Source organism: Colwellia sp. 12G3 (assembly GCF_002836775.1).
In the GTDB taxonomy this organism is placed as follows: Bacteria; Pseudomonadota; Gammaproteobacteria; order Enterobacterales; family Alteromonadaceae; genus Colwellia.
In genome coordinates, this window is record NZ_PJAQ01000068.1 from 519,043 (window position 1) to 634,385 (window position 115,343).

The 115,343-nt window shown below is 37.6% G+C and carries 101 protein-coding genes, 1 other RNA gene and 1 riboswitch (2 of these 103 only partly in view); of the genes, 53 read left to right on the forward strand and 49 right to left on the reverse strand.

Annotated elements, in window-relative coordinates; all coding sequences use genetic code 11:
* On the reverse strand, positions 1–299 hold the 5' end (the start) of the coding sequence (gene zapE, locus CXF71_RS19880; protein ID WP_101234656.1) for a cell division protein ZapE. It extends 817 nt beyond the left edge of the window; only the first 299 of its 1,116 coding nucleotides appear in the window; it begins with the start codon at positions 297–299; its stop codon lies off the left edge, out of view.
* A 147-nt stretch (positions 300–446) separates the two neighbouring features.
* On the opposite strand from zapE, the gene CXF71_RS19885 reads away from it, so the two are divergent.
* From CXF71_RS19885 to CXF71_RS19895, 3 genes are all read left to right on the forward strand, one after another.
* Positions 447–902, forward strand: coding sequence for a YhcB family protein (locus tag CXF71_RS19885; protein ID WP_101234657.1), 456 nt, complete (start codon positions 447–449; stop codon positions 900–902).
* Positions 903–1,021: 119 nt separating this feature from the next.
* Positions 1,022–2,401 carry a Do family serine endopeptidase gene (locus tag CXF71_RS19890; RefSeq protein ID WP_101234658.1) on the forward strand — a complete coding sequence of 460 codons (1,380 nt, stop codon included), beginning with the start codon at positions 1,022–1,024 and terminating at the stop codon, positions 2,399–2,401.
* Positions 2,402–2,527: 126 nt separating this feature from the next.
* A complete protein-coding gene (locus CXF71_RS19895) occupies positions 2,528–3,598 on the forward strand; it encodes a trypsin-like peptidase domain-containing protein (protein ID WP_101234659.1) in 1,071 nt (356 codons plus the stop codon).
* 172 nt (positions 3,599–3,770) lie between these two features.
* Here CXF71_RS19895 and CXF71_RS19900 read toward each other — a convergent pair whose 3' ends face one another.
* The 3 genes from CXF71_RS19900 to ccoG all read right to left on the reverse strand — a co-directional run bounded on the left by CXF71_RS19900 (position 3,771) and on the right by ccoG (position 6,948).
* Positions 3,771–4,415: a DsbA family protein gene (locus tag CXF71_RS19900; RefSeq protein ID WP_101234660.1), complete on the reverse strand. Its 645-nt coding sequence runs from the start codon at positions 4,413–4,415 to the stop codon at positions 3,771–3,773.
* 83 nt (positions 4,416–4,498) lie between these two features.
* The gene (locus CXF71_RS19905; RefSeq protein WP_101234661.1) at positions 4,499–5,485 is read right to left on the reverse strand and encodes a serine/threonine protein kinase; all 987 of its coding nucleotides are present in this window, start codon (positions 5,483–5,485) and stop codon (positions 4,499–4,501) included.
* A complete protein-coding gene (gene ccoG, locus CXF71_RS19910) occupies positions 5,485–6,948 on the reverse strand; it encodes a cytochrome c oxidase accessory protein CcoG (protein WP_101234662.1) in 1,464 nt (487 codons plus the stop codon). Before ccoG ends, CXF71_RS19905 begins: the two co-directional genes overlap by 1 nt.
* Before the next feature lie 161 nt (positions 6,949–7,109).
* Here ccoG and CXF71_RS19915 point away from each other — a divergent pair, with 161 nt between their 5' ends.
* Positions 7,110–7,466 carry a hypothetical protein gene (locus CXF71_RS19915; RefSeq protein WP_101234663.1) on the forward strand — a complete coding sequence of 119 codons (357 nt, stop codon included), beginning with the start codon at positions 7,110–7,112 and terminating at the stop codon, positions 7,464–7,466.
* A gap of 59 nt (positions 7,467–7,525) precedes the next feature.
* Here CXF71_RS19915 and CXF71_RS19920 read toward each other — a convergent pair whose 3' ends face one another.
* Positions 7,526–8,920: a formimidoylglutamate deiminase gene (locus CXF71_RS19920; protein WP_101234664.1), complete on the reverse strand. Its 1,395-nt coding sequence runs from the start codon at positions 8,918–8,920 to the stop codon at positions 7,526–7,528.
* A 62-nt stretch (positions 8,921–8,982) separates the two neighbouring features.
* Entirely contained in the window at positions 8,983–9,771 is a 789-nt protein-coding gene (gene hutG / locus CXF71_RS19925) for an N-formylglutamate deformylase (RefSeq protein WP_101234665.1), read from the reverse strand.
* Between the two features lie 501 nt (positions 9,772–10,272).
* Between hutG and CXF71_RS19930 the strand changes: the two genes are divergently transcribed.
* From CXF71_RS19930 to CXF71_RS19955, 6 genes are all read left to right on the forward strand, one after another.
* Positions 10,273–11,001: a glutathione peroxidase gene (locus tag CXF71_RS19930; protein WP_101234666.1), complete on the forward strand. Its 729-nt coding sequence runs from the start codon at positions 10,273–10,275 to the stop codon at positions 10,999–11,001.
* Between the two features lie 146 nt (positions 11,002–11,147).
* A complete protein-coding gene (locus tag CXF71_RS19935) occupies positions 11,148–11,399 on the forward strand; it encodes a VF530 family DNA-binding protein (protein ID WP_101234667.1) in 252 nt (83 codons plus the stop codon).
* Between the two features lie 146 nt (positions 11,400–11,545).
* Positions 11,546–12,406, forward strand: a complete 861-nt coding sequence (gene purU / locus CXF71_RS19940) for a formyltetrahydrofolate deformylase (RefSeq protein WP_101234668.1) — start codon at positions 11,546–11,548, stop codon at positions 12,404–12,406.
* A gap of 188 nt (positions 12,407–12,594) precedes the next feature.
* Positions 12,595–13,125 (forward strand): VOC family protein, encoded by a 531-nt coding sequence (locus tag CXF71_RS19945; protein WP_101234669.1) that lies wholly within the window; start codon positions 12,595–12,597, stop codon positions 13,123–13,125.
* A 369-nt stretch (positions 13,126–13,494) separates the two neighbouring features.
* Positions 13,495–14,466 carry a LysR family transcriptional regulator gene (locus CXF71_RS19950; protein ID WP_101234670.1) on the forward strand — a complete coding sequence of 324 codons (972 nt, stop codon included), beginning with the start codon at positions 13,495–13,497 and terminating at the stop codon, positions 14,464–14,466.
* Between the two features lie 16 nt (positions 14,467–14,482).
* Positions 14,483–14,902 (forward strand): secondary thiamine-phosphate synthase enzyme YjbQ, encoded by a 420-nt coding sequence (locus CXF71_RS19955; RefSeq protein ID WP_101234671.1) that lies wholly within the window; start codon positions 14,483–14,485, stop codon positions 14,900–14,902.
* Between the two features lie 393 nt (positions 14,903–15,295).
* Here the strand turns inward: CXF71_RS19955 and dnaB are convergent, their stop codons facing one another.
* The 4 genes from dnaB to CXF71_RS19975 form a co-directional block, all read right to left on the reverse strand.
* Positions 15,296–16,714 carry a replicative DNA helicase gene (gene dnaB, locus CXF71_RS19960; protein WP_101234672.1) on the reverse strand — a complete coding sequence of 473 codons (1,419 nt, stop codon included), beginning with the start codon at positions 16,712–16,714 and terminating at the stop codon, positions 15,296–15,298.
* Between the two features lie 522 nt (positions 16,715–17,236).
* Entirely contained in the window at positions 17,237–18,202 is a 966-nt protein-coding gene (locus tag CXF71_RS19965; protein ID WP_101234673.1) for a DUF4097 family beta strand repeat-containing protein, read from the reverse strand.
* A 66-nt stretch (positions 18,203–18,268) separates the two neighbouring features.
* On the reverse strand, positions 18,269–18,829 hold the full coding sequence (locus CXF71_RS19970; RefSeq protein WP_101234674.1) for a hypothetical protein: 561 nt from the start codon (positions 18,827–18,829) through the stop codon (positions 18,269–18,271).
* Positions 18,822–19,442 (reverse strand): RNA polymerase sigma factor, encoded by a 621-nt coding sequence (locus CXF71_RS19975; RefSeq protein WP_232771578.1) that lies wholly within the window; start codon positions 19,440–19,442, stop codon positions 18,822–18,824. Before CXF71_RS19975 ends, CXF71_RS19970 begins: the two co-directional genes overlap by 8 nt.
* Before the next feature lie 313 nt (positions 19,443–19,755).
* Between CXF71_RS19975 and CXF71_RS19980 the strand changes: the two genes are divergently transcribed.
* Positions 19,756–22,317: a zinc-dependent metalloprotease gene (locus tag CXF71_RS19980; protein WP_101234676.1), complete on the forward strand. Its 2,562-nt coding sequence runs from the start codon at positions 19,756–19,758 to the stop codon at positions 22,315–22,317.
* A 455-nt stretch (positions 22,318–22,772) separates the two neighbouring features.
* Here the strand turns inward: CXF71_RS19980 and rpmE are convergent, their stop codons facing one another.
* Positions 22,773–22,985, reverse strand: a complete 213-nt coding sequence (gene rpmE, locus CXF71_RS19985; protein WP_101234677.1) for a 50S ribosomal protein L31 — start codon at positions 22,983–22,985, stop codon at positions 22,773–22,775.
* Positions 22,986–23,301: 316 nt separating this feature from the next.
* Between rpmE and priA the strand changes: the two genes are divergently transcribed.
* The 5 genes from priA (at position 23,302) to CXF71_RS20015 (ending at position 28,931) form a co-directional block, all read left to right on the forward strand.
* Positions 23,302–25,512, forward strand: a complete 2,211-nt coding sequence (gene priA / locus CXF71_RS19990) for a primosomal protein N' (RefSeq protein ID WP_101234678.1) — start codon at positions 23,302–23,304, stop codon at positions 25,510–25,512.
* 85 nt (positions 25,513–25,597) lie between these two features.
* Positions 25,598–26,173, forward strand: coding sequence for an SPOR domain-containing protein (locus CXF71_RS19995; protein ID WP_101234679.1), 576 nt, complete (start codon positions 25,598–25,600; stop codon positions 26,171–26,173).
* Between the two features lie 83 nt (positions 26,174–26,256).
* Complete coding sequence (gene hslV / locus CXF71_RS20000; protein ID WP_101234680.1) at positions 26,257–26,775, forward strand: ATP-dependent protease subunit HslV; 519 nt, start codon at positions 26,257–26,259, stop codon at positions 26,773–26,775.
* A gap of 90 nt (positions 26,776–26,865) precedes the next feature.
* The gene (gene hslU / locus CXF71_RS20005) at positions 26,866–28,197 is read left to right on the forward strand and encodes an HslU--HslV peptidase ATPase subunit (RefSeq protein WP_101234681.1); all 1,332 of its coding nucleotides are present in this window, start codon (positions 26,866–26,868) and stop codon (positions 28,195–28,197) included.
* A 362-nt stretch (positions 28,198–28,559) separates the two neighbouring features.
* Positions 28,560–28,931, forward strand: coding sequence for a gamma-butyrobetaine hydroxylase-like domain-containing protein (locus CXF71_RS20015; RefSeq protein WP_101234682.1), 372 nt, complete (start codon positions 28,560–28,562; stop codon positions 28,929–28,931).
* A 102-nt stretch (positions 28,932–29,033) separates the two neighbouring features.
* Here CXF71_RS20015 and CXF71_RS20020 read toward each other — a convergent pair whose 3' ends face one another.
* Entirely contained in the window at positions 29,034–30,893 is a 1,860-nt protein-coding gene (locus CXF71_RS20020) for a methyl-accepting chemotaxis protein (protein ID WP_101234683.1), read from the reverse strand.
* A 380-nt stretch (positions 30,894–31,273) separates the two neighbouring features.
* Positions 31,274–33,292 (reverse strand): putative bifunctional diguanylate cyclase/phosphodiesterase, encoded by a 2,019-nt coding sequence (locus tag CXF71_RS20025; protein ID WP_101234684.1) that lies wholly within the window; start codon positions 33,290–33,292, stop codon positions 31,274–31,276.
* A 209-nt stretch (positions 33,293–33,501) separates the two neighbouring features.
* Here CXF71_RS20025 and rraA point away from each other — a divergent pair, with 209 nt between their 5' ends.
* Positions 33,502–33,987, forward strand: coding sequence for a ribonuclease E activity regulator RraA (gene rraA / locus CXF71_RS20030; protein WP_101234685.1), 486 nt, complete (start codon positions 33,502–33,504; stop codon positions 33,985–33,987).
* Positions 33,988–34,051: 64 nt separating this feature from the next.
* On the opposite strand, the gene CXF71_RS20035 is transcribed toward rraA, so the two are convergent.
* The 5 genes from CXF71_RS20035 to orn form a co-directional block, all read right to left on the reverse strand.
* Positions 34,052–35,665, reverse strand: coding sequence for an EAL domain-containing protein (locus tag CXF71_RS20035; RefSeq protein WP_101234686.1), 1,614 nt, complete (start codon positions 35,663–35,665; stop codon positions 34,052–34,054).
* A gap of 99 nt (positions 35,666–35,764) precedes the next feature.
* Complete coding sequence (locus CXF71_RS20040) at positions 35,765–36,301, reverse strand: hypothetical protein (protein ID WP_101234687.1); 537 nt, start codon at positions 36,299–36,301, stop codon at positions 35,765–35,767.
* A complete protein-coding gene (locus CXF71_RS20045) occupies positions 36,301–38,211 on the reverse strand; it encodes a tetratricopeptide repeat protein (protein WP_232771554.1) in 1,911 nt (636 codons plus the stop codon). Before CXF71_RS20045 ends, CXF71_RS20040 begins: the two co-directional genes overlap by 1 nt.
* A 159-nt stretch (positions 38,212–38,370) precedes the next feature.
* A riboswitch (cyclic di-GMP riboswitch) is annotated at positions 38,371–38,453 on the forward strand.
* 364 nt (positions 38,454–38,817) lie between these two features.
* A complete protein-coding gene (locus tag CXF71_RS20050) occupies positions 38,818–40,608 on the reverse strand; it encodes a DUF885 domain-containing protein (RefSeq protein WP_101234689.1) in 1,791 nt (596 codons plus the stop codon).
* Positions 40,609–40,728: 120 nt separating this feature from the next.
* Positions 40,729–41,274, reverse strand: a complete 546-nt coding sequence (gene orn, locus CXF71_RS20055) for an oligoribonuclease (protein WP_101234690.1) — start codon at positions 41,272–41,274, stop codon at positions 40,729–40,731.
* A gap of 116 nt (positions 41,275–41,390) precedes the next feature.
* Here orn and rsgA point away from each other — a divergent pair, with 116 nt between their 5' ends.
* The 5 genes from rsgA (at position 41,391) to CXF71_RS20080 (ending at position 47,045) form a co-directional block, all read left to right on the forward strand.
* Positions 41,391–42,449: a small ribosomal subunit biogenesis GTPase RsgA gene (gene rsgA / locus CXF71_RS20060; RefSeq protein WP_101234691.1), complete on the forward strand. Its 1,059-nt coding sequence runs from the start codon at positions 41,391–41,393 to the stop codon at positions 42,447–42,449.
* A gap of 10 nt (positions 42,450–42,459) precedes the next feature.
* Entirely contained in the window at positions 42,460–43,353 is an 894-nt protein-coding gene (gene asd, locus CXF71_RS20065; protein ID WP_232771555.1) for an archaetidylserine decarboxylase, read from the forward strand.
* Between the two features lie 128 nt (positions 43,354–43,481).
* A complete protein-coding gene (locus CXF71_RS20070) occupies positions 43,482–43,862 on the forward strand; it encodes a BlaI/MecI/CopY family transcriptional regulator (protein ID WP_101234692.1) in 381 nt (126 codons plus the stop codon).
* Positions 43,863–43,880: 18 nt separating this feature from the next.
* Positions 43,881–45,968, forward strand: coding sequence for a M56 family metallopeptidase (locus CXF71_RS20075; RefSeq protein ID WP_101234693.1), 2,088 nt, complete (start codon positions 43,881–43,883; stop codon positions 45,966–45,968).
* Positions 45,969–46,040: 72 nt separating this feature from the next.
* Entirely contained in the window at positions 46,041–47,045 is a 1,005-nt protein-coding gene (locus tag CXF71_RS20080) for an alpha/beta fold hydrolase (RefSeq protein ID WP_101234694.1), read from the forward strand.
* A gap of 53 nt (positions 47,046–47,098) precedes the next feature.
* On the opposite strand, the gene CXF71_RS20085 is transcribed toward CXF71_RS20080, so the two are convergent.
* Positions 47,099–48,004 carry a cation diffusion facilitator family transporter gene (locus CXF71_RS20085; RefSeq protein WP_101234695.1) on the reverse strand — a complete coding sequence of 302 codons (906 nt, stop codon included), beginning with the start codon at positions 48,002–48,004 and terminating at the stop codon, positions 47,099–47,101.
* Positions 48,005–48,132: 128 nt separating this feature from the next.
* Between CXF71_RS20085 and trmL the strand changes: the two genes are divergently transcribed.
* Positions 48,133–48,597 carry a tRNA (uridine(34)/cytosine(34)/5-carboxymethylaminomethyluridine(34)-2'-O)-methyltransferase TrmL gene (trmL, locus tag CXF71_RS20090; protein WP_101234956.1) on the forward strand — a complete coding sequence of 155 codons (465 nt, stop codon included), beginning with the start codon at positions 48,133–48,135 and terminating at the stop codon, positions 48,595–48,597.
* Between the two features lie 104 nt (positions 48,598–48,701).
* On the opposite strand, the gene gpsA is transcribed toward trmL, so the two are convergent.
* The 4 genes from gpsA to CXF71_RS20110 are packed head-to-tail and all read right to left on the reverse strand — an operon-like array spanning position 48,702 to position 51,035.
* The gene (gene gpsA, locus CXF71_RS20095; RefSeq protein WP_101234696.1) at positions 48,702–49,706 is read right to left on the reverse strand and encodes an NAD(P)H-dependent glycerol-3-phosphate dehydrogenase; all 1,005 of its coding nucleotides are present in this window, start codon (positions 49,704–49,706) and stop codon (positions 48,702–48,704) included.
* Between the two features lie 49 nt (positions 49,707–49,755).
* Positions 49,756–50,253, reverse strand: coding sequence for a protein-export chaperone SecB (gene secB, locus CXF71_RS20100; RefSeq protein ID WP_101234697.1), 498 nt, complete (start codon positions 50,251–50,253; stop codon positions 49,756–49,758).
* 40 nt (positions 50,254–50,293) lie between these two features.
* Positions 50,294–50,554, reverse strand: a complete 261-nt coding sequence (gene grxC, locus CXF71_RS20105; protein ID WP_101234698.1) for a glutaredoxin 3 — start codon at positions 50,552–50,554, stop codon at positions 50,294–50,296.
* 55 nt (positions 50,555–50,609) lie between these two features.
* Complete coding sequence (locus tag CXF71_RS20110) at positions 50,610–51,035, reverse strand: rhodanese-like domain-containing protein (protein ID WP_101234699.1); 426 nt, start codon at positions 51,033–51,035, stop codon at positions 50,610–50,612.
* A gap of 299 nt (positions 51,036–51,334) precedes the next feature.
* Between CXF71_RS20110 and gpmI the strand changes: the two genes are divergently transcribed.
* From gpmI to CXF71_RS20125, 3 genes are all read left to right on the forward strand, one after another.
* Positions 51,335–52,900: a 2,3-bisphosphoglycerate-independent phosphoglycerate mutase gene (gpmI, locus tag CXF71_RS20115; RefSeq protein ID WP_101234700.1), complete on the forward strand. Its 1,566-nt coding sequence runs from the start codon at positions 51,335–51,337 to the stop codon at positions 52,898–52,900.
* 57 nt (positions 52,901–52,957) lie between these two features.
* On the forward strand, positions 52,958–54,193 hold the full coding sequence (locus CXF71_RS20120; RefSeq protein ID WP_101234701.1) for a murein hydrolase activator EnvC family protein: 1,236 nt from the start codon (positions 52,958–52,960) through the stop codon (positions 54,191–54,193).
* 175 nt (positions 54,194–54,368) lie between these two features.
* Positions 54,369–55,115, forward strand: a complete 747-nt coding sequence (locus tag CXF71_RS20125) for a divergent polysaccharide deacetylase family protein (protein ID WP_232771556.1) — start codon at positions 54,369–54,371, stop codon at positions 55,113–55,115.
* A gap of 51 nt (positions 55,116–55,166) precedes the next feature.
* On the opposite strand, the gene CXF71_RS20130 is transcribed toward CXF71_RS20125, so the two are convergent.
* The gene (locus CXF71_RS20130) at positions 55,167–55,931 is read right to left on the reverse strand and encodes a S1 family peptidase (protein WP_101234703.1); all 765 of its coding nucleotides are present in this window, start codon (positions 55,929–55,931) and stop codon (positions 55,167–55,169) included.
* Positions 55,932–56,130: 199 nt separating this feature from the next.
* Here CXF71_RS20130 and CXF71_RS20135 point away from each other — a divergent pair, with 199 nt between their 5' ends.
* From CXF71_RS20135 to CXF71_RS20155, 5 genes are all read left to right on the forward strand, one after another.
* Positions 56,131–56,970, forward strand: coding sequence for a patatin-like phospholipase family protein (locus CXF71_RS20135; RefSeq protein ID WP_101234704.1), 840 nt, complete (start codon positions 56,131–56,133; stop codon positions 56,968–56,970).
* An 86-nt stretch (positions 56,971–57,056) separates the two neighbouring features.
* Entirely contained in the window at positions 57,057–58,661 is a 1,605-nt protein-coding gene (locus CXF71_RS20140) for an acyl-CoA ligase (AMP-forming), exosortase A system-associated (protein WP_101234705.1), read from the forward strand.
* 21 nt (positions 58,662–58,682) lie between these two features.
* Entirely contained in the window at positions 58,683–59,939 is a 1,257-nt protein-coding gene (locus CXF71_RS20145; protein ID WP_101234706.1) for a pyridoxal-dependent decarboxylase, exosortase A system-associated, read from the forward strand.
* Between the two features lie 124 nt (positions 59,940–60,063).
* Positions 60,064–60,888 (forward strand): PEP-CTERM/exosortase system-associated acyltransferase, encoded by an 825-nt coding sequence (locus CXF71_RS20150; RefSeq protein ID WP_101234707.1) that lies wholly within the window; start codon positions 60,064–60,066, stop codon positions 60,886–60,888.
* A 46-nt stretch (positions 60,889–60,934) separates the two neighbouring features.
* Complete coding sequence (locus CXF71_RS20155; RefSeq protein WP_101234708.1) at positions 60,935–62,608, forward strand: FAD-binding protein; 1,674 nt, start codon at positions 60,935–60,937, stop codon at positions 62,606–62,608.
* 209 nt (positions 62,609–62,817) lie between these two features.
* On the opposite strand, the gene CXF71_RS20160 is transcribed toward CXF71_RS20155, so the two are convergent.
* From CXF71_RS20160 to arfB, 3 genes are all read right to left on the reverse strand, one after another.
* Positions 62,818–63,669 carry an HDOD domain-containing protein gene (locus CXF71_RS20160; RefSeq protein ID WP_101234709.1) on the reverse strand — a complete coding sequence of 284 codons (852 nt, stop codon included), beginning with the start codon at positions 63,667–63,669 and terminating at the stop codon, positions 62,818–62,820.
* A gap of 134 nt (positions 63,670–63,803) precedes the next feature.
* Positions 63,804–64,655, reverse strand: a complete 852-nt coding sequence (locus tag CXF71_RS20165) for a DUF2797 domain-containing protein (protein ID WP_101234710.1) — start codon at positions 64,653–64,655, stop codon at positions 63,804–63,806.
* A gap of 118 nt (positions 64,656–64,773) precedes the next feature.
* Complete coding sequence (gene arfB / locus CXF71_RS20170) at positions 64,774–65,187, reverse strand: alternative ribosome rescue aminoacyl-tRNA hydrolase ArfB (protein ID WP_101234711.1); 414 nt, start codon at positions 65,185–65,187, stop codon at positions 64,774–64,776.
* 47 nt (positions 65,188–65,234) lie between these two features.
* Here arfB and CXF71_RS20175 point away from each other — a divergent pair, with 47 nt between their 5' ends.
* Positions 65,235–65,513, forward strand: coding sequence for a GIY-YIG nuclease family protein (locus tag CXF71_RS20175; RefSeq protein ID WP_101234712.1), 279 nt, complete (start codon positions 65,235–65,237; stop codon positions 65,511–65,513).
* Between the two features lie 101 nt (positions 65,514–65,614).
* Complete coding sequence (locus CXF71_RS20180; RefSeq protein WP_442871943.1) at positions 65,615–66,340, forward strand: DUF3581 family protein; 726 nt, start codon at positions 65,615–65,617, stop codon at positions 66,338–66,340.
* A 57-nt stretch (positions 66,341–66,397) separates the two neighbouring features.
* Here CXF71_RS20180 and CXF71_RS20185 read toward each other — a convergent pair whose 3' ends face one another.
* A complete protein-coding gene (locus tag CXF71_RS20185; protein ID WP_101234713.1) occupies positions 66,398–66,952 on the reverse strand; it encodes a hypothetical protein in 555 nt (184 codons plus the stop codon).
* A 187-nt stretch (positions 66,953–67,139) separates the two neighbouring features.
* Between CXF71_RS20185 and CXF71_RS20190 the strand changes: the two genes are divergently transcribed.
* Entirely contained in the window at positions 67,140–68,012 is an 873-nt protein-coding gene (locus CXF71_RS20190) for a DNA ligase (RefSeq protein WP_232771557.1), read from the forward strand.
* 57 nt (positions 68,013–68,069) lie between these two features.
* Here CXF71_RS20190 and CXF71_RS20195 read toward each other — a convergent pair whose 3' ends face one another.
* Positions 68,070–68,969 carry a class I SAM-dependent methyltransferase gene (locus CXF71_RS20195; RefSeq protein WP_101234715.1) on the reverse strand — a complete coding sequence of 300 codons (900 nt, stop codon included), beginning with the start codon at positions 68,967–68,969 and terminating at the stop codon, positions 68,070–68,072.
* A gap of 84 nt (positions 68,970–69,053) precedes the next feature.
* Positions 69,054–70,478, reverse strand: a complete 1,425-nt coding sequence (locus CXF71_RS20200) for a sodium-dependent transporter (protein ID WP_101234716.1) — start codon at positions 70,476–70,478, stop codon at positions 69,054–69,056.
* 262 nt (positions 70,479–70,740) lie between these two features.
* Between CXF71_RS20200 and CXF71_RS20205 the strand changes: the two genes are divergently transcribed.
* Positions 70,741–71,637 carry a hypothetical protein gene (locus CXF71_RS20205; protein WP_101234717.1) on the forward strand — a complete coding sequence of 299 codons (897 nt, stop codon included), beginning with the start codon at positions 70,741–70,743 and terminating at the stop codon, positions 71,635–71,637.
* A gap of 74 nt (positions 71,638–71,711) precedes the next feature.
* On the opposite strand, the gene CXF71_RS20210 is transcribed toward CXF71_RS20205, so the two are convergent.
* The 7 genes from CXF71_RS20210 to CXF71_RS20240 all read right to left on the reverse strand — a co-directional run bounded on the left by CXF71_RS20210 (position 71,712) and on the right by CXF71_RS20240 (position 81,694).
* Complete coding sequence (locus tag CXF71_RS20210; protein ID WP_101234718.1) at positions 71,712–72,554, reverse strand: HDOD domain-containing protein; 843 nt, start codon at positions 72,552–72,554, stop codon at positions 71,712–71,714.
* Between the two features lie 186 nt (positions 72,555–72,740).
* Positions 72,741–73,214 (reverse strand): Lrp/AsnC family transcriptional regulator, encoded by a 474-nt coding sequence (locus CXF71_RS20215; RefSeq protein ID WP_101234719.1) that lies wholly within the window; start codon positions 73,212–73,214, stop codon positions 72,741–72,743.
* A gap of 151 nt (positions 73,215–73,365) precedes the next feature.
* Positions 73,366–77,193 (reverse strand): bifunctional proline dehydrogenase/L-glutamate gamma-semialdehyde dehydrogenase PutA, encoded by a 3,828-nt coding sequence (putA, locus tag CXF71_RS20220; RefSeq protein WP_101234720.1) that lies wholly within the window; start codon positions 77,191–77,193, stop codon positions 73,366–73,368.
* Between the two features lie 244 nt (positions 77,194–77,437).
* Positions 77,438–80,044: a sensor domain-containing phosphodiesterase gene (locus CXF71_RS20225; RefSeq protein ID WP_232771558.1), complete on the reverse strand. Its 2,607-nt coding sequence runs from the start codon at positions 80,042–80,044 to the stop codon at positions 77,438–77,440.
* A gap of 21 nt (positions 80,045–80,065) precedes the next feature.
* Positions 80,066–80,365 carry a hypothetical protein gene (locus tag CXF71_RS20230; RefSeq protein WP_101234721.1) on the reverse strand — a complete coding sequence of 100 codons (300 nt, stop codon included), beginning with the start codon at positions 80,363–80,365 and terminating at the stop codon, positions 80,066–80,068.
* Positions 80,366–80,520: 155 nt separating this feature from the next.
* Positions 80,521–81,243, reverse strand: a complete 723-nt coding sequence (locus CXF71_RS20235; protein ID WP_101234722.1) for a 16S rRNA pseudouridine(516) synthase — start codon at positions 81,241–81,243, stop codon at positions 80,521–80,523.
* A 22-nt stretch (positions 81,244–81,265) separates the two neighbouring features.
* Positions 81,266–81,694: a hypothetical protein gene (locus CXF71_RS20240; protein WP_101234723.1), complete on the reverse strand. Its 429-nt coding sequence runs from the start codon at positions 81,692–81,694 to the stop codon at positions 81,266–81,268.
* Positions 81,695–82,106: 412 nt separating this feature from the next.
* On the opposite strand from CXF71_RS20240, the gene CXF71_RS20245 reads away from it, so the two are divergent.
* From CXF71_RS20245 to CXF71_RS20265, 5 genes are all read left to right on the forward strand, one after another.
* The gene (locus CXF71_RS20245) at positions 82,107–83,345 is read left to right on the forward strand and encodes an efflux RND transporter periplasmic adaptor subunit (protein ID WP_101234724.1); all 1,239 of its coding nucleotides are present in this window, start codon (positions 82,107–82,109) and stop codon (positions 83,343–83,345) included.
* Between the two features lie 116 nt (positions 83,346–83,461).
* Positions 83,462–84,193 (forward strand): ABC transporter ATP-binding protein, encoded by a 732-nt coding sequence (locus CXF71_RS20250; protein WP_101234959.1) that lies wholly within the window; start codon positions 83,462–83,464, stop codon positions 84,191–84,193.
* The gene (locus tag CXF71_RS20255) at positions 84,190–86,682 is read left to right on the forward strand and encodes an ABC transporter permease (protein WP_101234725.1); all 2,493 of its coding nucleotides are present in this window, start codon (positions 84,190–84,192) and stop codon (positions 86,680–86,682) included. Before CXF71_RS20250 ends, CXF71_RS20255 begins: the two co-directional genes overlap by 4 nt.
* 220 nt (positions 86,683–86,902) lie before the next feature.
* Positions 86,903–88,255, forward strand: a complete 1,353-nt coding sequence (locus CXF71_RS20260) for a sigma-54-dependent transcriptional regulator (RefSeq protein ID WP_101234726.1) — start codon at positions 86,903–86,905, stop codon at positions 88,253–88,255.
* Positions 88,256–88,268: 13 nt separating this feature from the next.
* Positions 88,269–89,591 (forward strand): sensor histidine kinase, encoded by a 1,323-nt coding sequence (locus CXF71_RS20265; protein ID WP_101234727.1) that lies wholly within the window; start codon positions 88,269–88,271, stop codon positions 89,589–89,591.
* Positions 89,592–89,597: 6 nt separating this feature from the next.
* Here the strand turns inward: CXF71_RS20265 and CXF71_RS20270 are convergent, their stop codons facing one another.
* The 3 genes from CXF71_RS20270 to CXF71_RS20280 all read right to left on the reverse strand — a co-directional run bounded on the left by CXF71_RS20270 (position 89,598) and on the right by CXF71_RS20280 (position 95,740).
* The gene (locus tag CXF71_RS20270; RefSeq protein WP_101234728.1) at positions 89,598–90,353 is read right to left on the reverse strand and encodes a hypothetical protein; all 756 of its coding nucleotides are present in this window, start codon (positions 90,351–90,353) and stop codon (positions 89,598–89,600) included.
* Positions 90,354–90,554: 201 nt separating this feature from the next.
* A complete protein-coding gene (locus tag CXF71_RS20275; RefSeq protein ID WP_101234729.1) occupies positions 90,555–94,910 on the reverse strand; it encodes a collagenase in 4,356 nt (1,451 codons plus the stop codon).
* Positions 94,911–95,293: 383 nt separating this feature from the next.
* A complete protein-coding gene (locus CXF71_RS20280; protein WP_101234730.1) occupies positions 95,294–95,740 on the reverse strand; it encodes a hypothetical protein in 447 nt (148 codons plus the stop codon).
* Between the two features lie 246 nt (positions 95,741–95,986).
* Here CXF71_RS20280 and CXF71_RS20285 point away from each other — a divergent pair, with 246 nt between their 5' ends.
* Complete coding sequence (locus tag CXF71_RS20285; protein ID WP_101234731.1) at positions 95,987–96,748, forward strand: substrate-binding periplasmic protein; 762 nt, start codon at positions 95,987–95,989, stop codon at positions 96,746–96,748.
* A 101-nt stretch (positions 96,749–96,849) separates the two neighbouring features.
* Here the strand turns inward: CXF71_RS20285 and rnpB are convergent.
* Together rnpB and rsmI are read right to left on the reverse strand one after the other, a co-directional pair.
* Positions 96,850–97,276: RNase P RNA component class A (gene rnpB / locus CXF71_RS20290), an RNA gene on the reverse strand.
* A 58-nt stretch (positions 97,277–97,334) separates the two neighbouring features.
* Positions 97,335–98,192 carry a 16S rRNA (cytidine(1402)-2'-O)-methyltransferase gene (gene rsmI / locus CXF71_RS20295; RefSeq protein ID WP_101234732.1) on the reverse strand — a complete coding sequence of 286 codons (858 nt, stop codon included), beginning with the start codon at positions 98,190–98,192 and terminating at the stop codon, positions 97,335–97,337.
* A 90-nt stretch (positions 98,193–98,282) separates the two neighbouring features.
* On the opposite strand from rsmI, the gene CXF71_RS20300 reads away from it, so the two are divergent.
* The 4 genes from CXF71_RS20300 to CXF71_RS20315 are packed head-to-tail and all read left to right on the forward strand — an operon-like array spanning position 98,283 to position 102,069.
* Positions 98,283–100,448, forward strand: coding sequence for a penicillin-binding protein activator (locus tag CXF71_RS20300; protein ID WP_232771559.1), 2,166 nt, complete (start codon positions 98,283–98,285; stop codon positions 100,446–100,448).
* Positions 100,435–100,824: a YraN family protein gene (locus tag CXF71_RS20305; protein ID WP_101234733.1), complete on the forward strand. Its 390-nt coding sequence runs from the start codon at positions 100,435–100,437 to the stop codon at positions 100,822–100,824. The genes CXF71_RS20300 and CXF71_RS20305 overlap by 14 nt, the downstream gene beginning before the upstream one ends.
* Positions 100,825–100,869: 45 nt before the next feature.
* Positions 100,870–101,460, forward strand: a complete 591-nt coding sequence (locus CXF71_RS20310) for a phosphoheptose isomerase (RefSeq protein ID WP_101234734.1) — start codon at positions 100,870–100,872, stop codon at positions 101,458–101,460.
* Positions 101,461–102,069 (forward strand): BON domain-containing protein, encoded by a 609-nt coding sequence (locus CXF71_RS20315; RefSeq protein WP_101234735.1) that lies wholly within the window; start codon positions 101,461–101,463, stop codon positions 102,067–102,069.
* 246 nt (positions 102,070–102,315) lie between these two features.
* Here the strand turns inward: CXF71_RS20315 and CXF71_RS20320 are convergent, their stop codons facing one another.
* From CXF71_RS20320 to rplM, 7 genes are all read right to left on the reverse strand, one after another.
* Positions 102,316–102,795, reverse strand: a complete 480-nt coding sequence (locus CXF71_RS20320; RefSeq protein WP_101234736.1) for a ClpXP protease specificity-enhancing factor — start codon at positions 102,793–102,795, stop codon at positions 102,316–102,318.
* The gene (gene sspA, locus CXF71_RS20325) at positions 102,795–103,436 is read right to left on the reverse strand and encodes a stringent starvation protein SspA (RefSeq protein WP_101234737.1); all 642 of its coding nucleotides are present in this window, start codon (positions 103,434–103,436) and stop codon (positions 102,795–102,797) included. The genes CXF71_RS20320 and sspA overlap by 1 nt, the downstream gene beginning before the upstream one ends.
* 91 nt (positions 103,437–103,527) lie before the next feature.
* Complete coding sequence (locus CXF71_RS20330) at positions 103,528–104,286, reverse strand: cytochrome c1 (protein ID WP_101234738.1); 759 nt, start codon at positions 104,284–104,286, stop codon at positions 103,528–103,530.
* The gene (locus CXF71_RS20335; RefSeq protein ID WP_198559925.1) at positions 104,286–105,563 is read right to left on the reverse strand and encodes a cytochrome b; all 1,278 of its coding nucleotides are present in this window, start codon (positions 105,561–105,563) and stop codon (positions 104,286–104,288) included. The genes CXF71_RS20330 and CXF71_RS20335 overlap by 1 nt, the downstream gene beginning before the upstream one ends.
* Positions 105,563–106,153, reverse strand: a complete 591-nt coding sequence (petA, locus tag CXF71_RS20340; protein WP_101234739.1) for a ubiquinol-cytochrome c reductase iron-sulfur subunit — start codon at positions 106,151–106,153, stop codon at positions 105,563–105,565. Before petA ends, CXF71_RS20335 begins: the two co-directional genes overlap by 1 nt.
* A gap of 489 nt (positions 106,154–106,642) precedes the next feature.
* Positions 106,643–107,035, reverse strand: coding sequence for a 30S ribosomal protein S9 (rpsI, locus tag CXF71_RS21575; RefSeq protein WP_198559926.1), 393 nt, complete (start codon positions 107,033–107,035; stop codon positions 106,643–106,645).
* A gap of 3 nt (positions 107,036–107,038) precedes the next feature.
* A complete protein-coding gene (gene rplM, locus CXF71_RS21580) occupies positions 107,039–107,467 on the reverse strand; it encodes a 50S ribosomal protein L13 (RefSeq protein WP_019027184.1) in 429 nt (142 codons plus the stop codon).
* Positions 107,468–108,260: 793 nt separating this feature from the next.
* Between rplM and CXF71_RS21860 the strand changes: the two genes are divergently transcribed.
* The 8 genes from CXF71_RS21860 to pilB all read left to right on the forward strand — a co-directional run.
* Positions 108,261–108,710 (forward strand): prepilin-type N-terminal cleavage/methylation domain-containing protein, encoded by a 450-nt coding sequence (locus CXF71_RS21860; protein ID WP_198559932.1) that lies wholly within the window; start codon positions 108,261–108,263, stop codon positions 108,708–108,710.
* A gap of 125 nt (positions 108,711–108,835) precedes the next feature.
* Positions 108,836–109,513 carry a hypothetical protein gene (locus CXF71_RS20355; RefSeq protein ID WP_157826807.1) on the forward strand — a complete coding sequence of 226 codons (678 nt, stop codon included), beginning with the start codon at positions 108,836–108,838 and terminating at the stop codon, positions 109,511–109,513.
* Positions 109,514–109,517: 4 nt separating this feature from the next.
* Positions 109,518–111,443 (forward strand): hypothetical protein, encoded by a 1,926-nt coding sequence (locus CXF71_RS20360; RefSeq protein WP_101234742.1) that lies wholly within the window; start codon positions 109,518–109,520, stop codon positions 111,441–111,443.
* 152 nt (positions 111,444–111,595) lie between these two features.
* Positions 111,596–112,465, forward strand: a complete 870-nt coding sequence (locus CXF71_RS20365) for a glycosyltransferase family 2 protein (protein WP_101234743.1) — start codon at positions 111,596–111,598, stop codon at positions 112,463–112,465.
* Between the two features lie 31 nt (positions 112,466–112,496).
* Positions 112,497–113,069 carry a class I SAM-dependent methyltransferase gene (locus CXF71_RS20370; protein ID WP_157826808.1) on the forward strand — a complete coding sequence of 191 codons (573 nt, stop codon included), beginning with the start codon at positions 112,497–112,499 and terminating at the stop codon, positions 113,067–113,069.
* Between the two features lie 3 nt (positions 113,070–113,072).
* Complete coding sequence (locus CXF71_RS20375; RefSeq protein WP_101234745.1) at positions 113,073–113,945, forward strand: lysylphosphatidylglycerol synthase domain-containing protein; 873 nt, start codon at positions 113,073–113,075, stop codon at positions 113,943–113,945.
* Entirely contained in the window at positions 113,942–114,973 is a 1,032-nt protein-coding gene (locus CXF71_RS20380; RefSeq protein WP_101234746.1) for a hypothetical protein, read from the forward strand. Before CXF71_RS20375 ends, CXF71_RS20380 begins: the two co-directional genes overlap by 4 nt.
* 235 nt (positions 114,974–115,208) lie before the next feature.
* On the forward strand, positions 115,209–115,343 hold the beginning of the coding sequence (gene pilB, locus CXF71_RS20385) for a type IV-A pilus assembly ATPase PilB (RefSeq protein WP_101234747.1). 1,566 nt of this gene lie beyond the right edge of the window; 135 of the gene's 1,701 nt are visible here — the first part of the coding sequence; its start codon is at positions 115,209–115,211; its stop codon lies beyond the right edge, outside the window.

Consider the following 115,343-nt stretch of genomic DNA (forward strand, 5'->3'; position numbering starts at 1 on the left):
ACACGCATTTTATTATTGAAAGGTAAGCTGTCAAAAAAGGTGTCAACCAAATAGGTTTTCCCTCGACCAACCCCCCCCCAAAAGTACAAACCTTTAACAGGTTGTATCTCTTGCTTTTTATAAACTTTTTTCCAACGATTAAGTACTTTTTTAAAACCCGAAACCGCTAAGGGTTTATTTTGTAAATCGTCATATAAACGTTGCAGGTGAATAACCGCATTTTCTTGTGCCGCATCAAAAAGAAAATCATCTCTGGTTAAATCTTGCTTATACTTATCTAGAGGAGAGAGCTTTATCATTGAGAACCTATGTTATTTTTAATCAATTATTAATCCGTAAAAATACATTTTTTGCCACGATATTTTTACTTAGTAAATTGTTTTGATGGTAGTATAATCTATCTCGGCATCATATTTAATTTCTAATTACAATGTAAGGTACACTCTATGAATGTAGTAATCGCTCTCGTTATTTTTATTATCGGTGGAGTCGGTGGTTTTTTCGCAACTCGTCTTCTTTCTAACACAAGCCAAGAGCAACGTAAATTAGCGGAACAAGTCAATAAAAGTGAAACCGCTTTAGATCAATATAAACTTGATGTTGCCGAGCATTTATCAAGTTCTGCTAAGCTACTTGAGCAAATGAATGACACTTGCCAAACGGCGATGAAGCAAATGAAAGAAAGCACCCTATTACTGCAAAAAGCAACAACGGCAGAAGTTGAAGGTATGCCATTTTTCTCTGCTGAAACTCAGCAACAACTTGCGCAAACTGCAACGTTACGTCATCCAAAACGTAGTAATGAAGCAGCTGAAGCTATGACTGAAGCACCCCTTGATTACTCAGGTAATCCAAGTGGTTTATTTGCTGATCAGAAACAAAAAGTTACAACTTCCGTGTGATTTGATACGTGATTGACTGAACTAAAGTCTTTTTGTTCAGTCTATTTGGGAGTATTTATAAAAGTTAACTGCACACCAGTTAACTTTTTTTAACTGTTAATTTCGGAGAACTCTTAAGTATGAACAAGTCATCAAAATATTCTAAATTATCTATGGTCATCAGTGCTGCATTATTATCATCTACTTTAGCACTCACTAGCGCTCCTGCTTTAGCAAACTTACCCGCTCAAGTTGATGGTCATGTAATGCCAAGCTTGGCTCCTATGCTTGAACATGTTACCCCTGCTGTAGTAAGTATTTCTGTCATAGGCACCCATAAAGTATCACAACAAAATGTACCTGATGCCTTTAAGTTTTTCTTTGGCAACAAGGGACAAAACCAAGCTCAACCTCAACAACAACCTTTTCGAGGGTTAGGCTCCGGTGTCATCATTGATAGCGATAAAGGCTATATTGTCACCAACAATCATGTCATAGAAAACGCAGACAAAATCATGATTACGTTAAAGGATGGTCGTCAGATAGAAGCAAAAAAACTGGGTAGTGATGCGAAAAGTGACATCGCTTTATTACAAATTGAAGCCAAAAATTTAAATGAAATGAAGCTAGCAGATTCTGATAATCTGCGCGTAGGTGATTTCACAGTTGCAATTGGTAGTCCATTTGGTTTAGGGCAAACTGTAACGTCTGGCATTGTTAGTGCGCTTGGTCGTAGCAACTTAAATATAGAACATTATGAAGATTTCATTCAGACTGATGCGGCAATAAATAGTGGTAACTCAGGTGGCGCCTTAGTTAATTTACGCGGTGAGTTAATAGGTATTAACACAGCGATATTAGGCCCAGGTGGTGGTAATGTCGGTATAGGCTTTGCTATCCCAAGTAATATGATGCACAACCTTGTCACACAAATTATTGAGTTTGGTCAAGTCCATCGCGGTATTCTTGGTGTATCAGGGCGTAGTGTTAACAGTGAAATTGCCACAGCAATGGAACTAAAAACCAGTCAAGGTAGTTTTATTGAACAAGTAATGCCTGACTCTGCAGCCGATGAAGCAGGTATTAAAGCGGGTGATGTTATTATTGCGATGAATGGTAAAGCGATTAAGAGCTTCTTTGAGTTACGCGCTAAAATAGGCTCAATTGGCGCGAATAAAAAAGTTAAATTGACGGTAATTAGAGATGGTGAAAATAAAGTCTTTACTGTTAAATTAAAGCAAGACCAAAGTGCAGAGATTGCCGCGGCTAGCATTCACAGTATGTTAGATGGTGCTCAATTAGAAAATGATACTAAAAAGCAGGCAATTGTCATAGAGCAAGTTGCTGAAGATTCCCCAGCTCAAATGGCAGGATTTAAACCAGGTGACATTATCACCGGCGTTAACCGTAGTCGTATCAAAGATATTGCTCAGTTGCGTGATTACCTCAAAGATAAAAGTGGTGTTTTAGCGTTAAACATTGTGCGGGATAATCAGTCACAGTACATAATGATCCGTTAATGCGATAAACATATTGCGTCAAGCTGATTATATTAACGAGACCGACTTGCATCAGTTGAACTCAATGTAATCAGCTTTTTTTATGTTACACTGAAAATATTAGTACAATATAAAATAAGATAACTTTTGAAACTATTCTCTTCAATAAAATATACAATTACAGCAATCAGTTACGGTGTACTGCTCGCCGTAGTTTTATTACTCCTCATGCCGGGGTTAGTTCCTGGCTTAAACGACACGAGTGTCGCAACCAGTCTATTTACAGGTAGTCGAACCCAACAAGCGCCATTATCTTTTGCCAAAGCCGTCAGTATTGCCAGCCCGGCCGTTGTTAACATTTACTCAGAACAAATTGAAGTGAATCCACAATACGGCCGTAAAGCCCGTAAAAGTACTCGTTTAGGCTCAGGGGTGATTATGAATACCCATGGCTATATTTTGACTAACTTACACGTTATTCGAGAAGCAGACCTTATACAGGTTCTTCTACAAAATAGTCAGATATATCCAGCAGAATTAATAGGTTTTGATCATTACACTGACTTAGCTGTGCTAAAAGTAAATGCGAGTAACCTGCCAGTAATTCCCCAAAAAGAGCAACAAACATCTCTCGTTGGAGATATCGTACTTGCGATAGGTAATCCACTAAACTTAGGCCAAACGGTAACTCAGGGTATAATTAGTGCCACTGGTCGTAACGGTTTAAGCAATACCAGTTATTTAGAATTCTTACAAATGGATGCGGCAATTAATGAAGGAAATTCAGGTGGCGCACTTATTAACAGTAATGGAATTTTAGTCGGTATTAATTCAAGAAAATTTACCCAATCAAATCCGCAATTAACGATTCAAGGGATTTTCTTTGCTGTGCCTTATCAATTGGCTTACAAGGTCATGCGTCAAATTATCGAAAATGGCAAAGTTGTACGTGGCTGGTTAGGCATTGCCACGACAAATTATCATGCAGATCTAAAGGGCTTCGTGGTTGATGAGGTCAAGAATAATAGCCCTGCACAAGCAGCTGGAATAAAAGTAGGTGATGTGGTTTATCAGATCGATAATGCACCGATAAAAAGTGTCGCCGGTGCCTTAGATATTATTGCCGAAACGCAACCTAATACCCAATTAACGTTTAAGATGTACCGACAAGGTAATGCGATAGAGACTGTAGTAAAAATTATTGAATTATCTAACTAATTTTTAAACTGAGGCCAAGCCAGCATTAGTTATGACTCGACAATAATGTATTAGTAATAAAAAGGCAGACTACAATGATACAGTCTGCCTTTTTGTATTTACTAGCATTGATTAATACAGTGGTACTATTAGCAGCCAAGTATTATGACTTAAACACTGCTAGTAATAATTATTATGAGTCTAATTCAAGTAAGTATTTCACTAAGTTTTGGTAGTCTTGCTCGAAGTTATTTTTGTCTAATTTAGTAGCATCAATTTTATACTTACCATTAACAATAACTGTTGGAACACCAGTCAACACACGTTTAGCTGTCATGTTTTCTTGGTATTTCTTTAATGATTTAGCTTTTGAGCTCACACTAAAGCTTTTCATCAATTTATCAAATGTTTCACCATCTGCGCCATTCAAAACGAAGATATTGCGGATGTCTTTTTCTGAGGTAATCACTGCACGTTGTACGTGAATGTAATTAAATAACGCACCAATTAGTTTATCTGTATCACCTAATTGATTTGCAACAACAGTCGCTTTAGTAACCATTTTCTGAGTTGTAGTGCTAACTCCAGGAAGAAAGTCAATGTGGTTACGTTCAAATGAAGCATCCTCAGGTAAACTCTTTTTAAGACCATGCATGATAGGTTCAAACTTAAAACAGTGACCACAATATACAGAGAAGTACTCTCTCACTTCTTTCTTCTTCGTTAACGAATCATTCACTTTAGTATATTGCTCACCCTCAGTGTATTGTGCAGCGAAAGCGCTTACTGATAAAACAAACAGCGTCATTAACAAAAGAGATTTTATTATTTTATTCATTATTATTTCCTAAAGTAAAATTACCTCATTACAGTAACAAATATAAGTAATTTATATTACTTATTTATTATTACTTATTAAGGCTAAAAATTATTCAAACTTAACGGTGGTTGTTGCAGTGCTGACATTTGCTCTTTCAACATCAGTATTTGCTGCTCCCAATATTTCTCAGTATTAAACCAAGGAAAATTTTGTGGGAACGCTGGATCATGCCAACGTTTACATAACCATGCCATGTAATTAACAACTCGCATAGTTCTTAATGATTCTATCAAGAGAAGCTGGTCATTTTCAAACGTAAAGAACTCTTCATACCCCATTAATAGTGTATCAAGTTGTAACAACTGCTGTTGTCTGTCGCCTGATAGCATCATCCAAAGGTCTTGAATAGCAGGTCCAGTTCGACAATCATCTAAATCAACAAAGTGAGGTCCTTCATCACGCCACAAAATATTACCTGCATGACAATCACCATGTAAGCGGATTTGCTGCATATCTTTGGCAGGTAGGTATTGCTCAGCGGCCACCTTAATGACTTGGTCCAAAATGGTAAAAAAGGGTTTTGTTAAACTTTTGGGTACATAATTTGAGGCAATGATACTTTCACGTGCTTGAAACAGTAACTCTTCACTATTAAAACTTGGTCGCTTTATAAAGTCATTTTGCGATGAAACAGCGTGAATTCGTCCAATAAAGCGTCCCATCCATTCTAACTGATTAAGGTTATCAACTTCAAAAATACGGCCACCTCGACAAGGAAACACGGCAAAGTGATAACCTTGATATTCAAATAAACTTTTTCCGTTGACTTTAAGGGGCGCAACAATGGGTAGTTCTTGCTCTTCTAACTCAAAAGAAAAGTCATGTTCCTCCAATATTTGCGCAAGTTCCCAACGCTGTGGGCGGTAAAACTTGGTTACGTATTTAACTAAGTTATCATCGTGAAATTGATAAACACGGTTCTCATAACTATTAAGTGCTAATAAGCCACTATCAACACTAAAGCCAGCACTCTCTATGCCATCAATGATTAAATCTGGTGATAAGGCACTAAAATCAAATGATGCCATTAGCGTTTATTGAAAAATCGGCTTTCTTGCTCGATTTTCGCCTCACCTTGCGGTGCAATTTGTTCAACGGTAAAGGTAATAGTACTCATATATTGTTCCAATTCATAAGGGTCAACTGAAATACTGATGGGCAGTGTATAAACAGTAGCGGCTTCAACGGTTACTTCTTGCTTGCCATGCCATTGCGTATTCTCAATACCTTTCACAGAAAGTTTATAGGTATTGTCTGTTTGTGACATGTTGAGAATTTTTAAGGTATAAACGTTCTCAATTTCGCCATTAAATTTCTCTCTTGCCAATTCTGTGCGGTCACGAATGATATCTAAAGATAATGGCACTCGATTAACAATCTCAAGCACTAACATAGTACTCATAATTACAAGTAATACTGCATAGCCAATTAGTTTAGAACGCACGAGATGGACTTTTTTACCTTGCAGTTCATGCTCAGTGGTATAACGTATCAGACCTTGTTCATAGTTCATCTTAGTCATAACACCTGAACAAGCATCAACACAGGCACCACAATTGATACACTCATATTGCAAACCATTACGAATATCTATGCCGGTAGGACACACTTCAACACATAAATTACAGTCTATACAATCTCCTAAGCCCATCGCTTTATGATCTTGTTTACGACCACGAGGACCACGGCTCTCACCACGCTTAGCATCATACGAAACCGTAAGGGTGTCTTTATCAAACATCGCTGACTGAAAACGCGCATAGGGACACATGTGCAAGCAAACTGTTTCTCGCATCCAACCAGCATTACCATAAGTCGCAAAAGTGAAGAAAGCTAAAATACCTGCCATTATCATACTCGTATCTAAGGTAAAAACATCGACAAATAAATCTTGCATTGGAGAGAAATAACCCGCAAAGGTCATCGCGGTAAATAAGGAGAATAACAACCAGGCACCGTGCTTTAAGGTTTTTCGTATCACCTTATTAGCATTCGCTTTTTGACCATCGAGTTTTCTACGTTGGTTTGCTGTGCCTTCAATTTTTTCTTCAAACCAAATAAAAATGAAGGTCCAAACCGTTTGCGGGCACATATAGCCACACCAAACTCGCCCGAGGAAAGTGGTAACAAAAAAGAGCACAAAGGCACCTAAGATAAAAAACCAAGCCAACAATGTTAAATCTTGAGGCCAGAGTGTCAGGCTCCATAATGTAAATCGCTGCTCACCTATGTCGAAAAGTACCGCTTGGTGGCCATTAAACTGGAGCCAAGGAAGCAGTAAAAAAAAAGTAAAATACACCAAGTTCATGCGCTGTCTTAGTTTTTGAAACAAACCAGCAACCTTACGTACATATATTTGGTCGCCTGGCTTATAGCGTTCTTTACCGGTATTTTTACTGCCATGGATTTTGACATTTTTTATGGGGATATGCTGTTCTACTACCGCCTTATTGGTTTTAGGCGTTGCGGGTGATTGGTCGTTTGCTCTCACGATGAATCCTTGATAAGCGAAAAATAACTACTAACAGGCTGAAGGCTAGTATCAAAAAGAGAATGATTTTATTAACAAAATGGTACAATAGCTAATAAATTATACCTTAAACTGCCTAATTAATATAAAATCCTCCCTTCTATTTTATTATATGACATCTTATGAAACATTTATTGATCTTAATCGTAGCTGCCGCACTCTATTTACATTTTTACCCTAATGAAAAAGTGACTCAGTTTTATAATGATGGTAAAGCCGTTTTACTTGATGGTTTCAGTGAATTCAGTGACACAAAAGTACGTTTAAAGGCCGATAAAATTTATCTCGACTTAGAAAGTGACCTCGAAGCTTTCTCAGAGCAAGAAGTAGAACACTTAAAAGACATCACCTCTTCAAGAGATAATGTTAAGGAGTTTTACGTAACTATCTGTAAGACCGAAAAAAGAGATGTTGTGTTTCATATAACGAATGAAAATAAAGTATGTACAACTATAAATCGCTATGTGAGCATGCTGTAACTTCAAGAATTAAAGCATGCTGTAACTTCAAGAATTAAAGCATGCTATCAATGCTAATATTAACTGGCAGATAACCTCATTAATAATTTAGCAAAGTTATCGCTAGCTTGTTCTTGGTCAACATGTTGTTGATTTATTACCTGCCAAAATCCATTAACCATTACATCCGCAATAGGATTTTGCTGACTAGCAAAAATCATACTATCGAGTAAGTGTTGGTTAGCGTTGGCAAATAACTTGGTTTTATCCTGATCTAGTACTAACAAATCAGCCTGTTTTCCAATAGCTAAAAAGCCCGTATTACTGTTAGTACTTTGCGCTCCACCTTGTGCCGCTTGCTGCCATAAGTTTTGCCCAACTGAAGTTTGCTCATCCGACGCTAAAATAGCGCGCTGTTGCTTGATAAGCCGTTGGGTATACTCAAGCCAGCGGATTTCTTCAATTGGGTTGACTGAAATATGACTATCAGAGCCAATAGCAATAGTGCCTTTTTCGCTAAGAAACTCAGTGGTTGGAAAAATCCCATCACCTAAATTTGCTTCAGTTGTAGGGCAAATACCCGCGATGGCTTGTTTTGCTATAATGCCTTTTCTTTCAGCTTCATTAATATGGGTGGCATGAATTAAACACCAATGTTGGTCAAGTTCCGCGTTATCAAGTAGCCATTGCACCGGTCTTTTACCGTAATGACTCAAGCAATCATCCACTTCTTTTTGCTGTTCACTAATATGAATATGGATGGGGGCTTGGTTATCTAAACTACGTACGTGTTCTACCGCACTTAGCAGTGATTTTTTATCAACGGCACGCAAGGAGTGTGGTGCAATACCCACATTGCTATTCGAGTATTGTTCACTTAAGGTAAAACAGTCACTAACTAACTGATTAAACTGCTCGGTTGAATTGATAAATCGTTTTTGACCATCACTCGGTTTTTGCTCACCAAAGCCACTATGCTGATAAAGTACGGGTAATAACGTTAAGCCAATACCTGATTCTTTTGCCGCATCAAAAATAGCTTGTGCCATGGTAGCTAAAGCAGATGATTTGTCTTCAGAAGTATTAGCATTATAAGTACTACCATCGATATCATGGTGTAAATAATGAAATTCGGCTACACGGGTATAACCCATTTTTAGCATTTCAATATAAAGCTGCTTGGCAATATTTTTAGCATCAACATCCGTTAGCTGAGCTAAAAATTGATACATAATTTTTCGCCACGTCCAGAAACTGTCTTGTCCTTCACTGCCTTGCTCGCTAAAACCAGCAAAAGCACGCTGAAATGCATGTGAATGGCAGTTGACCATACCCGGTATTACAGCGCCTTTAGCTATCTCTGCACCTTCAGCCATGCCCGCATCAATAGCAGTAATGACACCTTGCTCAATAGTAATGGTTTGATTGCTTGCCCAACCATCATTTAATAAAATATTTTCTGCGTATAGTTTCATATTGCTCTACTAAATTTCTCTATTAATATTGTTACTTTTTTCAGTATATTATTGCTTTAGCGTTACTTATCTTGAGTAAAATCAGCTAAGCATTGCACAAATCTCTGTAACTTTTCTTTTACTTTAGCTGCTTTTTCTTCATTGTATTGATCAGTAGGTTCATCCATATAGGTATGCTGTGATAACTCTAACTGAACAGCATGAATATTTTCTAAGGGATTACCATAACCACGTGTAATGTAACCGCCTTTAAAACGACCATTTACTACACTAGAATAAGGAGAGAGATCAAGTTGAGCAATTTTATTAATCAGTTCAGCACTACAGCTTACACCATTAGCACTACCAAAATTAAAATCGGGTAACTGCCCTTCAAAGAAACGTGGTACTTGTGACAATATTGAGTGGGCATCAAGTAAGACAACTTTACCGTATTGTGCTTTCATATCGCTTAGCGTAGTTTTTAATGCTTGATGATAAGGTTGCCAGTAACCGTCAATTCTTCGCTGAACTTCAGCTTCATCAGGTTCTTGCCCAATAAGATATAATGGTGACAAATCAAATGCAGTGGTAGGACAAAGCTCTGTGCTGTTCGCCCCTGGGTATAAATTTATGCCATCAATGTTTCGATTTAAATCGATAACATAGCGACTATATTTAGGCTTAATAATAGAAATACCAAGATCTTGAGCAAAATCATAGAGCTTATCCATATACCAATCAGTATCAGGGACCTGAAGACCTATGGCTGTCATGCTACTCGCAATACTGTCGGGGATTAATTGCCCGTTATGGGGCATGCTAATTAGCATACCAATATTACCCGTGACCAAGTCATAACTTGTATTCATATTACCCCCTAAAATTGGCTAACGACTAAATTGTATATACAACTTTTCACAGCTAATTTATCACGCGTTAGTTACTGTGAGCAAGGATAGATGGAATTCTTTTAGCTTGCTCAGTTTTAAGTTATTTATAAAATCCCTGTAACGTCTTGATTCTAGTTAGCTCAATAGGTTTTACCTATCACTATGATAGGTTTAATACATTTTACTTAAACAATTTAAGCTATCATAATAGCTTCATCTTAACGAGTTAAGCTATGTAACCTGAACTTTGGATAAGCGAATTTGCCCAATAACGCTATTTAAGCGCCTATCAGCGTTATTTTTACTCCCAATAACCAGTTATTGGTTTGTAAAAATATCTTAATAGACACTTAAATTTCGTCACTGGAACTTTAAGTTAATTTGTTCACCTAACTTCAATAAGTTACAAAACTCTTATCCAAACCTCAGGTTAAGTAGCTACTCACAGAATAAATACAATCAACCACAAAGGATTTCATTATGTTTAACGATATTACCGGTCAAAAAGTCCCTGCAGTCACTTTTCCAATCATAGCTGATGACACATGGACTTCACGTAATTATGACGATATATTTGCGAATAAAACAGTGGTAGTTTTTTCATTGCCCGGTGCGTTTACCCCAACCTGTTCATCTTCTCATTTACCGCGTTATAACGAATTAGCTCCTAAGTTTTTTGCTAATGGTGTTGATGAGATTGTTTGCGTTTCTGTAAACGATACCTTTGTTATGAATGCTTGGGCAAAAGACCAAGATGCCGACAAAATTAGCTTTATTCCAGATGGTAACGGTGAGTTTACCCAAGGTATGGGTTTGTTGGTTGATAAAGCTGAGATAGGTTTTGGCAAGCGTAGCTGGCGTTATGCCATGTTAGTGAAAAATGGCATTATTGAAAAAATGTTCATCGAGCCTGATTTACCTGGCGACCCATTTGAAGTATCTGATGCTGATACCATGCTTAACTTTATTAATCCTGCAGCGGTTCAAAGCACTGAAGTAGCAATTTTCACCAAGCATGGCTGTTCTCATTGTGCTAAAGCTAAAGCGTTATTAACTGAGCAAGGTTTACAGTATGAAGAGTTAGTATTAGGTGAAGATACAACGATTACGGCAATGCGTGCTATTTCAAAGGCAGATACTACACCACAAGTTTTTATTGATGGTAAGTATATTGGTGGTAATGATGAGTTAACACAGTACTTTAGCTAGTCAATTTTTAGTCTATTAAAGCGCTAAATAACTAAGCTATACACCAATAAAACACAATAATGATATACTGTCATTATTGTGTTTTTTGTTTACATGCGACTACAAGTACACTGAACTAGTCGTGATGTTACTTATTGGAATTAATAATGGATAACCAGCCTTACAATCCTCTTCATGGTCTCACGCTAAAGACCATAGTCACTGAACTAGAAGCCTACTTTGGCTTTGAAACGTTAGGTAAAACAATCAAAATCAAATGCTTTACTGACGATCCAAGTATTCAATCAACCTTAAAGTTTTTACGTAAAACGCCATGGGCTAGAGAGAAAGTTGAGCTACTTTACATTAAGAATAAAATTAAAATTCAGAATTCATTTGAATCAGATGATTCGAACTAGTTAGACAGATTCATTCGCTTTGCTGGTTATTAATTCTATAAGATATAGCCAGACAAGCTATTAAAGCACTGGCATTGCACCGAAAAATATCTAATGATGGCTGTAATCCAAATGACTAAATAAGTAAAGAGGTAAATAAGATCCTTATGTCTTCAGCCACACATTATATTTTAACTTGGCAATGCCCTGACAATAGTGGCGTTTTAGCCAATGTATCGCAAAGCCTGTTTTTACACGGTGCTTTTATTACCGAAACCTCCCAGTATAGTGACCCTTATAGTGAAACATTTTTTTCACGTATTGCGTTTGATGATCGTAACCTAACCGTTTCAAGTAGTGAGTTTGTTGAGGCATTAGATGAATTAGCAAAACCGCTCGCCATGACGTATCAATTACGTAAACGTGAGGATGTACCCAATATCCTTATTGCGGTGTCAAAAGATGATCATTGTTTAGTCTCATTACTGACTAAATGGCGCTCTGGTGTTTTACCTATCAATATTGTGGGTGTTATCTCTAATCATCAAGATTGTCAGGCGTTAAGTGAATGGCATAAAGTGCCCTTTTATCACTTACCGGTAAGTGCAGAAACTAAGCTAGAGCAAGAAGCTCAAATTATTACTTTGATGACAGAGCTTAAGGTCGATTTATTAGTATTAGCACGTTACATGCAAATACTCTCGGATGGTTTATGCCAACAATTACAAGGTAAAGCCATTAATATCCACCACTCCTTTTTACCTAGCTTTAAAGGTGCTCGCCCTTATCACCAAGCGCATGCGCGTGGCGTTAAAGTTATTGGAGCAACGGCCCATTATGTAACGGCTAATCTCGATGAGGGTCCTATAATCGCGCAAGAAGTAAAGCCCATTAATCACACTTTTACCATAGAGCAAATGGTGCATATGGGCCATGATCTAGAAGCAACAGCATTGAGTCATGCGGTAAGAATTCATGCGGAACAGCGCGTTTGTATCAATGGCGATAAAACAGTAATACTGGCCTAATTTGCCCTTCGTATTACCTTAGTTGTGCTTAGTAAAAGCATGCTTATCGGTTAAGGCTGTAAGTAATTTTTTACAGCCGTCAACTCCCCCTGACGCATAGTGTTTTACTAAATAGGGCTAAAATTAGCCTAATAGGTCGCTTTATGATTAAAATCACCTCATAAGCTATTTTAATAGAAGTCCTGATCATGATTAATATAGAAAAAATTCATCACGTTGCCTATCGTTGTAAAGACGCAAAAGAAACAACGACTTGGTACAAAGACAAGCTAAACATGGATTTAGTGTTAGCTATCGCTGAAAATGAAGTGCCTTCAACCAAAGCACCTGATCCTTATATGCATATTTTCCTCGATGCAGGAAATGAAAATGTATTAGCATTTTTTGAATTACCTAACTCACCCGTTATGGACAGAGATCAAAATACGCCAGCTTGGGTGCAACATATTGCCTTAAGAGTTGCTAGTTATGATGCCTTAGTAACCGCTAAAGAAGAACTTGAAAGTAAAGGCGTTGAAATTTTAGGTCCCGTTAATCACGGCGTATTTAAATCTATATATTTCTTTGATCCTAATGGTCACCGTTTAGAGCTTGCAGCCGATATAGGTACTAGTGAACAATATAAAGAACTTAACAGAGTCGCTCACGACATGATTGAAGAGTGGTCCGTGACTAAACGTGCACCACGTCATGCCGCTTGGTTACACGAACTAGACTAATTAACTCTCGCTAATTTTTACTAGCGTTAAATAAAAAGCACCTTAGCTAATTACTAAGGTGCTTTTTTTTTCGTTGTATTTAGTCAATTTGTGATAATTCACCACACCAGTACTTTTCTAAGGAGAATTTGAGTTCGCGCTTTTCGCCTATTCATGGGAAACCTAAGTTATGAATTTGCATGTCTGCTCCAATATGTTATTTGATCTGTTAATAAAAAGGTATTAACTCTGTTAACTGGCTAGCTATCCCGATATCCATTTTTATGAAAAAAACAAATGGACGTCTAGACGTTTAAATGGTTATACTCTAGAAAAACAGCTTTAAAGACAAGCGTAAATAATTCAACAGGGAGTTGAAATAAATTCACCATGTTCGAAATTAAACATTTAAAAACACTAACAACCCTTGCCAATACAGGGAATATCCGTAAAGCTGCTGAAGAGTTATTTAGTAGTCAATCAGCGTTGTCACATCAAATAAAAGATCTAGAGTTACGTTTAAATGCGCCATTATTTATTCGTAATACTTCACCTGTTGAATTTACTGACGCAGGAAAAGTACTACTTAGTTTGGGCGAAGAAATATTACCTAAAATTATGAAGGTAAATAACACCTTAAAATCACCAATATTAACGGAAACTTCCTTAAAAATAGCTATTGCCTGTCATGCCTGCTTTCAATGGTTATTACCCGTAACAAATCACTTTTCAAAGCAAAAAAATAAGATTGAACTTGAATTTATTGATAAGTCATTTGACATACATAAGCACAAACGGCCAAGTGAAGAGGAAATTGATATTCTTTTTACTGACGAGCAATTAGCAGAAGAAAACGTGATTTATCAAGAGATAGGTCAGTTTGAGGTAGTCGCTGTGCTTTCGAATCAAAAAGCGGCTAATCAAGAAACATCTAACCATCAGCTATCACAAATAAAGCAATATATTCCTGATGGGACGAATACAGCGCTTTCTTATTTACTACCCGAGCACTTTAACAAATTTACCCTGCTAACTTACCCTTTACCGCCCGAACAATTAGATATCTTTAAATTATTTTTAACGCCAGCTAAATGTAAACCCAGTAAAATAAAACAAGTGACTAATAGCCATGTCATGTTACAAATGGTCTCAGCAAACATGGGCGTGGCAACTTTGCCAGATTGGCTAGTAACAAGCGTTACCCAGCAGTCACTATTTCATTGTATGCGCTTAGGAGAAACTGGCATTCATAAAAAGCTTTATGCCCGTTATGATAAAAATAGTAAGCAGCTAGCCATGATAGAAAAGTTACTACCTGAAGCTATCAAAGAATTTGCGAACTTATACACGAATAACAAATAAATCATTGGGATAAACCATGTGGTATCAAACTGAATTAATATTGAAGGCGAGAAAGCGTGGTTTTCATTTAATCACTGAGGAAATACTTCACCAGCTACCAGAACTGCACAAAGTGAACTGTGGAATTATTCACCTTTTTATAAAACATAGCTCAGCTTCCATTACTCTTAATGAAAATGCTGACCCGACAGTACGCTCAGATATGGAAGCGCACTTTAATCACTTTGTGCCTGAACAAGCACCTTATTATCAGCATACCTATGAAGGTGATGATGATATGCCAGCCCATATTAAGGCAAGTCTATTAGGAAATAGTTTGAGCTTGCCTATTACGTCAGGACAATTGAGTATTGGGATTTGGCAGGGAATATATTTAGGTGAACATAGAAACCATGCAGGAAGCCGCACGATTGTGATTACCATCAATGGTGAATAAAGAACTAAGAGATAGCGAACTGGATCCTCGATGAAAACACCACGAGGATGACGACTTAAAGGTTAGCCTCTAATCCTAACTAACTAACTAACTAACTAACTAACTAACTAACTAACTAACTAACTAACTAACTAACTAACTAACTAACTAACTAACTAACTAACTAACTAACTAACTAACTAACTAACGTTAATAGCATTCAACTTTAAGTTATATAGTTCAAGTTAAAGGAAGAAGCACGGAGTTGACGTTAGTCAAGACTCCGTACATCCTGTACTCCACCTTTCAGGTCATGCTTTGCATGTGCAAATTATTTCCCGAAGAATTTGTGAGTACTTTTGACGCCTAAATTGGACCATACAACGACAAGATGAATACTATTTAGCTATTAGTTTAGTCTTCTTCTAGAACATGTGGCCCGGCGTAATTGTCAAAACGAGAGTACTTACCTTGGAATGTAAGCGGAACACGACCAATAGGTCCGTTACGTTGCTTACCAATGATAATTTCTGCCATACCTTTAAATTCACTATCATCGTTATAAACTTCATCACGATAAATAAACATGATTAAATCAGCATCCTGCTCTATTGAACCTGATTCACGTAAATCTGAGTTAATAGGTCGTTTATCGGAACGTTGCTCCAAGCCACGGTTTAACTGAGATAGTGCCACAACAGGCACTTTCAACTCTTTCGCTAAGGCTTTGAGTGAACGAGAAATTTCAGCAACCTCTAGCGTACGGTTATCAGAGAATTGTGGTGCACGCATTAATTGTAAATAATCAATCATGATCAGACTGATACCGCCATGATCACGATGTATTCTTCGTGCTCTTGAACGAACTTCTGTTGGCGTTAGACCTGCAGCATCATCAATGAACATTTTGCCTTTTTCCATGAGCAAGCCCATGGTTGAAGAAAGGCGTGCCCAATCTTCATCTTCTAACTGACCAGTACGAATTTTGGTTTGATCAATTCGCCCTAAAGAAGCCAACATACGCATCATGATTTGATCTGCAGGCATCTCTAGGCTAAAAATAAGTGCTGGATGTTCTTGTGTCATCGCAGCATGCTCAGCCAAGTTCATCGCAAAAGTTGTTTTCCCCATTGATGGACGAGCAGCAACAATGATTAAATCAGATTTTTGCAAACCAGCCGTCATTTTATCTAAATCAGCATAACCACTTGGTACACCCGTAACACCACCCGATGGTGATGAACAAAGCTTTTCAATACGATCAACCGTTTTTTCCAAAACACTATTTAGACTTTCTGGACCTTCTGATTTATTGGCACGTTTTTCTGCAATAGCAAAGACTTTGGTTTCAGCAAAATCGAGTAATTCGGCACTGGTGCGCCCTTGGGTATCATAACCTGCTTCAGCTATTTCATTAGCAACACTGATCATTTCACGGGTTACTGCACGCTCACGAACAATGTCGGCATAAGCCGTGATGTTAGCGGCACTTGGCGTATTCTTCATCATCTCAGCGAGATAAACAAAACCGCCAGCATCATCAAGCTTTTGATCGTTTTCTAAGGCTTCTGACAAGGTAATTAAATCAACGGGTTCACCCAGTTCAATTAATGCGCCAATGGTTTCAAAAATAAGGCGATGTGAACGACTATAAAAATCAGCAGCGACTGCTCTTTCAGCAACACGATCCCAGGTTTCATTATCAAGTAGTAGTCCACCAAGAACCGATTGTTCCGCTTCTAACGAGTGAGGAGGTACTTTCAATTCATCGATTTGTTTATCTCGAATAAATTGTTGTTCTTTTGCAAATTTACGTGGCTTTTTGTCGGCCATTACCTTAACCCTACTCTGCTACATCACCATACTCGCGCTTGTCTTAATTTTTGTTTTGACTATTGCTATAAGCAAGGTAAAACAACGCTCGCGAGTATCTAAAAAAGGATTGCTAATGTAGCAGAATTTGCCCGATGGGAATATAAAAGTTTATCCAAAAAAGAGCATAATGAGTAAATATACCCGTTACCATTCAAAGTGCAGGATTTCAGTGGGAATTAAAATCACTTTAGGCAAGTAAAATAATTTAAGCATAGTCATTCTATGGTTTGATTATTTAACGCGGTATAAAGTGATTTTAAACCCATCAAAGAAGCGCTTGAGCAACATCACTTCATCGTTGCTGTGATTTATAAGGGAGTAACCATTATTTCATCACAGCGCCTTGAATTGAAATTGCTCAAGCACTCTGAAACATGCATCTTGATTGGTGACGGGTATATACCCTTTCTAAAACTAACGCCTTGCTTTGAAATTACTCAAGCGCTCTGAAACGAGCACCTTCAAGTGGCCTGGTACGTATTACTTACTACTCACCTTAACGTTACCACTAACCGTTGACACTCTTACTAAAGCACTACCATTAACCGTTTGAAAATTTAACTTTGCACCAGGACCATATTCATCATGCTCAGTTTTATCCTGAGTAATATTATTGTCTATGTCGCCGCCAACACTTGATTTAAGGCTAAAGTCAGCATTAACATCTTTTTGAAAAGTAAAAGCTAAGTCGCCACTCACCGTTGAGGCTTTAAGTAATGCTTTCTCATTTAAAGTTACTTTAGCTTGTAAATCACCACTGACTGTTCTGATACGTAATTCCATCACTTCGGCTAAATTAAGTTTACTTCTACCGGAAACGTTATTAAAAAAAACTTCCTTGGCTTGGCTATTGATAGTCACTTCGCCACTTACGGATCTAATCTCTAATCGCCCAGTGGAGTCAGTATCTTTTATATCGCCACTAACAGCAGATAACGATACCTTGCCTGATAATTTATCACTATTGATATTGCCACTTATACTATTGAGCTCAACATTTTGAGTTACATTTTTTGCCAAAACATCACCACTAACGGTTTTAACTTCAACGCCACCATGTAAGTTTGATAAATGAATGTCGCTAGAAATACTTGACGATTTCATCCGAATGTTTTTTGGCATAAAAACAGTTATTTTCGAACCGTCAGCGCTCCAATTATCCATTCTTGGGTATTCAACCTTAATAAGAACTTGTGCGCCTTTTTGTTCAAAGATAAGTTTTTCAGCATCATCATCTAAAGTACCGGTAACTGATATTTTATCTTTATCCCATCCCACAACATTAATCATGCCACTGTGGTTATTAATGGATACGTTAGTGACATTATCACTTGGCAAGCTCTCTGCTATTTCAGTTGCTGCAAATGTTTGCCCACTTAATATTAAGCAAGACACCGCTGTGATGATATTTGCGCATTGCTGTATTTTTCTCGTTAATTTGTTCATAAGAACCTCTTCTGGGATATTGAGTACTGTGTTTAGCTCGTTCTGTTTTAAGTAACGTCTATTTAGCTAAATCACTTGATATTGGCGATATAATTGTTGTAACAATTTCAACTCTTGCTGTTGTGTAAAATCTAATAAATTTAATAAGTCGGCGTTATTCTCATCAGTTAGTAGCGCTGTTCTGATTGATGCTCTGGCATCGGCTAGTTGTTTTAATTCTTGCTGCATTGCAGCGGGTAATTTATCAACTGTTGGTTGGCCATAACTTGCTAACAATGTTTGTTTTTGTTGCTTAAAATTTTGTTGCATAAAATTGACTAACTGCCCTTGCGTTACGCTAACTTCGCTTTGCGTTTTCACTAATCCATGTACATTTTTGTCATTTATAACGGGTGAAAAAGTCAACCAAGACATCAATATTACTATGGCAATAGATGCTGCCCAGGCACTTGGCACAAAGACATTACTTTGCTTATCTGCTGTGATTTTCTGACTATTATGATTAATAGCTCGTTCGATACCTGGCCATAAATCTCGCTCTGGCGTCATTTCATTAGGTAGCATTATTACTTGATCTGCGAGTAATTTATCTGACACTACTTTATCTTGAGGTTTATGCTTACTCATGATTCATCTCCTCCTCAACCGATATATAATCACTAGCCGTTAATGATTCTTTTAATAAGTTTCTCGCTCTGTGATACTGCGATTTACTTGAACCTACCGCCATTTTTAACATTTTTGAAATTTCCTCATGGCGATAACCTTCAACAGCAAACAACACAAAAACTAAGCGGGCTCGTTCAGGTAAACAGGCAATGTGCTGATCTAATATAGTGAGCGTTGAGTCATCTGTTAAACTGACACTTGGCTCTGCTACGTTTGCCCCCTGTTCTTCAATGCTAAAAACACGCTGCAACCAATTTTTATGTTTACGTAAATGTCCTAACACTACATTTGTCGCGACGCTGTGCAGCCAAGTACTGAATTTACTTTCGCCACGAAAATTATTAATTTTTTGCCACAGCACAACAAAAACTTCCTGACATACATCTTCAGCACTGTCTTTATCTGCCAGCATTCGCCAACACAAGGCATAAATTTGCCGGTGATGTTTTTTATAAAGCTGATAAAAAGCACTTTGTGACCCTTGCTTTGCTTGTGCTATCCATGCCTGTTCACCATCACTCTCATCAGAGCTCTGTGCTTTATTGGCATTGAAGAGTGCCTTGCCATCAATGACTTTTTTATGCTTATTTATTTGGCTATCCAAATGCTAAAGCCTCTCTCTGGTTCAAAATAATTATCCAATATAGCTGTCTAGAATAATGCCTGGTATTAACTAAGATACCTAACATGTCCAAAAGGTTTAAAGAGTATTTTATAAAATTGAAAAATGATTAAATAAAGTAACAGAACTAAAACACTCTTTGTAACATCTTGTTACGCTTTGCTAATTCTGCTTAGTTAGCTTTTACCTACAATCCTGTGTAAATTAACATAACTATTTCAATAACTATAATAATAACAACAGCAGCCCATAAGGATTTTTAATGAAATTAACCAGTCTCGCCATAGCACTTACACTCGCTTTAGGTAGTACCCAAATAGCATTCGCCGATGACGAAAAAAAAGAGAAACCGGAAAAGAAAGATCAAACTATTGAGCAAATGATTGAGAAGAAGACAGCAACAATAGGCTTGTTCGATTTTTATCAAGATATAAAGACTGGTGAAACCTTAATGCTGCTTGATGAAAGCCAATTAGACACGCCTTTTTTACATTTTGCGCAAACCGTTGATGGTTTAGCTGATGCGGGTCATTTTCGTGGTGGTTACCGCGGTGATAAAATTATTGAATTTAGACGTTACTTTGACCGTGTCGACATCATTACGAAAACGTCTCGCTACCAATTTGATGCAAAAAATCCACTTAGCCGTGCTAAAGATGCCAATATAAGCGAAGCAGTTTTAGCCAGTTTAAAAATTGAAAAAGTAGAAAACGGTCAAATCGCATTAAAAGTAGATGAACTTTTCTTAAGTGAAGCGCTGCATAAAGTGTCTCCATGGGCACGAGTAGATGATAAAGATGCCAAGAAACGTTTTAAAGTAGGTAAGTTAGATAGCAAAAAATCACGAATTCTAAACAAACGTGCTTACGATAATAATGTTGATATTGTTGTCGATTATGTCTTCAACAATCCTAACCCCAGTGTTTATGGCTCTAACGCTGTTTCCGACCCACGTTCAGTATCAATTAAGTTGCAACACTCTTTCATTGAATTACCTAAAGAAGAATTTTCTCCACGTTATGAAGATGCTCGTATTGGTTATTTTGGTACTCAATATGATCAGATGACGTCGAGTAGCTGGGCACCTTATAAAGATGTCATTAATCGTTGGAATTTAGTAAAAAAAGATCCAAACGCGGCATTATCTGAGCCTGTTGAACCCATTGTCTGGTGGATTGAAAATACCACACCTGTAGAGTGGCGTGACACCATTAGCGAGGCAGTATTAGCATGGAACTCATCTTTTGAGAAAGCGGGTTTTAAAAATGCGCTACAAGTTAAAATTCAGCCTGATGATGCCACATGGCAAGCAGGTGATCTAAAATACAACGTACTTCGCTGGACATCATCACCACAACCACGTTTTGGTGGCTATGGGCCGTCTTTAGCCAACCCATTAACGGGTGAGATGCTTGGCGCTGATATCATGCTTGAATTTGTCTTTATGAAAAACCGTTGGATATATAGCAGTTTATATAGTGAAGGATCTGCAAGCGTTGGTTTTAGTCATTCAGAAGAATCCATGCATCAGACACCTGGCTCTAGCAATGCATTGAACTGTAGTGCTGGTCATGAGTTACAACAAGGACTCTTACTTGGCCAAAGCATGTCAAACGGTAGTGATATTGAAAATAAAGCCGTGTTAAAAGAAGGTTTACGTCATCTAGTTCTACATGAGGTTGGCCATACTCTTGGTTTAAATCACAACATGAAAGCATCAATAATGTGGGATGAAAAAGAAATCCACGATAAATCGATGACCCAAGGTGTATTAACTGGCTCGGTAATGGATTATGCACCGATTAATGTTGCCCCTAAAGGCACTACACAAGGTGATTATTTTCACACTGAACCTGGTCCATATGATGATTGGGCCATTAACTACGGTTATTCAGTTGCCCTTGAAAATCCAGAACAAGAAGCTGAACGTTTAGCTAAAATATTAGCCCGCTCAGCTGAAAAAGGTTTAGCTTTTGGTAATGATGCTGATGATATGCGCGCTCCAGGTCGCCATATAGATCCACGTATTATGACAGGAGATTTATCGTCTAATCCTGTTGCATATGCAGCCGACCGTATGCAGTTGATTCAAGGTCTATTTAGTGAATTAAAAGATAAAACCTTAGTTGACGGTCAGTCATATCAGCAATTATTAGTTTCAGCCAATTCACTTTTTGGTCAATACAAGAGCCAAGCCGATGTCATTTCTCGCCAAATTGGTGGTGTTTATGTTGAGCGTAATGTAGTTGATAGCAATGCTGAACAAAGTTTGCCTTATACGCCAGTACCTAAAGAAAGACAGCAAGCTGCGATGAAAGCACTAACCAGTTATGTCTTTGCCAGCGATACCTTAGCAAGCATGCAACCTCTATATAGTTATATGCAACACCAACGCCGTGGTTTCAACCATTACAGTAAAAATGAAGATCCTAAAGCGCATGATATGATTTTAAATATGCAAAAGTCGGTTTTAAATCAGCTATTGCATGAAAACGTATTGAAGCGTATTTCCGACACCAGTTTATACGGTAATGACTACGCCTTAACCGCTGTAATGGCTGACTTAACCGCTGCTATTTTTGTGGAGAGTAAAAAGAGCAGCTCTACTAGCCGTAACATTCAAGTAGAATATGTTAAACGTCTAATTGATATTGCTGGTGTTGCTAAACCATCATCTTATGACAACTTAGCTAAAGCAGCCGCACTAGGCCAATTGACTGATATTTTAGATAAGAGCTCTGCTATGGGTTTTGGTAAGAATGCGGAAATAAAAGCACAAGATGCTTATATTAGCTTGATGATAAACAAAGCACTTAAAGTCTAATGATTTAGTGATTTAACAGAAGGCCCAGCATTTATTGTCTGGGCTTTTTTATGTCTACACGTTTAGAGAAATTAATATATACCCTTTACCAATCAAAGTGCAGGATTTCAGTGGGAATTAAAATGACTTTATACCCATCGTAGAAGCGTTTAAGTAACATCACTTCATCGTTACTGGATTTATAAGTACGCTACATGGATGGTGTTATTAAAGAATTCAGACGCTACAGGAAGTACCTTATTAGATAATGCAGGAGCAATTATCCTGAGAATTTTCGCCTGAATAACCATTATTTCATCACAGTGCCTTGAATTAAAATTGCTCAAGCACTCTAAAACATGCATCTTGAATAGTAACGGATATTAGGGCTCTACGGTGAGAACATGTATCAATTTACAGACACAAAAAAAGCGCCAATAGGCGCTTTTTTTACGTTTACTACGAATAAGAAAAGTCTATTTCTTACCCATTGCAGCGAAACGTTTGTTGAATTTATCAACACGACCACCGGTCTCAGCAGCTTTTTGCTTACCAGTGTAGAATGGATGACAAGCAGAACATACGTCTAAGTGAAGGTCTTTACCTACAGTAGAACGCGTAGTGATCACATTACCACAAGAACAAGTTGCTTTGAACTCAACGTAATTAGGATGAATATCTTTTTTCATGGGAACCTCTATCTCTTTAAAGAGAAATTGGGCGCATCGCCACTTAGCCATTTACTTATTGTTTACTTTCAAGAATACACCCTTCAAGAGTTTATCCTATTAAGATAACCGAAATGCCAAGCACCATACGTAGTTAAAAATTAATGGGGGCGAATAATAAATGATAGCCTAAATAACTGCAACATAAATAAGCTCAAACTGGCTAAAAAAAGGCTTGTTAGTGTTATTTAGACAGAAAGCGACATTGTTACTTGGCAGTATTGATTGCAGGGGGCAAAATAGTGCTAACCATGGCTAACCAACCTGCAGATTAAAAGTGCCTGAACAATACATTCAAGTTGCTATTCCTGTCCCTATGCGGCAGCTATTTACTTACAAAGTACCTGAAACACTAAGTCACCCAGCAATTAAAGTCGGTGAGCGTGTTGCTGTACCCTTTGGTTCGCGAAAGGTTATTGGTCTTGTTATCGATGAACAAGCGCAGTGTAATTTCGAAGTAAGCAAAATTAAAAGTATCGCTGGTCGGTTAAATGATAACTTTAATTTAAGTCAGTCACTGGTTAGTTTTTTACAATTATGTGCTCATTATTATCACCATCCGGTTGGCGATGTTTTTCAGCAAGCTTTACCTATATTACTGCGTAAAATAGAAAACATTACCTTAAGTCCACCTATGGTATGGCAAGCACAAACGCTAAATGAAGACAGTACTGATGTATTGACTAAGTTAGCGAAGAAAGCCGCCAAGCAATATGACCTTTATCAAATGATTCACAGTCATCATGGCATCAGTTGGGTAGAGCTTCGTACTTTGGGTTATAGCAAAGCACAGTTGAACGCTTTACAGAGTAAAGAGTTAATCATTGAACAAGAGCAGGTAGTTAGCCAATTTGCTTGGCAAGAAGACACGCTCAACCAAACTGATAAGTTAGTACTTTCAAGTGAGCAAGCAATTATTGTCAGCGCTATTAATAGCTCCTTAGCAAGCTTCTCTTGTCATCTGATTGATGGTGTTACCGGCAGTGGTAAAACTGAAGTATATCTGCAAGCCATGGAAGGTGTACTTGCTAATAACAAACAAGTATTAGTGATAGTGCCAGAGATTGGTTTAACACCACAAACGTTAAGCCGCTTTGAGCAACGCTTTAACGTACCTATTGCCCTGCATCATTCAGGGTTGAATGATAAAGAACGTCTTGCCACTTGGTTAAGCGCTCAACAAGGCTGTGCTGCCATTGTAATTGGCACGCGCTCGGCTATTTTTACGCCTTTGCATCGTCTGGGCTTAATTATAATCGATGAAGAACATGACTCATCATTAAAACAGCAAGATAGTTTTCGCTACCATGGTCGGGATATGGCTATCCTGCGCGCTAGACAGCTTGATATTCCTATTGTTTTAGGCAGCGCTACGCCAAGCTTTGAGTCTTTACAAAATGCGTTATCCGGTAAATATAGCTACCACCAACTTCATAATAGAGCCGGTAAAAGTAATAAAGCTAAAATTGCCCTTATTGATATGAACCAGCAGCAAGTTGAATTCGGCTTGTCTGGTACACTTAAACATGAAATGAAAAAAACCTTAGCACGTGGTGAACAAGTCTTATTGTTCTTAAACAGACGAGGTTATGCCCCCGCAATCAATTGCCAAGAGTGTCATTGGCTTGCAGAGTGCCAGCGTTGTGATAAACCTTATACTTTACACCAAAAGCAACAGCTACTTATTTGTCATCATTGTGGTAGTCAAAGGCGTATACCTCCTCAATGCCCCAGTTGTGGCAGTGTCCGTATCGCGCCATTAGGTCAAGGAACTGAGCAATTAGAATCTCGCTTAGAAGAATTATTTCCTGACAGTTCCATTGTGCGTATAGACAGAGATAGCACTCGAAAAAAGGGCGAATTAGCAAAATTACTGCAAGAAGTCAGTGATAAAAAACATCAACTACTGGTTGGTACGCAAATGCTTGCCAAAGGGCATCATTTCCCCGATGTAACCTTAGTTGCTGTGCTCGATGTTGATGGTGCTTTATTTAGTTTTGATTTTCGTGCTAGTGAGCAAATGGCCCAACTATTGATACAAGTAGCCGGACGCGCCGGGCGTGCCAGTAAACCTGGGAAAGTATTAGTGCAAAGTAACTTTGTTGATCATCCTTTATTGCAAGATTTAGTACATAATGGCTACCATCATTTTGCCCACCAAGCACTGACAGAAAGAACACAGGCACGACTACCACCTTTTACTTTTCAAGCATTGTTGCGCGCTGATGCAAACTATCCGTCTTACCCAGAAAAATTTTTACGAGCGCTAACCCAACAGCCACTAACCGGTTGTGAGTTTGCCGGACCCGTCCCTGCAGCAATGGAGAAAAAAGCAGGTAAGTTTAGGTATCACTTGATCATCCAAGCGAAATCAAGAAAAGAATTACACCACGGAATTTTACAACTACTAACGCTAATACCCAACAACGAATGGCAAACTAAGGTACGTTGGAGTTTAGATATCGATCCCATTGACTTAAACTGGTAACAAAAAAGCTCAAGGTAACCGTGTTTTTTCATGTTAGCTCGGTTACACTAGCTAAAATTTCCTTCTTAGCGACTCTCCCTATTTCATGGCTAATCAAGATTACGTTTCCCGCGCACCTGCAAAAAAGAAAAATACTAACCGTAATGGTAAAAAACCGTCGATAAAATCCAGTACTGTTTCACTTAAGTCGAAATTGATCAGCCTATTACTCATCATTCTAATTGGTGCCTTCTCTTATGGTTTATGGTCGCTAAAGACAGATCCCAGTACTAAGACGCCATTAGTAGTACCGGTTAAAACCACTAAAGACATCAAAGCTAAAAACAAAGCGAAGGAATTACCTGAGCCACCTAAAGAAAAGTGGACTTATGTTAAAGATTTAGAAACTAAAGAAATTGAAGTAGGCCAATACAAGGTCGAAGAAAAAGGTCCTTATAAAATGCAATGTGGCTCATTCAGAACAGCACAACAAGCTGAAACGTTGAAAGCTCGCATAGCTTTTTCGGGCCTTGAAGCCCAAGTGAAAAGTGTCACGGGTAAAAGTGGTACTTGGCATAAGGTGTTTTTAGGGCCATACCCACGTAAACGCCTCGCAGAAAATGACAAACATAAACTTAAACGGAACAATATTAATTATTGTCAAATTTGGTTGTGGCAATAATTAATATTCCTCTCAATCCTTGAAAAAATCATAAAGACCCCAATTACATTAACATCAAAGAATTCAGTTAAGATGAGGTTAATATGACGACTATTGTTTCAGTAAGACGTAATGGCAAAGTGGCTATTGGCGGAGATGGTCAAGTATCCCTTGGCAATACGATAATGAAAGGCAATGCTCGCAAAGTTCGCCGTTTATATCATGGAAAAGTACTCGCAGGCTTTGCTGGTGGTACAGCAGATGCTTTTACTTTATTTGAGCGTTTCGAAAGTAAACTTGAGCAGCACCAAGGTCATTTAACTAAAGCGGCGGTTGAGCTTGCTAAGGACTGGCGAAGTGACCGAGCGTTAAGAAAACTTGAAGCCTTATTGGCTGTTGCCGATGAAACGGCCTCTTTAATAATTACCGGTAATGGTGATGTTATTCAGCCTGAAAATGACCTTATTGCTATTGGTAGTGGCGGTAATTTCGCCCAATCTGCTGCAACGGCCCTCTTAGAAAATACTGAGTTAAGCGCAAAAGAAATAGTAGAAAAATCACTTACTATTGCTGGCAATATCTGTGTATTTACCAACCAAGAACAGACCATAGACGAACTATAGATCTAGCTCTTTTATTAGAGTAAATAAACCTGCTTTAAATGCGGCCTAAGTCTGAGTAAAGACTCCTTAGGCAACAACGAGGAATTAATAATGTCAAATATGACCCCACGTGAAATTGTCCATGAATTAGATAGCCACATAGTTGGCCAAAGTGATGCTAAACGCGCTGTTGCCATCGCCTTAAGAAATCGCTGGCGTAGAATGCAGTTAGATAAGGGTTTACGTAACGAAGTTACTCCTAAAAATATCCTTATGATTGGACCAACAGGTGTTGGTAAAACTGAAATTGCGCGCCGTTTAGCTAGGCTAGCCAACGCGCCATTTATTAAAGTGGAAGCGACTAAGTTCACCGAAGTGGGTTATGTAGGTAAAGAAGTTGAAACCATTATTCGTGACCTTGCTGATATGGCAATAAAAATGGTCAAAGAAGATGAGATGGATCGTGTTAAACATCTTGCTGAAGAAGCCGCTGAAGAACGTATTTTGAATGTACTTTTACCCCCTGCACGTGATGGTTTTGGTAACGATGAAGGAAGTGAAAATAGCAACACTCGTCAAATTTTCCGTAAAAAATTACGTGAAGGTAAATTAGATGATAAAGAAATTGAACTTGATTTAGCTTCACCTTCTGTCGGCGTTGAAATCATGGCGCCCCCAGGCATGGAGGATATGACATCTCAATTGCAAAACATGTTCCAAAATATGTCTAGTGATAAAAAAACCAAACGTAAACTCAACATTAAAGAAGCCCTGAAAGCTTTACAAGAAGAAGAAGCCGCTAAGATTGTTAATCAAGATGACATCAAGCAAAAAGCTATTTATGCGGTAGAGCAAAATGGCATTGTCTTTATCGATGAAATTGACAAAATCTGTAAACGTGCTGAAAACTCAGGCGGTGGTGATGTTTCTCGTGAAGGCGTACAACGAGACTTACTGCCTTTAGTTGAAGGCTGCACTGTCAGCACTAAACACGGTATGATCAAAACTGATCATATTTTGTTCATTGCTTCAGGTGCTTTTCAAATGTCAAAACCATCTGACCTTATTCCCGAATTGCAGGGGCGTTTGCCCATTCGTGTTGAATTACAAGCACTAACAGCTGATGATTTTGTTCGTATATTAACAGAACCTTTTGCTTCTCTTACAGAACAATATATTGCATTACTCGCGACTGAGGGTGTTACAGTAGCTTTTACCAATGATGGCATTAAAGCCATTGCTGATGCAGCTTGGCAAGTTAATGAAAATACTGAAAATATAGGAGCTCGTCGTTTACATACTATGATGGAGCGTTTAGTAGAAGATTTATCATTCAATGCGGACCAACGCTGTGGTGAGGTAATCAACATTGATCAAGCTTATGTCTCTAAAATACTAAGCGAAGTTGTTAAAGACGAAGATTTAAGTCGATTTATTCTTTAGTTGTCATATACCCAAACTACCTGAAGATGTAGGTTTCAGCTGGAATTAGAAGTGCCTTTAGGCAAGGCACTGATTGAAGAAAATAGTTATTCTATTGTCGAAATCAATAACGCAGCATAAAGCGTTTCTAAACAAGCCCTGCGGGGACGTATGAGCAAGCCATGTTCTTCGTTGTCTCCTTTTTTAAGGGAATAACCCTTAAAAAAAGAGCCGCCTTGATCATGAATCGCTCAAGCGTCCTGAAACACGCATCTTCAAGTGGCTTGGGTATGCTTTATAAAGTGATACCAATCGGGTTAATTTATTAATCCGCTTGGTATTAACTCAGATTACTCAAATAAAAGGTTAAACGGTTTACTACAATGAAAATAGCCCGTTTTATTCTAGATAATGCTCTACATAATCTAACTATTGAGTTCACTGCTAGCACGGCGATAGCCAATACGCAGCTTAGCTTTGAATATTTGCGTATTAGCTCTCCAGCTAACTCAACTAAAAAACTAAAAACAGCTCAAGTTGTCAGTCACAAGAAGAATGTGTTGTTAGTGAATATTGAGAGCGTAGCAAAGCATGGTTATCGCTTTATTTTCGATGATAACCATAACGCTATCTACAGTGAGGAATATATCCAAACATTGGCAGTAGAGTATGAGGACCGTTGGCAGGATTACTTAAGTGAGCTAAAAAACAGTGGTCATTCCCGTGAAGCCATGATTGATTTTAAACAACTATAAAGAAACAATTTAGTCGATTCAAATCTCTATTTTACGCCCAATAAAAATGCCCTAACATCACAAGAGTCAGAGCATTTTTATTTACTTCCTGACACAGTCCCTTTAAACCGTGAAACGGCTAACCTCTTCAGCTAACACCTGTGCTTGTTGTGACAATTCTTCACTCATGTGCTCATTTTGTTTTGCTGACTTACCGGATTGCTCAGTCACATCTCTAATCATCACTACGTGTTGGTTAACTTCTGAGGCTACGGTACTTTGTTCTTGAATGGCTGTTGCAATAGTACTGTTCATTTCCATTATTAACGAAACATCTTGCGCTATTTCATCGAGCATTGCACCAGCAGAGCTTGCTTGCTCAGCACTTTCTTTTCCTTCGTTACGACATTGCGCCATTAAGATTACAATCTCTTGAGTACGCTTTTGCAACAAGCCAATAATGGTTTCAATTTCTTGAGTTGAATCTTGAGTTCTACTTGCGAGTGTTCTCACTTCATCAGCCACAACGGCGAAACCTCGACCTTGCTCACCCGCCCTAGCAGCTTCAATGGCAGCATTTAAAGCGAGTAGATTGGTCTGATCAGCAATACCACGAATAACACCTAATACGGAGGCAATGGTGATACTTTCTTTTTCTAACTCTTTTACTACATTTTCTGAATCTAACAATTTTTCGGACAACTGAGCTATTTGTTTTATTGTTTGTTCAACTCCTGCTTTACCTTTTCCTGCATTGCTATTCGTTAGTTCCGCCTTATGGGCAGCTTCGCGAGTATTAGTGGCTATTTCATCTACCGTTGCTACCATTTCAGTTACCGCAGTAGCAACAAGATCTGTTTGCTGCATTTGAGTCTCAACCCCCTCATTGGCGTTATAAATATTTTCAGCCAAACTACCTGTTGCAGTATTAAGAGTAACTACAGAGTGGTTAACTTCAACAATAAGTGAACGGAAATTGGTTAACATATGATTAAACACTTTAGCCATATCAGATAATTCATCACCACCGCTAACATCAATTTCAGTCGTTAAATCATTGCTCTGAGCAATTTTGTCCATAGTAAGTTGTAAATTTCTAATTCGATTTAAAATACTTTTCCCTACAAACCATGCACTCGCTAAAGCAACTAACAATACAATTAAAAACAAACTATAGGCAAGAGAGTTTACAAAGCTCACACTGTCTTTTACTGCCTCTTCACTTTTTGATGTTAGTTTTTTAAGCTCATTATCAACTTGATGAACTACGTTACGCATTTCCTTCGTTACGCCCATTTTTTCATTATAACCAAGCTCTTTTTGAACAGTCACCAAATTGATAAAAGCCGTTTGATAAGCGTCGATAAGATTGTTAATTTCCTGCTGTTTAGCTGAAGAAAAGTCACTTGATTGAACACTATCTAGTAGCTTACTAACATTATTTTTAAGCTTGTCTACATACTTGTCATCTAAACGTAGCATAAAGTCTTTTTCATTACGTCTCAGTTGTAACATCTCACTACGTAAACGGTAATTATCGTTACCAATAAGCTCCTCCACATTATGAACAGCTGCTCGCAATTCACCGTATAATCCTGCTTTAGCATCTAAACCAATTTTCTTTTGCAAGACAACGACTTTGGTAAACTGTGCTTGATATTGGGTAAGAATACTCCTCATACTTGCCAATTCTGGTATCGATAAACCAATATCTGTAAAGTCTGCTGATAGAGTAGTAATTTGAAGTTGAGTTTCTTTTATTGTATTACTAAATTGGTCCTCATACTTCAACGTTTTACGGGCGAAAAAGTCTTTTTCATCGCGCCTCAATTCAAGTACAGATGCTTTAATATCACCAATACCCTTTGCAATCGATATATCATGCCGTAAAGTTGAGCTTGCATAGTTCAGTAATATTAACATTAGGCCCATAGCCAACACTAAGATGCCGGTGTTAATGATTAATTTGTGTTTAATGAGCATAGAGTTTTACCTTTAAGGTTTAATATAAAAATGAATAGTAGAAATTTAACTTATCCTTAGCCCATATAACGTTGCCTTTCTTATGTGCTGTGTTGCTATGAAGGCACCGAAATACAAAGTTCAGCCGAAAAAGGAAAACTACTCAGCCTTCCTTCCTCTAGTATAGACCTGTATCGGTAACTATCAGATTATTGTTAAAGTTTTTACTTTTTTCCATTATGGTAAATTATTTGTACTTTTATGAGATGGTAGCACGAAATTCAGGCATGAAAATAAATACAATATACCTTGGTTTATTGGTTATTGGTTATTGGTTATTGAGGGGAGATTTTTCTAAGAAATGATTTATGTTTCTTGGCTTAGTTATACTTTTTCTTAGCCTATTTCCTTTCAAGATACCGCGCTAACTTATCTTCCGGCAATGGTCTGCTAATGAAGTAACCTTGTACGGCATCACAACCTAAATGACGTAATAAATTGAGTTGTTCAACTGTTTCAACACCTTCGGCTAAAACCCTTTTACCTAATCCATGTGAAAGATCGATCATGGACTTAACGATAGTAAGGTCAGAATCATTACTTTCTACTTCTTGAATAAAGCTTCGGTCAATTTTTATTTTATCTATCGGTAAGGCTCGTAAATATGCCAAAGACGAATAACCTGTGCCAAAATCATCGATGGATACTTTAATGCCCATGCTTTGCAATTTAATAATACTATTCATTGCTCTAGTAATATCAGTCATGACAACGTTTTCAGTAATCTCTAATTCAATATATTTAGAAGGAATACTATATTTATTCAATAACATTTGAATATTAGTAACGAGCTGTTCATCTTGAAATTCAACCGCGGTTATATTTACAGCAATAGCGACACGACGTTGATATAACTTGAACCAACGTTCACTTGCTTGGAATGCTTTGGCTAAAATATAGTTATCAAACTCATTATGCATACCTAAAGCTTCAATCTCTGATAAGAATTCACTAGGCGGCAGTACCCCTTTATCAGGATGCTGCCAACGTACTAAGGCTTCTACCCCCTCAAGCTTGTTAGTTAACAAATTTAATTGCGGCTGATAATATAAAATAAACTCATCATTTTCTAATGCTAATCTTAGTTCTTTCTCCATCAAGACTAAATGGCGGCCTTGTGCTTGCATACCGTCTTCAAAAGCAACAGTTGCAATATTATTGGTTTCTGCATGATGCAATGCAAGATTAGCTTTTTGTAATAAGTCTTCTGATTTATCCGCATCATCTGGATAAAAACAGTATCCAACGCTACCTTGAATTTTTATCTCTTGCTGCTCATACCGAAAACAGCGCTCTATGAGCTCATGAATATGCTCTACCGCTCGATCGACATGCGATAACTGTTCAAATTCTATGACAAACATAAATGAATCGCCACTTAAACGACCTACCGCTTGCGGTATGAAAACACTATGACTTAAGCGACTGGCAATCTCTCCAAGTATATAATCCCCAATTTTTAAGCCATAAGTATCATTTATAAATTTAAACTGCTTTATATCGATTAAAAAAATGGCTAGCTTGACCTGACTCTTATTTACTTTATTGGTTTGTGTCAGTTCGAGCATTTTATCTGACAATTTCGCCATCACCTGTTCACGGTTAAGTGCCCCCGTTAATGAATCATGCTTACCAAGGTATTGTGCTCTATTTATAGCATTTAAAGCAGCAAACCTTTCAGCCCCTTGCATCCAGATAAGTAAAGTAAAACCAAGGATGTTATGTGCAGCAACATCAAAATACAATAGAAATGACTCTAATTGACGGAACCAGGGTTCAGTTAAAGCCACAATAGAAATAAAAGAGTAGATTAAATAGCGTAAACCAAAAGTAGCAGAAAAATACATTAAAACTTGGCTTGAAAAGTAACTTTTCTTATCAAATAAAAGGTAGCTGGCTAAAGAAAAGAAACCACAGCCAAAGACAAAACTAGGGAGGCTAATGGTTAAATAAAAATGGTTAAATGCTTGGCTGGAGTCAAAGGCAAAAAATATTGTTGTGACAAAACTAAGTACGACAATTAAAGCGAGTCCCCCCTTGGTTATCTTCTTAGGAACTTCCTTATTAGTTTTTGCATTAAAAACACCGAAACCAAGGAAAATCAAGAAGGAATATTGGCAAATTTGAAGTAATAATTCCGCGAGAAACAACCAATAGTCGCTTGAAAGATGGCTACTCGAATAAGGCACAATAGATTTGATAAAATAACTAAGACAAAGCGCGCCAATACTCACTAACCAATACTTAACGTATTTACGAAGAAAGGTGCGATAGTAAGTATAAAAAACAAAGAATAGCACTGCAAAAACGACGGCTTGCGTCGAATACAAAAAAGTCTTGGGCGTTATATATTCGATCATAATACAACTTTAATCATGGCTATTAATATACCTGTTTGAACGAATAAGTTTCTTAAATGTTTTTGGTTTAACGACCAAATCATGAGTGCTATTAAAAAGGCTTTTATCTTTAAATTCAAGTAATACCAGTAAAATATATAATAGGTTTTATTTTTAATAAAAAAACATATACTGATAAAGCCCTATAATTTATAAAAATGAGAACTAGTATGCACTATAACACTTCTGAATTATGTGACTTTTATGCCGACTTAATTGATGTTGTGGATCCCATTTTTTGTAATTACGGGGGGCGTAGCTCATTTGCCGGTAACGTTGTTACGTTAAAATGCTTTGAAAATTTAGGCTTAGTTAATGAACTTGTTAAAATAGATGGCACTGGTAAAGTATTAGTTATTGATGGCGGCGGATCAACGCGCCGAGCGCTTATTAGTGTAAGTATTGCACAATGTGCTGCAAATAATGGCTGGGAAGGAATTATTTGTTATGGCAGTGTACGGGATGTCGACGCGTTAGAGGCTGTCGATATAGGTATCCAAGCACTCGTGGCAATTCCTGTTGGGGCAAACGATCAATGTATTGGAGAAACCGATGTTGCTATTAACTTTGCTGGAGTTACCTTTCTACCTGATGACTATATCTATGCTGATAACACCGGTATTATACTATCACTAGAAAAGCTAGATATTGAATAAAACATGTCAAACGTAATGTATTAATCATTACCCAATACTTAATTTAATAACTAGCACCTGAGCGCTAATAAACAGATGGTCTAGCTTCAGGGGGGATTGACTCAGGATGCTGCAAGTACCATTTTTCTAACCAAATCTCGATTTCTTCAGGAACGACCCCTGAATGTATTATTTGTCCTTGAATTAATTCTCCGCCCATGGCGATATAAGCTTCTGAAGCATCATGCTTATCAATGTCAGTGCCTACAAGTGGAATTTTCATACTACGAGTCAATGTAACAAGTGCATTAGTTATTGCTTTATCTACTCGATTACTACTATCGTTAGTTAATTGCTGACAATTAATTTTAAGCTGATGAATTGCCATTTTTCTTACATACCGTAACGATTCATAACTCCCCGAAAAATTGGCTATGGAAATTTGTATATCCAGAGATTTAAGCTGATCGATGATCACTTTTACCCGATGACTCGCACTTAGCATTACGTCTTCACTCAGCTCAATCATCAAATATTTACCCGAAAGACCATATTCTTGCAATTTATTTTCGATAAACTCAACGAGATCCACTTCAAATAAACTTGCGCTCGATAAAGTCACAGAGATACGTTGATATACTCCTATTTTGTGTAAACTATCAAGGGTTAAGAAGGCCTTTTTCAGCATCTGCTTTGTCAATAAATATAACTCGCCACTATGTTCAGCAAGAACAGAGAAGTCATACAACTCCAACGGTCTCGCTAACTCATTTTCATACCAATGCACCCTTAATTGGAACCCTGCAATTTTGTGATTATTAATATTTACTTGAGGTTGTAAATAGCAAAATAATCTCTCTTCTTTAATGTCTTGACGTAAAGACTCCATCCGAGCAAGTTGACCTTGGTTATATAAAATACTGCTTTTATCAAAGTAATTAATTTGTTGCTGTGTCTTTAAAGCATTCAGTAAAGCGTCGCCTGCATGTGAGATGATTTCATCAAAGTTATCACCATGCTCCCCTGAGATAGCAATACCAAAAGCAAGCTCAAAATTTAAAGAAAAACTCTTAAAACTCATGGCATCAGGCACAGCATCCGCCAGTTGATGACATAGTTCATTAAGCATAATCTCATCATCAAAACGACTATCCGTTAAGTTATATACCACCAAGAACTGTAAACTTTGTAAACGAGCAATACGGACAGGTTGCGGACTAAGGCCAAAGCTTAACAAGCTTGCATTGTCAGATATTTTTTGCTGTAAACAGTACGCAAGCTGCAATAATAATAAGTCTGAGTTATGATGACCAAGTAAACTATTTACTTGTTGAAAGTTAACAGGCTTAAAAACCACAGCGGCATAACGTTGCCCTGTATGAGACTTGATAGCGGCTTCAAACGTTCTTTGAGCTTGCTGCGCTGTTGGTAAGTTGGTTGTAGGATCATGGGTGTAAGAAAATAGTTCTTCAACACTAATAATTTCCTTATCTGTTTTTAAAGAAGTGACATCGAATGATTTTTGAATCAATAACAGAGCCGAAACAGTCGCTGTAATAACAGCAATAAGATAGCCAATAATAGCGGTCAAACTGACCGGAAAATTTTCAATGTATAATTGCGCAAAAAATGCAGATAGAGCAGCAATGACAATAAGAATAATAAATAATAAAATGTACTTGGCGTTAAAACGACTCATATTTAACCCCCCATCCTAGGAAATTTAATCAAAGTAATTCCCTAGCCTAATAAAAATATGGTCTTTTGTACAGATATACCAACGTATTAACGTACTATCTTAAGATAGACAATTACTTTTCTGATTTTTGATAGGTACATTAGCACTATCATCGGTCATTGTTAGTAGAGCATCAACTAAAAAAAGGAACCCGTTGAGATTATCACTAGACCAATAGCGTTTCAATTTTTTATCACTGGTTACTATCAGTGCTACAAATTTTTTATAAGCTGAACTATCCTGATTTTCAAAACACTTCTGGCTAATCGCTTTGAGTCGGCCTTTACCTTTCAAGCACTCTCTAAATATAATACTGTAATTGTTAATTAATGGACTGATTAATTCCGCATGTATCATAAGTTGCTCATGGTCATTTGCTTTAGCATAAGCTTTTAAACGTTGTAATTTTGCTTTGGCAAACTCCTCCTCTCGTGTAGCAACAAGAATCATATACTCCGATAAGATCTTATTTTCTTTACGAGTGGCCAAACTTTCACGTTGCTGGGTTATTATCTCTCTCTGCAGTTTTTCGGCACGAAAAAAGAAATAGACGCTAATAAGTACAAAAACTACGGTTATAACTAAAACAAAAAACATCAAAACGCCTTAGACTGGTTAACTTGCTCTATATTAACAGATTCCGCAATGCGTGCCATAAACAGATACGGGTCAATATCTGTAAAGTCTGGTGTACTTAACGAATACTTCATCATTACAGAAAAACCACCGAGGTTGGCAAAAGCTCTCGTATTGACAGCTTGAATCAGCTTATCGAGTTTTAGACTAACCTCTTGAGTACTTTGATGTTCAAAGATAAGTAGATACTCTCCTTCATTTAACAAACCAGCAGAATCAAACTCAGATATTTTCTCGTTGATTAAACTAGCCAAATCTTTAGTCACCTCACTAATACTTTTTTGGTTGAAATGGAAATTAAGCTCCTGCCAATTTTCTACAATAAGATAGCCAACATTCAAGGAGTATTGAAATTTCTTTGCCTTTTTAAACGCTAATTGATAGTTAAACTTAGTTTGTATAGGCGCAGCCATTGCATAACTTGGCTTTTCTATTTCTTCATAAGCTAGGTTCATCTTTTGTGCTCTTAATCTCAAGAAGAAGCCAATTAAAATGAGTAGTAATAAAAAAATCAAGGCCGATAAGCTTATAATCATGACTCGTTGGTTTTGGTACTTTGCGGCAAAACTAATAGATAATTCGCTGCTTTCAGCCAATTTAACGGCAAGTCTTTTAGACTCTTCGATAGGCTTTATTTGAGCTAACTGTTCTACAAACAACTGAGAAAGTCCTGGTGCTATACTAGAGGCGTTCTTCTTATAGTGAAGCTTATCAAGTAAAACTTGACTATGTTTTTCTCGCCAAAGATAAGCTATTTGATAATTTTTTTGCGCGAAGTACATTTCAGCAACCATGCGATAAAAACCGGCAAACTCTAACGAAATATCTTGCCCGTTAAGAAGCCCTACTATTTTAGTTAATAAGGCATAACCTTCGCTAGTTTTTTCAACACCGAGCTTTGCTTTGGCCAGACCAACTAAACTCTCTATACGCTCTGAAAGCATATTATGTTGATAATATATATCAATGGCTTGCTCTAATGGTGCAATTGCTTCATTAAATTGTTTTTGTGCTAATAAAACTATACCTAACCGTTTATCTGCGTGAGCAACATGAATAGGAGTCCCATTAGTTTCCGCGTACTTTTTAGATTTCCAAAAGGCATTATATGCATCATCAAATCGTTGCAAGTAAAAATAGGCTGTTCCTAAATATAAATAAGTTTGAGAAATTTTTATCAATTGCCCCATTTCAAACCTTAATTTCAATATTTTTAACTGCATGATCTGTGATGTTTGATAATCACCTAAATGATGATATGCCAACGCAAAAATAGTTAATAACTCGATATGCTCTGTCAATTCACTTTTGCTAATACCCTGCTCAACTTGCTGTAAATCAGTTAGAGCTAATTGATGTTTTCCCAACATTGCAAATGCGACACTACGATAACTGAGCGAAAGTAATTGATACTTAACACTTTGAGTTAATCTACTATTACTCACCGCTACTTGAGCCAATTCTAGCAACTGTTTATATTGTTTCCTGCCGACATATACGTCCCCTAACTTCAGCAACAGCGCCAATTGAATTTTTTTATCTCGACTATTAGTTGCTATACCTTTTTGAGCAAACTCAAATACTTTGTTGAGATTCCCTTGATTATTAGCCCCCCTTGCAGAGAGCAGATAGACTTTGGCAAGAATATCATTTGAGTAGTACTTTTGATTGTTAAGGATTTTTTCCAATAGAGTTTTTACTGTATCGGTATCAAGCATTTCATCATTTACTTTTAATAATTGCTGCACTTGATTACTGAGCTCGGCTTGCGCCGATGATGGCTGTGCCGAGGAAACACTCATAATAAAAAAAGATAAAAATTGCACTTTAAAAGTAAGTATTATGAACAGCAAAAACCGTTTTTTTGTCATGTTTATACCGTTAGTTATTGAAATACAAAGCATTGGATGCGACACCATACAATCCAATATTACTTATTACTAGGTTTACCTGATAAAGATAAACATAAATAGTGTTTTCTGTTTACATTTATCAAATTCATCCTATAATAAATGTAGTTAAGCTTCAAAGCTTGATGAGGGCAAATCTAATGAAAGTTAGAGACGCAAAGTTACCGGTCTAAAGGGAAACCTATGATAGCGGGACTGCCAAGTTTAGATATAGTGGGGGCTTATCTCAATTCGATAATTCACTATCTGTTTCTTCCGTTTTCTTTGCGTTGCCCCCCCCCTCCTTATATCTCTGCATTTACAAATGCCTATTCTTTTTATATCTTCTATAACTCAACATTCACTAAATCACTAAATCACTAATAATAAGTATTACCAACACAATTGAGAATCGTACCCAATATCACTTACATCAAGTTATTGTCCACTTATGCTGGTTAAAATACTCCAACGCGGCATTGCTCTCAATCTCAATAGCCAGCTATTGGCCAATCAAGCACCTACCCTCGAATTATTTGTCCTGTGCACAACACAGTATTTTCAGTCTCAGGCAGTCGCTAAAATTAATTACAGTGATTGTTTATGGAGTGACTTTTTCTCACTTATATAATGGCTTATTATTTTATCCAACATAGATAATGGCATTGAACCACGCTTCAATAATTGATCATGGAACTCTCTTAAATCAAAGTCTTCGCCTAATGCTTGTTCCGCTTCTTTTCGCAAACGTTTAACCGTTAATTCACCCACTTTATAAGATAAAGCTTGGCCTGGCCATGAGATATAACGGTCTATTTCTGTTTTTACATTATGCAGTGACAAGGCGGTATTATTGGCTAAAAAGTCCATGGCTTGAGCTCGACTCCATCCTTGGGTATGCATTCCAGTATCAACCACTAAACGACAGGCTCGCCACATTTCATAAGTTAAGCGACCAAAATTATGGTAAGGATCCCCATACATACCTGCTTCTATTCCTAGGTATTCAGAATATAAACCCCATCCTTCACCAAAAGCAGAAATATAGGTTCTATTTCTAAACTTCGCGACATCATTCATTTCTTTTGCTAATGATATTTGTAAATGATGGCCTGGCACGGCTTCATGAAGTGTTAATGCCGTTAAGACATAAAGTGGTCGGCGATCTAGCCTATAAGTATTGACCCAATAATTTCCTGGTTGGTCATCTCGTGATGATCCTGCATATCGTCCAGTGGTATACTTAGGCGCTATATTAGCAGGCACTGCCATTACACCATAAGGCGTTCTTGGTAACGTCTTAAATAACTTAGGTAACTTAGCGTCCATCTTTTTAGCAATAAATGAAGCTTCTTTTAATAGCTCTGTTGGCGTAGTGGCATAAAATTGAGGATCAGTACGTAAAAATTGTACAAACTCGCTGAAGCTGCCATTGAAGTTAACTTGCTCAATAATTTCATCCATCTCAGCTCTGATACGTTTTACTTCTGCCAATCCCTGCTGATGAACTTGCATTGCCGTCATAGGTAGCGTGGTGTAATGCTCTAGCCTATTTTGATAATATTCTTTACCATTAGGAAGTGAATTAGCAGCAATATTATCACGAGCATTTGGCTGATATTCATTAACCATAAAGTCATAATAAGCCTGATATGCAGGCATAACTTTAGTTGTTAAAATATGCTTAGCTTGTTGCTTTAACTCATCTTGCTGGCTTTGCGTAATAAAAACAGACATCTTGCTAAAAGGTAAATAATAACTACTTTCCGTAATATTTTCTTTTATGTAAGCCGCAATGGATTGTTCAAATCCCTCCAGCACTATTTTAGGCTGACTAATGCCACTTTTAAGACCTTGTTTCATCCACTGTGTTTGTTGGTCAAAATATCGAGGAAGGGCTGATAGACGAGCTAAATAGTCTTGATAATCAGTCAAGGTTTTAAAATCTACTTGCTTTGAGATATCTGCTATCCAAACATGAAAACCAGACTCTGCGGTGAGCGGCATGTAGTGTTCTTTGTTGTTATAGCTATCTAGATGATTTTTTAGACTATAAGTAAGTACCGATAAGTTAATCTGATTGTCTTGTGTTAATTTTTCATTATCTAATGCGATTAACTGCTGATAAATAGCCAAACGTTGTTGATATTGAGCGAGTAAAAATTCGGCAGATATATCAGGTAACTTAGCGTTATTACCACTAATATCAGGCTGGTTGAAAGGACTTGATTGTAGATAAAACGCTTCATGTATTTCTATTATACTTGCTAGTTGTTGATCTGCATTAATGCTGCCATCCGCTGGACTGGAGGCATAACTCTGGGTTACTAGGCATATATTTACCAGTAAAAATATTAAGTAAGTGGCTAAATTTTTCATTGATATCACTCAAAAATAGGAAGGGGCACGAAAATACCGATAGACATATTTTCATGCTTTAAATAATTTGTATGGAGAATGTTAAACCCATCCCACTTAAAATGTAGAGCGAGTATCAAGCTAGAGCTTGAAGAGCCCTTCTCTATATACTTTTAACTCGGCAATTGATTCTTTGATGTCATCTAAAGCCAAGTGAGCACCCGTTTTAACTACCGCTTCTAATACCTCTGGTTTCCAACGCCTTGCCAACTCTTTTATAGTGCTAACATCAATATTACGGTAATGAAAATGGTCTTCAAAATCAGGCATGTACTTATTAATAAATCGTCTATCTTGGCCAATACTATTACCACACATAGGTGATTTACCTTGAGGTACCCATTCTTGTACAAAAGCTAAGCTTTGCTCAGTTGCTTGAGCCAAACTCACCGTACTGTCTCGGCAACGCTGAGTTAGACCAGAATTTCCGTGATGTTCAATACACCACTCACTCATATTATCTAGCACTTCATCACTTTGATTAATGGCAAATATTGGCCCTTGCGCCAAGGTATTTAAATGGCTATCCGTAATAATGATAGCGATCTCTAAAATCACATCGTGCGCTGGCTCCAACCCTGTCATTTCCAAATCAAGCCAAATTAAATTATTATCATTACCCGCCATAAACTTCCCTTAAAAAAAATGCATAAACATTCGTATATAATTGTTAGTATAATACGTCACAACCAAGTCGGGTCAAATTAAATGTTGGATCAAATTAAATCGTATGAATAAGTCTCTTGTCTAAAGTAAAAAAACTGACCAAAGGTCAGCAAAGGCGAATTAAAGCCAATCATGATAATAGATTGCATGGTAAAACCACCAAAAATAAAGATAAAGTGCAATGGGAAGATGATGATTTAGGTGCTCCTCAACAAGGGGTTATTATTAGTCGATTTGGTCAACATGCTGATGTCGAAAGCGATCTCGGTGAAATATTTCGCTGTAATTTACGCCGTTCTATTGCCTCACTTGTTTGTGGTGATAAAGTATTATGGCGCCTCGGCAGAGAAACTCAACATAGCATCACAGGCATAATAGAGGCAGTACATGGACGTGACTCAGTGCTTAGTCGTCCCGATGTTTATGATGGAGTGAAGCCCATTGCGGCAAATATCAGTCAAATTCTCATTGTATCTTCAGTGTTACCTGTTTTTAATAGCGATATTATTGACCGCTACCTAGTAGCTGCAGAGCAGACTGGTATTACCCCTGTTATTGTATTGAACAAAACTGATTTGTTGGACAGTATTACGTCTGACGAGCAAGATAAAATAGCCAAGCAATTGAAAATTTATCAAGATATTGGCTATCAAGTGCTTTATGCGAGTAGTAAATCTCGCGATGGCATAAGCGAACTAAAAATGCAGCTTACACAACATACCAGTATTTTTGTCGGCCAGTCGGGTGTTGGTAAATCTACGTTAGTGAATGCACTCATGCCAGATTTAGGGATATTAACAAAAGAAGTCTCCGATAACTCAGGTTTAGGGCAACATACCACTACCGTAGCACGCTTATACCATTTTAATGAAGGGGGAGATTTAATTGATTCTCCCGGTATTCGCGAATTTGGTTTATGGCATTTAACACCAGAGCAAGTTTGTCATGGTTTTATTGAGTTCTCTGATTTTCTTGGTTTGTGCAAATTTAGAGACTGCAAACATCAAACGGATCCCGGCTGTGCCTTAATAGCAGCAAGTGAAACGCATGAAATCAATCCTGCTCGCTTGGCAAGTTTTCAGCGCATATTAGCTAGCCTCAATGATAATAAATTAACCTCACGTTTTAATAATTAAGGAAAAATGAGTGTCTTCACAAAATAATCTTAGCGATAAAATTAAAATCACCTTGCAGTACATCATGCCTAAGCACGCTATTTCACGTTTAGTTGGTAAATTAGCCGCTGCAAAAATGGGTGGGTTGACTACTAAGCTTATCAACCTATTTATTAAAGCTTACGGCATTAATATGAATGAGGCTAAGCTTAAAAAGGCCAGTGACTTCGATACCTTTAACAACTTCTTCACCCGTGAACTAGAAGAAGGAGCTCGACCTATTGATGGAGATGAGAATGCCCTATGTTATCCGGTAGATGGTGCGATCAGCCAACAGGGAGATATTATTGATGGTCAACTTATTCAAGCAAAAGGTTTCAACTATAGCTTAATTTCTTTACTTGGTGGTGACGAAAAAACAGCAGCACCTTTTCAAGGTGGGAAATTCTCATGTATCTACCTAGCTCCAAAAGACTATCACCGCATACATATGCCTATGGCAGCGACGTTACGTGAAATGATTTATGTTCCTGGGGAGCTGTTTTCAGTTAACCCTCTTACCGCTCAAAACGTGCCCGATCTTTTTGCTCGCAATGAACGTGTTGTTGCCATTTTTGATACTGAAATGGGTGAACTTGCCATGGTATTGGTCGGTGCAACGATTGTTGCCAGTATCGAAACAACTTGGGCTGGCACCATAACGCCTCCAGCTGGTAAAGATATATTCAGATGGCAATACCCAAAAGATGGTGCCGACGCAATTACCTTTAATAAAGGTGATGAAATGGGTCGTTTTAAATTAGGTTCAACTGTTGTAAGCACCTTCGCCCCTAAAATGCTTAGTGAATTTGCAGAAAATTCCGGACCAGGAACTGTCACTCGTCTTGGTGAGCTTTATGCAACACTAAATAAAGGCGAAAAATAGTTACTAAAAAAATAGGTAGCAAACAAAACGGTTGCTCATTTAGTATACTCGATATAAGCTAGGACGAAATACGATCATATTCGTATTTCGTCTAGAACTTATAAAACTACCAAATAAAGGATATGTACATGGCGCATGAAAATTCTGCAGTAAAACCCACAGAAGCCGAGTTAACGCTACTCAACGTGCTCTGGAAGATGGGTCCTGCAACCGTAAGACAAATACACGATGTAGTAAGTCTTACGCAAAAAACTGGCTACACCACTGTATTAAAAATACTCCAAATTATGCATGAAAAGTCACTGGTCATTCGTGATGAAAGTAATCGCGCCCACATTTATGCTACAGCAAACAGCCAAACACAAACGCAATCTTCACTGATTAAAGACTTAATAACTAAAGCCTTTGGTGGTTCTACCTCAAAGTTAGTGATGCGAGCTATCGATGATTCAACGAGCGATGAAGAAATTAATGATATTCGCCAGTTATTAAATTCTCTAGAAAAATAGTAAGACTAGACTATTACTATGTTTGATCAATTATTTAACAGCCCTTTTCTATATAGCTTATCGCTAACCCTAGTGCATTTTTTATGGCAAGGTTTACTGGTGGCACTTATCTTAAAGTCTCTGCTATTTATAGTTGACAAAAACAAATCTAAATTACGATATACCCTAGCAACACTTGCCATGTTAGCAAATGCCATACTTGCGGTACTGACCTATGCTATGGTTTACCCTGACACAGGTTCAGGCATTAATAGTAACCTCAGCCCTATCCCGCTTACTAGTTTAGTTAATGAGTTAACCCAGCAAAACGCTTTATTTACATATCAAGAATTACTGCCCTCGATATTAGCCTACGCCTTGCCATATCTCTCATTATTCTGGCTGGCAACTATTACCATTCTTGCCAGTAAACTACTTATTGAGATTCGTAATGTAAATAATTTACCAAGACATTCGAGCGTTTCGCCATCTTTAGCACTATCATCACGCTTTGATGAATTAGCCAAACAAATAAAGTTAACTAAAACGCCAAAATTACTTATTTCCTTGAAAGCGGAAGTCCCTATGGCTATAGGTTGGTTAAAGCCTGTAGTCTTGCTACCCGCTACTATGGTGACGGGTTTAAATTCCTCTCAACTTGAAATGCTGATCCTGCACGAACTTGCTCATATTCGTCGTCACGATTATTTAGTGAACTTTTTACAAACACTCATTGAATTGCTCTTTTTCTTCCATCCAAGTGTGCATTGGATCGGTAAGCAAATGCGCAACGAGCGTGAATATTGTAGTGATGACATTGCCGTACAACATTGTGGCGATGCTATAGCATATGCACATACATTAACTGACACCGCTTCTCTGTGTTCGAAAAATCACTTCCATACTATTCCAACTATGGCAATGGCAGCCTCCGGGGGAGATTTAAAAGCAAGAGTACTTCGACTTGTTGATCATCATTGTGCGCCAACAAATAACACCAGTAAATTGCTCGCCGCAATGACTTTATTTTTGACTCTGATATTACTGAGCATTAATCAATTACTAACAATGCCTTTTACCCAGCAACTAAATGATCAATTTCCGTGGCAAGAACCCCCAGCGCTTAGTCATAACCTTTTTAGTACAAATGTCACCGCAATGGCCTTAGAAAAAACAAATACTAATAGACAAGGTACGACGCTAAAAAATGATTCTATCGCTCAGCAGCTACTCAGTCGTCAAAACACGCCTTCTCATGGTTTACTTGTAGCAAAAAATAACGAGCAGCGCGTACGTAACCTCACAACAGAAAACGATATAGGGTTTACGACAGCTACTTTTGAGCCAGTAACGATCAGTAATCAGCGAGGTTTCATAGAAACAGTAGAAGAACTAGATCCGAGTAAACAGTTGGCATCAAACAATATTAAAGAGCCTAAAACTAAAGCTGAAGATACAAAGGAGCAAAGTAAAAGCAAAACAGTCGTCTTATTTGCACCAACTGTGCTCGACACATTCAAAATTGAAGACAATTTTCCATCAACCGTTAACGAGCAAATAGCCGTCGCGGTTCAACCACAAGTGCAAATAATATTACCCTCAATACCTACTGAGATGTTTGTTCAAGACACAACTCAACTCAATCCTGACCAAGAAGAAAGTAAGCAAGTATCACTTACATATGATAAAGACCTTACCATCAAAGATAATGCTTATCGCCAACTGATATATAATCAAGAAATCAAGGAATTAGCAGTACAAAACAAACTGTACCAAACTTCACATAGCGTGATAGATGCTAAAAGTCAGCGATTAGAAGCTAGCCAAATAACACAGACAAAACAAATACCAAGTTCATTAGAAGCTAAATTACTGAACTCTATTAGTCCAATATATCCAAACCTTGCAAAACGCAGAGGTATTGAGATGGAGGTCAAAGTAGATTTCACTATTGATAAAAACGGTAAAGTAAAAGATATTAATTTCGATCAGCAAAGTAAGCTTATTTATTTCAAATCTGCTATTCGCTCCGCAATTCGTAAATGGCGATTTAGCCCAGCTAAAAAAAATAATCGTAAGATTGAAAGTAAGATGACAAAAATATTTTCTTTTAGCCTACATGCCTAGTAATCAATCTGCCTTATTTTAGTCGTATGTTTTCTTATATACTTACAGTCTATTTGATGTATAAGGGATATTTTGAGTAAATACCATTCGTTGAATCAAGAACAAAACCTAAAAGACAAACGCACCAATGAGATAGCTTTATTTTGGCAACAAGGTTTATTCGACTCTTTCTGTGGCGTTGATGGAGTAAGTATTCACTATGCACAATTTATCAATAAAAAGACTACCTTTCCTAGCATAGTCGTAGTGCCCGGTCGCTGTGAAAGCTACTTGAAGTACCAAGAATTGGCATTTGATTTATATCATCAGGGCTATAATATTTTTATTATTGACCATCGAGGTCAAGGATTATCTGGGCGACTATTACCCGACTTATTCAAGGGTTATGTTACTAAATTCCAAGACTATATCGATGATTTACAATCTTTCGTTGAAAATATAGTTACTCAACAATGTCCCGAAAAACCATACCTTTTAGCGCATTCAATGGGTGGCGCTATTGCAACCCGTTTTATGCAAGATTATCCCAATGCAATTAAAGCGGCAGTAATATCATCTCCAATGCTAGGCTTTTATTCTGCTTTAGTACCAAAATGCATAGCTAAAATACTCATAGCCATTAAGCTGAGACTCAATAACCTTTTCAGCAAAACCCCTTGGTATTTTATCGGGCAAAAGAGCTTCTCCCCGGTAAATTTTACCGAGAATAAACTAACTCACTCAACATTGCGCTATCAACACTTTGTCAACTTATATAAAAACAACAAAACCATCCAGCTTGGTGGCGTTACTACGCACTGGCTAGCACAAAGTATTTTGGCCCAAAAAGATATTTTCACTAAACTTCATCAGCTTAAAACACCTATATTATTGCTTCAAGCTGGCAGTGATACCGTAGTTTGCCAACAGGCACAAAATGATTTTTGCCTGCAATTACATGCTTTACAACCACAATCCTGTCCACATGGCCGACCAAGTACAATTGATAATGCCTATCATGAATTGTTTTTTGAAGTCGATGGTTATAGAAATCGAGCAATATCACAAAGCATCGCCTGGTTTAAACAACATAATTAGCCGCGACTATTTATAGCCATGAATATAACTGTCTCACTATTCTAAATAACGATTTATTTTGACTGTTCATTTTGCACTACTGAAGTGGGATCTTGGTGAATAAACACCTCACAAGGAGCGAGAGCGCTACAAATTCCAGCTTCAATTTCATCGCCTATGCTGTGCGCCTCTAATAGAGATAAGTCATCACTCAATTCTAAATGAAATTGTATAAATTTCTGCACTCCGGATTGCCGTGTTCGTAATTCATGAATACCTATGGCTTGCTCATGTCTCAAAACAACAGTTTTAATTTTCGCTACTTCCTCATCACTCAATTCACTATCCATTAATTGCGAAACACTTTGCACCATAATCTGACCTGCACCAAAAACTAGATATAGGGCAACTAATATGGTGAAAACACCATCTGCTTGTAACCATATCCCTTGACTCAGAATAATAGCCGCTAAAACCCCTAAATTTAGGAATAAATCAGATTGGTAATGCAATGCATCACCACTAATGATAATTGAGCCTGTACGCTTTATGACGTAACGCTGAAAAGCAACTAAGAATAGTGTTAAGACAATAGCAATAATTGTTACCCAAATAGCCACCTCACTGTGAACTATTACTTGCGGATTAAGTAACCGAGATACCCCATTAAAAATAAGTATAATGGCGGAGCCAAGTACAAAAGAAGCTTGCACCAATCCAGCTAAACTTTCAGCTTTACCGTGCCCAAAACTGTGCTCTTTATCCGCCGGAGCTAAAGCAAAGCGTAAAATAACGATACTCATGATTGATGCAAATAAATCTAAAATAGAATCCGTGGTGGAAGCAAGCATGGCACTAGAGTCTGTGACTAACCAAGCATACAGCTTTATTACCACTAAGATTAAAGCGGTAGAGGTAGAAAATATAGCCGCTAATCGCACCCAAAATGCGTAATCGTCTGTTGAGTTTTTTGTAGCCATGCCTGATCCTTGGAGAAAAGTTAAGAACTGAAAGTTATACTCGTTAGTAATTAATAGGCATGTTTCAGAGTGCACTTTTAATGGTAACGGGTATATAATAACAAAAATTTTATCACATGATGATTGTTATGCTAGATGTTGTGCTTTTTCAACCCCAAATCCCACCCAATACCGGTAATATAATTCGGTTATGCGCAAATTCAGGCTTTCGTTTGCATTTAATAGAGCCATTAGGTTTTGATTTAGAGGATAAAAAATTACGTCGTGCCGGCTTAGACTACCATGAATTTGCAGCCATAAAGCGCCATGCAAACTTCAATGCTTTCATGGAGAAAGAACAACCAAAGCGAGTGTTAGCAATTACCACGAAAACCAATAACTTCTATGGTGATGTCAGCTTTGAAGCTGGTGATTATTTATTATTTGGCTCAGAAACAGCCGGTTTACCTGAAGAAGTTCGTGTACAAATCCCTGATAAAGATAAGATTAGAATTCCGATGCTGAAGGAAAGCCGTAGCATGAACTTATCAAACGCGGCAGCTGTTATAGTTTACGATGCATGGCGTCAGCTAGGTTTTCCTAACGCTGTATAATAAGAATAATTTAGTCCCGTAAATATAAGTACGGTAATAAAAAACTGTAAATCAAGATTCTCGATTTACAGTTTTTTAGCGTATTTATTTACAGTGTAACGAAACTATTCAAATTTCTTGTCACGAGAAAGTAAATCTGCAGCGGCTAATTTGGCATCTTTTCCACGATAAAGTACTTGATATACTTGCTCAACAATTGGCATCTCAACGCCATGTCGCTGGGCAAGCATATACACTTCTTTCGTATTTCTGTAACCTTCAACAACTTGACCAATATCAGCAATAGCTTGTTCTGCTTCACTACCCTGACCTAACGCTAAACCAAATCGGCGATTACGCGATTGATTATCAGTGCAAGTAAGTACCAGATCACCTAAACCAGCCATGCCCATAAAAGTAGCTGGCTCAGCATTTAGTGCTAAACCTAAACGGGTCATTTCAGCTAATCCACGGGTAATTAATGCAGTGCGTGCATTAGCGCCAAAGCCTATACCATCAGCTATGCCTGCGGCAATCGCGATAACATTTTTAACCGCTCCACCAAGTTGTACGCCAATAAAGTCTTTATTAGAATAAACTCGAAAGCGCTTTTCACAATGCAATAAGTCAGATAATTCAGCGACAAAATCATCATCCTCAGAAGACAACGAAATAGCCGTAGGTAAACCTGAAGCCATTTCTTTAGCAAAAGTAGGTCCTGATAAAACAGCTAAAGAAACACTATTTCCAAGGACTGTCCTAGCAACATTTTGCAATAAATCACCCGTCTGAGGATCTAATCCTTTAGTGGCCCAAGCAATTTTAGTCTTATCAGTTAACATTGGCTTAATTTGCTTAAGCATATCGGTAAAAGCATGGCTGGGCACAACAACTAATATATTATTGCTTGCTTGCACTGCCGTTGTTAAATCAGCTTCTAATACCAAGTTTTCAGGAAAAGGGCAGTCTGCAAGATATTTATTATTTTCTCTATCCTGCGTCATTGCAGCGACATGATCAGAATCACGTCCCCATAACAGCGTTTTATGACCATTTCTGGCTAAACAAATTGCCAAGGCTGTGCCATAAGATCCAGCACCAAGCACAGTAATTTTTGCAGCTGAAGACATATGCGCCCCTACTTATAAGCTAATACTATTTTCGAAAATATTGCTATGATTAGTGTGTTTCGCTACTTTGTGCAATGTTTTCTTGTGTTGCACGTTGCTGTACATAGGAAGCATATAAACCTTCAAAATTAACAGGCGTTAAGTTAAATTGTGGGAAAGAGCCACGATTTACTAAGCTTGCTACAGTTTCACGAGCATACGGGAACAATGTTGTAGGGCAAAAAGCACCAATTGTATGAGCCAATTGAGCATCAGGTAAGTTACCAATAGTAAAGATACCCGCTTGTTGTACTTCAGCTAAAAAGGCAGTCTTATCTTCTACCGTGGCTGTAACTGTTACCGATAAAATAACTTCATAAGTATTATCAGTTAACTTAGTTGAACGCGTATCAAGATCTAATTTGATTTCTGGCTTCCATTCTAATTGAAATACAGCAGGAGAGTTAGGGGTTTCAAAAGAAACATCTTTAGTATAAATACGTTGAATTGCGAATTCTGGAGATTGTGGTGCTGCTTCGTTGTTTTCTACTTCATTTTCTTCAGCCATGAGTGGCTCCTTTATTATAGTTTTTTAATTGGATTTAGTATTATTTAGCGTCAAGAAGCGCGTCTAACTGATTGCTTCTTTCTAAGGCGACTAATTGATCACAACCGCCAACAAGCACATCATTAATAAATATTTGAGGTACGGTATAGCCACCATTACTACGCTCGATCATGGCGCTACGCATAGCCATATCACCATCAATCTTAATTTCATTATAATCAGCCGACTTACTCTTTAGTAAGGCAAGGGCATGAGTACAATAAGGGCAGTATGCTTTAGTATATATTTCAACTTTTGCCATTTCATTTACTCTTTATTTACTTTTTTGACGGATAGCAAAACGTGCAGTATACGTACTATTTAACGACAGGTAAGCCTGCGCTAGTCCAGCTATTCATGCCACCTTTAAGTACGCTTACACGAGTAAAACCACCTTTAAACAAATCATTAGCGATTTGTACGGCGCTCATACCAGCAGCACATACTACAATGATGGGTTTGTCTTTATGTTTTTCAAGGCTAGTAAGACCATTCTTACTGATTTTTTCACTTGGGAGGCTGATTGCATCAATAATATGTCCCGCTTTAAACTCTTTCTCCTTGCGGATATCAAGTGCAACGCCCTCTTCTCTATTCATCAAAAAAGTTAAATCTTGAGTACTAATTTGTTTAATCGGTGACATTTTCATTTTAATTGTCGTTACGATAATCATTACCACTAGGGCAACCCAAACCGCGCTCAACATGCCATTACTGCTTGCAAAAGTAATTAATTGTTCCATAAATAAAAGACCATTTTTATCAAAATTCGAATCGGCACATTATACGCAAATCACCTAGAATTGCGAGCGTATGCAATGAAATAGGCAATAACCCCCGATTTTATTACTGCAGCTAAAATTAAAAATTGCTCACAAACTCTTAAACATACTCATCAAATGGTAACTGCTATATATCGGGAGCTGATATTTAGTAACCCTACATGGAACATTTCTATGTTAAATCCTTAGTGAATAACACTATCTGAGGGTGTATAGTACTTTCCTATAATCTGCATATAATACTGAATTTAACGAGGAAAATAATGGCGAATAAAAAATCAACGGTACTGATGATTCTAGATGGTTGGGGCTATAGAGAAGAAGCGAGTTCAAACGCAATTCATCAAGCAAAGACACCAGTATTAGATGATTTAAAAGCGCATTACCCTAATATGCTTATCGATACTTCAGGTATGGCCGTCGGTCTACCTGAAGGGCAAATGGGTAACTCTGAAGTTGGCCATGTCAATTTAGGTGCTGGCCGCGTTGTTTATCAAGATTTCACTCGTATCACTAAAGCGATAAGTGATGGTGACTTTATTGAAAACCCAACGCTGTGCAAAGCAGTCGATAACGCTGCATCAAGCGATAATGCGGTGCATATTTTCGGCTTACTTTCTCCTGGTGGCGTCCATAGCCATGAAGAACATATCTTCGCCATGATGGAACTTGCCAAAAACCGCGGTGCCAAAAAAGTTTACTTGCATGCATTTTTAGACGGCAGAGATACCCCGCCACGTAGTGCAAAATCGTCTTTAGAAAAAGCTCAGCAAAAATTTTCACAGTTGTTCACTGATACTGACGCTGGCGAAGGTCAAATAGCGTCAGTTATTGGACGTTACTATGCTATGGATAGAGATCAGCGCTGGGATCGTGTCGAAGCCGCTTACAACTTGATGGTTAATGGCGAAGGCTTACATCAGTATAATAGCGCCTTAGATGCTCTTGCTGCAGCCTATGAACGTAATGAAAATGATGAGTTTGTTGGTGCTAGTGCTATCAAAAAACCGTCAGGTGACGCCATTAAGATAAATGATGGTGATGCGTTAATATTTATGAACTTTAGAGCTGATCGTGCACGTCAATTTAGTCGTTGTTTTACTGAAGAAAACTTTGATGGTTTTGAGAGAAAAAATATCCCAGCAATCAGTGATTTTGTTATGCTGACACAATATTCTGCCGATATTGATGCGCCATCAGCATTTGCGCCAGCATCACTCAATAACGTTATGGGTGAATGGTTAGCAAAACATGATAAAACTCAATTACGTATTTCTGAAACAGAAAAGTATGCACATGTTACCTTTTTCTTCAGTGGCGGCAAAGAAGACACTTTTCCTGGCGAAGACCGTATTTTAGTCCCTTCACCTGATGTGGCAACCTACGACTTACAGCCTGAAATGAATTCAACGTTACTGACTGACAAACTCGTTGGTGCCATTGAGAGTGGCAAATATGATTTTATCGTTTGTAATTACCCTAATGGCGATATGGTTGGCCATACTGGTAGCCTTGAGGCAGCAATAAAAGCCTGTGAAGCAGTAGACACTTGTGTTGGTCGTGTAGTAAAGGCATTAAAAGAAAACGATGGCGAATGTTTCATCACTGCCGATCACGGCAATGCTGAGCAAATGCAAGATCCAGTGTCAGGGCAAGCACATACAGCTCATACCTGTGAACCAGTCCCCCTTATCTATGTTGGCAGAAACGCCACGCCAGCAGCATCTGGCACATTAAGTGATATTTCACCAAGTCTATTACATTTAATGGACATGGAACAACCCGAAGAAATGACTGGCTCAGTACTAATGCAATTAACCAAGTGATATTAAATTAATAAAGCATGCCTATGACATCTTAAGAAATGCACTTCTTGAGATGTCATGGGTTTAAGTGATATATTGGCTTTTGATTCATTGCCATTATTTACTATGAGATTGTTTATCCAAACGTATTTAGCAAGTAAGCCCCTATCTTATATAGCCACAAGAAGCTTAGTAATACTAAGTTTGCTGTTTGCTTTCCCTTTGCAAGCAGAGCAAAGCAGCCGTAATGAAAATGCGCAACAGCAGAGCCGTGACAAGCTTAGTGATGTTCAAAAAGCCATTGCCAAACAAGAATCTAATATTTTTGATGCTAACAAGCAACGCAGCAGCTTAGAGCAACAATTAAAGACTGATGACTTAGCCATTTCAAAAGTAGCCAAGGCGATTAATGCGATAGAAGTTGAATTAAGTACCACCCAGGATAAAATTTCGGCGTTAGCAATAGAAAAACAACAGCTTACCATCGCAAAACAAAGACAAGAACATCTACTAGCACAACAGCTAAGAGCGGCTTACACCACTGGGCAACATGACTATCTAAAATTATTACTGAACCAAGAGCAAAGTGAAAAAATTCAACGTACAATCAGCTACTATCAATACTTAAACCAAGCAAGAACAAAAGAGATTGATGATTTTCAGGTAACCATCGCACAACTCCTGCAAGTAAGCACTGAACATCAAACACAAATTGAATACTTACAGCAACTCAAAGATGAACAACTGCAGCAAGATACCCAATTTCGTGCCAGTAAAGCACAAAGAAGAAAAACCCTGAAAAAACTAAGCCTCGAGCTACTCACCAGCCAGCAACAATTGAATAAACTCAAAGCAGAAGAAAATAACTTAAATGAAGCCTTAAACAAATTAAGCGCGATTATCCAAGCTGAAATAGATTTAACCGGCTTAAGTAAGTTGAAACATAAATTATCTTGGCCCGTAAAAGGCCGAATATTGCATCGCTTTGGCACGAAAAAGCAAGGCTATTTAACATGGAAAGGAGTCTTAATTACTGCGCCAATTAGTCGACAAGTACAAACCATTCATAATGGCACAGTGCTATTTTCAGATTGGCTTAAAGGTTACGGTTTATTAACAGTGATTGATCATGGAAATGGCTATATGAGTCTTTATGCCCACAATCAAACCTTATTAAAATCTGTCGGTGATCGCGTGGAAACAGGGGAACCCATTGCTTTAATTGGACAAAGTGGCGGCTTAGAGCAATCAGGACTCTACTTTGAAATTCGCCACCAGGGAAAAGCACTCAACCCTAAGCTCTGGTGTCGGTAATTATTGAGCATATATTAAGCAACATTTATAAAAACTCAGATTAACAGTAAGTAACCTCTTTACTTCATTGCATTAAAACTTTATATTTTTTAAGTAAATAACTGCTACGCTTTATTGTAATAATTAAAAAGAGAAATAATACTCTGTGCTAAACACTCCTTTAAGAATCATCTCAATGCATTCTTTTTTAATACTTTGCTTGATGCTATTTACCGTTCAAAGTAGTGCTCAAACTAATCGAGTTGCTATAGTCATTGATGATATGGGCTACCGTTACACCGACAAACATGCATTCACTTTACCAGGGGCAATTACTTATGCTTTTCTACCCCATACCACCTACGGTAAAAAACTTGCCATACAAGCAAATAATGCTCATCACGATGTTTTAATTCATATTCCTATGGAGTCTGAAAATAGCAAAAAATTAGGCCCTGGTGCACTAACAAGTAATATGGGTGCGCAAGCGTTTAAACAAAGCTTAACTGAATCCTTCGCTGAAATTCCATTTGCCATTGGCATTAATAACCATATGGGTAGTTACCTTACTCAACTATACCAACCAATGGCTTGGACGATGGAATTTTTAAAACAGAATGATTTGTTTTTTTTAGACAGTAAAACGAGTCCTCATTCTAAAGCAGAGCAAGCTGCAATTGACTTTGGCGTGCCTGTAAAAACAAGGCATATTTTTTTAGATAATGAATTAACTGATGAGTATATTAGCAAGCAGTTTAAGCAACTTATTAATTTTGCGCAAAAGCACCAAACAGCTATTGCTATCGCCCATCCACACCCTGAAACAGTAGCAACATTAATTAAACTGATCCCAACTTTAAAATTACATGGTATAGAGTTAGTACCATTATCCCTTTTGTATCAAACGCCTCACATCAGTAACGTCATCGCTATTAGCGAATAATTTTTATTCAAAAATTATTTGATACGAAACAAGATCAACACGACCGATTGATTATAATTTAATATTATTTTCTCGAAGTACTTGATGTAAAAACTTAACAGGAATGGCATAAGTGATACCGCTAGGGTTACTGATAACCGCCTCTTTAGTTGCCTGCACAAAAACCTTATTGATTATGCCAACCACCTTACCTGTTTTCATGTCGTACATAGCACTGCCACTATTGCCAGGATAAGCTGTTGCATCAAGCTGATACACTAAATAAGGGTTTTTCATACGTTTGAGCATTTTCAAATTAATTTGCTCCGAGGAAACAGCTGGAATAACCGTGGGTGTAATACTGGCTATAATGCCTCGATGGGTTACTGGGTATAACCCTAAAACACCGCCAATAGGAAATCCCGTGAAAGCAATACCGCTTCCATCCGCATAGAAGTCACTATTTGCCAACGTCATTGCAGGTAAAGCAGGCCCTGATATTTTTAAAATGGCTAGATCATACAAACTTGATGTGGCGACAATTTCAGCTTCTCTCACTTTAGCATTTCTACCTGAGCCAATAAAAACTGCCATTTTTTGTAATAAGTTATCGTTTAATAGAGTGGGCAACACATGATCATTTGTAACAATATAACGGCCATCGCCAATGACAAATCCGGTGCCCCGTAAAATATTTTGTGGTCGACTCGTCGGTGTATGTATACCTATACCGACCACTGAAGGCTTAATTTTAGCAACAACGTCAACAAAGTCCGCTTGAGCGTACGGCATAAATAAAGAAACAATAATTATCAGTAAGGCTATATGTCCAGACATAACTTTTCCTTCATAAAATAAGCAATATTTGCTATTAAAAACAAATACTACCTTAAATTATACTTTAAGGAAAATACGCTAAGGTGATAGCTGATGAACAATATTTTTCGCTATATCGATAACTTTGTTCATAATTAAGACTTAAGTCGACTAATCCCAATAGACTCGCCGCTTTATCCTTTGCTATTAAGGAGGTTAAATGAATAAAGATATTGTACCTATATTTGCAGGAGGAGGTACTCGACTTCCCGCTCATTTAGGTGTGCTAAAAGCACTGGAGTTACTCGATATTAAGTTTGAGGACTTAGTAGGCGTGTCAGGCGGTAGTATTATTGCTAGCTTTTATGCCGCTGGTTTACCGTTACACGATATAAAAAGGATTGCTTTAAAAACTAACTATAATCAATTTCGTGAGTTTTCTCTAGTCAAGCTTATTCGCCATGGAGGCTTAAGTTCAGGTGACGCTTTTGAACGTTGGGTAGATAACCATTTACAAGGAAGAACCTTTGCTCAACTAGAGAAAAACCTCCATATCGTTGCAACCGATGTAACTAATGGTAAGCCCGTAATTTTTGATGCTGAATTAACGCCTGATATGAAAGTCTCGCAAGCGGTTCGGTATTCTATGTCAATTCCCTTATTTTTTAGCTTTAAATCTTTTGGTAAACGTATCATGGTAGACGGCAGTATTTTATCTGAAGACGCTTTACATAGAGATTGGGACCATAATGGTACGCCTGTACTGTGCTTTCGTTTACGAGGAGAGCACGAATATGACAACTTGAATGTCAATGGATTATTCCCTATTTTTAACTATGTCACCTTACTCATTCGAACGTTCATGACCACTATTTCGCGTGAATATATTAACGAACACTTTTGGCATAATACTATAGTAATAAATATTGGCGAATATTCAGCCGTTGACTTTAAGATGACCAAGGAAGAAAAATATCAGCTATATAAAATTGGTTACCAAACAGCTATGGAAGTTATTCCAATTAAAATCAATATGGCAACACATAATATCGCTCATTAAATTTATCTCCTACTTGCCTATATAATGCTTTCACAGTCATAATAGCCCTGCTATGTAAGACCTATATTAAATTTTCAGGATGATAAATGACCACCTTTGTTCACGAGCTTATAAGCCATAGTGCACAACGCTCTCCAGAAGCAGTTGCATTGCAAATAAAAAATGACCAATTTAGCTATGCTCAGCTTAATGAAAACGTAACTAAGGTAGCACAGGCCTATGTCACTCTTAGCATTACGCAAGGTGATCGAATAGGTGTTTACTTGGCAAAAACTCAAGAAAATGTTTTGAGCATGTTTGCCTGCTCTTTACTCGGTGCTATCTTTGTACCAATTAATCCTGTGTTAAAAGCGCTACAAGTTCACTACATAGCCAATGATTGCCAAATAAAACTACTGATAACCAACCGCGCAAGACTCACTGCACTCACCCCTTTATTAAGTGAATTTTCAGCGCTTCGCACTATTATTGTCATTGATGCGAACGAACAAGAAATAGAAAAAATAGCATGTCCTACAACTATTAAGATCCTTAGCTGGCAGTTTTTTATCACTCAAAGAAAGAGTAACAACAACCTTAAAAGTTCAATATCCCCTAATGATATTGCCGCTATTTTGTATACTTCAGGCAGCACAGGTCAACCAAAAGGTATTATGCTCAGCCATACAAATATAGTGCTAGGGGCAAAATCGGTTAGCCAATATTTACAGCAAACCGCTCACGATAATATTCTCGCAGTATTGCCGCTAAGTTTTGATTATGGCCTAAACCAATTAACCAGTTGTTTCTTAGTCGGTGCAAAATGTGTATTACTCGATTATTTGTTGGCTAATGATGTAATAAAAGCCATTAGTAAATATGAAATTACCGGCTTAGCCGCAGTCCCACCGCTGTGGATACAACTAACCAAAGTAAACTGGCCAAAAAACACAACACATTCAGTTCGCTATTTCACTAACTCTGGAGGGGTATTACCTTTAAAAACCCTAGCAGCATTGAGACAAAATATGCCACAAGCAAAACCTTATCTCATGTATGGCTTAACAGAGGCTTTCCGTTCCAGTTTTTTATCACCCCTTGAAATAGACACTAGACCAAATTCAATGGGCAAGGCTATTCCTCATGCCGAAATTCTCGTTGTACGGGACGATGGTAGTAGTTGTGATGATGATGAAGTCGGTGAGTTGGTTCATATAGGCCCATTAGTGACTTTAGGTTATTGGCAAAACGAGGTGGCAACTGCAGAAAGATTTAAAGTGACACCTAAGCAAGCAATAAACAAAGAAAAAACCCGGCTAGCGGTATTTTCTGGGGACTATGTTAAACGCGATGCAGAGGGTTTCCTTTATTTTATAGCTAGAAAAGATACTATGATTAAAACATCAGGTTATCGAGTCAGCCCAACAGAATTAGAATCCGTATTATTACAATGCCCCCAAGTAGATGAAACGGCAATAATAGCCATTCCCTCTGCTGCACTTGGGCAAAGCATCATTGCACTCATAGTCACTTCAAACCATGACCAACAGTCATCAAAGGTAAGTATCATCAAACACTGTCAACGCCAGTTACCTAACTATATGATACCAAGAGAAATTATCTTCTTAACTGAGCTCCCTCGTAATGCAAATGGTAAAGTTGACACAAACTCGTTGAAGATGAATTATAACAAAGCAAGCGACCTTATTTAATTGAATATAACAGGCAGTAATATGAAACCATCGATCAATATTCCCACAACATCACTTCAAGATTATCTGTCCACATGTAGTGAACTTTGTGTAGGGAATCACCCGTTAAAACACATAGAAAAACTGGTTTCAAGAACACCCTTTTATGCCTATGACCGCCAACTCATAATCAATAGGGTGTTGCAGCTAACGAATACTCTGCCAAAAGAAATATCATTACATTACGCAATTAAAGCCAACCCTTACCCTAGTTTGGTGCAATTGATGGCAGCACAGGTATCTGGCTTTGATGTTGCTTCAAAAAAAGAAATGTTATTAGCCATTCAAACTGGAATGCCAGCTGAAAAAATTAGTTTTGCTGGTCCGGGGAAAACGGCTGAGGATATTGAAGCTGCTATCATTGCCGGTGTAACACTTCATGTTGAATCTTCAGGTGAAATAGCGAAGGTAAAACTTGCTGCCAATCAATTAAAGTTAAAAGCCAATATTGCTATAAGAGTAAATCCAAAATTCGAGCTTAAATCTTCTGGTATGAAGATGTCTGGTGGCGCAAAACCCTTTGGTATTGATGAAGAACAAATTCCACAAATACTGATAGATTTGCCGTTAGAGCAAATTAACTTGCGCGGTTTTCATATATTTGCGGGCTCACAAAACCTTAATGCCGACGCAATAATTTCTGCGCAGCAGCAAACCTTTGCTTTAGCAGAGCACTTGGTTGAGTTAACCAAACAGATAACCACAGTAAAGATAGACTACCTTAATATCGGTGGTGGTTTTGGTGTGCCCTACTTTGCTAATGAACAAGCCTTAGATGTCGGCGCAATAGCAGACAATTTACAGGCACTGATAAATCAATATAAAACGCTCGTTACTGGTTTAGATCTAATCCTAGAACTAGGTCGCTATTTAGTTGCAGAAGCGGGTATTTATGTCTGTAAAGTGGTTGATAAAAAGGTTTCTCGCGGCACTAACTATTTAGTGTGTGATGGTGGATTACATCATCATCTAGCGAATTCGGGTAATTTTGGTCAAGTCATCAGAAAAAATTATCCGGTGGTAATTGGCAATAAGCTTAATCATAACGAACGAGAACTGGAGCAAGTAAACATAGTAGGTCCGTTGTGCACACCGCTGGATATTTTAGCTGACAAAATAATGCTCCCCAAAGCAAGTCTCGGTGATTATATTGTAGTATTTCAATCTGGTGCTTATGGCGCCTCAGCCAGCCCCAAAGATTTCCTTAGCCAACCTCAAGTAAGTGAGGTATTACTTTAAGTATTAATTAGGTATTAATTAGGTATTAATTTAAAGATTATCTGAGCATTAATTACAGATAAATTACCTTAACGGCTATACTGATTAATACCCTGATTGTTTAGAATTTCATCATGGAATAAAAATGAGCTGGAATAAAGGATTATTAGAAACGCCTATTATTGGTAATATCACTAAAAAAATTGTCTCCGCAAAGGCGAGTAGAGAAGCTCATAGTATTTCTGATCATTTCACTCAATTTCTTCAGCCTCATGTTGCCGTTGACCAAGCATTAAAAGAAGAAGCATTTAAAATTCGTCATAATGTTTACTGTGAAGAGCTAGCTTTTGAAGAGGTTAGAGAGAATGGTCAAGAAACAGATGAGTTCGACAAGCAATCAATTTTTTCGTTAATAAAGCATAAACCGTCAGAAACATTCACTAGTTGTGTACGACTAGTCACTTCAAGTGGCCCAGATGAATTACTTCCTATTGAAAAATATTGCATAGATTCAATCACTAACCAAGATCTTAGTCCTAAACGATTTAATCGTGCTGAAATAGCAGAAATATCACGTTTAGCCGTTAAGTCTGATTTTCGCCGCCGTAAAGCCGATAACTACAAAGGTTCAAGTACAGGTGTTATCAGTGAGATTAGCTATTCAGAAACCGAATTACGTTGCTTTCCATTTATCGCTATAGGGCTATATATGGCGGCCGCAACTATGAGTATGAACACAGGTATTCGTCATGTTTATGTAATGATGGAACCAAGACTTGCCCGCAGCATGAAATTTATTGGGATTACTTTTCAGCAACTCGGTGAGCCCGTTGATTATCACGGTTTACGCGCTCCTTATTACATTAACCCCGAAATGTTTATGAAGAACCTTTCACCTGGCTTTAAAAGCCTTTATAAAACCATTGAAAAAGACATTTGTACGCAGCTTAATCAACTCGGTTTAACCTAAATAAAATTAATAAAACTTAACAGCGGATAGCCGCTAAGTGCCTCTTATGTTAAATAAACTTGCCTCCCTTATTGAAAACGTTCTAACAACTAATTCGAGTCTATCGTTTGACCCTTTGCAACTTTCCCGCTTTATGCTTGGCACCGAGGGACTAGAACAGAGTGAAAATAAGCAAAGAGCGCTGTTGGGCGTTATAACGCTAACCCAATCACATGAGATTAAGGCCCTACTTGATTTGGCCAACCGATGTGCCACAGATGACACCCTCGCCTTTTCCCTTTATCCAATTAGTACTGGAAATAATTGGGGGTATGGAACGAGTCAGCCCGCAGGCTTAAGCAAAAAAATTATTCTAGTAGATTTAGGTAAGTTAACCAATATCAAGCACTTCGACAGTGAGTTAGGTTTAGTAACAATTGAGCCAGGAGTCACTCAGCAACAACTGAGTGATTATTTACAGCTGAATAATCATGGCTATATGGTACCAGTAACGGGAGCGGGTCCCGATTGCTCCATATTAGCCAATGCCTTAGAGCGTGGTTACGGTATAACTCCTTATACCGACCATTTTAGTGCTGTAACAAGTATTCAGGGATATTGGGCCAATGGGCGAGCTTATCAGTCAGCGGTCAATGAATTGGATGGCAGTGATGATAAGTTTGTAGATAAAACATTTAAATGGGGTCTTGGCCCATATTTAGAAGGGCTATTTACTCAGTCTAATCTTGGCATTGTTAGTCAAATGACTATTCGTCTAGCCAAAAAAAAAGCTGACTTCAGCTCTTTTTTCATTCAGATGCAAGATGATGCCTTACTTGAAAAATCGGTGCCATTAATCAGACAAGTATTACAAGACTATGAAGGCATTGTTGGCTCAATTAATTTAATGGACCAACGCCGTTTATTATCAATGTTTGCTAAGAATCCAAAAGGTAATGGTGTTCATCAAGTCATGAACAATCAAGAGATTACAAAGTTAGTTAAAGACTTACAAACACCTAATTGGACTATTGTGGGCAGTATCTATGGCAGCGTAGGTGTTGTCAGTGCAGTAAAAAAAGAGATTGATGCTATTTTTAGTCAACTGCCATGTAAGCGAGTGTATTCGAATAGTCTTGCTATTGTTTTGACAAATAAAGTTATTAATAACCTACCCGATTGGTTAATCGGTAAAATACCAACACTGACCAAAGTAGCGGAAAAACTTGATTCGTTTAATAAGGGTAAGGAGATTATGTTAGGCAAACCAAATAAGGTTGCATTAAAACTCGCTTATTGGCGCCATAAGGGTGCGGAAGGCTTCGATAAAGATAAATTATCACCGGGCAAAGATGGTTGTGGGTTACTCTGGTACGCTCCTTTAATAACAATGAAGGCAAATAAAATGCGCGAGTTTGTCGACTTTATTAGAGAAACCTGTCCGAGATTTAATATTGAGCCTTTTATCACTTTCACTAATCTAAAGCACGACTGTGTTGATAGTACAATTCCGATCGTTTTCGATTTAAGTAATCCTCAGGCCGTTGCGGATGCTCATAATTGCTTAAAAGTACTGGTCGAAGAAGGACTAAAAAAAGGCTTTGTACCTTATCGCCTAAGTATCGATCAACAACAGTGGTTACTTAATAAAGACAGTGATTTTTGGCAAACGGTCAATCAACTTAAAGGCAGCTTAGATCCCCATAATATTCTAAGCCAAGGACGATATAATCCTAACTAATACCAATGACACTAATTAATAGCCCGTCTTCAAATGGTCTAGCTTTAACTCGCTATTTTGATGACAACAACAACAACAACAACAACAACAACAACAACAACAACAACAACAACAACAACAGTAGCTATATTCTATTAAAAAGCCCGATAAACGTTTGCTTATCGGGCTTGATATAATTAAGTACCATTGAATGCTATGAAAACATTGTGCTAATAAAGCATTGAAGCTTTAGGGTTTAAAATTGACAGTAAACCTAAACGTTCTAAATCACAATAATCCACAGCATTATCTAGCATAGACTTATCAAGACAAAGCAACGCTAAATCTTCTTTAGTTAATAAATCACTGTAATCCAGATCTTGGCCTTTAAACACCAGATTCCTGCTCATTATGCGTTTAGCAACATATAACAATTGCGTTTCAGCGTTGTACTGACTTAAGTCTTCGACATCTTGATCTCGGATAGGAGCAAAAATGCTGTAAGGCAAATGCCATTGTTTTAATAATTCGGCAGAACATTGACCAAAAGTAAAACCTAAAACGTCTTGCTGCTTCACCCAAGGTAATAGATTGAGATCATGACTATCACAAGCTCGCTGCTTTTCAACTGTAATTTGGTGAACAACGAGTTCACCTAGGTTATGTAACAAGCCTAAAATAAATAGACGTTCTGCATGTACCATACCTAAACTAGTGCCTAGAAACTTCATCAACAACGCACAATCAACACTTTTCATCCAAAACTCATCAAGGTAATCTTGATTAGCGTCGATATTTTTAAATGCTTCCGTCGTGAAGTAGGCAATAACAAGATTATACACTTCTGTGATACCTAACACTAAAACAGCCTTAGAAATGGTATCTATTTTCCCTGGATAATTAAAAAATGGACTGTTCGCCAACTTTAATACCGTACCTGCAAGGGCGGGATCAATTAGGATGACCTCTGAAATATCATCAATGGTAGATGCTTCATCATCAATTAATTGCCGAATTCTAATAAAAGAATCTGATAAAACGAATATTTCACTGGCCTGTTCTACATAATCATCTGCGGTCATCTTGTTACCTTAAATACAGCAGTCTATAAATTCGACAAATTAAGTTGCTTAACGATATATCCATACTCAACTAATTATAGCTAAATATCACAAAATATAGCGAAAGTTAATACGTTATTCTCAAGTTCAAGCTACTAATAGTCAATACTTATTTGATAAGAGCTAAACTTTCGCATATTTATAACGCCTTTATCAAAAATCAAGTATTGACCTTTAATGCCCAACAGAACACCTGTTACCGTTTCAATTTTATCAAAATTAAAAGAACTAATTTTAGTCAGGTACTCATTTACGGGATAATGAATTTCTTGTACTTCAGCATCTAACTCTGTAATCGCATCACTACCAAATTTAAGACGAAGTTGTGATAACCGTATACTAATTTCAGGAATCAACTCTTCTGCTTTAGCTTTTAAATCAATATTTTCAGGTTCACCTTTTAACATAGCTCGCCAATTGGTTTTATCACTAATAAATTCAGCCAGTGCAGTTTCTACTAAACCAGATTGCAAACGTGTACTTACTTTAAATATTGGTAAGGCTTGGCAAGCACCTTGGTCAATCCAGCGAGTAGGTAATTGAGTGTGACGGGTAATGCCAACTTTTAAACCGGAACTATTTGCCAAATAAACATAATGATCAACCATACAGTTACTTTCACCCCATTCAGGCTGTCGACAGGTTCCTAAATGAAAGTGACAAGTTTCTGGTTTCATAATACACAAATCACACTGAGCAAGCTTACTCATGCATGGGTAACAATAACCTTGTGAGTAACTTTTCTTTGTACGTTTTCCACAATGCTTACAGGCTATCGTACCAGAGAAATGTAGGGTGATTACTTTTCCTATTAAAGGGTTTAATTCAATACTCTGTTTGGTACCGTCACCATTAAGGCTAACCAAGGGTAGTTGATACTGAACTAAATTATTACTATCAAGGTGTGCGGTAAGTTTTTCTACTGCACCGATGTCACTAATTGGCATGGTTGCTCTCTACTTTTTATGTTGTCTTAAGTCTTTATGTTTCGTTCGGATATTTCAGCTACTACAGAGTAAACCTCAAAAATGTCTGTTAACGTGAGATTAAACGTTGCAACATTTACTATAGCGGCACTTTTTTTCGTGTTTGCTTAACGTCTTTTCGGTTGGACTTACCCGTTAAACGCCTTTGAACTGAGCCTTTAGTAGGCCTAGTTGCTCGTCTCGATTTTTGAACAATCATTGCAGATATAATCAGCTCTCTAAGTCGCTTTAATGCATCGTCCTTGTTCATTGATTGAGTTCTAAATGATTGAGCTTTAATAATAATAATGCCATCACTTGATATTCGACTATCAGATAACTTTAATAATCGTTCTTTGTATATAGCAGGTAGTGTTGAACGCTTGATATCAAAACGTAAGTGAATAGCTGTTTCTACTTTATTTACTCGTTGTCCTCCGTTTCCAGTGGCCCTTATTCCAGTAAGTTCTACTTCCCAATCAGCTAAACTGACATTGTTTGATATCTCAAGCACTTTTATTTACCATTAGTTTATCTTTAGTCTATTTAAAATCACGCAATATGACAAAACGCAGCAAAACAGGCGCTTGGTGGGTTTATTTACTACGTTGTAACGACAATAGCTTATACGCTGGTGTCACCACAGATATTCATCGTCGTATTGATGAACATAATAACAGTAAACTTGGCGCAAAATATACACGAGCAAGGCGTCCAGTAAGTTTGGCTTACCTCGAAGAGGCAAGCAACAAAAGCACGGCTTGCCAAAGAGAGTATCAAATTAGGCATCTAGCTAAACTCAAGAAAGAACTGTTAGTCAGCAAATATAGCCAAATGTAACAGGTCTGCTCAGTTAGATATATGCACTTTATTTCGATTTAGCGCTCAAGTGCTGTTAGACTGCTGCGATCGAATATGTTTTACTCAAAAATAAAGTTGTAATGATGCCTATAAAAGAAATGTTTATTGAGAACTATTGCGCTATTAGCGCTGATAAAATCAGCTTTACCCGCCAGCAAGGTAGTGACTTTGCCAAAAAAGTGGCTGATGACTTTAACCCGTTGCACAATATTGAGACTAAACGCTTCTGCGTACCTGGTGACTTGCTTTTTTCAATCATTATCGCTAAATCAGGGCTACATAAAAAAATGACCTTCGATTTTTCTGGCATGGTTAGTGACAATGTAAGCCTCACTTTTCCTCAGAAAATTGATAACAGCTTCGATATTAAAGATGATAAGGATAAAACCTGCCTAAGCGTTAGTGTTAGCGGTGAAGCGACACATAACCCTATACTCATCAATGCACTAACCAAGGCCTATGTAGATTTTTCTGGTCATACGTTCCCAGATATATTGGTCAAGTTAATGTCTGAAAATAGTGTCATGATCAATCCTGCACGCCCCATGGTTATGTATCAATCAATGTCTATTGATTTGCATACCTTAGATGCTGAATCAGTGACATTAAAACTCGCTAAAACTAGTTTAGCTATTGATGGAAAACGTGGTGATGCTTGGCTTGAGTTTGATTTATTATCAAATGATGAGGTCATTGGCCATGGTAAAAAACATATGCTATTGAGTGGCCTGCGTTCATATGAGCAAGAGTCCATCGATGCTATGGTTAGCCAATACCGTGAAAGTAAGGCAAATTTCCAATCTTAACTTCATTATTCAGTTGAGTTAACTGTGCATAAGTTAGCTTAACTAAATCAGTTGAACTTAATCACGATAGCTTTGTTCAAATGCGCTTTGTTGTTGTAATTTATTCTCACTGCAATAAGCAAATATAGACATCGTTTTAGGATACTGGCATTTAATAGGTTGATGATAAAAATCTAACCAAGACATTTTCTTATCTCCTTGATATTTCGATTTAATTACTATGGCACTATGTTGATTAAACCTTGTCTCCTGATGTTGTGAGTAGGATGATATCTTATTCAATTTGGTGTAATAAGTGTTTTTTTTCACTGCCTTGTCTTTCTTATGTTTTGTTCTTTTCTTAGCTTTCTTTTTTTTTCCTCCGTATTGAGCTTTAAACTTTGCTTGAGAACTATTCTCACACTGCCACCACTTATCTCTCGCTTTATCCTCTTTACCCCTTAAATTTTCGCCTCGCTTTAAAGAGTAACCTGTACGTTGTGTCGTTTGAATATTGTGTAGTTTCTCCAGAAAAGGCTTACATCGTTTTTTAGCGAACGATGTGTGACTATACGCAAAAGAAAATAGTATGACAGCGAAACAAAAAACAACGATATAAGTACATTTTTTCATCCTAGCAATCCTTGCTGAATTGAATGACCCTTGTTGCACAAAGCTCAGTCACTTACCTTGATAACTCAAGTATCCATTTTTAAAATATAGACTAAACTTTACTTTTTACCAGCATCACATTATAGCAACCGGACTCATTTATTGATCACTCAGTGGGATTATAAGGTTTGGTAGTACATGGAGGTTAATGATGACGAAATATTATTTACTGGTTTTATTTTTACTTACGTTTACCGTACCTTGGTCGTTAACTGCTCAACAAACTACGAAATTTATTAAGCCTAATATCCAGCATGGCGTGCACTATCATAAAGTTACCGACATCAGTCAGTATTATGTTTCTGAAAAACTTGATGGTGTTCGTGGCTATTGGAATGGTAAGCAATTACTCACCCGCCAAGGGAATTTAATTAATAGTCCTAGCTGGTTTACTCAATACTGGCCTACATCTCCTATTGATGGTGAGCTATGGCTCAATAGAGGCGAATTCCAGGCATTACTTGCTTGTGTAAGTAAACATAGCGCTGAAGAAAATGAAACGATCAGCTGTTGGGGCAAAGTACGCTTTATGATGTTTGATCTCCCGAAACATCAGGGGGATTTCAATGAAAGAGTAAATAAGATGCAGGATTTATTAATACAATTTCCATCACCTTATTTAGCAATGATTAGCCAAGTGAAACTTAAAGATATAAGCGTTCTTGAGAATAAACTCAATGAAGTCATCGCCAACCAAGGCGAAGGACTTATGCTACACCTTGCCAGTGCACATTATAAAACAGGACGAAATACGGCCTTGATGAAGCTAAAGAAACATCAAGATGCAGAAGCAACCATCATTGGTCATACAGAAGGAAAAGGTAAGTATAAAGAGTTACTCGGAGCAATCATCGTCAAAACATCGGATGGTATTGTTTTCAAGATAGGCTCTGGCTTTAATGATTTTCAACGTGCCCATCCCCCCAAAATAGGCACCATCATCACCTTTAAATATAACGGACTTACCAGCGCTGGAGTACCAAGGTTTGCCCGTTTTTGGCGTATAAAGAAAACTGAGTAACTGACGACAATATCGGCTAATTATTAACAAACTATCCACTAAGGAGTAATCATTACATTACTGTGGTTGATAAGTAAAAATTAGAACTTTAAGACCTTTGCCTTCATGCGCTTCTTTAAAAACCACTGGATTTTTAAGTCGTTGTTCAAAGTGGCAATCAGGGCACTCACGGGCAACTTCTGCTTTTAAGAAGTTCTCATCCAAGTCAGGGGAATTTAAACATAACATCAATTTAGCGCCCGGATTCATCCACTGTGGAATACGGCGAATAATTTTAGCGTAATCACGCTCTATATTGACACTACCTTTTTGAAATGACGGAGGATCGCAGACTAAAATATCATAGGGGCCATATTTTTTAATGCGGCTATTCGACTTGAAAATATCTACCCCTTCAAAGATAACTTGCTTGCCCTCTTTTTTTGCCAACTGATTCAGTTGATGGTTTTCTCTGCCTTTACTTAATGATGCTTTACTGAGATCAATATTAACCGCTTTGGTAGCGCCTCCCGCAATAGCACTTAAAGAAAAAGCACAAGTATAGGCAAACAGGTTTAGTACATTCTTTCCCTCTGCACGTTGTCTTAACCATTCCCGGCCATTACTCATATCTAAAAACAAACCACTATTTTGTGCCTTGCCAAATTCTATATGATAATTAAGTCCCTGCTCGCTCACGATAGTCTTACTTATTGGCTCACCAAGTAATAACTCTGTTGGTGCAAACTTTTCATAACGATGCTGAACTTGTACGGAACGACATTCCTTAATCATGGCCTTTAATGCACTCGCTTGTACCGCGAGCCATTCGCTATCAACGGCTTGATATAGGGTGATAAGAACAACAGGTGAGAACCAGTCAACATTAATGTGGCTCAAGTTAGGGTAGGCATGCCCTCGACCATGAAATAGTCGTTGGGTATCGGTAAAGTCAGTGCTGGTGATATGTTCAATCATGGCGTGGTATCGGATAATTAATAATAAAAAACGCCCAATAATAACATTTACTATTGGGCGTTTATATCTGTTAAGACGTTTTAGCTAAAAACCAAAGAGATTAAGCGAAAAAAACTTTGTTGCGACAGTATTAACAAAAATAAGCAGTACAATAACAGGAATAAAAGTACCTAAGGAAAAGTTAATATACTTTTCCACCCATGAGCCTTTATAGTTTTCATTGCCGATACTTAATTCTTGAGACAATTGCTTCTTCTTCCAGCGGTAACTAACAAAAACGCACAAGAGAAAACCATTAAGCGGTAAAATTGTATCGTAAAAAACATCATAAATAACATCAAAAAATGACTTGGTACCGCCCGCGTAGGAGGTAAACTCTGTAAAAAATGACAACATACCAAAAGATGCAATGGCGAATAAGGTAAGCACACCTGCAGTAACCGTTAAGTAACCTAATGCTTTTTTCCGACTGTGCTTTTTCTCCGTTACTAAATATGAGACAGGCACTTCAATAATGGAAACTAACGAAGTGATTGCGGCAAAGAATACTAATAAGAAAAAGAATGTAGCCACGGCACTAGCGCCAGCATAGCCCAATGAAGCTTGTAGTGCTAAAAATATCTTAGGTAGAAAGGTAAAAATTAATGACACGGAACTGTCACTTAGTTCACTTGGATTAATTTCAGGATTAAATGAAAACACTGCAGGTAAAATCATCAAGCCTGCAATAAAAGCCACACTGGTATCAGTAATAGCCACTAACTTAGCAGAATTAGGGATATTGGTTTGTTTATTAATATATGAGCCATAGGTTATTAATATCCCCATACCTAAAGATAAGGAGAAAAAGGCTTGTGATAAAGCGCCATTAATTACACTCGGCGTTATTTTATTAATATCAGGCACTAAGAAAAAGGTAACCCCTGCCATGGCATTATCCAGCGATAATACAAACAACACCATTATAACTAACATGCCAAGCAAGGCTGGCATTAATATTTTAGCGGCTTTTTCAATTCCATCTTTTACCCCCGCAGCCAAAATAAAACTGACAATGCCTGCTACAGCGACTAAAGCAACATATAGATAGGGGCTGTTAATAAACTCACCAAAACCAGCATCACTTGCTAAGTAATCTAAGTGGCCCGTTACCGTTAAAGCAATGTAACCAAAAATCCACACAGTGATCACCATATAAAATACAGCGATCATAAAGGGAGTTAATACACCTAAAAATCCAGCAGCTCCCCACAGTTTACTGTCTTTACTTAATGTTTTGAATGCACCAACAGGCTCTTTAGCCGTATTACGTCCAACAGCCATTTCAGCAATCATGACAGGTAAACAAATAAGAAACACAAATAGCGCATACATTAGCAAAAATGCTCCGCCACCATTTTTAGCAGCGTTAACCGGAAAACCTACTAAATTACCTATACCAACAGCAGAACCTGCAGCAGCTAAAATAAAGCCAATTCTCGAGCTAAAATGCTCTCTTGAAGCCGACATACTTATCCTTTTTTTATAATTATTATGAATACGTGATAAAATTGAACTCTCGATGCTAACAAGCTTTACTGGCTTTGTCTTCTTTTTCGCTAAGCTTTTCTATTACCAAAAAAGTACTATTTTTAAAAATTGTAAAGTTAACTTGAGTGCACTCATAAGTGAGGGTTAAAATAAAGCATACTGTTTTAAGTTTTCCTATCTTCACGTTTCTCGCTTTATAAAGTAAAACTATATTTAACTAAGTTTATAGGTTCATCTCTTCATGAAAAAATTAGTATTCATTATCAACCTGCTGGTTTTTTTTGGTTATACCGCTAATAGTTATGCACAAACAAAAGTGCTCTGGTATAGCGATAGTATAAAAAGATCTGCTCAGCTAACTGAAGATACCAGTGTTCCTATATCTGTCTTAGCAGATACCACCCGCTTATTGATGAAATCTCTACCTCAATATAAATTTAGTAGTGAATTTGCTCAAAGTCCGCGTATTACCCGACTATTAAAAAAGCTTCCTAATAGTTGTGCTCCTAATAGGATGAAAACGCCAAAACGATTAGAAAACAATATTTACAGTTTACCGCTTAATATTTCTCTAGGCTTGCGTCTCTATTTTAAACAAGATACTCGATCGGGTGTTTTGTCTCAAAATACATTTACTAGTGGACAACAAATAATATCATTAGCTTCATTGTTTACGGGTAAATCTACTTATGTCTTAGGTGTTGATGACGGTCGCTCTTTTGGTGTTTTCTTAGATGAACAGATCGCTGCACTTGAAAAGCACAACCTTGTAGTAAGAAGAGGCGGTGTAGCGACTAAATCTCTGGTTAAAATGCTGCTAAAAAACAGAATCGACTATATGATTGAATATCCCGTCAGTGTTAATGAGGCGCTAAATGACAACCCAACAGACATAAAGCTAGAATCATTACGCATTGCAAGTTCTCCCGATTATATAATAGGTTATGTCGCCTGCCACAAAGGTTCATTAGGACAAAAAATTATCGAAGACATTAATAGAGAACTACAAAAACTTTATAGTAGTTATCCATTTTATCAAGCACACATTCGATATTTAGATAAGACTGATTTAGTCGACTTTAACCGAACTTATCAAGAAGTATTTAACGTGGCTATCCCGTTAAAGATAAGCCACTAATAATTACATTACCCAAATAATAAAAAAACCTACTAACTTAGTTGTCATAAACACATAAGATTAACCTACTGAAATTACCTAGAAAAAAGTTTGGGGTTCATAATAGACAAAATACTTGTCGCTTCTTTTCCCGCAAAATCAGCAGCTTGCATTATATCCTCAGAAGAGAGACCTAGCGGTCTACATAAAGATTCATCAATCACTTCTTCATACAAAAATTCTTCACTGTGACTATCAATCAATGCCAATCGAGAGGCTAGATTTAAGATTTTTACATCTTTATTAATTTCGATATTTGAAGCTGCATTAAAATGTCTTATAGGTAATATTATTTTTTCAGGCAACTGCCAAATTTTTAACAAGTCGGCTGAAACATCCGTATAGGTAAAACCTAGTGCAAGCTCTTGCAGCGACCAAGGAAGTTGATTTTTATCATAGTTCTCACACCGTTGAGCCAGTTCAGGACTTATTTTGGCGACTAACAATTCACCAAAGTTTTGTAATAAACCGGCCACAAATAATCGTTCAATATCACGAATCCCTGCGCTAATCGCAAGGTTTTTGGAGGCTAGACCACAATAAACACTCATCCGCCAAAAGCGTTTCAAATCAATGGCTTGATTTTCAAAATGTTTAAAAGCAGAGGCGGCAACATCGACCAGCATCATATTATAAATGGCTTGTGTACCAATAATGGTGATGGCGCGAGAGATAGTACTAATTTCACCCGGGAAGCTATAAATGGCGCTGTTGGCTATTTGCAGTAACCTAGAAGTCATAGAAGGATCAATACCTATAACATCAGCAAAATCAGAAATTTCAGAGTTTTCATCAGCCATTAATGCTTTTACTTTAAAGCAAGCATCTGGCAAAGCAAATGAGCCATTAGCTTGCAATGCATAATCATGTGCGTTCATAGTTATCCTTTGATGTCAGTTTGCTATATGTAAGCTACTTAAATATATAGCAAAACTTACCTAGGTTAACAATATTTCTTTACTTTTAAAGTACAATTATAAAGTAGTACCCGTTTCATTAATTACGTGATCTACTTTAATACTTGGATAGTAGCCATTCAATATAAGATGGCATAAACAAAAGCATTATAACGGCACGCCACTGTCTTGCTTAATGTGCTCAGTCACCATGTAAGTACTTGTTTGTGAAATGTCAGGTAGATCACCTATTTTTTCAAGCAGCAAACGATAGCTCTCAATATCAGAAAAGCGAATTTTCAACAAATAATCATAGCCCCCTGCAATTAAATGACACTCAACCACGCCCTTAATCGTGACAATTTCTTTTTTAAATGATTTAAAGCTCGAAGATGTACTTCGGCTTAGCGTAACTTGAATAAACGCAGTCATACCATAATTAAGTTTTCTGGCATTTAATAAAGCACTATACCCCTCAATATAACCTTCATTTTCTAGCCGTCTTACCCTATCTAAACAAGGACTAGCACTTAGGTTAACCTTTTTTGCCAGATCAACATTTGAAATTCTACCCTCGGCTTGTAGTGTAGATAAGATTACTTTATCAATGCGATCTAAGGGTTTTGTTTTGTTATCACTCATAAAGTTACTATTTCATAGGGAATAATATCCATTTTGCCATATTTACTATCACATAAAAACAAAAAAACGCGAAGCTACCTTGAGGAAGTAACTTCGCGTTTTATATTGAGTAATCCTTGGGGGTTACTCTATTTACTTAACTATTTTCTATTTAATCTTCTTCTACGAGTGTCATCAATGAAGTATTACCACCTGAAGCGGTGGTATCTATACTAATTGTTTTTTCAGTAACCAAACGCTGAATTAGGTTATCAAAATATTCAGAGCTTATTACTGGCAAAATAGCCCCCTCGCGTTGCGCTAACTTTTCACTAATGTAGTGCTTACTTGCACAATGGCTATCAACAACAACACCTGACAAAGCAGGATGAGCGAGCATAGTTTCTAAATGACATTGTCTAGCTACCTGAAAAACATCCTTATCTGCGCCTGTGGAAACAAACTTATCTTTAAATACTAATGATTCTTGATAGAATAAATCCGAAACAACAGCAATAACTGTATTGCCTGTGGCAAGCGCGGTTACAATAGATTGTACCCAGAAATGGAAACTCACATTATCATCCGCGTAACAAATAATATTACCGCGGTTTTCCAAATAAATGATATTTGACTCACCCGTTGGCCCAGGTAATTGTACCGGTTTTTTCATTCGTTTTTCAATATCAATAAGCTGTGAGCGCGCCGCGGCTAGGGTAAGGTTTAAATCGTCCGCTAAATCATCAACAATGCCAACATGAGCAATTTTAGCAAGTAACTGACGAACACAAGAGATCCGGGTGTTCAGCTCAGTAGTGCGCCACTCTTTTTCTGCCCAATTTGCTTTATCCATAATGCGTGTTGCTTCATGCTTATCTGCTGCATCACCCGTTAAGGTAGCTAACCTTGCTGCCGTTAAAGTAAACTTATTTTCATCGGGTGTTGATTTCTCTTTCACCAAACGAGTTAAGTAGTTTGGACCGCCAGCTTTAGGACCCGTACCTGAAAGACCACGACCACCAAAAGGTTGCACACCAACAATAGCGCCAATCATATTACGGTTAATGTAAATATTTCCCGCGCGTGATAATTTTGCTAGCTCAATGGCTCTATGTTCAATACGGGTATGTATGCCCATAGTCAAACCAAAACCAGTACCATTAATTTTATCTACAACACTTTCTATTTCATTACCTTTGAAGCGAACAATATGCACACAAGGACCAAATACTTCTTTTTTAAGTACGCTAATATCATCAATTTCATACAAGCGTGGAGCAAAGAAAAAATGACCATCTTCATCTACCACATCATCCGAGAGTTCACATTGATATAATAATTTGCCATGTAATTTCATATAATCGCTATGAGCATTTAATGCATCAAGTGCTTTTTGGTCGATAACAGGACCAACATCAGTACTTAACTTCGCAGGATTACCTACATGTAATTCAGCTAATGCGCCTTGTAGCATGGCAATGACACTATCCGCAATATCTTCTTGTAAAAAGAGTACGCGTAGTGCCGAACAACGTTGACCGGCACTTTGGAAACCCGACGAAATAACATCATCTACGACTTGTTCAGGTAATGCCGTCGAGTCAACAATCATACAGTTTTGACCACCCGTTTCCGCTATAAATGGCACTTGATCACCACCACGCTCGGCTAGGGTTTGTGAAATATGAGTACCTGTTTCTGTAGAACCAGTAAACATTACTGTTTGAATACGGCTATCAGGGATTATGGTATTACCTACTGCACTGCCACGGGCAATCACGGCTTGCACTACATTTTTAGGTAAACCAACTGACTTCATCAACTCAATAGTACGCAGCGCAATTAAGCCGGTTTGTTCTGCAGGTTTTGCTAATACTGTATTACCTGTAGCAATTGCCGCTGCAACTTGACCTAAGAATATAGCGAGCGGGAAGTTCCATGGGCTAATACATAACACAACACCACGTGGTTCAAGTCTGTCATCTTCACTTAACTCTAATGCTCTAGCGGCATAGTAACGACAAAAATCTACCGCTTCACGCACTTCATCGATACCATCTTGAGCGACTTTACCCGCCTCTTTGATACAAAGTGCAATAAGCTCATCCATATGGCGTTCTAAAATATCACCAATACGACAAAGCAATGCAGCCCGCTCAGCAACCGGTGTTTTTGACCAAGTACTAAAAGCTGCTTCAGCATTATCAATCATCGCCAACATATCATCTTTACTTGCATGCTGATGGAAACCAATAATTTCACTACGATTTGCGGGGTTCATCACCGCATTAGCCCCTTCAGGAACTTCATTCTTATTTAATAAATGGTCAACAAACCAAGCATCTAAAGACGTTTTTAATGGCGTAAGTTCATTAATATCCGTTAGGTCTAAGCCTTTAGAATTATCACGACCTTTTTCACCCTCACCTTGGTAAAGATCAATAGGCTTGATAATTTGATTGTTGTACTTAAGTTTAAGACGTTGAGTTTTTTCTACCGGATCTTCTAATAATGACTCTACTGGTTGTGATTCATCAACAATGGCATTAACAAATGAAGAGTTCGCGCCATTTTCTAATAAACGACGAACTAAATATGCCAGTAAGTCTTCATGATGACCTACCGGTGCATAAATTCGACATTGAATACTTTCATCTTTAACAATTTGGTCATATAGAGAATCGCCCATGCCATGTAGACATTGGAATTCGAAACCCGCTTTATCATCGCCCGCCAATTCAACTATAGTAGCGGCAGTGTAAGCATTATGGGTCGCAAATTGTGGATAGATTGTATCGCGATATTCTAATAATTTATTCGCACAAGCATGGTAAGACACATCCGTAGACGACTTACGGGTAAAGACCGGAAAGTGACTTAGACCATCTTTTTGAGCATTTTTAATTTCAGTGTCCCAATAAGCACCTTTAACCAAACGTACCATCATTTTACGTTCCGTACGCAACGTTAAGTCACGTAACCAATCAACGACATGAATAGCGCGCTTTTGATAAGCTTGCAGTGCTAAACCAAAACCTTCCCAGTCACCAAGGTCAGTATCAGTAAATACTGCTTCAATAATATCTAATGAAATATCTAAACGCTCAGATTCCTCTGCATCAACCGTTAAGCCAATATTATATTGCTTAGCCTGTAAACATAGCGCCTTTAGTTTAGGCACTATCTCTGTCATAACACGCTCTTTATGAGAGAATTCATAACGTGGATGAATAGCAGACAGCTTAATTGAAATACCCGGTACTTTTCGAGGATCATTCTTGCCAGAGGCGACAGCAACCTCACCGATAGCGGTAATAGCATCTTCATAAGCTTTAAGATACATATTGGCGTCGCTCATAGTACGTGCACCTTCACCTAGCATATCGTAAGAATAAACATAGCCTTGTTGCTCTTTAGTCGCAGCACGATCGGTGGCGTCTTTAATGGTTTCACCCATAACAAACTGTTTGCCCATAATTTTCATGGCATAGTTCATTGATTTTCGAATAACAGGTTCACCTAAACGGCCAACCGTTTTTTTCAATAGGCCGAATTGCTCTTTTTTTCGCTTATCAGCGTAATTAACCATAGAGCCAGTGATTAATAGCCCCCAAGAAGAGGCATTTACAAACAGTGAGTCACTTGCACCTAGATGCGCGCTCCACTTGCCTTGAGAAATTTTATCGCGAATAAGCTCATCTTGCGTATGCTTATCTGGCACGCGCAATAACGCTTCAGCCAAACACATCAATACCACACCTTCTTCAGAAGAAAGTGAATATTCATTAAGTAGCGAGTCAATTGCACCATTACCTTCTTGGTCTTGGCGAATTTGTAATACCATTTTACGCGCTCTGTCCCAGGCACGACTTCGTGCACTTACGTTTACTTCAGCAGCGGGTAATATGTGGTCAACGGCAACATTTTCGTCAATACGGTAGAATTCACGAATTTTTTGTCTGATCGGGCAATCTGTAACTAATGAACCAGTAAAAAGCATGGTTATATCCTCAAATGCAAGCAGGTTATTTTCTGCTTTAGTTATAGTATTATTCGCTACAAATAGAAATATTATGAGCAAATGACAGTATGAAATTTATAAACGCATTCTAGGAGAACCACCACAGAATGTGCTGGTTATTTTTGGTTTTTTATTATTTTTTATACGGTGAAAAGCCAGAATGACAGTATAATATACTGCAAACTGGTTTTTTTACTGATTTATCTAGGAGTAACTAAGGCTATTACTTATTCATTTGCTGAATAATATAGTCTGTTGTATCTTCGGGTGACATCGGCTTGGCAAAATAGTAACCCTGACCATATACGCAGTCCATTTGTTGTAACAACTGAGCATCGGCTAAATTTTCAATCCCTTCACCTACAGTAGACATTTGTAAGTTGTTTGCCAAATCTACAATGGTTTTAATGATAGCTCTATGGTTGTCATGTTCGTGAACATTACTAATAAAAGAGCGGTCAATTTTTAGTACATCAATAGGGAATCGATGTAAGTAACCCAAGCTCGAATAGCCGGTACCAAAATCATCTAATAGTATTTTCACACCCATTTCTCTCAGGGCTTGCATATTGGTAAGCACTATTTCAGCGTTTTCCAACAAGGCACGCTCGGTTAACTCAACACGAAGGTTATGAGGTGCTAAACCAGTCTCTTGTAAAATATTTTTAATATCTTGCGGTAAGGTCGTGCTAAAAAATTGTTTAGAAAATAAATTACAACTAACATAAAGGTCATCACAACCTAACTCACGTTGCCATTGTTTCAGCTGCTGACAGGATTTTTCAATAATTTGAATATCAATTTCTTGTATTAAATCAGTCTCTTCCGCCAGAGGAATGAAATCATTAGGATACACAAAACCACGTTTAGTGCTTTTCCAGCGAGCAAGTGCTTCAAAACCTTTAAGCTCTAGGTTATCGAGTTTAAGTATTGGTTGAAAGTAAGGGACAAACTCCTGCCAAGCTATAGCTTCTCTAATATCAGCTTCAAGGCTTAAGGCATTTTGTACCTTTTGATGCATACTATCGTCAAAGACTTCATAACGTCCTCTGCCATTATCTTTGGCATGGTACATAGCAGTATCAGCATCTCGAAGCATAGTATTGGCGTCATCGTAACGTTTATTACTAAACGAAATACCAATACTCGTTCCGGTATAAACTAATTGATTATCAATCGTGAAAGGCTGTTCGAGAAATTCAGTGATACGCTGTGCGACTTCAAAAGCTTCATCATTTGAAGCTAAATCCTCAATTAGAATTACAAATTCATCCCCACCTAAACGAGCAACAGTATCTTTGTCACGAACAATCGCCAATAATTCACGGGCAATTATTTTCAATAAAACATCACCTGCATGGTGACCTAAACTATCATTAACGACTTTGAAGCGGTCTAAATCTAGAAATAGAACTGCAAATGAAAAATCATCTTTGCGCTTATCGCAGGCAATAGCATGATTGAGTAAGTCAAGAAATACGGTTCTGTTAGGTAGTCCTGTTAAACTGTCATGAGCGGCAGTGTGTTTTAATAATTTTTCAGCTTGTTTACGATGGGTAATCTCATCTTCAAGCGCAAGCGTGCGAAGCCTAACTTGTTGCTCTAATAACTCATGACTACGTCGTTCAAAATCAGCCAATTCTCGACGCTTAATCGCTGCCGAAACGTGGTTAGAGACAAAGTTAAGCAATTCAGCATCGTTTTGATTATAAGTGGTTTGATAATGATAGCTCTGTAAAACCATAACCCCCAATAACTTACCTGAATAAATCAAGGGGACGCCTAACCAAGAATGTATGTCATCTTGGGGCTTTTTAGTTTCACCTTCAAGATGTAAACTCATCATTTCTTGATAGGTCAGTAAAACGGTTTCACGACGTCGCAGTACTAAATCTGAATAGAGATTTGAAAGTTTTCGTGGCTGTAAATCAGTCACTAAATCCGATGAATGTTCATCGACATAATAGGAGAATTTTAAGGTATCACTTAATTGATCATACTTGGCAATAAAAAAGTTCTTTGCATTGATCAACTGACCAATAATGTTATGTACTTTACTATAGAAGGTATCTATATCAAGTTCGATATCCATCGTTAATTCGGATATTCGGTATAAAGATTCTTGTAATAATTCAGATTTTTCTCGGTCACGAATTTGTGCCATTAACTCTTTAGTACGCGCATTAACGGCATTTTTCAAACGTTGCTGATCTTGTAAACGCACCATGGCACCCACAATGTGCTGAGCAGCAAAAGTCAGTAGATTTAAATCGTTTTCATTATAACGAATTTTTTCATCATAACTTTGTATGGTAATAGTACCAATAACTAAGCCGTTTTGAAGTAAAGGTACGCCTAACCAGTCAGTCCCTCGGGCACCAAACTGTTTGATTTTATAATTATCAAAAAGCTGTTTTTCTAATTCAGGTGTTAAGAGCAGAGGTTGCTTTGATTCAATAACTAAATTAGTAAATGAGCCCTCGTAATCTAGATAATCTATGATGCCTGGCGGTTTTTCATCTTTTTCATCAATGAAATAAACAAATTCTAAGGTATCAAACGTTTGATCATAGATAACAATAAAGAAATTTTCCGCTGTCATTAACGAGGCAATAGTTTTATGCACTTGCGGATAAAAACTATCAAGTTCATTACATTCTTGTGATAGCTGGTTGAGTTTAAATAATGCTGTATAACGCGCTTGCAAATCAGCATTTTTCTGTGCGAGAAAACCAATTTCCTCTGTCAACTCAGCAATACTTACATCATTTGTGAGCATTGGCTTTATTTGGCCTTTTATCTTATTAGCCTTTTGATTGTCAGAATCCAAAGTTATCATACCGTTTAATTATTATTGCTGAGATTCGGCTTTAACCGACTTTATAACGTCTTTAATTTTATGTTTATTACCACAAATCGCAGCTTGTTTCTCATCACGATAATAACGTATGTCTACACAATCTTGTTGATAACGACGGTCTAATTCTGTACGAACAATCACACTTTTCGCATTAATAATTTGCTTATGTAGAGCCTGGCACTCTTGTATTTGTTCAGAGGCTAAGGTGACATCTTCACAAGCATTATCAACACTTGAACAACTTGCTAAGAGTGTAACGACTGAAAGTGATAAAAATATTGATCTATTCATTTATTTGACTATTCCATTTACATTGGGAAACAACTTATTACTGCAAACCATTATACCCAAGAAGCACTAAATTGCGAGGGCGCAATTTGTTCTCATTATTATCAAGTTGTTAGTAAAAAAAACAACACTTTACGGCTGTTTTTTAACCACTTACATTAATTACCTATGTTATCCACTTCAGTTACACTTAACACTCTACTTTCGCCACATTTAAGTGACTCATCTAAACTCAATTGTCCTATTGAGTGACGATGTAAGCCAATCACTGGATTACGAAAACGACCAAACATGCGTTTTATTTGGTGGTAACGCCCTTCAGTTAAGCTGACTTGTGCTTCAAAAGAAGAAACAATGTGCAAAATTGCTGGTTTTGTCGTTATGTTTTCAAAAGGAAAATACATTCCTTGAGCAAAAGCATCGATGTATTCTGCTGTTAAAGGGTTCTCTAGTGTCACTTGATAACATTTAGATACTTTATGTTCAGGTGAAGTTAATCGCTCAGACCAACGACTGTCATTGGTTAGTAGCACCAGCCCTGAAGTATTTAAATCAAGGCGTCCAACAATATGTAAACTATCTCTAATTTCTTGAACAAAATGTCCTGCAAGTAAATCAATCACCGTTTTATGTTTTTCATCCTTGGTCGCACAAACAACGCCAATAGGTTTATTCAGCATAATATAATGCGGCTGATTTTCCTGCAGTACCTCATCATCCATAACGACATAAGAAAACTGATCTACTATTTGAGCAATATCAATGGCTAATACACCATCAACGTATACTCGTTTTTGCGCCAAAATAAGCCGTACTTTTTTACGGTTAATTTGACATAAGTCACTAATCAAACGGTCTAAGCGTGAAGTATTAATAGCCATAAATTTTGCTTATATTCATTAATTAGATACTTGCCAAAGATTGCTGCTGCGCAATTAAGTTAAGCACTTTATGCAATTTGGCTTGAATAAACCCCGTTAATAATCTTGGCTGTAATGTTAATAACTCCAACTCTGATGTTGTAATCGCGATGACACAAAGCAATTGTTGCTCACCTTTGTTAAAGCAGCTAATAACATCATCAGAAAAATGACTAACACTTACGTCACTAAGTGATAACTGGTCAAACTCTTCTTGGCGTTGATTAAAACTTGCAGGTGTCTCTAAGCATAAATGAATAATCAAAATATCCTCTTCATCACCATACCAATTAGCCGTTAATGTTTGAAAGTTGAACTGGGCTTCAAGTTTATTGCTTACCGATTTTAATTTGGAAAATTTATCGAGTAAGTCGGTATTTACGTTTATCGTTATCGGTAAGGTTTCGGTCATATTTTATGCTCTTCATTTTATAAGCAATAAAATTGTTAGATAAAACGAGCTTAAGGACAATTTTAATCGCTATTTTCTGTACCTCATATCATAACCGTGTTGCATATAAACTTCAGCTTGTTCACTCAATATCATTAAAGTAACGTTATTAAGTTACTTCATATAGTAAAAGGATAACATTACACCGCATTACAAAAAAAATTTAGCCGTACATATATATTATTGGCCTCCTATTCTTTATTTCGCTATAGCCAACACAAAAGTCACTTTCGAACATTTACTTTTTAAAAGCGAACAGACTCAGCGCTAACAAAAACACAAAACACAATAAGTCACTGATTATTGACAAATTTTATTTTTGGCACGGTAATTTCATTACAATAACATCAAGTATGAATAACAGTGAACATTTATGAAAATTGCACTTACTAAAAAACAACCTTGGAAAAAGTGGACAGCTATCGCCAGCTTTACGGTATTAATGGCTTATGCCGGTTATAGCGTCAGTGGTAAAGCAACAAAATCGATTGCTTTAAGCCAGCTAAGCTTTCAAACAGTCGTTCAGGGCAACTTAGATATTTATGCTAATGCCTATGGCGAGTTTGCTTCAGCAAAAGAGCGTTTATTAACGGCGCCAGCGTTAGGTAAAGTGTCTGAAATTTTAGTTCGCCCTGGTACTAAGGTAACGCCTAACACTGTCATTTTGCACTTATCAAATCCTAAACTAGTGCAAGAAGTAAATGCCGCCAACGGCCAGCTTGCTCAGCAATTGGCACAAAGAGAAGCGTTTAAATATGAGCAACAAAGTGAACGTTTGAATTATCAAGGTCGCATTGCCGACATTGAAGCTGAAATCGAAAAAGCTCAACTTGAATTATCAGTAAATAAAAATCTGATGGACTTAGGTGTTTCTTCAAAAATAGAGTTACAGCGCGCCAAATTAGCGGTTAAACAAGAAAGTAAAAAGCTAGGTTTTGAAAATAAAAAATATAAGCAGTTTATCGAAATGCAGGGTTATCAGCTTACTCAGCGGGATATCACTATCAAGCAACAACGGGCGCAAGTTAGCTTACTTGAGCAACAGCTTGATGATATGAAGGTAAAAGCAGGCATTAAGGGGTCTCTGCAAACGTTAGAAATTGAGTTAGGTCAAAGTGTTCAGCTAGGTCAGTCGTTAGCAAAAGTAGGCAGTGATGAAGAGCTAATAGCCCGTTTACGGTTACCTCAAAACCAAGCCGATCAAATAGACATTAACGCACCCGTTTTGATTGATACGCAAAAAGGTATTATTAAAGCCCATATCACCCGTATTGAAAGTGTTGTTAGTAACGGTTCCGTACTTGCTGAGGCTGTCATTGATGAAGCGTTAACGTCCAATGCACGACCTGCATTATCAATTTCAGCACAAGTATTTGTTCAACACCAACAAGGTGTTAGCTATATAGAGCAAGTACCTGGCTTGCGACCTCGCAGTAAACAGAGCCTTTTTGTCCGCGATACTAACAACACATTAATCCAGAGAGACATCACCTTTGGCGAATTATCAAAAAATAAATTAATTATCACTTCAGGATTAACAGCTGGTGAGCAGTTAGTGAGCAGTGATACGCAATCATATAATAAATACCAGCAACTTTTGATCATTGAATAATAACAACAATTTAAGGCGAATACGTAAGTAATCACCAATTAACTACACACACTATAAAGCAATAAATGCTACGCGATAAAGACTTAGTAGCAACTAAACAAATTAAGGAAAACTTCATGAAAAATATAGTTACCATGTCAAACATCCACAAACGTTACGACGGTCAACAAATTGAAACTCATGCCCTACAAGGTGTTAGTTTAGAAATAAACCAAGGCGAATTTGTTGCTATTACGGGTCCTTCTGGCTGTGGTAAGTCGACATTACTATCAATTATGGGCTTAATGGACTCTGCTACTGAAGGCGAATATCAGCTGGCTAACATTGCTACCGCGGGTTTAAAGGTTGACCAACGCACTCAAATTCGTAATGAGCATATTGGCTATGTTTTTCAATCGTTCAACTTAATAGACAACTTAACCGTGTTTGAAAACGTAGCATTACCACTTGAGCACAGAGGTTGTGCTAAAAGCGAGATTAAAACACGAGTTGAAACGGTGTTAACCCAAGTTGATATGTTACATAGACAGCATTATCGTCCTAACCAATTATCTGGTGGTCAACAACAACGTATTGCTATTGCCCGTGCTCTAGTAGGCAAGCCTGACTTGATATTAGTTGATGAGCCAACAGGTAACTTAGACAGTAAAAATGGCGATCAAGTTATGTCGTTGTTAGAACAGCTAAACAAAAACGGTTCAACTATTGTCATGGTTACTCACGATAGTCGTTATTCACGCTGCGCGAGTCGTCAAATTCAGTTGCTTGATGGTCAAATTGTTGCCGAAATCAACGCGAGTCAAAGCACTTTTGAGCATAATGAAAAGACATTGCAGGGGGTTGCATGAGTTTATTCAAAAAGTCCTTAATTCAAGGAGTCACACGGGTATTTTCATTACCGCGTTTAAGCGTACCGTTAATATTAACGCTTGGTTTAACGTTAGGTGCAGTTCTCAGTGTTATTTCAATTTCATCAACCTTGTTGTACCAACCACTACAAGGCGTTAAAAATGAGGCTTCACTACAAACTCTTGATTATCGTTTCAAAATGTCAGACACCTTAAGTGTTTCCTATTGGAACATGAATCGCTTAGCTGACTTTAGAGAGCAATTTGGCGATTTAGGCGATTGGGCCGGTATCGCGCCCTCTGAGCAAGATGTTGTTGTTAACAACACCACGTTTGCAACAACCCGTTACGATGCATCGAATAATATTTTGTCAGTCTTAGGCAGCCAATTATTACTTGGGGATGGCGTTACGATAGAGGCACCTGAAAAATATGTGTGGATATCTAAAAGCCTTTGGGAGAATGCCTTTGCCGGCGTTAAGTCTGTTATAGGTAAACAAATAACACTGAATAATAAAAACTATATCGTTGCAGGTGTTATTGAAGATGTTATGGCGATAAAAAGTAACCAAGCGATTCTTGGCCAACAGGTTTGGTTTATTACCAATCTAGAGTTAATCAAAGCGAAGACAGATAATATCGGTAATATTAGTAATGAGATTGACACTTTATTATTAAAATCAGCGAATGGCGCAGCAACACTACCATCACAAGTGCAAGTAGATGCTTGGCTAGAAGATTATGTCACTCGAAATGTCGATGGTGAGCAGGTACAAATGTTTTTGGATTTCATGACAAATACCAAAAAAGAACTTATTGGCAATAGCTATCGCAGTAATATGCTTGGTGAAACCGAAGGTTTACTTATCGCCTTGTTTGGCGCAGTTATTGGCTTGTTATTAATGGCGACACTTAATTTATTAAACCTCTTTATCGCCCATTATCAAGGTAGAACCAAAGAGTTCGCCATTCAAATCAGTCTTGGGGCAAGCTTAACTAAAGTAAGGTTACTGGTATTACTTGAGAATCTACCTAGCTTTATTCTCGCGGCATTCACTGGTTTATTGGTCACGGGTTGGGCATTAAAAAGTTTACCGCTAATTGCCGGTGATAGCCTACCCATGATAGATGCCATTGGCATTGACAGTACAACCATGCTTGCTTCAATCGCCATTATTTTAGCACTGAGCATTTTATTTAGTGCGCTAGCCCTGGTTGATATTGATAAACAAGCACTTAGTAATAACTTAAATAGCAGTGGTAAAGGTATTCAAGCACAGAGTAATCAATGGCTTAGTCGAGTATTAATGGTGCTGCAATTATCAATAGCCTCGGTTCTACTTACCGCTTCGGTGATGATTGCGATGCAAAGCTACCAAGCAGTTTACCAAGACACTGGGTATGACATTGGTAATAGCTATGAAATTGGCGTAACCGTTAGTGATGAAGAATATGTTACCCAATTAAATACCTTTGAAGATTACGGTAAAAGTGAAGCGAAACAATTGCTTGATAATGTTGCTAACCTAATAGAGCAACAAGTCAGCGATAGCGAAGTCATTGTACCAAACTATGGTCCTTTGTCTGATTCACTTCGTGTAAATGCCTTTGTAGATGAAGACTCTGGTATACGTGTTATTCACCAAATAAAGACCTTAAGCGCGACTTATTTTTCTACCTTTAATATTCCTATATTAGCGGGTGCGAATCTTAGCCAAGCACAAATTGATAATGATGAAGATAGAATAGTGATTGATGAAAATATGGCAAAGACACTTTTTTCAAACTTATCGTTGCGAGAGGTTATTGGGAAAACGATTCAAATGAGTGCTGATGGCTCAACACCTCCATCCATTGTTACTGGCATAGTCGCCAATACACTCGGTCAAACAGGTATAGCCGAGCCACTGGGTTTACCTTCTATTTACTCTCATAGAGTAAATCCTGGCACGACCCTACAATTTACGGTGATGTTACCGCCAGGAAAAACGATTACAGCCGATATGTTAGAGAGTGAAATAAAGCGTCAATTCCCACGTTTAACTAACCTAGAGATTCAGTCACTCAAGAGTATTTGGCAAAGACAAACGCTGAATCAACGCCTAAGTTTATGGATAGTATTAGCCATGACAGGTTTAACACTTTTCCTTGCCGCTATTGGTGTTGCTGGGTTAACGCAAATGACCACTAACCATAGAAAATATGAACTGGCTGTGCGTATGGCAACCGGTGCTAAACAAGCTAGATTAGTTAACTTTATTCTTAAAGATGCGTTATCTATGTTAGTGATTGGTTTGGGGTTAGGCTTTATTGTTTCTGTCTTTGGTTATCAACAAGTATCACAAAACTTAGAGATGTTACCTGATTTTAACTGGTTAGCGATGGCTTTATTAGATGCAGCGTTGACCATTATTGTTATTTTATCGGTAATTATGCCCGCATGGCGAGTGATTAGCAGCGACCCTATGCAGGCGCTACGTGCAGAATAATCACCTACGCTATTATTCAAGTTAAGGCCTAAACCTTTAGCTAAGTAATAAATGCCCGATAAATAGGACTTTTATAACGTTATTGCTAGCCAATCCGCTAGAGTAATTGGCATACTAAGATCAACATGTATACCCAAGGAGACGACTTACCTCGTTTCCTTTTTATTTCTTTTGCTTTAGTCTAAATAAAGCTAGCCCTTCAATATTTATGGAAACCTCTATGTCAAATGCCACTATTTTAATTGCTGATGATGATGAAGATATTCGTTTAGCATTAAATTTATTACTCAGCGCACAGGGCTATCAGATTATTGAAGCGGCTAACGCGAAAGAAATTATCATAGAAAGTAATAGGCAGCAGCCCGACTTAGTACTGCTGGATATGAATTTTTCTCGAGACACTACCAGTGGTCAAGAGGGCTTAGCCATTTTAGAACAGTTACAGCCTTTAAATATTCCGGTGATACTCATGACTGCTTGGGGCTCAATTGAGCTCGCGGTACAAGGATTACAAAAAGGGGCTAGTGACTTTATAGAAAAGCCATGGAATAAACTTAAACTGTTAAATAGTATAAAACAGCAACTAAAATTTTCTCGGGTAAAAGAACAAAATCAAGGTTACCGACAACTACTTGCTCCTGAGAATAAAAAAACATGGGTATGCAAATCACCTAGCATGCAGGCCATCGAAACGTTAATAGAACAAATAGCGCCAACGGATGCCAATATCTTAATATTAGGTGAAAATGGTACTGGTAAATCACTGTTAGCCGAGCGTATTCATCAACTATCATCACGCCAGCATGCACCACTCATCACAGTAAACATGGCCGCAATTCCTGAAAATTTATTTGAAAGTGAACTCTTTGGCCATCAAAAAGGTGCGTTTACTGATGCTAAACAAAATCGCGTTGGACGCTTTCAACTCGCTGATAAAGGCACTTTGTTTTTTGATGAAATTGGCTCGCTACCACTAACGCTGCAACCTAAATTGTTACGGGTTTTAGAAACAGGCCAATATGAAATTTTAGGCTCAAGCCAAACCCAAGTCGCTGACGTTCGTTTAATTAGTGCAACTAATGCCGATCTAAACCAACTGGTTAGTGAACAAGCCTTTCGCCAAGACTTGTTATACCGTTTAAATACTCTCGTTATTACCATTCCTCCTTTGCGTGAACGACTTGAAGATATTGAAGCCTTGGCAACAAGCTTTATCACTAAATTTAGTGTTAAATACCGTAAAAACGCGTTAACGATTAGTGCTTGTGCCCTAAGTAAGTTAAATCAACATAATTGGCCAGGCAATATTCGCGAATTCAGTCATATGATTGAGCGTGCTGTATTACTGACTGCTGGCGATGAAATTACTGCACAACAACTATTACTAGAAAGCACCGAGAGCAAGAATGACACGGTAATATTACAACCGCTAGAACAAGCAGAAAAACAGTTGATTGAAAAAGCGATGGCGGTATCTGGTGGCCAAGTAGTAGAGGCAGCAAAATTACTCGATATTTCTCGTAATGCGCTTTATCGGCGTTTAGAAAAATTTGCTATTCAACATGCCGAATAACAGGCTAAACAACATGAATAAGCCAGCAACCCCTTTAAATTCAAAGTTAAGTCTAAAACTCAGCCATGAACATTGGCTGATCTTTGGTTTAGCTAGCACGGTATTGGTTATACTCGCTTTAGTTACAGCATTAACTTACAACATGGGCTGGAGTAAATTAGCAACGGCTACTTTAGTTTTTTTTCTCTCTTATCCTTTGATATGGCTTGCTTGGCGTTGTTATCACTTTTGGCGACAAGCCATTATGCAATTAACTACCTATACGCAAGTTATCCGTGAAGGTGAAACCAACCTGCGCTTTAAAGCCCAACACCAAGACAATTTATTGGCTGAATTACAGCAAGAAATATCTGCTTTAGCTATAGGCAACGCGCACAAAGTCCAGCAAAGCCAAACCCTTGAAAATGTACTTAGCCATATTCTCGATTCGTGGCCTATTCCGGTGTGCTTATTTGATGAAAATAATCAGCTAAGTTATCGTAATATCGCCATGAAAGAAAAAATACAACAGCCCATGCTTATTGGCACCGCTGCTGAAGATTTAGGTTTTGTACTGAATAACGGTAACTTAAGCCACAGCCAATTTAATCAACAGTGGCAATGTCAAAGTATCAGCTACCTTTTTCAACAAAAACAGTGTCATATCTTTTCTGCCTTAGATATATCTCAGCCCTTGCATCAGCAGCAAAGCGTTACCCAGCAAAACCTTATTCGCGTATTAGCCCATGAACTGCGTAATTCTTTAACGCCAATGGCATCAATGGCTGATACGCTCTTATGTAACGATAGCTTTAATGAAGATCAAGTGCGTTTGGTGCTAAGCAGGATCAGGCAACGAAGTAATCGCTTACTTAGTTTTATTGAGCAATACAGTCAATTAAGCCATCTGCCCATACCAAAATCGAGCTGGTTTGATTTTAAAGAAGTGCTTGATGAGGCTAAAGACATGATCACCGAGCCCTGTAGTATTACTTTTCAAGGCAATAGACAATGCTTTGCTGACATTCAACAAATGGCTCAAATTTTAATTAATATTTTTAAGAATGCGCAAGAGGCATGCGATAAAGAACACTGTAAAATTGACGTTAATCTTTATTATCCACAAGAGAGTTCACAGGGGTCTTATAAAACTGAACAAGTGATTGAAATTTCGGATAATGGACCCGGATTTGGTAATTTAGATAACGCCTTAACGCCTTTTTACACCACTAAGAGTCATGGTTCAGGTATTGGTTTGTCACTCTGCGCGGAAATAACCCGAAACCATGGTGGGAAATTCAATATAGAGAATACCGATAACGGTGCAAAAATCACTATGTCGTGGCCAGTAAAATAATGAAAGCTATCGGTATCTAACAATACTCGCTTTCCACCCTTCATCTTGCTTAATAATACTGGTAAGTTTTTGAAGGTGTCGGTGGACATTATTCATATTAAGGGGAGTAAGTATTTTTCGTTCAAAAATATCGTGAGGAGTATTCGACAAATAAAATTTCTCTTGCCAATTATTCTTTTTAACCATGTAGTCAAAGGTTAACGAACCTATAATAGCAATTTCAACGCGCTGTTTTATTAGCATAGTAAGTAAATCCGGCTCACTAACGGTATCAACACGATTTGCTCTATCAGCAGAGACCAATTCATTAATACCGTAATAATAAAAGCCCCTAACACCACCAATAATTTTTCCCGCTAACGAGTCAGGCCCATTAAATTCAATGGGTTTAGTTCTAAGGGATACCATTTCATCTCGATCATTAATGATTGAAGAAGTCCATAAATAGCGTGTTTCATTTTTATCTTTGAACCATATAGGGTTAACACCGAGTAAAACACCCTGCATTGATTGACTATCCAACATACGCTCAATTCTTTTTCTGGGAATATAAGCGACTTCAAACTCATACTTATCACTGAGTTTATTTAAGCGTTCCACGAACTCAAAATATAAACCTCGTTTGCTTTCTAAGTCGATAATTAAAGGCGGTTGTAGGTGATATACATAAACCATTACTCGCACTTTAGCTTCTTCTGCTATTGCCTGAGAAGTGAATAACAGGTAAATACAGAGTAATGAGGTTAATAGATATTTAAGCATACACTCCCCTATAAAAATGGTTTTTATTGAAACAATAAAAATACTATAACAATAAAACAGCAAAAATACATAAGATCTCCCCCCTATAACTTGCTACCTTATTAAAATTTTAGCTCGCGTATTTTAAGATAAATTAACTGATAGTAAAAACGGGCCAAAGGGCCCGTTTTATCTTTAGTTAATATTATTTATATTAGTAAATTACTTAACATCAACTTTTATTGCTACATCACTTCCTGTGCTTTCAACAGCGATATAGAACCAGCCAATCGCTGGGTTGTTAACCGTAATACTTTGCACTGTAGTACCTGCAATAGTAGATTTATGAGAATGACTAGTCGCTGTTGGCCAGCTTATATCCGTATAAAGTTCTACTGCACCTGTACCATGAGCAGTATTCACTTCAATACTACTAACGCTATCATCTAAATAGATGTAATAACTGTTATGACCATTACCTGTGCATACGGCCTTACCTGATTCAATACCACCGTAAGTAAATGCACTGTTTGTCTCACACGCATTAGCAACGTCACCCGTTACTGGCAGCTCTACTGGTGGTTCAACCGGTGGAATTGTATCACTACCTGTTAAGCTCACTCTAAAGCTTACATCAGAGTAGCTCGTTGAGCTTACTAATGAAATATAACGCCAGCCTCGATTAGCCGTTACTTTTAAACTTTGCGTTGTTGCTGAGCCGGTAGAAGATGCCTGTGCATTTGTTGCAGATGCCCAGGTATCAGCGTTGAAGTGAATACCAACTTCTCCATTACCACCGGCAGTGGTTATGTATAAGTCAGTATTATCATTTTCAACCCAAACATAGAATGAGCCACTATTACCCGCTACACATTCAAGCGTTTCTAAGGTTAACTTACCACTTGTAATGGTTGCATTACCGCAATCAGCTACCGGCTCTATACCATCGGGTGTTGGGTCTGAATTATCGCCAGTACCATCGCCATCAGTATCTAACCATTCACTCGCATCTAACGGGAAGGCATCAATAGTGTTGTTATAACTATCACCATCTTTGTCTAGATCCGCATTATCACCAGTACCATCACTATCAGTATCTAACCATTCACTCGCATCTAACGGGAATACATCAATAGTATTGGTATAACTATCACCATCTTTGTCTAGATCAGCATTATCGCCAGTACCATCGTTATCGGTATCTAACCATTCACTCGCATCTAACGGGAATGCATCAATAGTGTTGTTATAACTGTCACCATCTTTATCCAAGTCAGCATTATCGCCAGTACCATCACTATCAGTATCTAACCATTCATTTTTATCATCAGGGAATTTATCGCCATTATTGCCGACGCCATCTAAATCGCTATCTGCCCACTCATTTTTATCATTAGGGAAAGCATCATCAGCATCTAAATAACCATCACCATCTGAATCCACTGGTGTTACCGGCCCAAAAAGATCATTGGTGATTTGATAATCATTACTGGTCTCTTCTTCTGTCATTACCGCAACACCAGCACAAAGACCATTTTCATCCGTAATAGCTGCACGTCGATTACCAAACCATTTCCAAGAAGCAACACTGTCGTAAGTATCACCTGTTTGAAGTGTCGTAAAGCCAAAACTTTCGCTTAACTCACCTGTTATGTTATCTACACGATAAACACGTACCGGATTATCGCTGTTATTAACAAACGAGAAATCAGCTTCAAATGGACCCGTTAAATGGGGTGCCTGTAAAGCACAGCTACCAATGGTATTCGCTGCTGGTATAACTTCTGGCGCAGCGGCATTAGCAACCATTGCTTGATCAACAGTGAAGTTAGCTACGGGGTTATTCAGTACACCGACACTTAAACAGTTAAGACTCGTGTCCGTGACCATTAAGCGACGATCACCAAACCAAATATCATTGCTATAAGTTGCACCCGGCTCAAGCGTGCCGTAACCATGAATAAAGTCAGTTGCACCACTTGTAGTGATTATGCTGCCCTTAGTATTATCAATTCTAAACAAACGCACCGCGGTGTCTGACGTATTGGTAATAGTGAATTCATGTGATTCTTCACCAATGAAATGAGGTTGAGCTAAAGCACAACTACCTAATTGATTAAGCTCAGGAATAACTTCAGCAACAACATCTTTCACTAACTCGGCTTCAATAGTAAAACTATTATTATCAGCAGCCATTACCGCAACACCTAAACAATTCATGTTGTTATCACTTAACATCATGCGATCGCCTACTGACCACGCTGAAGAGGTGTAAGTATCACCATTGTTTAAGGTTTTATAGTTTTTACCAAAGTTAGTTTTACCTGTCGTACTATTTACCCAGAATAATGACACTGGCGTATCGGTAGTATTAGTAAAGGTAAAATCAGTTTTATCTGCATCAAAATAGCGGGCATATTGTTGTAATAAGTCACAACTACCAATGGTATCTGCCGCTGGCATTTGTACCGCTAAAGGTGAAACTGCTGCAGAGTTTGCCAGCATATAGGCTTCAAATCCTGATTCTGCTCGTTGAACTGTATCTTTAAGCGCTGCGACATAATTATCGTTGTTACCTGATTGCATGGCATTAACGATAACGTCTAAATCGCTTTTATACTCTTCGCCTAAGTAACGCATAGCGAAATAGCCCCATTGATATAAATTGTCGTACTCATAGTCCATAAATACGACGTTATACAAGGGTGGAATTGTTTCACCTTTAATAGTTTTTAATGTACGAGTATGTTCTTTACCCATAGACATATATTCAGCCATGCCTTCAGCCCAAGCTACAGCGTAGTCAAAATCGCCATAGGTGCCCGCTTTAATATAACGACCATCAAGGTAATGGGTAAATTCATGTCTAAGGTTGTATATTTGGTCAATGTACTGACAAGAGCCGCCTAACCACGCATCAGGACATTGCATGGCAATAAAGCGTGCTTGGTTACCTTCATTGGTTGGTGTGCCTTCTAAGTACATACCACCGTTGTCGGTAGAAATACCGAAAAATTCTGGGGCATACTTTTCATAATCTTCAGGACTAGCAAAAGCAACAACTTCGATATGATCGTTCAAATCGCCTGTTACAGGTATGCCACCAGTATTAAAGAACGCATGAAATTCAGTTGCTTGTAATGCCATATCAGCACATGACTGATCAAGTGTTGCTTGACTAATTGATGCTTGTGCGCGAATAGTAATATTGGCTGTACAATCATAACTCACCGTTAAAATATCTTCTTCTTTTGGCGGAACAACACAGCTACCAAATAAAGCATCACCTTCTTCACAGGCACGGCCAGCATTTTCTAAATATTTCTTAGTAATAATGGTTTCGGTCGTTTCCACTGAAATATCATTAATCACTTTGCCGCGAGCTTCCAATATAACACTGTCAAAACGCGCTTTAGCTTCATCTGTGCCAACGGTAGAAATTTTCCCCATAGCAATAAACGAATGTGGCATTATCCACTTTCTATCAGCTTCAGCTGACCAACGCATATCCAGTGAAGTTTCACCTAAAAAGACAAATGAGCGCATGACTGAGATTACATCAAACATATTATCGTTGAAGGCAGCTTTAACTGGCGCATCACCATAATAAGCAGCTGAGCCAATAGCACTCAATAACGCCATGGTAGTATCGCCAGCATTATTTAAACCAAACGGATTAGTTTGAATAGAGTAAAACTGAATTACAGCTAATAAATGCGGTAAATGATCTTTATAATATTCTGCTCCCGAATTACGCTCTAAGTTATTTAATGCCTTGGCATAACCTTCTTGAATGACACTACCAGATGCACTTACAAAATCGGTCATTTGTGTAACGGCTAATAAACTTGTGCTTAGTGCAGACGCTTCAGCATCTGTCATCGCTTCTGCATAATATTTATAAGAGCCTAAAAAGTATAATAATTGATTAAGATCTGGATCAGTTAAATCATCAGCTTTAGCAAGGAAATGTAGTGCTTGTGAAACATCAGTAATAGGATCATTTACTGCGCTAGCAATACCTTCAAAATCACTATAACTGGCAGCTAATACAGCGGCGATAGTTGAACCATATTGCGCTTTAGACGAAATAGAAGCGGCGCCAATAGCAATAGAAATATTGGTATCATACACAATGTATTCATCAGGCATTGGCGGTGGAATATCACCACCACTAATCGTTACAATTAAATTAACTTGCTCAATATTCCCGTCAATTTTGAAATAACGATTACCTGCGCGAGAAGTAAAAGCAACGCTTTCATCATTAGTACCTGCATTACTGCTACTTGCTTCAACATTGCCACTCCAATCATCGCCATCATATAATTTGATGCTTGCGTCAGAGCCATTGAAGGCTCCACCGGAAGTAGTGATAACAACATTACTGTTTTCATATGGCACATTAACATACAGATAATGTCCGTAATCAGTTATGCAGTGAGCTTGATTTGCTGATACTTCACCTTGGCGTTCTACCGTTTTAGTGCCGCACATTTCTGCAGCTTGGATGGTTCCGATGTTTAACGATAAAAATATCGCGCTAGCTATTAGTGTTTTCTTAGCGGTTAGTTTCATATTTCTTAAGCCTATTCTTATTATAGCGATTTGGTAATTCGTCCGTGTTGTAATTTAGGCTTGTAATATTTTTTGTTACCGTAATTACATCTAAAGCGCACATCCCTTTCTCTTTGAAATGTATTTTTAAATACATCTTAAGATACTTTATACGATATTCTGTATACAATATTCAAGTAGTATATTAATAAGAATTATTTCGTAGTTTATTAATGAAGCATTTATCTTTTGTTATTAAGATGTTACGGCGGGTGTGATTTCCGTGAAAAATAAGATGAAAAATACTTTTTATACCTGAAATTACAATAATAAGAATATGATGGCGATGAGGTGATTAAAGGAAAAAAAGATAACCGACGTCCTTATCGGCATATTTTGCAAAACTAGTGTTTACTTTGTGGCTCAGGAAGAGGTTTTTTTGGCTCACCAGGAGGTATAATTGAGTTATCTTCAGGATTTCTTCTTTGCTGTTCGTGTTCATGACCATGATGTTTGGGTTGATTATCACTAAAATGATCTGCTGGTTTATCATCAGTTTTTGCCAAAACACTGACTATATTTTGGCTTGTCTTTGACGAAACAATCGAGCTAGTTGAGCTGTTATGTTGCCTATCTACCGATTCTTGACCTGTTAACAAAGTAGGTTCAGAGATGCTTTCTTTATTGATCGAACTTTCAAGCGTATTGGTTAAGGTTGACTTATTACTCTGTTCCAGTGCCTGGCTAGTAACACCCTGCTCAATTTCACTTGCCGATTCTTCTTGGTTATAAATAAGCCCGGCAACTATCGCTGCACATATTATTCCTAGCACTACTTTACTTTTATCCATTTGATCCCCTTACCACCCTAACTGTATATTGAATACAATAAGCTATCATAGAATTTGATCGCGGTGCAATGGTAGAATTGAAAGTGCCGTATACTTAGTAAGTTAGGCACTTCCCCTAAGTTTACTACCATAAATACTTTCATAGCGCACAATCGAATAGCTTAACTGCTCCTGCAAGAGTTAAGCTATTGTCTACACTAATGATAACGGCTTATAACACTCATACATTTAAGGATAAATTCAGCAATGTGTCTCCGCTATGCAATTTTTATATTCTTTTTATATTGTTTTCTTACTTCATCGGTTGCTTTTTCAGCCAAAGATAAACTTACGGCAAGTGTCCCTTCTTTCGCTCCTTTTTATTTTGTTACTGATAAAGAAAAATGTCAGGGAGTAGCTGTTAACGTACTTAAAAAAATATCTGAGCAAATTAATTATCCGGTTGAGGTACTCTCTTTACCCTACGCAAGAATTATTCACAGTCTAGATGTTGGAACGCTAGACCTTGCGCTTATTTTCAAAAATAATACTATTGCTGATAGTATTGATTATATTGGACCAATTTCCCTGTCTAAAGTCATTATTTTAACTGCCCTTGATAATCCTATAGATAAATATAGTGAATTAAATAATTTGATGGCTATTGCTGTTATTCGTAATGCGCAATTTGAACTGCAATTTGATCAAGATAAATCGTTAAATAAAGTCTCTGTAGAAAGCTACAGTCAAGCAGTAAAACTGTTTAAACTTGGTCGGGTTGATGCGGTGATAGGCTCGTTAGTCGGTTTAGATTATGAGTTGAGAGCACAAAATTTGAATGTAAAAATGTTAGACGCTGCTTTTCAATTAGGTAAGAAGCAGTGGTGGTTACATGTATCGAATAAAACTTCCAATCCCTCTTTATTATCACAGTTAGCGTTGGCGGTAAAAAACACCTATCGACCTGAACTCATTTATCAAACGTATCTTAAACACATTAATGATTGCCAAGTGTCGTTGCTATTATAAGTGGCTGAATAACCTTACTATTATCGTGATCTTATTTATTCGACCGATACATTTTTGCCAAAAAAAAGCCTCTACATTGCTGTAGAGGCTTTTGTTTTAAATAAGTGAGTTGACACTATAAGCCGGGTTTTGTATCTTCCGAAGAAGTGACAATCATTCGTCTAGGCCTTAAATCACTCTAAGGCTCAAGCAACCTACCCGGTTTCCACGCGAGCCACGCTTATATTATTGAAACTTGCGCAACAATAATCATGAAACCCTATTTGGTCTTGCTCCAGGTGGAGTTTACCCTGCAATTACTGTTACCAGCAATCCGGTGCGCTCTTACCGCACCCTTTCAGCCTTACCTGTGAATCCCGAAGGAAACCATCGGCGGTCTTCTCTCTGCTGCACTTGTCGTCGGCTCACGCCGCCCAGGCGTTACCTGGCACCCTGCTCATTGGAGCCCGGACTTTCCTCCCCTCTATCTGCCGAGATCAAACCGAAATTTGAATTCAACGATAAAGCAGCGATTGTCTGGTCAACTCGGCGCGGATTCTACCTTATTTAGCCCAAATGTCTATGGTATTTGCTTAATCAGTAAGATTTAACTTTCTGATTTCAGGCTTAAAGCAATTTCATATAAGGCATTTTTCTTCACACCATAGATTTCAGCAGCAATTGCACAGGCTTTTTTAGGCTTCATTTCAGCAAGTAATAATTTCAAGGTGTTAATCACTTCGGTTGATATTTCATCTTCCTTCGCTTTATAACCTTCGATGATTAACACCATCTCACCTTTTAGCTGATTGGCGTCTTCTTCAAGCCAAGTCAGAAAATTTTCAGCGCTGTCACTATGAATAGTTTCAAACGTTTTAGTTAACTCTCTAGCGATGACGATATAGCGTTCACCACCGAGGGTAGTAACAATATCTCGGACGGTATCTATTGCACGACGAGGCGCGTCATAAAAAACCATAGTACGAGCTTCATCAGCTAAAGCGAGTAAAGTGGCTTGTCTTGCTCCTGACTTAGAAGGTAAGAAGCCCTCAAAGCTGAATCTATCGGTGGGTAATCCAGCAACAGATAAAGCTGAAATAGCAGCACAGGCACCTGGGATAGGTGAGACATTAAGGCCAAGACTTCGACAATGACGTACTAGATGAAAACCAGGATCACTTATTAAGGGCGTTCCTGCATCTGACACTAGTGCAATAGTTTTGCCTTCTTGTAACATGCTAGCCACTTGATCTTGGCGTTGGCGTTCATTATGGTCGTGCAATGACATGGTTTTATTTTTAATAGCAAAGGCAGACAGCAGCTTGCCGGTATGACGAGTATCTTCACATGCAATAACATCAACTTGCGTTAATACATCAATTGCCCTCTGGCTGATATCACCTAAATTACCGATAGGGGTTGCAACAATATAAAGTGTCGCTGGGGTTAGGGTTGTTTCACTCATGTAAACTTACTTCACTCGATTTGGCATATACCCATGATACCTCAAAATTCGTCTTTCAGGGTTTTGAAGTAACATGGGTATTTATTAGTTGTGACTAACTTCGTAGGCGTTTATTATAACCCCATACTGATAGCAATATGCACGGATTTATTTATTGTGGTAAAAACAGCGTCCTTACTTGTAAGATTACAGCTAACAAAATTAGATTACTTTTCAATGCATTTACAACTGATTAAATCTCGAGTACTACCCGCTCTATTGCTTATTTTACTTGCGAGCTGTAGCACCAAGCAAGCACCTGAATCAACAATACAGACCGCACCACTTTCTGATATTGAGGAGATTGCAGTAGATTCTGCGACGATCTCTGCAGAACAGCATATAGCGTTGGCGCAAACATTAGATGCTAATACGGCAATAGGTGAGTTACTAATTGCAACTAAACTTTTTTATCAGCAACAAAACTACCCTAAAGCACTTTGGCTTGCCGACAAAATAATTCCCTTAATGGATGAACAAGTTGCTCATAATATTCAAGAGAAAGTTCAATTAGTGCTTATTAAGGCGAGCAGTTTACAGCAACTTGGTTTTTACGATGCAAGTCACGTACAACTCAATCAACTTGAACAGTACGCTATTAATAATAAAATCACCTTATCAGCCAGCTATTACCGATTATTAAGTGCTGTCTTTCAAGAAGAAAATCAGCCGATACCCGCTTTAAATGCTGAATTATCTGCTTTTTCTTCGACACAAACTTCATTACAAAACCAACAGCAAATTGAGAGTATTTGGCATAATTTTCTAAGGCTATCACAGTGGCAACTTAATTTGCTCGCTTTAGATAAAGCACCTGATAGCGAAGGTTGGGTAAAGCTGACCGCTGTAGCGAATAAGTTTGGTGGCAATCAAGCGCAAATGCTATATCACTTAGGCATATGGCAAAAAAAATTCAAACTTCATCCTGCTAATGTCATAGCAAAACAATTGACTGAACATAAAGTCATCCCAAAAAACATTGAAAATATTGCGGTGATCTTACCATTAAGCGGAAAGCAGAATTCTTCTGGGCTTGCGGTCCAACAAGGGATTTTGGCCAGTTTTGCTAACGATGAAACTAAGAGCCTGCATTTTATAGATAGTAATACGGTGAATTGGTATGGCTTAACCAATAGTTTTTCAACATTAAAAATAGATTATGTCATTGGACCATTACTAAAATCGAATGTAGACAAATACATCAGTCACACCAGTGCCCATACACAATCGCAAAATGACTACATGCTAAATGCCAGTTCCGATTTATTTGACATTAATAAAGCCGATGAGTCTCTAGATAATTCAAATAGTAATCAAGATAAGTCAACTGCTTACATCACTGCCATTGACAGTGAATCTGCGATACAAAGCTATTTACAAACATCCACCAACGCGAATGCCATCGATACCTTGCTGTTAAACATTCCCGCTAAAGCTTCTTTAACAAGCCAGCATACTGTACTTTCAATGCGCCCAGAGGATGAAGCAAGACAAGCGGCAGCTACATTGAGTCGTCAGCACTATCAGCATCCTATAGTATTAAGTCAAAAAAATATTGTTAGCAAGCGTATTGCCCAAGCCTTTGTAAAGCAGTGGCAGTTGATCACCGGTGATACCATTGAGGTGGTTTATTACGACACTGGGGCGCAAATGCAGGATAATATTAAAGCCAGTTTATTCGTGGATAATAGTAAGCTTCGTATTGATACACTTAAAAGTCGACTTAATCAAAATATAAAAGCACAAACCCGTAATCGTCGTGATATCGATATGATTTATCTTGTGGGCACGCCAGATCAAACACGCCTAGTAAAACCTTACATTGAAGTAAATATCAGTCCATTTGCCGATCTCATCCCTATTTTTGCTAGCTCTCGTAGTCATAGCACTCAAAGCGATTACAGCAGTAATAGTGACTTGCAAGGATTAACCTTTACCGAGATCCCTTGGTTATTAACTGGCGAGCAAAATGCAGCGTTAGCGGAACTTAGCCAAGAGCTTTGGCCAAAACGCAGTGATGGTTTATCACGATTATTTGCAATGGGTTATGACAGCTACCAACTCATTGATAAAATTCCTTTAATGCAACAAGCGCCTTATCTTCAACATTGGGGCCAAACAGGTGTATTAAAGCTAGGTGATAATAACATTCTCACTCGTAGTTTACTTTGGGGTGTTTACCAACGTAATAAGGTAGTCTCTATTGCTATGGAATAACAACGCCACAGATAAAAGTACCACCAGTACAGATAAAGGTCATATTACTGAACGGTATGCTGAACAGTATTTAACTGAGCAAGGACTAACCCTTGTTGATAGAAACTTTCACTCACGCCAAGGTGAAATTGATATTATTATGCTTGACGGCAATACTTATGTTTTTGTTGAGGTAAAGTACCGTAAAAACATAAGTTTTGGTGGTGCTATTGCAGCGATACCGGCGAGTAAACAACATAAAATTAGGCATAGCATTACATTTTATCTGCATAAAGCCGGTTTAAATGAATATAATACTGCCTGTCGTATTGATGTAGTAGCGCTTGAAGGCGATATTACGCAACCACAAGTTACTTGGTTAAAAAATGCCTTTTAACCTTTTATCATCAGCAATCACATATAGTCGCGGAGTCAGTTTTACATGCTAGAACAGATCAAAAATAATTTCACTGAAAGCATACAAACGCAAATTGCCGCTAGCGAGTCATTGGGGCCATATATTGAGCATGCTGGTATGATGATGGTTCAATGCCTATTAGGCGGTAATAAAATCATATCATGTGGCAATGGTGGCTCTGCAGGACACGCTCAACACTTTTGTGCTCAACTGCTTAACAAATACGAAACTGAACGCCCTAGTTTACCGGCAATCTCCTTGAATAGCGATATTTCGACCATTACCTCTATCGCCAATGATTACCAATATGATGAAGTGTTTTCAAAACAAATAAGAGCATTGGGTCATAATGGCGATGTCTTATTGGCTATTTCTACCAGTGGCAACTCACGTAACGTTATTAAAGCAATTGAAAGTGCAGTATCTCGTGATATTCCTATTATTGCTTTAACAGGATTTGACGGTGGCGATATATCGGGTCTATTAGGCGAGAGTGATGTCGAAATACGCGTCCCTTCAGCCAGAACCTCCAGAATACAAGAAGTACATTTAATTGTTTTGCATAGTTTATGTGAAATTATTGACACAACTTTATTTCCTCAAAGTGAGTCGTAAATGCTGACAATGAAAAAAACCACATCGATATTAACTCAAGGAAAAACAGCAAAAATTGCTGGCATATTAATGTTAATTTCTGCGTTGCAAGGTTGTGCTGTTGCCACAGTAGTCGCTGTTACGGCCGGCGCAACTATGGTTGCCGATAGACGTACTTTTAGTAAACAAATAGATGACCAGAGCATTGAGTTTATTGCTCATAATGAATTGAACAAACAGAAGGCATTATCTAAAAACACTAACATACATATTGTTAGTATGAACGGTACTGTTTTAGTGGTTGGGCAAGCGCCTAATACCTATTTGAGAGAGCTCGCTATAAAAACAGTTCAGGATATTGCTGATATAGTTACCATACATAATCAGGTTCGTATTAGTTCGACTATCTCTATCACTACAAAAAGTAATGATATGTGGATAACATCTAAGGTCAAATCTGCTTTGCTTGCCAATGGCGAAGTCAATGCGAAAGATATTAAAGTTGTCACTGAGAATTCTGAAGTATTCCTACTCGGATTAGTCACACACAAAGAAGCCAATATTGTGGTAGAGATCACCCGTAACATTAACGGTGTCAGCCGTGTATTTAAAGCGTTTGAATATATCTAATACCAGTTCCATTAAGTTTGTGATCTTGTTGTGCGTAGGAAAAACAATTCAAGGGTAGGCGCTTGATTGACCAATAGCTGGCTATTGGGATTGAGAGCAACGCCGCCTTGGATTATTTTAACCAGTGCAAGTGGGCAATAACTTAATGGGATTGGTATAACACATTGAAAATTGAACAAAAAAAACCGGTAAATATCGACGATATCTACCGGTTTTTTGTTATTTACTTTGCGTAAGCAGTTAAAATTATTTGATGATTTTCAAACTGGCTTTACTTTTTCCTTTAGGTTTGTTCGACTTTTCTGTCTCACTACCTGTTGAAGCAACACTACTTAACGTGGACTTTGGTTTTGTAGGGATCACATCAACTATCTCATTATCATCTTCAAGAGGATGTTCGATAGGCAATGATGTCCCAGCACCATTTTCTTTAGCATAGATAGCAGCTATAGCACCATAAGGTACGGTAATATGCTCTAATTTACCGCCAAAACGGGCACTAAACTCAATGGTTTTATCACCTAATGCGATAGTGCCGACTGCTGAACTAGCAACATTTAGCACAATCTGGCCATCAGCGACATAATTCATTGGTACTAAAACACCGTAAACATTAACGTCAACCATGATGTATGGTGTTAGGTCATTGTCCGAAATCCACTCATAAAAAGCCTTAACCAAATAAGGCTTATTCGAACTCATTGAGCTAGGTGTTGCATCATTCATTATGCAGGGTGACCAAAACGTAATTCACGCTCTTCTTCAGTCAATGATGCTTGGAATGATTCACGTTCGAACACACGCAACATATACGTTTTAAGTTCTTTTGAACCTTGACCAGTCAATTCAATACCAAATACAGGTAAACGCCATAATAATGGAGCTAAATAGCAATCAACTAAGCTGTACTCTTCGCTCATAAAGTATGGCGCTTCGTTTAAAATTGGTGCAATACTTAACAAGCTATCTTTCAATTCTTGACGAGCTTTAGCCGCTTTATCAGCAGTACCTGTCATAATTATTTTAGTAAGACTATACCAATCTTGTTCCATGCGATGCATCAATAAACGGCTACGACCACGTGCCACCGGATATACTGGCATCAATGGTGGATGAGGGAAACGTTCATCTAAATATTCAACAATGATTTTAGCTTCATATAACGCTAATTCACGATCAATTAAAGTTGGTACTGTACCATATGGATTCAAGTCCAATAGGTCTTCAGGCAAGTTAGCTAAATCAACTAAGTTGATGTCAACACCAACACCTTTTTCTGCTAGAACAATGCGTGTCTGATGACTATACATATCATCGGCATGAGAGAACAACGTCATCACAGAGCGTTTATTTGCTGCTACGGCCATAAAGCCTCCTAAAATCGTTTACTTAAAAACTAACAAAGGGGAATTCGATATTTGACTATCAAATCCCCCTGAAATTTATTGCATTAATAACTTAGTGTACGTCTTTCCAATATTCTTTCTTAAGGAAATAAGAAATAATAAAGAAGAAGAATAAGAAAGCTAACACCCAGTAACCAAGCGCTTTACGCTCAAGTTTATTTGGCTCGCCAACATATTCTAAGAAGTTTGTTAAGTCACGTACTACTACATCATACTCTTCAGCAGTTAAACTACCACCCATTGCTGGTGATAAGCTAGATACTTCGTGCTCTTTGCCGTGGTCGTCAAGCTGTTTACTTACCGTTAAAGTACTAACACCTTGTAAGTTTTGTAACACATGCGGCATACCAACATCTTTAAATACTGTATTGTTCACGCCAAATGGGCGTGATTCATCAATATGAAAAGAACGTAAGTAAGTATAGATCCAATCAGGGCTACGTAAACGCGCTTCTAATGTTAAATCAGGTGGCGCGCTACCAAACCATTTTGCCGCTTCTTTTTCTGGCATAGAGTTTAGAATATGACCACCAATTTTGTCACCAGAATACATATAGTTAGCAACACCGTCAGCTTCTTCAATGCCTAAATCACTAAAAGTACGATTGTAACGTTGGTACTGTAACTGATGACAACCTAAACAATAATTAATATACGTTTTAAAGCCCTTTTTCAAAGACTCTTTATCCGATAAATCATTGTTAGCTTTATCTAATTGAATACTTGGCCCTGAAGCCACAGCAGTTAACGACACAAGTGCCGTTACGCTGAAAAGTATGCCGACAGTAGCGGCAATAATTAATTTTTTCATTAGTCTGCAATCCTATCTGGAACTGGTTTAGTATTTTCGTTTTTGCTATAGAACCACAAAGCAATAAAGAAACCAAAATAACCAAAACTAGCAATTACACCAATTAAATTAGCGGTTGGTGTTGCAGGCATAGTACCTAAAGCACCAAGAACAACAAAACAAATAGCAAATTGAATTAAGTTAACTAAATGTAATTTTGAACGATAGCGAACAGATTTAACTGTGCCACGGTCAAACCAAGGTAATGCAAATAACATCACGATAGCGCCAAACATAGCAACTGCGCCTAATAACTTATCAGGAACAACACGTAAAATTGTGTAGAAAGGACCAAAATACCATACTGGTGCAATATGCTCAGGAGTTTTCAAACCATTTGCAGGAGTAAAGTTTGGTGCTTCCATAAAGTAACCACCGCCCTCAGGCGCAAAGAACATTACCCAACAGAATAAGAATAAGAATCCGGCAACACCCATAATATCTTTTACAGAGTAATAAGGATGGAAAGGAACTGCATCAACAATATCGTATTTTTCACTGTATTGTTTATGGAAAGTAAACTTACTTAATTCTTCAGGTTTCACACTACCTTTAGGCTTTTTAATGTCTACACCTTCAGGGTTATTTGAACCTACTTCATGTAAAGCAAGAATATGTAAGAATACTAAAATAACTAATACCAGTGGCATCGCAATTACGTGCAATGCGAAGAAACGGTTTAACGTTGCACCTGAAATGACATAATCACCACGGATCCAAAGTGTTAAATCATCACCAATAATAGGAACGGCACCAAACAAGGAAATAATTACTTGTGCGCCCCAGTAAGACATATTACCCCATGGTAATAAGTAACCCATGAAGGCTTCAGCCATTAATACTAAGAAGATCAACATACCGAAGATCCATAGTAATTCACGAGGTTTTTGGTACGAACCATACATTAGGCCGCGCATCATGTGCATATATACCACGACGAAGAAGGCTGATGCCCCCGTTGAATGCATATAACGTAATAACCAACCGAAGTCGACATCACGCATGATGTATTCAATAGATGCAAAGGCACCCTCGCCAGAGGGTTCATAGTTCATTGTTAACCAGATACCCGTAAGGATTTGGTTAACAAGTACTAACATGGCTAAAGAACCAAAGAAGTACCAAAAGTTAAAGTTTTTTGGTGCCGGATACTGAGCTAAATGTTTATTCCAAGCATCAGTCACAGGTAAACGTTTGTCTATCCAACCCATAAAGTCGGTAAATAGTTTCATTAACATTACGCTTCTCCTTGAGCAACACCGATAAGTAAAGTGTCATCATTGATAAAAGAATGCTCTGGAACCACTAAGTTTAATGGTGCAGGAACGCCTTGGAATACACGACCAGCCATATCAAATTTACTACCATGACATGGACAGAAGAAGCCATTTGGAACACCTTCAACGAATTGGTCGAAATCACCACCATGATGAGTAGGAGCACAACCTAAGTGAGTACAAACACCTAAAGCAACTAAGAATTCAGGTTTAATTGAACGATAGGCATTAGTTGCATAGACAGGTTGTTGAGCTTTTTCAGAATTAGGATCACGTAACTGGTCATCGTGTTTAGCTAAATCACTAACTGTTTTTTCCGTTCGGCGTACTACATAAACGGGTTTACCACGCCATTCTGCGCGGATTAATTGACCAGGCTGTATTTTGCCTATATTAACTTCAACTGGAGCACCCGCTGCTTTCGCGCGAGCACTTGGATTCCAGGAAGCAATAAAAGGCACAGCAGCCCCAACCACACCAGCACCACCAACAACTGCAGTAGCAGCCGTTAGGAAGCGTCTGCGGCCGTTATTCACAGGCACATTGCTCATTCATACTCTCCAACTAAGACACTAACAAAACAATTATTTTTATGACTCACTAAGCGCTAAATTTATAACAATCAGTAAGCACAGCGTTTGTTTTTGTTAGATCAAATTCATACCAAGCGGTATATCGACAAAAAAATTTTTACGATCATAAAGAAATAGCGTGTTTTTTACAAGGTAAAAAGGGGCTTAGGCACTGTAAAAGCAGAAATAATTTGAAATACTTTGAAATAGAATAAATAAAGCTTACTTAGACCACTTTAAATGCAATGTAAAGTTTTGATGAAGGAAAATTAGAAACAAAAAAACCGACACAAGGTCGGTTTTTTAAATGTATACCCTATCATTAGATAAAAAGGTATACACATTGCATTTTCTAAATGATCTGCATTTAGGCAAGGCGTTGAATTATGAGTCCCTGAATTTAGATTTACTAAATGACTGGGACGAATAATGATAACAACGCAGCATAAATGCTGAACATAACGAAAATTAGCGTTTTGAGAATTGTGGTTTCTTACGTGCTTTATGTAAGCCCACTTTCTTACGCTCAACTTTACGCGCATCACGAGTAACGAATCCAGCTTTACGTAGTTCACCACGTAAAGTTTCATCAAAAACCATTAATGCACGAGTAATGCCGTGACGAATCGCGCCAGCTTGACCAGAAATACCACCACCAACTACAGAGATGTTAAAGTCAAACTTTTCTAACATTCCAACTAACTCTAATGGTTGACGAACAACCATACGAGCAGTTTCACGACCGAAGTACGTAGAAATGTCACGTTTATTAATTGTGATTGCACCGTTACCAGCTTTCATAAACACACGAGCAGTTGAGCTCTTGCGACGACCAGTACCGTAATATTGATTATCAGCCATTGCTTAAAGCTCCAAAAGTTGTGGTTGTTGTGCTGTATGTGCATGCTCAGGGCCTGCATATACTTTTAATTTGCGGAACATTTCACGACCTAAAGGACCTTTAGGTAACATGCCTTTTACTGCAAATTCAAGAACGCGTGTTGGCGCTTTTTCAATTAACTTTTCAAAGCTAATTTGCTTAAGGCCACCAGGGAACTCAGTATGCGAGTAGTAAATTTTACCTTTCGCTTTGTTACCTGTTACACGTACTTTCTCAGCGTTAATAACAACGATATAATCGCCAGTATCTACGTGAGGTGTATATTCTACTTTATGCTTACCGCGTAAACGGCTTGCGATTTCGGTAGCGATACGACCTAAAGTTTTATCTTCGGCGTCCACTAAGAACCATTCGCGTTGTACGCTTGCTGGTTTTGCTACAAAAGTTTTCATTAAAAAACCCAATCTTAAAATTGTTACTTAAATGACAATATAAAAATAATTTTTAATTGCCGGTTAAATGGACTACGCCATTGCCCCTTCGAGCATCGAGCCCAGCGCCACTGTTTATAGGGAATTCACTTAAAAGTAAAAACTTAAAAGTAAGTATAATCCACAAAACAATAGGCTTTTGTAACGTAGGGAGCGCGGATTATACAGAAAGAGTCAACAAAGATCACCTATATTCCGCTAATAAAGCGTTAATTTTTTCTAATCAATACCATTATGACTATTTATCATGATTTTTATTGAACTGAAGCAGTAAATAGTTAGTAACTGATTACAGCTGATAGCTGCCTGACTACTTATATAAAATACGAGATATAAAAGTATGTCTCTAGTAAAGTGCTAAAGTAAGAAGTAAATAATGTTATCGCTTGTTTAAGAGATCTAAATGGCCGTATAAGTACTTTAAAGGTGTTAATAAAGGCTGCTTGTTAATTATCGGCCTTACAACTATTAACTTTAATTCTCTGCTAACAATTGTAATGCTGTTGCTCATCGGCGACATATTGACATTGAAATTAAAACAACTTAGGTTGCTTGCGTTAATTCAAGGTTAAATTTTCATAAAAAGTTAATCTTTAGTTAATAATGGGTTATAAAATAATCGTTCAGTGGTTAAGCAATAATAAAAACAAAAAAAAGTTGCAACAAAGTTTTACATTTGAGATTTTTTGTCGCAGTATGAAGTCAGCCCCCGTAAAAACAAAATGGAATATAAATTATGAAAAACTTACAACAAATGAAAAAAAGCGCACAGAAAGGTTTTACTTTAATTGAATTAATGATCGTTGTAGCGATTATCGGTATTTTGGCAGCGGTTGCCTTACCTGCTTATCAAACTTATGTAAAAAAAGCTAAATTTACTGAAGTAGTTCTTGCTTCTTCTATTTATAAAACAGGCGCTGAAGTTGCAGCTCAAACAAAACAAAAAATAGTAGGTGGTGCCGCAGTTCCACTGGTTAAAGCCGATCTAACTGCTGCCAACTATGGCATACCAGTTAACAACGATGCTGGTGCAATTTCAGGTACTCATGTCCTATCTGCAACCATGGCAGGTGGTGTTATCACCATGACTGGTCAACCAAGTGTTGATGATGCAACATATATATTAACAGCCGCGGTTGATGCATCAACCACATCAATTATTTGGACAGTATCTGGAACTTGTGAAGCAAAAGGTATGTGTTAATCAAAGTATCGTGTCATAAATAAGCAGGAACCATGCTAAATTGAGTTTATTTATAACATTTTTTAAAGCTCCTTCGGGAGCTTTTTTATTTAAAAAAATAAATAAAACACTAAATAAAATAATGTATGGATAGTTTAAAACGGAAATACTTCTCTTGGCATATCACTAGCAGCGTGATTGTAGTAGCTATTATTGCTTTGTTTTGTCAGTTCCTTTGGTTTCCAGCGCCTTTTTTACAAATAGATGGCACTTGGTTCGCTTTATTGATATTAGCGACTGTCGATATTACCCTCGGCCCCCTACTTACACTGCTGTTAGTTTCATCAAAAAAATCTATTCGTGATTTAACATTAGATATGTCAGTTATCCTTGTGATACAGATTAGTGCCCTTGGTTATGGCCTCACTCAAATAGAGCAAGAGAGAACCTACGCAATAGTACATTTAGATGGCGTTTTTAATTTAGTGGCAAAAAAAGAAATAGCAAAATTACAATTAATAGCCAAGCAGCGGTTACCAAAATACCAAGGCATATATTACGCCATGGTAGTAAATTCAGATTTACCTAGTCATACTACAACAAGTAAACGCCCGTTATTATATTCCCCTGAAAGATTTAAACTGATCAGTAAAAAATCAATGAAAGGCAGCCAATTTCCTTATCAAAAGTTACCCGCTGATGTTAAAGAGCAATACAATGAAAATTATATTTTTAAACTACTTGCGGGTAAAAATCGCCATGGGCTATTAGTATTTAATAACGACCTGAAACTTATTGATATTTTACTTTTACCTAAGCAATGACCTAATGAAAAAAAATTATCACCACTACGCGCTACTACTTTCTCTATTTATTTTTATCATTATTATTTATCTTCCAGGTATTAATGGTGCTTTGTACTATGATGACATACGTCCACTTAGTGCTCTAAGCAAAGTTTCTGATGTAAATTCAGCTTTAGTTTATCTTTTTTCAGAAACCTCAGGCCCACTTGGCCGCTCGGTTTCCATGCTAACTTTTTTGTTTAATGCCGCTGATTGGCCTACTGCTAGCTCTACAGGTGATATTAGTGCTTTTTTCCTTTTTAATATTATATTACATGCCATAAACGGTGTATTAGTTTTTGGACTGACTTATTTCATTGCACTATTGTACCGAGGTCGACAGGGTAGCAATTATTGGCTCGCTTTAGCTACATCAGCATTGTGGCTGGTATTACCAATACATGTATCTAGTTCCCTCATTGCAATTCAACGTATGACTGGCTTATCTGCTTTGTTTGTTTTCGCCGGTTTATTGCTTTATTTATATGGTTTACATAAGCAAAGTCTAAACATAAAGATTAAAAATAATGATGGCTTAAAGTTACAAATTACTGGGTTGTTTATCTTTACTTTATTAGCCATGTTCAGCAAAGAAAATGGCATCCTTTTACCCATATTTGTCTTGGTATTAGAGTTAACCCTGCTAAACACAGTTAAAGGTATTGATCATCGACGAAAGCTACGTGTGTATGCTTGCGCACTAGGTTTACTTATCATATTAATTTATTTAGCCTACTCTAGCTTTAATCATAATAGCATTTTACAGGGCCGCGATTTCACCCTGTTAGAACGTGTAATCACACAGCCAAAAATATTATTGGAATATATTTCATTAGCCTTTATTCCTGATATTACAGCTTTCAACCCTTATCATGATAATTATCCCCACGTTAAAAATTTGCTTGATTCAAATAATGCAATAGTGTCCATCGTATTATTTTTTACAACACTTATCAGTGCCATTACTTTAAGACATAGATACCCTTTGTTTTCTTTCGCTGTTTTATGGTTTATCTCTGCTCACTTATTAGAGTCAAGTGTCATTAATCTTGAGTTATATTTTGAACATCGTAATTATGTTGCTTTATTCGGCCCTTGCTTGGCACTGGTGTTTGTCTTCATGAAAATACCAAAACACTATAAAAAACTCAGCGTAGTATTATTTTCAATATATTGGTTATATTTAGTTTTCAATTTAAGCATGACAACACAGCTATGGGGTGACCCTTTTAATGCATCACGTGCTTGGTTTATAGAGCAAAAGGGTTCTCAAAGAGCAGCTGCTGATCTTGCATATAAATACTTCAACCGACAAGAACCAAAAAGCGCCTGGCAAGTAATTGAAAAACAAGTAGAGGATTGCACTGACTGTATTCATTCACGTGCCCAAGCTTTGCTATTTTCCTGTTTTGCCAAAGAAGATAAGCGAACCAATGTGCATTATCAAAAATTGTTAACTCTCGCTCATACAGCGAGAAAGGCTAACGCTGTTGCACCAATATTGGCCCAAGTACATAAGTTAATTAATGATAAAGTATGCACTTCGTTGACGGTTGAAGACGTCAAGAAGCTTAATACAGAACTACTACATTTGCCGGATTCCGCTTACAATAAGAAATCCCCTTACATTCAAAATTTGTACAGTATCGCGTTAAATGAAAGGAATCGTGAAGAAGCTATTCGATTGTTATATTTAGCATGGAATGACCAACAAGACCAACTCATTGCTAATGAGTTGGTTGCCATGTTATTAGCGGCAAAAAGATATGACGAAGCCAATGATTTTGTTAACAATCGAATATGTAAAACATTGCCATTAAATCCAATATTGGCCAATATAGAGTTGCAGCAGTGTCTGGTATTATTTGAACGGGTGACGAATACATTAAAAAGTAACTTAAAACATTAATGCAATATAAAATATAAGTTTTGACTAGCAAACAATTACTTTCTGTTATATTAATGACCAAGCTGACACCTTTCACTTGTAACTAATATTATTTATTATATTTAAGGTCTGACCCAAAATGCAATATTTAACAACCGTCAAAAGAAATAAAAATGAAGATTAAACTATCAATTGTTATCCCTGCAAAAGATGAACAAGTATCTATTGGCGCTGTTGTAACCAAACTTATTCACTTGCCTATTAATGGTAGTGTCGAAGTTATTGTTGTTAACGATGGTTCAACTGATAATACCGCACAAGTTGCACAAAACGCTGGTGCAGAAGTAATCACTCATCATTACAGTAAAGGTAATGGCGCAGCAATAAAAACTGGTGCTCGTGCAGCCACTGGGGATGTAATTGTTTTTATGGATGGCGATGGTCAACACAACCCTGACGATATACCACGTTTGTTAGCTAAACTTCATCAAGGTTATGACCTAGTTGTAGGTGCAAGACAAAAAGGTTCACAAGCAAGTCTTGCACGTAGTCTTGCTAACAAATTTTATAATAAATTTGCCAGTTATATGACAGGCCATAAAATTGAAGATTTAACTTCAGGCTTTCGCGCAGTAAATGCTGAAAAATTTCGTAAGTTTTTATCTTTATTGCCCAATGGCTTTTCTTATCCAACGACCTCAACCATGGCGTTTTTTCGCGCTGGTTATTCGGTAGCTTATGAGCCGATTAATGCAAAACAACGGTTAGATGAAAGTAATAGCCATATTAATATAGTCAAAGATGGTATTCGCTTTTTATTAATCATTTTCAAAGTTGGCACACTGTATTCTCCTTTGAAGTTATTTTTTCCAATTTCTTTTACCGTGGCTTTAACTGGCATGGGATATTACGCTTATACATTTTTAACTGATGGACGATTCACAAATATGAGCGCTTTGATGTTTACTACAGCACTTACTATTTTCATGGTAGGTCTTGTTTCGGAACAAATTACAGCGCTGATGTATAAAAACACAGAATAATTATAGCTAAATACCTATAAGGTAAATAAAATTGCCAATTACATCAAATGAAGACTATCGATTAAGAATACTCGCTAAAAAAGTAAATACCTGTAATTCAGTATTAGACATAGGATGTGCACAGCTACCAAATAAATTTTTAAAGAATAATACGGTGACTGGCTTGGACTTGAATCAGGCTGAACTCCCACTTAATTACTCCACATTTATCAAAGGGAGTTTAGATGATGTCATTAAGATGCAAAAGACTTTTGATGCCATTGTTGCTGGTGAGATTTTAGAGCACTTACTTGACCCTATGCATTTTTTGCAGCAATGTAACCAAGCTTTAAAACCCGGTGGTATTCTAGCCATTTCAACACCAAATCCTCATTCAATAATAGAAGTATTGTTAACAATGACACTTAATCGAAAATACTTTTACACAAAAGATCACGTTATGCTTTTCCCACAACGCTGGTTAATCCGGATGTTAGAAATAAAAGGGTTTACCGGTATAAAATTATACTCCGCTGGCTTTCCTATTCCCAAATACGGCCTTATTCCCTTTCCGCGCTTTTTATGTCATCAAACCATAGCTATAGCGACTAAAGCTATGGTTTAACTGATGAACAAAAAAAATCTAATTCAATCATTATTTGGTGTGACAACTTTGTTAGTTGCACTTGGCTACTTATTATCAGTTTGGTATGCAAACCCCGTAATGATAGAAGAGCAACTTAAAAGCACAAAAGTTGAAATCCTAGCTATTTCTACTGTACTTAGTATATTTGCTGGCCTATTTAACGCCCGGTTATGGTTTAAAATAAACTATCACTTAGATGAAACCATCAATTTCTCTACCTCTTATTGGGCCTGGTCCGTTGGCCGAATCTACCGTTACATACCCGGCAAGGTCGCGGGTTACTACATAAGAAATAAATTACAAAAAAGTCCAATAAAGATAGGTATTTCAGCATCAATTAGCGAGTTTATTCTAATATTGCTACCCATACTTTTTCTAGTAATAATTTACCTTGCGACATCAACATCCTTCATTTGGTTTGTGCTGCCATTATTACTATTGTTCCTCGGACTTTATTTTATCAAGCCCATATTAATGGTTTTTCCAAAAATAACAGAACAGTTCTTTTATTCTCCAAAAGAGGTTACTGATAAATTAAGATTTATCCTCCCTGCTATGTTACTCCACGGATTATCTTTTTATTTAATCATAAAGGTAGGATTAAGCGAAAACTCTATTAGTCTTTATCAAGCTGTTCTTGCATTATATATTAGCGGAATAGTAGGTCAGTTAGCATTAATAGTCCCAGGTGGCATAGGCGTAAGAGAAGCAGCTATTGTAGTCCTGCTTACAACTTTTGGTATCAATACAGACGTTGCTATTTCTGCTGCTATCATCTCCCGAGTGACCCTTTTGTTTAGTGAGTTATGTAATGTTACATTAGCCTTTATTTGCAAACAAGGACAAAGCAAATGATAAAAGTAGGTTTTTTTCCTGCTCATCCATCTCAGTTTTGGATGATGAAAGCTTTATATGACACTGCTCCTTCGGATGTTGAAATTCAATGGTTTATCAGAGATAAAGATGTCACAAAGAAACTTATCGATAGCTTCGAGATACCATATACTTTAGTTTCAAAAGCCCAAAGGGGCATAATAGGTAATGCTTTTGAGTTAGCTTTAAATATTTTTAAATTTTTATTGTTTTCAAAAAAAAATAAAATTGATATCTGGTTATCGAAGTATGGCGCTGTGAATATCGCTGCCTGGATATTAAATCAACCGAATATTTCATTTAATGATGATGACGCAGATATTGTTCCGTTGATTGCTTATACAAGTTATCCATTTGCGAATAAGGTTCTATGCACGAACTGGACAAGAATGGTTAAATTTGAATCCAAGGCTGTTTTCTATCCCTCTTTTCATGAACTTTTCTACCTCCACCCCAACCGATTTACAAAAGATTTAAACAAAGTATTATCTAATTTAAATATGAGGGAATTACAGCCTTATGTCATTATTAGATTATCATCTTTGGAAGCGCATCACGATGTTACCGCCGAAGGTATCTCTGCAGATTTACTGCGTACAATAATCAAAATGATTGGAAATGAATACCAAGTCTATATATCTTCTGAAAAAGATATATCACCAGAGTTTTCTAGATATCAATTAAAAATTGAAGCAGGAGATATGCACCACATATTAGCCTTCTCAAATGCCTGTATTGCTGATAGCCAAACCATGATCGCCGAAGCAGCCATCCTCGGGATTCCGTCATTAAGAATATCTACTTTTTCCAAAAAAATAGGATATTTGCAAGAACTTGAAAGAAGAGGCTTATGTCAAAGTATATTGCCTAATAGTGACAGTATATTTGAGGCTGTTGGGAGTTTAATGAATAGTTCGATCGAAGAAATAGAAGGTAAGAAAATTCAACTACTATCTGAAACAATTGACCCAGTTCCTTTTTTCTGGGAAGAAATACTAACTTATCAATAAGATAGCACGGGCAGCACCTACAACAACAACAACAACAACAACAACAACCAATGTATTGCCTTATCAGTTAATATTACCTGAATTATCCACCAATCTATAATGGAGTCCTGCTATGAAAGATGAAAGATGAAAGATGTGTTTAAATCTCTTTATGCTTTTATGCTTTTATCAGTTACACTGAATTTATTAAACAAAAAACAATTATAATTTTTCCAAAAGGTTATCTTCAAACGTTATGAAAGGAAGTCATCAGCAATCCAGTGTGTTATCTGCATTATCAAAGCAAAATCTTATTTCTTTGGAGTCTATCGATGACATCACTGCTGAATTTATTGGTAAGAATAAACCCTTTATACGTTTTTTAGTTGAA

Bases quoted from the DNA above. Each gene is read 5' to 3' on its own strand.
- CXF71_RS19885 (WP_101234657.1), top strand. From the start codon at position 447: ATGAATGTAGTAATCGCTCTCGTTATTTTTATTATCGGTGGAGTCGGT.
- CXF71_RS19890 (WP_101234658.1), top strand. From the start codon at position 1,022: ATGAACAAGTCATCAAAATATTCTAAATTATCTATGGTCATCAGTGCT.
- CXF71_RS19900 (WP_101234660.1), bottom strand. From the start codon at position 4,415: ATGAATAAAATAATAAAATCTCTTTTGTTAATGACGCTGTTTGTTTTA.
- CXF71_RS19905 (WP_101234661.1), bottom strand. From the start codon at position 5,485: ATGGCATCATTTGATTTTAGTGCCTTATCACCAGATTTAATCATTGAT.
- CXF71_RS19915 (WP_101234663.1), top strand. From the start codon at position 7,110: ATGAAACATTTATTGATCTTAATCGTAGCTGCCGCACTCTATTTACAT.
- CXF71_RS19920 (WP_101234664.1), bottom strand. From the start codon at position 8,920: ATGAAACTATACGCAGAAAATATTTTATTAAATGATGGTTGGGCAAGC.
- hutG (WP_101234665.1), bottom strand. From the start codon at position 9,771: ATGAATACAAGTTATGACTTGGTCACGGGTAATATTGGTATGCTAATT.
- CXF71_RS19930 (WP_101234666.1), top strand. From the start codon at position 10,273: ATGTTTAACGATATTACCGGTCAAAAAGTCCCTGCAGTCACTTTTCCA.
- CXF71_RS19935 (WP_101234667.1), top strand. From the start codon at position 11,148: ATGGATAACCAGCCTTACAATCCTCTTCATGGTCTCACGCTAAAGACC.
- purU (WP_101234668.1), top strand. From the start codon at position 11,546: ATGTCTTCAGCCACACATTATATTTTAACTTGGCAATGCCCTGACAAT.
- CXF71_RS19945 (WP_101234669.1), top strand. From the start codon at position 12,595: ATGATTAATATAGAAAAAATTCATCACGTTGCCTATCGTTGTAAAGAC.
- CXF71_RS19950 (WP_101234670.1), top strand. From the start codon at position 13,495: ATGTTCGAAATTAAACATTTAAAAACACTAACAACCCTTGCCAATACA.
- CXF71_RS19955 (WP_101234671.1), top strand. From the start codon at position 14,483: ATGTGGTATCAAACTGAATTAATATTGAAGGCGAGAAAGCGTGGTTTT.
- dnaB (WP_101234672.1), bottom strand. From the start codon at position 16,714: ATGGCCGACAAAAAGCCACGTAAATTTGCAAAAGAACAACAATTTATT.
- CXF71_RS19965 (WP_101234673.1), bottom strand. From the start codon at position 18,202: ATGAACAAATTAACGAGAAAAATACAGCAATGCGCAAATATCATCACA.
- CXF71_RS19970 (WP_101234674.1), bottom strand. From the start codon at position 18,829: ATGAGTAAGCATAAACCTCAAGATAAAGTAGTGTCAGATAAATTACTC.
- CXF71_RS19980 (WP_101234676.1), top strand. From the start codon at position 19,756: ATGAAATTAACCAGTCTCGCCATAGCACTTACACTCGCTTTAGGTAGT.
- rpmE (WP_101234677.1), bottom strand. From the start codon at position 22,985: ATGAAAAAAGATATTCATCCTAATTACGTTGAGTTCAAAGCAACTTGT.
- CXF71_RS19995 (WP_101234679.1), top strand. From the start codon at position 25,598: ATGGCTAATCAAGATTACGTTTCCCGCGCACCTGCAAAAAAGAAAAAT.
- hslV (WP_101234680.1), top strand. From the start codon at position 26,257: ATGACGACTATTGTTTCAGTAAGACGTAATGGCAAAGTGGCTATTGGC.
- hslU (WP_101234681.1), top strand. From the start codon at position 26,866: ATGTCAAATATGACCCCACGTGAAATTGTCCATGAATTAGATAGCCAC.
- CXF71_RS20015 (WP_101234682.1), top strand. From the start codon at position 28,560: ATGAAAATAGCCCGTTTTATTCTAGATAATGCTCTACATAATCTAACT.
- CXF71_RS20020 (WP_101234683.1), bottom strand. From the start codon at position 30,893: ATGCTCATTAAACACAAATTAATCATTAACACCGGCATCTTAGTGTTG.
- CXF71_RS20025 (WP_101234684.1), bottom strand. From the start codon at position 33,292: ATGATCGAATATATAACGCCCAAGACTTTTTTGTATTCGACGCAAGCC.
- rraA (WP_101234685.1), top strand. From the start codon at position 33,502: ATGCACTATAACACTTCTGAATTATGTGACTTTTATGCCGACTTAATT.
- CXF71_RS20035 (WP_101234686.1), bottom strand. From the start codon at position 35,665: ATGAGTCGTTTTAACGCCAAGTACATTTTATTATTTATTATTCTTATT.
- CXF71_RS20040 (WP_101234687.1), bottom strand. From the start codon at position 36,301: ATGTTTTTTGTTTTAGTTATAACCGTAGTTTTTGTACTTATTAGCGTC.
- CXF71_RS20045 (WP_232771554.1), bottom strand. From the start codon at position 38,211: ATGACAAAAAAACGGTTTTTGCTGTTCATAATACTTACTTTTAAAGTG.
- CXF71_RS20050 (WP_101234689.1), bottom strand. From the start codon at position 40,608: ATGAAAAATTTAGCCACTTACTTAATATTTTTACTGGTAAATATATGC.
- orn (WP_101234690.1), bottom strand. From the start codon at position 41,274: ATGGCGGGTAATGATAATAATTTAATTTGGCTTGATTTGGAAATGACA.
- CXF71_RS20070 (WP_101234692.1), top strand. From the start codon at position 43,482: ATGGCGCATGAAAATTCTGCAGTAAAACCCACAGAAGCCGAGTTAACG.
- CXF71_RS20075 (WP_101234693.1), top strand. From the start codon at position 43,881: ATGTTTGATCAATTATTTAACAGCCCTTTTCTATATAGCTTATCGCTA.
- CXF71_RS20085 (WP_101234695.1), bottom strand. From the start codon at position 48,004: ATGGCTACAAAAAACTCAACAGACGATTACGCATTTTGGGTGCGATTA.
- trmL (WP_101234956.1), top strand. From the start codon at position 48,133: ATGCTAGATGTTGTGCTTTTTCAACCCCAAATCCCACCCAATACCGGT.
- gpsA (WP_101234696.1), bottom strand. From the start codon at position 49,706: ATGTCTTCAGCTGCAAAAATTACTGTGCTTGGTGCTGGATCTTATGGC.
- secB (WP_101234697.1), bottom strand. From the start codon at position 50,253: ATGGCTGAAGAAAATGAAGTAGAAAACAACGAAGCAGCACCACAATCT.
- grxC (WP_101234698.1), bottom strand. From the start codon at position 50,554: ATGGCAAAAGTTGAAATATATACTAAAGCATACTGCCCTTATTGTACT.
- CXF71_RS20110 (WP_101234699.1), bottom strand. From the start codon at position 51,035: ATGGAACAATTAATTACTTTTGCAAGCAGTAATGGCATGTTGAGCGCG.
- CXF71_RS20120 (WP_101234701.1), top strand. From the start codon at position 52,958: ATGGGTTTAAGTGATATATTGGCTTTTGATTCATTGCCATTATTTACT.
- CXF71_RS20125 (WP_232771556.1), top strand. From the start codon at position 54,369: ATGCATTCTTTTTTAATACTTTGCTTGATGCTATTTACCGTTCAAAGT.
- CXF71_RS20130 (WP_101234703.1), bottom strand. From the start codon at position 55,931: ATGTCTGGACATATAGCCTTACTGATAATTATTGTTTCTTTATTTATG.
- CXF71_RS20135 (WP_101234704.1), top strand. From the start codon at position 56,131: ATGAATAAAGATATTGTACCTATATTTGCAGGAGGAGGTACTCGACTT.
- CXF71_RS20140 (WP_101234705.1), top strand. From the start codon at position 57,057: ATGACCACCTTTGTTCACGAGCTTATAAGCCATAGTGCACAACGCTCT.
- CXF71_RS20145 (WP_101234706.1), top strand. From the start codon at position 58,683: ATGAAACCATCGATCAATATTCCCACAACATCACTTCAAGATTATCTG.
- CXF71_RS20150 (WP_101234707.1), top strand. From the start codon at position 60,064: ATGAGCTGGAATAAAGGATTATTAGAAACGCCTATTATTGGTAATATC.
- CXF71_RS20155 (WP_101234708.1), top strand. From the start codon at position 60,935: ATGTTAAATAAACTTGCCTCCCTTATTGAAAACGTTCTAACAACTAAT.
- CXF71_RS20160 (WP_101234709.1), bottom strand. From the start codon at position 63,669: ATGACCGCAGATGATTATGTAGAACAGGCCAGTGAAATATTCGTTTTA.
- CXF71_RS20165 (WP_101234710.1), bottom strand. From the start codon at position 64,655: ATGCCAATTAGTGACATCGGTGCAGTAGAAAAACTTACCGCACACCTT.
- CXF71_RS20175 (WP_101234712.1), top strand. From the start codon at position 65,235: ATGACAAAACGCAGCAAAACAGGCGCTTGGTGGGTTTATTTACTACGT.
- CXF71_RS20180 (WP_442871943.1), top strand. From the start codon at position 65,615: ATGATGCCTATAAAAGAAATGTTTATTGAGAACTATTGCGCTATTAGC.
- CXF71_RS20185 (WP_101234713.1), bottom strand. From the start codon at position 66,952: ATGAAAAAATGTACTTATATCGTTGTTTTTTGTTTCGCTGTCATACTA.
- CXF71_RS20190 (WP_232771557.1), top strand. From the start codon at position 67,140: ATGATGACGAAATATTATTTACTGGTTTTATTTTTACTTACGTTTACC.
- CXF71_RS20195 (WP_101234715.1), bottom strand. From the start codon at position 68,969: ATGATTGAACATATCACCAGCACTGACTTTACCGATACCCAACGACTA.
- CXF71_RS20200 (WP_101234716.1), bottom strand. From the start codon at position 70,478: ATGTCGGCTTCAAGAGAGCATTTTAGCTCGAGAATTGGCTTTATTTTA.
- CXF71_RS20205 (WP_101234717.1), top strand. From the start codon at position 70,741: ATGAAAAAATTAGTATTCATTATCAACCTGCTGGTTTTTTTTGGTTAT.
- CXF71_RS20210 (WP_101234718.1), bottom strand. From the start codon at position 72,554: ATGAACGCACATGATTATGCATTGCAAGCTAATGGCTCATTTGCTTTG.
- CXF71_RS20215 (WP_101234719.1), bottom strand. From the start codon at position 73,214: ATGAGTGATAACAAAACAAAACCCTTAGATCGCATTGATAAAGTAATC.
- putA (WP_101234720.1), bottom strand. From the start codon at position 77,193: ATGCTTTTTACTGGTTCATTAGTTACAGATTGCCCGATCAGACAAAAA.
- CXF71_RS20230 (WP_101234721.1), bottom strand. From the start codon at position 80,365: ATGAATAGATCAATATTTTTATCACTTTCAGTCGTTACACTCTTAGCA.
- CXF71_RS20235 (WP_101234722.1), bottom strand. From the start codon at position 81,243: ATGGCTATTAATACTTCACGCTTAGACCGTTTGATTAGTGACTTATGT.
- CXF71_RS20240 (WP_101234723.1), bottom strand. From the start codon at position 81,694: ATGACCGAAACCTTACCGATAACGATAAACGTAAATACCGACTTACTC.
- CXF71_RS20245 (WP_101234724.1), top strand. From the start codon at position 82,107: ATGAAAATTGCACTTACTAAAAAACAACCTTGGAAAAAGTGGACAGCT.
- CXF71_RS20250 (WP_101234959.1), top strand. From the start codon at position 83,462: ATGAAAAATATAGTTACCATGTCAAACATCCACAAACGTTACGACGGT.
- CXF71_RS20255 (WP_101234725.1), top strand. From the start codon at position 84,190: ATGAGTTTATTCAAAAAGTCCTTAATTCAAGGAGTCACACGGGTATTT.
- CXF71_RS20260 (WP_101234726.1), top strand. From the start codon at position 86,903: ATGTCAAATGCCACTATTTTAATTGCTGATGATGATGAAGATATTCGT.
- CXF71_RS20265 (WP_101234727.1), top strand. From the start codon at position 88,269: ATGAATAAGCCAGCAACCCCTTTAAATTCAAAGTTAAGTCTAAAACTC.
- CXF71_RS20270 (WP_101234728.1), bottom strand. From the start codon at position 90,353: ATGCTTAAATATCTATTAACCTCATTACTCTGTATTTACCTGTTATTC.
- CXF71_RS20275 (WP_101234729.1), bottom strand. From the start codon at position 94,910: ATGAAACTAACCGCTAAGAAAACACTAATAGCTAGCGCGATATTTTTA.
- CXF71_RS20280 (WP_101234730.1), bottom strand. From the start codon at position 95,740: ATGGATAAAAGTAAAGTAGTGCTAGGAATAATATGTGCAGCGATAGTT.
- CXF71_RS20285 (WP_101234731.1), top strand. From the start codon at position 95,987: ATGTGTCTCCGCTATGCAATTTTTATATTCTTTTTATATTGTTTTCTT.
- rsmI (WP_101234732.1), bottom strand. From the start codon at position 98,192: ATGAGTGAAACAACCCTAACCCCAGCGACACTTTATATTGTTGCAACC.
- CXF71_RS20310 (WP_101234734.1), top strand. From the start codon at position 100,870: ATGCTAGAACAGATCAAAAATAATTTCACTGAAAGCATACAAACGCAA.
- CXF71_RS20315 (WP_101234735.1), top strand. From the start codon at position 101,461: ATGCTGACAATGAAAAAAACCACATCGATATTAACTCAAGGAAAAACA.
- CXF71_RS20320 (WP_101234736.1), bottom strand. From the start codon at position 102,795: ATGAATGATGCAACACCTAGCTCAATGAGTTCGAATAAGCCTTATTTG.
- sspA (WP_101234737.1), bottom strand. From the start codon at position 103,436: ATGGCCGTAGCAGCAAATAAACGCTCTGTGATGACGTTGTTCTCTCAT.
- CXF71_RS20330 (WP_101234738.1), bottom strand. From the start codon at position 104,286: ATGAAAAAATTAATTATTGCCGCTACTGTCGGCATACTTTTCAGCGTA.
- CXF71_RS20335 (WP_198559925.1), bottom strand. From the start codon at position 105,563: ATGTTAATGAAACTATTTACCGACTTTATGGGTTGGATAGACAAACGT.
- petA (WP_101234739.1), bottom strand. From the start codon at position 106,153: ATGAGCAATGTGCCTGTGAATAACGGCCGCAGACGCTTCCTAACGGCT.
- rpsI (WP_198559926.1), bottom strand. From the start codon at position 107,035: ATGGCTGATAATCAATATTACGGTACTGGTCGTCGCAAGAGCTCAACT.
- rplM (WP_019027184.1), bottom strand. From the start codon at position 107,467: ATGAAAACTTTTGTAGCAAAACCAGCAAGCGTACAACGCGAATGGTTC.
- CXF71_RS21860 (WP_198559932.1), top strand. From the start codon at position 108,261: ATGAAAAAAAGCGCACAGAAAGGTTTTACTTTAATTGAATTAATGATC.
- CXF71_RS20355 (WP_157826807.1), top strand. From the start codon at position 108,836: ATGGATAGTTTAAAACGGAAATACTTCTCTTGGCATATCACTAGCAGC.
- CXF71_RS20360 (WP_101234742.1), top strand. From the start codon at position 109,518: ATGAAAAAAAATTATCACCACTACGCGCTACTACTTTCTCTATTTATT.
- CXF71_RS20365 (WP_101234743.1), top strand. From the start codon at position 111,596: ATGAAGATTAAACTATCAATTGTTATCCCTGCAAAAGATGAACAAGTA.
- CXF71_RS20375 (WP_101234745.1), top strand. From the start codon at position 113,073: ATGAACAAAAAAAATCTAATTCAATCATTATTTGGTGTGACAACTTTG.
- CXF71_RS20380 (WP_101234746.1), top strand. From the start codon at position 113,942: ATGATAAAAGTAGGTTTTTTTCCTGCTCATCCATCTCAGTTTTGGATG.